The organism is Nostoc piscinale CENA21 (genome assembly GCF_001298445.1).
GTDB lineage: Bacteria > Cyanobacteriota > Cyanobacteriia > Cyanobacteriales > Nostocaceae > Nostoc_B > Nostoc_B piscinale_A.
In genome coordinates this window covers 115,343-230,685 of sequence record NZ_CP012036.1, presented here as the reverse complement: position 1 = coordinate 230,685, position 115,343 = coordinate 115,343, and the positions used below count along the sequence as shown (strand labels likewise).

Sequence of the window (115,343 nt, the reverse complement as noted above, 5' to 3'; positions counted from 1 at the left end):
CTACATCACGTCCTGCTGTTGATGTTACTACTTTTGTGGCTTCTACCAAACGCTGTATTTGCAAACGTTCTTCTAGGTTGTTAAGAGAAGTAACTTTGCTGTTGACAGCTTGAGATATTGTCATTGAACCTCCGTAGAGTTGCAGTAGTAGATTGCTAGGCAACCTGAGCTTTTCTCCAGCTAGTGAAACACACAGCCATAGCTGATAACCTCACGCTTAAGCTAGATAAATCAACGTTTAACACTAAATTTGCGTATTTACCACTAAAAAAGCCATAAGTTTTCGTTAATTAACACTGGTAGCACAACGAAAACCGGTAAAAACTTGGCGTACATACGGGTAGTACCAGTTACGAAAACTACAACGTGCTACCCAGGGACGAGTTGCCCAACTACCGCCTTTTAATACACGGTGTTTGTTATCAAAATAAACTTGAGAGTAACCCACATAAGGGTAACTTTGAAAACCTTGGTATGGCGTAAACCAAGAAGCTGTCCATTCCCAAACGTTGCCGAGGGTATCTAATAAGCCGTAGGGACTTTGGCCTTCAGGGTAATTACTTACTGGGGTTGTCTGACCGATCAGGCGATCGCAATTACAATATTTGAGTGAGGGCATTTCTTCACCCCAAGGATAGGTGCGCCGACGTTGCGCTTGAGCATCCCAACTAGCGGCTTTTTCCCATTCTGCTTCTGTGGGTAAACGCTTGCCAACAAACCGCGAATATGCTTCCGCTTCGTACCAACTCACACCGCAGACTGGATGATCATCATAACTGTGATCGCTTTGCCAATAAAGTGGTTGTGTTACCTGTTCTTTTTGTAGCCATTGCCACCCAGCATCTGACCACCATTCAGAATTTTCATAGCCACCCGCCGCCATAAATTCCCGATACTGCCTGCAAGTCACCGGGTAACTGTCAATCCAATAAGTATCTAGATATACGCGATGACAAAGACTTTCATTATCCAACGCATCCAGAGAATTGTTTCCCATCTCAAACTCCCCAGCCGGAATCATCACCATCGGAGTGCTGAGTGCTGAGTAGGAAGAGGAAACGGGGCAGGGGGCAGGGAGCAGAGGAGAGAAGAATTTTCCCTCTGCTCCCTTTCTGATTTTCGACAATGCCAACACATAGCTGAGAATCTCACAGTGTTGACTTTCGTGCTGAATTAAAAACCGCCACAGACGTTCTTGGGGTTCAATATCAACTACTTCCAAATATTCCAGCACTTTCTCGCGGACTGTCTGCAAGTAATCACGGGTTTCGGCTAAGTTTGGTAATTTGACACGTTCTGACTTGGGTAAACCATCAGCCGCAAACAACTTCCGATATTGCGGAAATAAACATTTTAAACCCGCACTATGTTCTAGCAACCATAAAGACTCAGTGTAAGCAATATGTCCCAAGTGCCAGCCAACAGGACTAAAATCAGGATGATACTGATGGCAAAATGTCATCTCGTCTAGCTCATCAAACAGCTTTAAAGTTTTTCTCCGACAATCATTTAAAGCATCATAAATAAATTCTTTGGTGCTAGTAGATTTGCTCAATTTTGATATCACAGTCTTCCCCCACACTGATGATGCTATTTTCTGGACAAGGATTCCAATTACCAGGAAATAAAGGTTCTGAAGCAATAATGACTGAGTTCGGGAAATTCAGATCATCTCGTATCCAATACAAAGATGGATTTGCTGCACCCACAGCAAAACGCGAAGCTATCAAACGTTTGCCATCACTTAAAATAATGTTGGCTAAAACTTTGATTTGATGACGTTTCGCTAGTTCAGCGATCGCTAACAAAGTAGTGCGTAACGCATATTCTGGCGGACGATGTTTGTTAATTTGACGCTGAGAAAGTAACAACGCAAATAAATGTTCAGAATCGGTACTGCCATAAATTTTGTCGTAAAATTCTGGTGTTAAAGTGCTACGAATTCTGCGGTGTAATGTTTGCCGAAAATTTTCAATGAATCCGTTATGCAGAAATAGCCAATTTTCGTGATTAAATGGCTGACAATTGGCAAAATCTAAAGCTTGTCCTATTGTAGCACTGCGTACATAACCTAATATACAACTTGATTCTACGTAACGGCTCAGATGGGGTAAGTTAATATCATTCCAAATCGGCAATGTATTTTTGTAGATGTAGGGAGCAGTATCTTTGTGAGTATGATACCAACCCATACCAAAACCATCTGCATTTACTACCCCAGAATTCATTTCGCGGGGTTGGTAACTTTGGACAATCAAAGAATGTTCTGGTTTATACAGAATATGCTCCAAAGATACAGGTGAACCAAGATAGGCAAGTAAACGACACATGATAAAAGTATTTACTCCCAATTACAGTACAGAATAAGCTTGTTGGCTGAGAATCTCCTGAATTGTAAATGAGTTTGCCCTATGCTTGCCTGCTTCACCCTGCAAACCTCCTGATGCACTACAATTTTTTCAAGTTATATTATTCTCTAGTAATTAGTAACCTTGACTACAAGATTATTTACCAATTACTTAACCAATAATTGCTCATGACTAACTCAATGATGGTGATTTTCCCATATAGGCATAATCAAACATGGGTATTTGATGATGAGCGTCTGGGTTTGGTGCAAGAACCGTTTGTGAGTGGTGTACCTGAAATGATTGATATTTTGGTTCAGGGTATAGCTAACGTGGATGAAGGATTTAAACTGCTGTTTTCTGCTAGTCCTTTCCCTGGTTATCAAGCAGAATTAACTTGGTTACGTGAGGAGTATAACGGTAATTGGTATTTGTGGCGGGAAAAAAGTCTGGAAGGTTGGTTATGTCCAGCGTTATTTAAATATTTTGAGCAAGCGCCAGTAAAAATATATTGTCAAGCTGAAGGTTTGTATTCTTAAAATTATGCGTGAAATACAAAATCCCCGACTTCTTCAAGAAGTCGGGGTTCTGAGTGTCTCGATATTTATTTATATAGCAATCCTATCTGAATTGTGAAAAAGTATTCTTTTTAACGAACCGCAAAGGGCGCATAGACGCGATAGCGGCTTCCCGCAGGGTAGGACACAAAGAAAGAGAAGGAAGAAAAGAAAGAGAATTTCACAAATGATTTAGGATTGCTATGTTTACGAAACGCTAGGTATCAGAGAACGCAGAGTATTGATAAAGTTTTGCGCGTAGTTCTGGGTAGAGAAATCGAGGGCGCGTTGACGTGCAGCGACGGCGACATTTTGGGCAAAGTCTTGTTCATCTAGGTAGCGTAAAATTGCGATCGCCAATGCCTCAGAATCACCGTAAGGTGTTAATAAGCCATTCATCCCGTCGGTAATAATTTCGGTGGGGCCGCCAGCATTACCAGCAATTACAGGTTTACCCAACGCCATCGCTTCAATAATCACAATTCCAAACGGTTCTTTATCAGAAGCATGAACAAAGACATCCATTGCTTGCACCCATTCGGGAATATTGCGCTGGAGTCCGGGCATAATTACTTTCTCTTGCAACCCTAAATTTGCTATCTCTGATTTGAGAAAGTCTTCGTAGGCTGGTTCTAAGTCATGCTTACCACCAACTACCACACAATGAGCATCAGGATACTTCTCTAACACTTTCGGCATTGCTTGAACAAGGACGTGCATTCCTTTCCAGCGTTGCAGTCTGCCCACAATGCCAATTAACGGCCCCTGTGATGGTAAGCCGAGTTTTTGCCGTGCAGCTTGGGGTGAAAGTAAAGCAGCAGGTTCAAATCTATCTAAGGCTACGCCGGGATAAACCAGAGGTGTGGGACGATGGGGCCAAATTTCTGCTTGGGCTTGCTTGCCATCTTGGGAGAGGGTGATAACAGCACGGGCTGGTAATGCTGTGGCGAGGCGGACTAACCAAAACTTGTCATGGGGAACTTCTAGTTGATACCAAACAGATGGTAAACCCGCCAGCATAGCTGCCATACCGCCGTAAAAATGGGTAATCCACATCCAATTGACGATTATATCTGCACGTTCCTGCCGAGCGATCGCAGCTATTCGCAATACTGTAGAAATTAACTTATGAACTTGCCGCAACCTGCCACTCTCAATCACTCGCGTATCAATACCCAACTTTCTTACTTGTTCCACCATTGGGCCTGATTCTAAAAAGATGGCTATCCACTCGACACCAGCATTACGTCCTTGCTGCATCAAGTCTAAAAACATCATTTCACCGCCGCCTCTTTGTTCGGCTAGGGGCATGATAACTATAGCTTTCATATTTTTAATAAGGGTGTGAGGGTATAAGGGTATGGGGTGTAGGGGTGTAGGGAATATTACTTTCTCTTACACCCTCACACCCCTACACCCGATTTTTGGTAATTTTTTCATGTTGATAGTACTTATGTGCTGACATTGCCATTGCTAAAAATCCCCACAGAATCATCCCGGAGACGCTTAACATCCCGCTACCGATGATTAATTGGGCGCAAGAACTAATGCCAATGGCACGGGCAGCACTGACGAAGCTATCAAACCGCGCTTCGCTATACTGGATGACGCTAACAAGAATCAGAATTAATCCACCTAAATAAAATATGGCTCCAAACCAGCCGAGGGTGAAAAACATATCTAAAATACCGCTATCGATGACAAATACTTCGATTTGTCCGGTTTTTTCATTGACTTTCCAAATATTGCCTAAACCATTACCCAGAACATTAGAAAGGGCAATACCAAGGTTGCGATCATAACTGCCGGATCTATCCCTAAAACTAGTATCGTTTTCGAGATTAGAAAAACTTTCTAACCTGGCTGATACTACGTCAGAAATTGGTTCAATGGTTGTCAGGGGAATGACACACAATGCCATCACAACCACGATCGCAATTAGGCGCATTTGAATTTTGGCTTTGACTGAACCCATAATCAAGATTACGCCGAGTAACCAGCCTCCCCAGTTGGTACGGGCTTGGGCTAGTAAAAACGACAAATAGCCAACAGCCGAAGCGGGAAATATTAACGGCCCGGAAGCGGTAAACAATAACAATAATCCCGTCTGCATTACCGCACCAAATGGCCCGACTGAGTGCAATGTACTCCAAACACGCATTCCGAATGGTACAGGGTCGCCAGAACTGGTAAATAATTTCGACTGAATTAGCCAGTATCTATCCCACTCCGGGGCGACGACAAATTGATAGATCCCGTAAGCACCAGTGAGTAAGACGCAAAACAGAAATGTCCGTTGTAAATTTTGGCGATAAGTGGGATAGTCTCGCCAGTTCATGAATAAATGAAAAGCAAAAATAATGGGACTCAGCCAGTCTAATAAACCGCGAGCCACGGGAACTGGAGCGTTATAAATTAAACCTACGAGAAAACTATAAAATACGCCGATAAAAGCCAAAATAAACGGTAAACCTCCCTGACGAGAAGCTTTCGGAAAGTGCCGTAAGAATGTGGCAATTGTGACAAATACAACCAAGTAAGGGGCGATAAGAATCTGCCGGGTAGGGTCCCAACCAACTCGATAGTCGATTAAACGGGCAACTAAGGGTGTGAGAAACCACATCCACCAAGTAAAACCGATGTATAAAATTGGATGCCGTAAGTATAAAAATATCGCTACGATTAAGGCTGTGACTGGATAAATCAGGCGTAAAGTCCCAGCCGCCCCAGCAAAGTAACAAGTGACACTCAGCAATATAAAGCCAAGAATGGCACTCCAACCTTGTAGCGATCGCTGTCGGGGTGAAAATGGTGTTTCTAAAAAGCTATTAAAAAGTAATGATTGAGAAATCATACCAATTCTTCATTTGTCATTGGTCATTGGTCAATAGTCATTAGTTCTTTGACTTTCCCTACACCCATGCACCCTTGCCCCCTGATTTCGGTTTGCCATGTCTGCCATCCTTGCCAGCGACCACGCCAAGAGGCTAAAAGTTTGCGGGTGGCGAGTCGGCCTTGGCTGGGGAAGAATCTTAGCCATTGGAGACAGCCAAAACAATCTCTGGTACCAATAAAAATTGCCCACAGCAAGAAGATGAGGCGGCGTAAGGGTGATAAATGTTCGAGTAAAACTAAAGTTTCGTTATGAACTAAGTTAATTTGGGCGATCGCATTAAAGTTATTGCGTTGGTCTTCGTCAAATCGCTGGGCGGGATAGTGGTCTACTGCAACTTGTGGGTCATAAATCATCTGCCAACCGGCACGTTTTAAGGCGAGGGCGAATGCCATTTCAAAGTGTACCTGTGCGCCTGAGCCTCGCATTCTTTCGTCAAAATGTAAGTTGGCGATCGCTTGGGTGCGGAAACTCATGTTCACACCTTTGAGGACATCGACTGGACGGGCTGTGCCAACTCCGAGATGATGGTTGCCAATTACACGCCCAAACCATTGTAATTCACCTACCACAGCGCGAGATTCATCCTCAATTTTGTCACCGTGATGTATCCAATCACGCCCACCAACGCCACCTATTTTGGCATCAGCGAGAAAGTGGGCGTTAATTTTCGCTAACCAATCAGGACGAGGTGCAGCGTCATCATCAGTAATAGATAAAACATCTCCCTCAACGGCTGCAAGTCCAGCGTTGAGGGCGGCGACTACTCCGGGAATGGCGACGGTGACTATTTGTAAAGGCAAATAATTGGCGGGAAAGGCTTGGAGAAATTGCCAAGTTTGGGTATCTGTATCCCGCACAACGACGATGACTTGATCAACGGGTTTAGTTTGCGCTTGCAGTGCCGAAAGGCAACGCGATAGATCCAGAGGACGGCGATAAGTCGGGATGAGAACTGTGTTCTTCATGCTTTTGTAACTCCTCAAATAGATCCATATAGGTTTGGGCCATTGTTGACCAACTGTGTTGTTGGGCGACGGCGCGGGCGGCTTGACCCATTTGTTGCATCAAGGTGCGATCGCTGACTAAAGATGACAAGGCAGCAGCTAAGGCCTCCACATCATCTGAATCTGGTAAAACAATTCCACATTCAGGTGTAACTAACTCTGCCCCACCGGTAGCTGTGGCAGTAATCACAGGCAAACCAGAGGCGAGGGCTTCTAGCAAGACCAATGTGCAAGCTTCATAACGGGAGGGGAAGACAAATAAATCTACCGCCCGCATGATTTCGGCAATATCACGGCGATAACCGAGAAAATGTACCCGTTCACTAATGCCTAAATCGGCGGCTAACTGCGGAAAGGGACTAGCATCAGTACTCCCGACTACAGCTAAGTGTAAATCAGGTACTTTCACTAAGGCCTGTAAGACGCTATCTAAATTCTTCCGTGGTGTACGGATGTCTCCGGCAAATAATCCTAAATTTACATTCTCTGGTAAGTTTAATTTTTGGCGAGAGACGACACCGGGGGTAAACTCTTGCAAATCTACACCGTTGACGATGACTCGGATGCGTGCATGTGGTACGCCAAGATTAATTAACTCTTGGGCTACTTTCTCGGAGACAGCGACAACAACTTTAGCCCGTTGAAAAGCTTGTTTTTCCCAACGGGCATTTAAGGCAGTGTACAACCACTGGTAAAAACCGTAAGCATCGCGGCGAATGCGGGAAATATGCACAGGCGATCGCAACCAAGAACTATGCACAAAATGTACAGCATTCACATCAGCTGTCATATTTGTAATTGCGCCATTGATTTTTAATAAATCGATTTGTGAACGATTTTTTTGTAACCAAGCTGCACTTTTATACGAAAATATAAAATTACGAATGAACTCGCTCGGATAACTATCAACCGAAATTTTAATCCAGTTAACTTTACTGTTCTGCTCTATTTCTGGTGCAACTTCACTGGCTAATAATGTTAATTGATGACCACGGCGGATGGCTTCTTGAGCAACTTCATAGTTGACTCTTCCTTGACCATCACCTTTTTTGACTTTGTGCGTAACAATGCAAAGTTTCATTAGTTTTAATAAGTATGAATAGTATAAAAAATCTGGTTAAGTGAAGAAAAATTAATGAGAACAAAGCTTTCTTCACTCCTGCCTTCTGGAGACACTTGCGTGGGCGGGTTTCCCGACTTGAGCAAAGTGTCGTCCTCCTGCCTTTGCCTAACGATAAATATTTATGCAGTTCTACTGACTTTGAAAAATTGATTAGCTAATGGTTGCGGAGTAAAACTGACTATTAGTGCTGTTAAAGTTCTAATGTTCAATTTTTGTCTTTTAAATGATTGTAATAAGTAAGGACGGGCTGCTTTTGTTTGATGATTCCGCAGTAAACCAATACCTAAAGTGGTATGTGCTTCTAACCATTTCGCTTGAAAATACTCATGAAATTCTTGCAGGTGGCTATCTTCCATGAATGTTTTGTAGCAAAATATTTCGCTTTGGGCTTTGCGGATTTTGGCGTTAGCATTTTTACTACCACTTAACATTGTGTCAGTTAATTCATGGGCGCGATAATAAGTTAATCTTTCGGGATAATAGTAAGCACCATAGCCAGAAATGCAGCAAAGATAAGTTAGATATAAATCCCACATACCACCGACTTCTTGAGGAATGCTATCCCAATCAATGACACCATTACGAATTACACAAGCAGCGGCAGTGGCAATACTTTTATCAATTAAACCAATTTTAATGAAAGATGTATGAATACCTGGTGCTAAAATATCTCGATTGAAACCGCGTGTATTTGCTTCTGTACCAATTGTATTAATGTTACCGTCACCATCAATAATATATTGGTCGGAAAAAGCCAAAATTAAATTAGAATTAGCTTCTAGTGTTGGCACAAGTTTGGCTAAAAAATCTGCGTGCCACATATCATCATCATGGAGACTGGCAAGATATTTACCCCTTGCCATTTTAAAAGCATTCATTTGATTAGACAACATCCCCACATTTTCAGGATGTTGCCAAAATCTAATGCGTGAATCATCAAAAGATTCGATAATTGCTTGGGGGCTTTCGTCACTACAATTATCAGAAACAATGATTTCGATATTTTGATAAGTTTGTTTAACTGCGCTGGCGATCGCCTGCTTTAAATAATCTGGTCGATTGTAAGTTGGGATAACAACACTAACCAGAGGTTGCTTTACGTTCTGCTGTAACATATCCCTTCACACCGATGAATGTATTGCTCAATAAGCTGTAGATAAAACTTAATAGTAATGCGGCGATCGCTCTCACACTCAGCTTTTTATTTTGCCAGACATACAAAAAATGAGGGCGTGCTAATTCTGGTTGTCCAGCTTTTAATAAACTCATACCTAAATATTGATTAGCTTCGATTAATCTCTGCTGAAAATGTGGATGTAACTCTTGTAATCGGGTATCTTGCATAAATTGTTCATAACAGAAAATGTGATTTTTCGCCTTACGGATATTAATTTGAGCATTATCTGTTAATGTATCTGTTAGCTCATGTTCACGGTAACGAGTGAGTTTTTCTGGAGTATAGTAAGCCCCTAAACCAGAGCGAGAACAGAGATAATTGATATACAAATCGTAAAAGCCACCCACCTCTAAAGGAAATGCTTTCCAATCTACAACATCTTTCCGAATAACAGCAGCATTGGCAGTAGCTACAGACATATTTTCGATGGCGATTTTATAAAAAGGTTGATGAATTCCTGCTGCTAAATTAGCTCGTTTCCATGTCTCGGAACACTCCTGGGTCAGTTTATCATCTATCTGTCCATCAGCTTTAATCACGTAATGATCACAAAAAGCTAAAGCCAAATCAGAATTAGCTTCCAGAGGTGGAACAAGCTTGGCTAAAAAATCAGGTTCCCACATATCATCATCATGAAGGCTGGCAACATATTTACCTCTAGCGATGATAATACCGTTAATAATATTGGCAACCATACCAATATTGTGTGAATTGCGGCAAAACCGAATTCGCTCATCTTGAAAAGCTTCAACTATTGGTTGAGGATTGACATCACTACAATTGTCACAAACAATAATTTCAATATTTTTAAATCTCTGGTTGACAGCACTAGCGATCGCCTGCTTTAAATATTCTGGGCGATTGTAAGTTGGGATAACAACACTAACTAATGGTTCTGGTAATTCAATATTGTTCAACATATAATTAAACCGTTATATTTTTTAATACATTTATCTTTAGATTAAGCATTCCTGATTAATCTCTAAAAATTACATTGATGATTACTTAATTTCATACTTCAGACTTTTATTCGAGTATGAAATTCAGCGATAGTTTGGGCATAAATTTGATTTAAACGCTGAACATGAACATCAATCGTAAATTCTTCTTGATACCAAGCTTGACCTTTTTCACCAATTGTTCTCGCTTTGGCATAATTTGTCGCCAATTCATTAATTGCCGAGGCTAATTGTGCAACATTGTTAGGCGAAACTAAAAGCCCGGTTTTGCCATCTTTTATATGTTCAGGAATTCCCCCAACAGCACTGGCAATTACTGGTCGATAACGCGCATAAGCTTCTAAGGTGACTAAACCTGCAGGTTCTGGCCAAAGACTAGGAAAAATCACCGTTAAGCACTGTTGATATAAAGTTTCTAATTGTTCAGAATTACACCAACCATGCCAAGTAATGCGATCGCTTAATCCCAAATCATCAGCTAATTTTTTCATGTTTGCTTTATCCCAACCATCACCAGCAATATCTAAATGGATATGTTTTTCTGTTTTGGTTAAGGCTTTAAGTAACCACTCTAAACCTTTATCGGGAACTATCCGACCAACAAAAAGAATGCGCTGATTTTGATAAATTGTCCGACTCAGAGGTTCTGTCTCAATCAGGGGTAACTGCACACCACAGCGTAACGTGATCACTCGTTCTGGTGATATTCCAGCACTAATGATTTGCTGTCGTACATATTCACTATTAGCTATTACAGGGATTTTTAATTTTTTCAGGTTATTTAAGGGATTGTAAGCATTCAACCAATTACCCAAAATTTTGTGTGGTCTCCGACTACCACAACCATCAACTACATGACCCCAAACACAACCAAGCGGATTGATGACGCGATCGCAAATTTTGCCTCTGTCTGCTAAATATTTCGTCCCACTCGGACAGTAACTACAATGATTGTGCAATGTAAAAATAGCTGGACATTCTTCGCGTAAATCCGCTAAAAATTCTGGGTCATGAAGGTGTAGTAACTTAAATTGTTTTTGATTTTCCGTGTTAATACATTTTAATACATATTCTCTGACAGCTTCTTTTATCGGAACATTGTTAAACTCTGAGATTTGTGAAGTTACTAAAGAAGCCACATAAGTTTCAATTCCCCCTCCTCCGGTAACATTGGTGTTAGTGCAGTGGTAAATCATCTCTGTATTGATTACATTTTTGCTCATTTTACTGGAAATTGGAAATAGGGAATAGAAACGAAAAATATCTAGATTTATGTAATAGCTTTTTTGGGAATAAGTCAGGATAAAATCTGAATTTTACCTGTTGCCTTTTTCCTCTCCCTTTCACAAACCGACATTTAGCCAAAACTTATGTCTAACATCATTAACATAATGCCTCATCGCAATTTCTGGACTAGCAAATTTATCTGGATAAATGAATTGGTCTTCTACATTCAAAATATATTTTTGCGAACAAAAAGGTTTACCCTGATTGTGATGTATTGTTAAATGAGCAATTGTTTGTTCTGTAAAATACATAGGTTTACCTGTCAATTTTTCTAACCGTTCAATTGCCAAACTCCAATCTAATTCATGGTTAAATAAAAGAAATCCAGCATTAACTGGCTGCATTTTTTCATTTTCATCATAAATCAGTCGTTCATCTAAGGAAGCAGAACAATCGGGAAGATAATAGCAAGCTTTCTCCTGCAAATTGGTGAAGTTATCTAAATCAATACCACCAGGAAAGAATAAAATATCAGAATCTGTATAAATAGTTGTACCGTTTACCGGGATTGACATCAATGCCGCTAATTTTTTACCTAATGGATGAATTTGGGCATAATTAGCAACACATTGAGGTAAATCATTCCGTAGTAGTTTGGTCACAGGTATAACATCTACACAAGGATGAATCCGACAAAGTAATTTACAGCTAGAGTCGCTATAACTACCATCAGAAATGACAATAAATCTTTCTGGTATACCAATATTACGAATAAATGAACGAATACTCGCTACTTGCTCTGGCAAATCACGTTCGCAAGAAAACGAATAAACTGTGATATCAATCTGGCGAGTTTGTTTAATTGGTAAAGTGCCAATGATATTAATAAACTTGGTGTAGAGATTACGGATAAATTTACCTTGCGTTCTAGCAGCATGATAGCCAATATTAACCATTTATTTAACCTCAAAAATATCAGAATAATAATTAACCGTAGATAAATTTATCGTCAAAAAATTAGAGCTAGGATAGTGAAGTACAAAATTTTAAACTTCATACTTCACACTTTTTTATCCCGCTTGTCCCATTTCGTACTGAGTTTTGTGATATTCCCAAAGCTTACCTTTTAGCTCTAGGAGTTCTTGATATTTGCCTTGTTCAACGATGCGTCCTTGTTCTAAAACAACAACTTTATCGGCGTTGGCGATAGTAGAAAGACGATGAGCGATCGCAATTACTGTTCGGCCTACCGATAGCTTTTCTAATGATTCTTGAATCAAGCGTTCGGTTACAGAATCAAGTGCGCTGGTAGCTTCATCTAATATCAAAATTTCTGGGTCGCGTAACAAAGCCCGCGCGATCGCAATTCGCTGGCGTTGTCCACCAGATAATCTTACGCCTCTATCTCCTAGTTTGGTGTCAAAGCCTTCTGGCATTTCTTCGATAAATTCAATAGCATTAGCTAACCGCGCTGCTTCTCGAATATCTGCGGCTGTAGCGCCTGTTGTTCCATAAGCAATATTCTGCCAAACAGAAGTATTGAAAATAAATGTATCTTGGCTGACGACGGCAATTTTTTGCCGCAATGAATTGATATCAAATTTTTGAATATCAATTCCATCAATCATCACATGACCTTCTGTAGGGTCGTAAAATCTCGGAATTAAATCAATTAATGTACTTTTACCTGCACCAGTGGCTCCTACTAAAGCTGTGGTTTTACCTTTTTCAATACTGAGGGTAACGTTATTTAGTACTAAATAATTGGGGTCATAACCAAAATCTACAGACACAACATCAATTGAATGTTTTAATCCAGTAAATTGAAATTTGCCATTCTGTAAATAGGTTTTATCATCAGTCCTCACTAAATCTTTAATATTATCTGCTGCACCTGCTAAAGTACTCAAATGCGCTCTCGTGCCATTAATATCTTGAACAATTGGTACTACTCGAAATAACACAAAGAAAAATGTTAATAAAGATGCAACTTGCAGTGTGCCATTGACCACAAACATTGTAAAAGCAAAAATAATCATCCCGATAAGAATTGTACTAGCAATGCTTTCGGCTAAAGGTCTCACCAGCGCCCAAATTAAGATAACTTTTTTAGAACTCTTGAGTACATTATCACTAGCATGATAAAAACGCTGACGTTCAAAATTTTGTGTACCAAAAGCCTGAACTGTGCGAATCCCGTTAATAAATTCTATGGCGGTGGAGGTAAAATGACCGTTAGCAATCGAAGTACTAAAACTACTTTCTCTAGCACGAGCATTGAGAGTTGATAAACCAACACCTGCCAAAGTAAAGAGCAACAAAGATGCAATAGATAACTGCCAAGACAACAAAAACATCGAGATAAAGTAGACAGTGGCAGTGATAGTTCTCGTCATTAAAAATGCCGCACCACTAAACCATTGCTTAATGCGTTCAATTTCTGTAGTAATTGTATTAATCAATTCCCCTGAGCGAGTTTTGGCGAAGTAGCTCAATGGCAAACTTTGTAACTGTTCAAAAATCTGCTTCCGCAGGCGATCAGCTAAATATAGTTGAGTGCTTTCTGTATAGACTTGCGCTAAATAATTGAAACCAGCCCGGAACCAAGTGCTGAGTAAAATCAGCAAAGATATGCGATATAACCGATTAATTGCCGAACTATTAGCAGCTAAAATCCAAATATCAAACCACTCAACACCAGTTTGAATCGGTTTAGCATTGGGGTCAGTTAAATTTTGCAAAAAAGAAAGCAAAAAGCCAATACTAAAACCTTCAAATGTTGCAGCTAAAAAAGAAAATACTAAAGCAAATATAGCAACCTTACGGAAATGTTTAAATTCTCGCAATATTAAATAATTTTTTTGCCAGAATGTAGTAGCTTTAAATAAATTGTTTAATTGTTTGGTTAGTTTAACAAGCATGAGTTTGCGAATAAGTGTTTTCTAATTCCTACAGGTGGCTACAGATGCTCTATGATATTTAGCTCTAGCCCAAGTGCGGCAAATGATGTTATCAATTACCGCACTATTTGTAGAGGTTTCTAGCTAGATGGAGAAGACGGCAGATAATAATTACTAATTATGAATTGTTAATGATTAAGTTTACTTCTGCCTGGGCTGGCCAAGATTTTGTCATTACAGGTAACTGATTCAGGGAAATTTGTGCTTCTGAACTTAATCTGATTGCTGTTGTTAAAGTCCAATAACGAGACCCAATAAAACCCATATCACCCCTCAGTACATTGAATAACTGTGGTAAATTTTCAAGACCAGATTTACGCATCCAACGAATTAAGGGTGTAAGCTTAGGTTTGCTTGTAGTTGAGAACTTAATAGCTTGAAAAAGTCTACCCCGTTCTCCTACATACCATTCGCTAGAAAATAGAGAGTCAGGTGAGGTAATTTGCAACAACATTAATAGTCCCAGGATGGCTGGACTTAGTAATAGCAGCAGAAATAAAGCTGCTATCAAATCAAATAGTCGCAGGAACCATCCCCAAGGGTTACTATTTTGTTTAAACAGTAAATTTTCTGAATATCCGTAAAGAAACATTGGCTTATGAGCTTCTTTACAAGCATCCGCCCAAAACTTTACCCAAGTCTCACCAATTTTAGGATCTACGCTCACCAAATTTACAGGAGAATGTTTTAAGCAATCGATTAATAATTGCTGGTTTTCTAAAGCAGGTAAATATGGCTGTTGGAATTTACCGGGAGATTTTACTAATAATTGACCCCGCCGCCATTGTAGTGTGCAGTATGGGGTAGATTCGCTTGTAGATTGTAGAGGTACATTATAAACAGTCTGTGGAGTACGAACTAATGAGCTAGTCATGTGTCTTTGGATTAGTACGATAGTAAGTTGCTGATCTCGAAGGCGATTCATGCCAAAGACTTTGATCTGAATCTTGTCTTACTCTAAAAATTAGTAGATGACTGATGACAAAAATATTGCTTCAAAGCTTCATATTGCAAAATTTTGCCGCTCTGAAGATGGAAAAACTAAAAAGATAATAATTAGGTAGATAGCAATCAATATTTAGGGAAAGCTTGCAGGTAAACTTGATATTTTTTGAGTAAAAGAAATGTTGGATAGATGTAGAGGCAAACCATCCAATATTCTTTTACGCTATGGGTGAAAAATGTGTTGAACTTTGTCTACCTTAGTTGTTGATTTTCTCAGTTGAGAGAAACTAGTCCACTATTGTCTTTCAGCTGCTTGGAAGGGGCTTTAATCTCTAGGATATAAGAGTCTGTAGAATTGACTATATGTGGAAGTAAATTCTTTATTTAGTCTTTAAAATCATGAGACTTAATCATCATAATTATAAAGTTAAGATAAATATACTGATTTTTAACTAAATAAATAGGATTTAATTTTGACAATAAAAATGTTTAATTAAAACATTAAAAATAAAAAACTCAGATCCCCGACTTCTTGAAAAAGTTAGGGATCTATTTTTTCCAGGACATAAAAAATATGTGCGATCGCATCCTCCAAAAGAGCGATCGCACATATCAATAGATTTCTCAGTTGTACTATTTTTCTACCGCTTGTTTCAAAGCCAAACGGTATTCCTTGGGATACTGGACAAAACTGCTATCTGAGCTAGAAACGCCATTAGCCACCACCCCAATCAGATTTAACCTGCTCAACATTCCTGTAGCTTGAGCAAGCTGGTTACGAGTCACCACACCCATACTAGCCACTAACACCACACTCCGACAGGACGACGCTGTTAACATTGCATCTACTAAACCCAATACAGGCGGCGCATCTATCAATACCAAATCATAATTCTCTTCAAAGGTTCTCATCAGTTGCATCATTCGCGGAGAACTCAACAAATGCGCCGGATCAGTTGGTTTTGGCCCAGCCGTCAAAATATCAATATAGGCTGAACCTAAAGATTGAATACCAATCTGATTCGGTAAACTAATCTCACTACCAAGTAAAGTGGAAAGTCCTTGTTCATTAGGCAGATTTAGCTGTTCGTGCAGACTGGGACTGCGTAAGTTAGCATCAATCAGCAAGACTCGTTTGTGTAAGCGAGCCGCACTCATCGCTAAACCCAAAGCCATACCTGATTTAGCTTCATCAGGTAAAGCGGAAGTAATCATCAAAGACTTCAAACTAGATACAGTATTGAGCAGTTCAATGTTTTTGTAAATTAAGTCCAGAGATTCCCAACGTGGTGGCGACTGTAGCACCTGAATTGTCCAAGGTGCAGGGGTTTCTGGCTTCCCAAAGGGCAACTTGATAATTGAATCTCTGGCTCTGGCGGGGGGTAATTTTGGTGTTGTTCCCAACAAAGGTAAAGCAACTTGCTTTTCTAACTCAGCCGTTGTGTGTACCGCATCATCCGATGCTTCTCGTAAGAAAGCTGCAATTCCGCCCAACATTAACCCCACCACAGCACCTAACAAGAGGTTTTGTTGCAAGTTGGGGCCTAACTGCACACCAACATGAGGTTCTTCTACAACTTCCCAATTAAATCCACCTTTGGCTAATTCTTGGCGCAATTGTTGTTCGGCTCTTAACAACTGCTCGAATCTTTCGCGGCTAAATTGCAACTGTGGTTGGATGCGATTGTAATAAGCCAACAAAGGCGGAAAGCGTTTGATTTCAAAACGTAATTGAGTTTCTTTTTGTGCCAAAGTTTGGTCACGGGCGCTCAATGCAACTATTGTTGTCTGAGTTTCTACTAACTCACTCGCCAAGTTCAAATCAATTTGGCCAAACTGTCCTTGTTCTAACAGCGAGTCTCTAGAACCAACTACACCAGATGACCTTCCGCCTAAAGTTCTGCCTACTTCTTGTTCTAATAATGCTTTTTGGCTACTTAATTGTTCTTGTAGCTTCTGCACATTGGGAGTTTCATCAGTGAAGCGCAAACGTTCTTGAGCTAAAGCTAATTCTGTTTTTTGGATTTCGTTGAGTAAGCCTTGGTAGCGTGTAGATTGGCTCAACCGCGAAGCAACGAGGGCATTTTGGGGAGAACGGTTGAGTTGTTCTTCTAAAGATTTCTGTCGTGCTATAGCCTCTTGATATTGAGCGCGAGTTGTACGACGTTCTTGCTCAACATTATTCAGCGCATCTTCCAATGCTTTGGCTTGAGCCACTGGGTCGATTAAATTTTGATTACGGCGGAATCTTTGGAGGTTAGACTCAGCTGCGTTAACTTCTTCGCTAGCCTTACTCAACTGTTCTCGGATAACTTGTAGACCTTTTTGCAGGCGAGAATCTTGTTGTTGCTTGTTGTATTCAACATAAACTTCTCGAACAGCCGTTAGAACTTTTTGGGTTTTGATGGGGTCTCTATCGGTGTAGTCTACTTGGAAAATTTTGGTGGCGATATTATCTTCTTTAGTTTTGAGTTGATTTAAAGCTAAAGCGCCTTTAATATCACCTACAGTAATATCTGGGTATTCTTTACGCAGTTTATCAACTGCCTTTTGAATCAGCCCTGAACTTTGCATGAGATTTAGTTGGGTGGCTGTATCTATCTCTACATTTGGTTCAGTAAACTGATTTTCGATTCCCCCTGCTTCTTGTTTACCTTGATAGTTAGGTTCTACTAACAGTTGCATTGAGCTTTTGTAAGTAGGTTTAGTCTTAGCAGTAATAATTGCTGCCATCGCAATTGAAGCCACAAATACTGCGACAAACCAAGGAAACCTGCGAATAAAAACTGCTAATATTTGTCCATAACCCGGCTCTGTATCAGTAATTGTATTTACACTGGGATTAAGACTAGTTTGAACCACTTTTATTATCCTTCTCTGCGAGACGCTACACGAACAACTAACAAGCCAGATGAATAATTAATGAGTTATACAAGTTTGATCAATAAGTTGCTCAACCTTCCTAAAAAATACTGGTTCTGAAAAATTGTTCACTGCATGATTACGAATATTTTCATAATTCCAAGTGATGCGTCCGGACTCTAGTAATGCAGCTTGTAGAGAGTCTGGTGATTGTCGTTTAAAAAAAGACTCCAGTTTCGCCGTGAATTTGGGTATCTAAAACGCCACCAGCGCCATAGGCAATTACTGGTGTACCACTAGCATTAGCTTCTACAGGAACTAAGCCATAATCTTCTAAAGCTGCAACAATCACTGATTTGGCTTTCGCAAACAAATCTTTACGTTGGCGATCGCTAACATGACCTAAAAATTCAATATTATTTAATGCCTTGGCTTTGAGGCGTGCTTGTTCTGGCCCGTCACCTGAGATTAATAATCGCCACCCCAACCAATTAAAAGCTTCGACGATTATATCTAGACGCTTATAACTGATCATCCGTGCAGATGCTAAATAATAATCTTCTTTGGTATCAGAATAAACAAAGTTACTGGTATCAATTGGATAGTTAACTACAATTGCTGGCTTGCCATAAATCTGTTGAATTCTTTTGGCAACAACGCTGGAATTAGCAATATACAAGTCAGGTTCCTGAGCATATTTCAGGTCTACTTTCCGCATCAATTGGAAAATTCGCTCAATTAATGGTGCAAAATATCGATAATCTCCATACTCTCGCAAATATGTTTCTGTATCCCACAAAAAACGGGTGACATTATGACAAAAACAAACATGATGAGCATCGGGTCTTTTGCGTACAGCCTTGGCAAAACTAGTGCTACTGCTAATAATTAAATCGTAGTCTTGTAAATCCAAAGCCCGAAAAGCAGGAAAGTAAAACGGTGCCATCATTCTAAAATATTTAGCTGCACCCGGAATTTTTTGTAAAAAAGTTGTGTTGACTATCCGCTCACCTAAATCAATAGTTTTTTGGGGATTATACAAAGAAGTAAAAACATCGGCTGTGGGGTAGCGCCTACATAATAATTCAAATACGCGCTCTGCCCCTCCACGTTGCGTTAAATAATCATGGACAAGAGCAATTTTCATAAATTTTATTCAACCTGCTACCAAATTTGACGAGACAAGTATTTTAGTCAATTACTGCTAAAACTTTAGTGTTTAGCACTATAAGATTTCATAACTACTTTATTGGTTTACTAGAATACTTTTTGGCAATATTTCTCTGATTTTTTTAGTTGCTTAAATTATTTATAATAGTTACTTCTTCCCAAAAGTCATTATTCAGCAAAAATATTTCTTTAGAAATAGAATAAAAACATAATTGTAAAAATTACCAGACTCAGATCCCCGACTTCTTGAAGAAGTCGGGGATCTTGTTGTTCACGAATGATTAAATTGAATATCGCAAGGCTGAGATACCCGAATTATCAAATAATTCGGATATCTTTTAGATGGTTATATCAAAGCCAAATCTTACCCAACTGCTGCGAGAACTTTTTCAGAAGCAAAATAAGCATTTTGTTCTGCACGTAATTGGTCACAAAGTCTACCTTCGGGTAACTCTACATCGTCATAAGTCAGCACTCGATCGCGTGGAATATCTCGTTTTAAGCGACAGCCTTCAGCTAGACCCATTGGTAAGAGTTTTTGTGCTTGAACGATGGGTGAATTTTCACATTGACCGTAGGTCATATAATAACCAATGCCATCAAGAGTTTCGCCAGCTTTCAAATCGATTTTGGCAGTTGTGACTACATCTACCATTGGTTTACCAATTGGAGCCATGACTGCATCGCGGAATAAGACAGCACGCGCCACCGATAAGGGAACTTCAAAATGACAGAGGTGATAAGGAGTATAGAAGCTATAGAGAGGCCCTTCACCTAATTTGTAGAGGTTGAGGTAGTGGCGTTGTTTGGGGTCGTCGTGGGTAGCGAAGACAAATACACCAGGGCCGGGTTTAGCGCCAACTACATAATCGACGATACCGCCTAGTTCTTTGAGTTGGTCAATATCATACATATTGGTCATTTCATCAACATGACCAGTAAAGTCATAACCCAACATTCCCCGTTTAGCGACTTGCATTCCAGTAGCATTAGCAACGATCGCCTGTTCAAAGGAAATTTTGCTCCCATCAGCAAAGCTGGTTACCATGTGGGCTTTTTGTCCCCAACGTTTAGCAAAGCCTTCTTGGGTTGTGGGGTTGCGATAAGGGTCTTGCAAGCCTTTGATGTTACCGCACAGTAATGGTGTTAAACCAATGCTCTGCACAAATCTGTACAGATTCATTTCTACCCCTGGCTGGTCGCCATCGCAAGCACTGAGGATAACCCCTGCTTTGTCTGCGTAAACTTTCAGGATGGGGCCGACAGTACCATCGAGTTCGGCATTCATCATAATGACATGCTTGCGATGGGCGATCGCTTCCATGACGATATGAGCGCCAAATTCGACTGCGCCAGTCACTTCGATAATTGCTTCAATGCTTTCGGCTTGACAGATGATTTTAGCATCGTCGGTGATTGCATATTTGCCACTGGCGATCGCATCTTCTAAATCGCTGACAGTGTTCACAACTTGCACATCTGCAATACCTGCTTCTGTATAAGCTCTTTTAGCTCCATCAATACTGCGGTTGAAGATAGCAACTAACTCCATTCCCGGAACAGAATTAATAATTTGATTAGCAATTCCTCGCCCCATAAAGCCAGCGCCAATCATTCCCACTTTGATGGGATTACCAGCAGCCGCACGAGCTTTTAAAGCATTATCAATAATAATCATGAAATTCCTCTTTGAATATCGCTAAATTATTTGTGGTTACTTATACATTTGCCGAAACAGCTTCAGCTTCTCCGACACGCATCATACTCAACAGCGGCCAATTCAAATCTTTTTCAGAAATTTCTGTAACTTCTACAGGCCATTCAATGTTGAAAAATGGGTCATTGTAGCGCAAGCCCCGCTCATATCCTGGTGTATAAAATTCACCAACTTGATAGATAACTTCTGCATCATCTGTGAGTGCTTGATAACCGTGAGCAAACATTTCGGGAACATATAAAGCCCGACGATTTTCGGCGGTTAATTCTACACCAATATGCTGTAAAAATGTTGGTGAATTAGGACGCATATCAATAATTACGTCATAAATTGCCCCTTTAGTACAGCGCACTAATTTTGTTTCGGCTGCGGGTGGGAGTTGATAGTGCATTCCCCGCAGAGTACCTTTTTTATAGTTATAAGATAAATTACATTGAGCTACTACTGGTTTTAATCCGTGGGCTTCAAATTCTTGAGCGCAAAAATATCTGGCAAAAAAACCACGATGATCATTTCTTTCTTCTAGGTCAATAATGTAAGCATCTTGAAGATTTGTAGCTGTAAAAATCATGAATTACCTCAATATTAATGTGTAATTTTGTCAGAAATCAGGAGCTATAAAGAAGTACTCAAAATACTTTAAAAATCAGGAAAAATTAATAAATCAAATTATCAATTATCCTAGATTGATTTTAAATTATGACCCTTCGACAAGCTCAGAAAATCACTTCTGAGTTCTGAATTCTTACTTCATTTGTGAAACTAGAGTTTTTTCTGCTTCAGATACAGTTACTTCTGCTCTGGGATGAGTATCATCCCAAAATTGCGTACACAAGTCTGGTCTTTCGGGAGGGTTAGCTGTGTAACATAAGAACAGAGTTGACCGTGTTTCGCTGCGTACAGTGCCGTGATGTAAAGTATTTTTGGTATCTACAAAAATGACTGTACCTGCTGGACCTGGACAAGATTTCCAAGCTGATTGGGGTATGACTTTTTTGACAATTTCATCATCAATCCCCATATAGCTTGACTTTAAAAGCTGGTAGTAAAGCCACCAAGATTTCAGACTAAATAAAGGTGTTAAAGAACGGGGAATGTATTGAAAAGGCCCAGTTTTTTCTTCTACATCATGTAGGCAAACAAAGATTTTGATCAAGCGGCGGTCTTCAGCATCACTATGCCATAATAATGTGCCGAATTGATGATCGCTAGGAAAGTCTTGGCGTAAATGTACACCATGAAAAGTGATAGGTACACCAATATAATTTTCAATTATATTTAGCAGTCTTTTTTGCGTTGCCCATTGATAAAATTCTGGTAAAGCCGTCACTGTGGTTATGTGCGGCCACTTTTCTGCTAAATGTTCGTTGTTGGGATTTCGTATCCGAGCCAATTGATAATTAGCAGCTTGGAGTAGTTCAGTACTAAAATCTAAACCCAAATCTGCCAAAGTTGTCGCATAAACACCGTCTCGTTTGAGAGTCTCGACAATTATGCGATCGCGTGGTTCTAATGCTGGTAAATTTTTGGTATGTCGCCACCGTTTGAGGTTAAAAACCAAGTCAGAGAATAGGGAAAATATTTTATATTTAAGTGCTTTTAGCATGGGCTTATGATGTCGAACATTGTAAATCAGAAATGGGGAATTTATTTCTTGAATTACTAGAGTGATATTATGTACTATTAAGCAATTTCTTGCAGCATTTCTGGCTTGGGAAAAGTGTCATCCCAATATTGAGTGCAAAGTTCTGGCCGTTTGGGTGGGTTAGTTGTATAAACAAAAAAGAGTGCTGACCTTGCTTCGGTGCGAATAGTACCGTGATGTAAAGCAGTTCTGGGATCTGCAAGCAAAACTGTACCGGCTGAACCTGTGCAAGATTTCCAAGCTGATTTGGGAATAATTTTTTCTACTTGTTCATCGTTAATTCCTAAATAACCAGACTGACGCAACTTGTGGTCAATTCGATAGGAATTTAAGTGTGGATATGATGTTAAAGATAAAGGAATATACTCAAACGGGCCGTGCTTTTTCTCTACATCATGGAGATAAATAATTACCTTAACCATTTTGCGGTCTTCGGAATCTTTATGCCACAATAAAGTGCCGAATTGGTGTTCATTGGGAAAGTCTTTGCGTAAATGTACACCGTGAAAAGCAACGGGTAAACCTAAATAATTTTCAATTATCTTTAAGAGTCTGTTATTACTTCCCCATTGATAAAATTCTGCTAAATCTGTGACTGTATAAATTTGTGGTAGTCTCTCATTCAAATGAGAGTTAGGGACATCTGATATTCTGCTTAATTGTTGATAAGCAGCTTGTAGCATTTCTTGAGTGGATGGTAAGCCTAAATCGGCGAGTGTGGTTACATAAGCACCTTCTCGTTTTAGGGTTTCGACAATCAAGCGATCGCCTGATTCTAGTGTTGGCAGTTTGGTTCTATGCTGCCAGATTCTCATTCTATAAGCTAACTCTGAGTTGAGTGTTGCCATTTTGCCTTTTAGTGTATTCAGCATGGCACAAATACCTCATTAATTTACTGTGATTACGTAAATAAGCTTCAAAAGCCAGAATTTAGGAGTCAAGATTCAGAATTATTAAAAATCCATAATTCTGCTAGATAGAAATTTTGTGAGTTTCTATGTATTGGTTGTTAAAATTGATTCAATTCTGACTTCTGAATTATGTATTCTGAATACTTGCACTAACTTTCTGGAGTGTTTCTGGTTTAGGATAAGTATCATCCCAGTATTGAGTACAAAGCCCTGGTCGTTTAGGTGGGTTAGCAGTGTAGACAAAAAATAGTGTGGAACGCTCGTGAGTGCGTACAGTTCCATGATGTAGAAGTCGCTGGGTATCAACAAGAATGACGGTACCGGCTGGCCCTAGACATGACTTCCAAGCTGATTTAGGCACAATTTTGTCTAAGGTTGCATCGTCAATGCCTGTGTTATAGATTTTGGCATACAGGCGATAGAAATTAAGATTAGAGATAGAAGTAAGTGATGCTGGTACATATTCAAAAGGGCCGTTTTTTTCTTCTACATCATTTAAGTAAATGATGATTTTAATAATCCGGCGATCTTCTGAATCTCTGTGCCATAGCATGGTGCTGAATTGACTAGTATTTACAAAGTCTTTACGTATTTGTACACCATGATAGGCAACAGGAAGACCAATGTAATTTTCCAGAATATTTAACAGCCTTGTTTCCTTTCCCCAGTTATAAAAGTGAGGTAAATGGGTGACTGTGTAAATTTCTGGAGGATTTTGAGCAGAATCTGCATAGTTATCAGTGCCAATATTTGGTAATAAGCTATTAGCAGCTTCGAGTAATTGTGGTGTAGTATCTAATCCCAAATCAGCGAGTGTTGTAATGTAAATACCTTCGCGTTTGAGGGTATCAACGATTAAGCGATCGCCTGGTTTTAGAGTTGGTAAATTCTGAGTATATTGCCAGAGGTTGATTCTATAAACTAACTCGGAGTTTAATGCTTCTATTTTGTCTTGAAGTATATTCAGCATAAGCAGTTTATTTTGTTTTAATAATAGATTTAGGTTGCGATCGCCTGTTACTTACACATCGTACTTCTTGCGGAGTTGTTTCATTAGCTTCGGCAAGTTTAAATTCTTTCAACGCCATCACATCAAACATAGAAAGACTCACTAAAGCAACAAACGGAACCGCTACTTTAATGGCAGATACTGGCCATCTTCTTAAAGCACCTAAAAAAAACTTTTAAATTAACTTCTTTGCCATTTTGTAACAGCATTCGTCTGCAAAACTGCTTAGAATAACCACATTCTTCTAGTTTCAAAATGACTTCAGGAATGTGTTTGTATTGCATTAATAAGGCTGATTTTGGCTCTTTTTGCCAGTAACTCACACCCACAATACATTCTAAATAAGTTTCTTGCGTGACAATTATTTTGCCGTGACCAGCGCAATAACCCGCCAAATATGCTAAGGAAATCCAATTACTTGCAGCATCCGGCCAAACTTGTAAGGCACGTTTTACTAAGTCACTGCGGTAAATACTAGCTGTGAGAAAAATAACTGCACCCACACTTTTAGCAAAGCAATGTTCAAATATAGCTTTGCCATCATCACAGCCATCTTCTACATCAGCATCAAACCAGCGATTTCCCACAATTGTGGGTGGATGAACTGGTTCATTAGTAATTTTATTTCTTCCAGAAAAATTGAGAAATAATAATCCTAAATCTTCATGTTTTTTGAGCTTGTGAATCACGTAAGGAATAGCTCTATCTTGAATTGGATCATCATCTCCAATTGTCCAAACATATTTGGTTGTTGCAGAACTTAGGCAATACATAATATTCCGCATTACGCCTAAATTTTCAGGATTTCTATTTGACCTAAAGGTGATATTACTCAGTTTTGCTTGCCATTTCTGAATCACAGCCTGAGTATGATCTGTAGAACAGTTATCAGAAACTAAAATTTCACATTCCAATTCAAACCCTTGAATTGCTTTTCCTAGCCATGATAACTGTTTATCTAGTAATTCAGCACGATTATATGTAGGGATGGCAATGGTGAGTAATTTATTCATAAATGTCTAATAATTTTCAAGTTTATTAACTAACTTTTAGTGCTTTTCTTGGTAAAAGTGACTTACGTATAGATGTAATTATTAAAACCAGATATGAAATAATAATGTTCATGGCTAAACCCGGCCATCTTCTTAAAGCTCCTAAGAAAATTATCCAGTCACTTTTAGTAACGATATTTTGCAAAATCATTTGCAGACAAAATGTTTTAGAATAGCCAATTTCTAAAAGTTTGGCATAAACTTCTGGAATGTAAACATACCTCATCATGAATGACCATTTTGGATCTTGCTCTAAATAACTCGCGTGCATTGTACATTCTAAATAATTATTTTTAGTGACAATCACGCTACCATGAACTGCACAAAAGCCTGTCCAATATGCTTGGGATGCTAAATTTTTACAAGCAGATTGCCACTGGTGCAAAGCGCGTTTTACTAATACTGTTTGATAAACTGTTGCAGTCATAAAAATTACGCCGCCAAAGCTTTCTTTAAGGTAACGTTGTAATGCCGCTTTGCCATTAGTCATTGGCGCATCACTATCACTGTTAAACCACCGTTGTACAGTGATTTCATTAGTTAACTTATCCCTGCCATAGCAATTCAAAAAAATCAGTGCTGTCTCAGGATTTTGCTTGATAGTTCTTAACAAAAAAGTCAGAGCATTATCTTGAATTGGGTCATCATCGCCAACTGTCCAAACATATTTACCACTAGCAGCTTGAATACAGGCAGCGATGTTAGGCATTAAACCTATATTCTCTTGATTTCTATAATATTTAAATGTAGTTTTACTAAAGATTGATTGCCATTTATTAATGATTTCTTGAGTGTTATCAGTGGAACAATTATCAGAAATAATAATTTCACACTCAGATTCAAATCCTGGAAGAGATTTGGCTAACCAAGATAGTTGTTGCTCTAAAAGTGTGGCACGATTATAAGTAGGAATAGCAATGGTGAGTAATTTATTCATTTTTTCGCTAAGATATATTTCAGAATGAAGTTTAGTATTGTTAATATTGACTGAATTTTCATATCCCCGACTTCTTTAAGAAGTCGGGGATATCACTTGGTTAAGACTTGAATCTATTTTTTCGCCCAGAAGAAATCTTTGTCAATTTGTTCGGTGCGGATGAGATACTCTAGTTGCTTTAAGCGAGTAAAACCTCTAAATAAAAAGGTGTCTTCAGTCATATCAATTTGACTGAATAAATTAAATAATTGTTGTGCGCCTAATTGAGCATTCCAATCACATTTAAAACCGGGGAGAATGCTGTTAATTTTCTCGAAGGATACACGATAACTGCGGTTATCAGCGCCATTTTGACCAAAGCTTAATTTACAGCCAGGAAAAGCATCAGCAATAATTTCGGCAATTTCTTTGACTCGATAGTTATTACTGGTATCACCAACGTTAAAGATTTGATTATGTACAAGGTCGCGTGGTGCTTCTAAGGCGCAGATAATGGCTTTACAAATATCTAATGCGTGGACTAATGGCCGCCAAGGTGTACCATCGCTGGTCATTTTAATTTCTTTACTTGTCCAAGCTAAACCTGCAAGGTTGTTTAATACGATGTCAAACCGCATTCTGGGGGAAGCACCAAAAGCTGTGGCGTTTCGCATGAATGTTGGGGAAAAATCATCATCTGCCAAAGGTCTAACATCGCGTTCAACGAGGGTTTTACATTCTGCATAAGCAGTTTGGGGATTGATTGGAGATTCTTCTGTTACATCGCCTTCGGTAGCTACGCCATAAACACTACACGAAGACATATAGACGAAGCGTCGTACACCCATTGTTTTAGCTAAATTAGCGAGGCGTACAGAACCTAAATGATTGATTTCGTATGTGATATTAGGTGCTAGTTGTCCGGTGGGATCGTTGGAAAGTTCCGCCATGTGAACAACTGCTTCTACACCTTCTAAATCTTCTGGAGTGATGTGGCGGATATCTTTGTTGAGGGTTTTAGCGGTAATTTCTGTACCGTTGTATAGCCAACCAACTTTATAAAAGCCTGTATCAACACCGATGACTTCATGGCCACGTTCAATTAACAGAGGAGGCAATAAAGAACCTAGGTAGCCTTCTGTTCCGGTTACTAATATTTTCATTTGTGGAAATTCCTTTAAAAGTTTTAAGTAGTGTGGAATGTTGTTGTGGGATAGATGTTCGGTTTCTTTGGGCAGGCAAGACTTGTACTGAGCTTGTCGAAGTATGCCCACCCTACAAGAGATTCAGGGCTGTGATATGTTTACGCCACTCCCTACTCCCCACTCCCAATACTTATGCAACAATTACAGTTTCAAGATGGGATTGTTGGGGAACTTGAGAAGCGATCGCTTTACCAATTTCTAAAGAAGATGTGGCTGCGGGTGAAGGTGCATTGCAGACATGAATAGAATTTTGACCAGGAATGATCAAAAAGTCGTCTACTAGTTTGCCGTCATCCATTAAAGCTTGGGCGCGGACTCCCGCATGGGTGGGAACTAAATCTTCGGCTTGGACTTCGGGAATCAGTTTTTGCAAACTTCTGACAAATGCTGCTTTGCTAAAGGAACGAATGATTTCTTGGATACCTTCGTCAGCGTGTTTGGCTGCAAGTTTCCAGAAACCAGGGTAAGTCATGACTTCTGCAAAATCCTTCAAGTCAAAGTCGGTTTTTTTGTAACCTTCGCGCTTGAGGCTGAGAACGGCGTTGGGGCCAGCATGAACTGTACCATCAATCATTTTGGTAAAGTGAACACCCAAGAAGGGAAAATCAGGGTTAGGCACTGGATAAATCAGGGTTTTCACCAGATACCGTTTTTCTGGGGTAAGTTCGTAATATTCGCCCCGGAAAGGTACGATTTTCGCTTTGGGTTCGACTCCACCTAACTTAGCAATGCGATCGCTATGCAATCCGGCACAATTGATCACAAATTTAGTTTCAAAGTTGCCGTGATTAGTTTCTAGTACCTGATTTTTCCCGCTAGTAGAGATTTTCAATACTTTGGTATTGAGGCGTAAATCTCCACCTTGCTTTTGAATTAATTCCGCGTATTTTAAACAAACTTGCTTGTAATTAACAATACCAGTTGAAAATACCCGAATGCCCGCCACACAACTAACATGAGGTTCAATTTCTTTTACTTCTTCTGGGCTGATTTTCTGGACTTTTAAATTATTTTCTAAGCCACGTTGATAGAGATTTTCTAAGCGTGGTAGTTCTTGTTCGTCGGTGGCAACAATAACTTTACCGCAGATTTCATGGTCAATTCCATGTTCTTGGCAAAATTCCACCATTGAGCGACTACCATCACGGCAAAATTTAGCTTTAAAACTCCCTGGTTTATAGTAAATGCCAGAGTGAATTACCCCACTATTATTGCCGGTTTGGTGAAATGCCCAGTTGCTTTCTTTTTCTAATACTAGAATGCGTGCCTGTGGATAGCGTTTACCCAAGGCCATCGCTGTTGATAAACCTACTATGCCACCGCCGACAATCGCAAAATCGTACATTTTATTTGTCATTTGTCATTTGTCATTTGTCAAAAAGCTGAAAGTAGAAGCTTGAGGATGAAATTTCATACTTTACACTTCATACTTCATACTTCTTACCATACTTGCCAAGGAGCTTTACCACTTTGCCATAGCTCTTCGAGATGATTTTTATCGCGTAATGTATCCATTGGTTGCCAAAAACCATTGTGTTTAAAAGCAGATAATTGTTCCATATCAGCTAACTTTTCTAATGGTTCTTTCTCCCAAACAGTGCTGTCATCCGCAATTAAATCGATAACATCTGGTTCTAGGATAAAATAACCACCATTTACCCAAGCACCTTCACCGTCGCGTTTCTCACGGAAGCTGGTGATTTTTGTTTGCTCTTGTTCTAAAGAAATAGCGCCAAAACGTCCAGCTGGTTGTACTGCTGTGAGTGTCGCTAATGTTTTTTGTTGTTTGTGAAATTTAATTAGCTCAGTGATATTTATATCACTTACACCATCACCATAAGTAAAGCAGAAAGTGTCATTTCCGACATGTTCAGCAACTCTTTTTAAGCGTCCACCAGTCATGGTACTGTCACCAGTATTGACTAAGGTGACTCGCCAAGGTTCTGCATAACCAGAATGTACATTCATTTGGTTAAAACGCATATCAAAAGTTACATCTGACATGTGCAAGAAGTAGTTAGCAAAATACTCCTTAATCACGTAACCTTTGTAACCACAACAAATAATAAAATCATTAATGCCGTGGGCTGAATAAGTTTTCATGATATGCCAAAGAATTGGTTTACCACCAATTTCAACCATTGGCTTTGGTCTGATACTGGTTTCTTCACTGAGGCGTGTACCAAGTCCACCAGCCAAAATCACCGCTTTCATGCAATTACCTCGGAGATTTGTAGGGAATTATTTTGTAAATAGAATTCAGGAGTCAGGAGGAGCCAGTGCAATAGTGGGTTTTCCAAAGAAGCACCATTGGCATTCAGAATTCAGGATGAGTGTTGTACGAAGCCGTGGATGAATCAATGCTGAAACATCTGACTACATGCTGGATTTAGGAGCTTTTAATGAGTAGAGGATATATATACCTTTTCATTAATTCTGAATTCTGGATGCTGACTTCTAAATTCTTCAATTTGAGTTTCTGGAGATGAAGAGGATGCACTTGGTTGGGGAGAATTTGTCTTTGCTCTGTTTTTCTCCGTACATAATCTAACTAGAATTTTTGCTACTTGTATGAAGAAAAAGTAAATTAAAATCTCTGATGTGTAAAAGGTTGATGAATACTTTTTATGTAAGGATTCAGATCAGAGGGGATTGACCAGTGTGATATGAATTACCTCAGAGAACTAGAACAGGAATGCGAAAAACTCAAAGTAGGTAGAGATTTAGACACCAAAACATCATCAAAACTACCATCGGGAGACATTCTAAAAAAAAAAGCGATAACGGTAGGTAAAGTTTTTACTGTTTTGTTTAGTACAGATAGTCGAACTATAGCAATTTTTATTTATATAAAATACAGATTCATCCGCGTTTATCTACGTACCCTAACCTTCGGAGATCCGAAGGAGTACGGGAAGACGCTACCGCGTCTACATCTCTGGTTAATATTTATGGGATGTTAAAGGAAAAATAATGACTACTTTATCTGGACAATCAGACTATTTTAAATCTTTTGTATTTAGCATTCAGTACGGATAATATAAGTATCTCAATGTTAAAAATTACCGTTATGACAAGGCAGGAAGCAGGAAGAAAGAAGATATTAGCTGTGTTTACCTGTCTTAACTTAGTTTTATTTTTTCCCACCGACTTACTTAGCGTTTCTTAGTCTAGTGAACTACAGTAACAACAATGAGTGAACCAGTTATAAATATCATCTAAAGAGATTTGGCTAAAAGCAGTTTTAATGGCTGTGGCTAAATTAGGATAACTCCTAGCATCGAGAGAACAGAGTATATTTTTAATCTGTGACCAACAATTTTCAATGGGGAAAAGCAGGAGAATATGGTGGTAAATAAATCAATTTAGCTTCGGCAGATTCGATGAGTTTTTCAACATCTCCACCTTTGTGAATTGAGTTATTGACCATGATGACATATAGCGGTTTTCATCCAATGAGGTACATTTCCCTAGCCTCTAGCCTCTAGCTTCTAGCCCAAGCGCCTCTGTTCCTGATCTACTTGTACTGCACTCAACCGAGAAACGCTGTAAATCCCTCATGAATTGCATCTGAGTGCTGAATTCTGACTTCTAAATTTTTCAAGGTTTTTCGCTCCATGCTCCAGCATCGTAACTAATGACGGCGCTTTGGGAGTCACGGGCTAAAAGACCATCTTCCATTTCGACAATCCGATCAGCTATATCTAAAATCCGGTTGTCGTGTGTCACTAACAAAATGGAAGTTCCTTGTTCTTTGGCGAGACGCTGCATAATTTCTACAACATCACGTCCTGATTGTTTATCCAAGGCGGCGGTTGGTTCGTCTGCTAAGACTAGTGGCGGATTATTCACTAGGGCGCGAGCGATCGCAACTCTTTGTTTTTGTCCCCCAGATAAGTTATCAGGATAGTAATTAACTCGGTTTTTTAAGCCAACAGCAGTTAGCATGGTTTCTGCTTTGGCGATCGCATCATTTTGACTGACTTTATCATTCAGTTCTACTGCCATCTGGACATTTTGCCTAGCACTTAAAAATCCTAGTAAGTTATGCGCCTGAAAAATATAGCCAATATTGCGCCGAATTTGTACTAGTTGAGTTTGGCTAGAGCCGAATAATTCTACACCCAAAAATTTTAAACTACCTTCTTGGACAGACCTTAAACCGCCAATCAAACTTAGTAATGTTGTTTTACCTGAGCCAGAAGGGCCTGTCATAATCACAATTTCTCCCGGATAAATTTCCAGGTTAATGTCAAATAAAATCTGTCTTTTTAGTGAGCCTTTGCCATAGTAATGATTCAGACTTTTAATGGCAATTACAGGTTCTTGTCTCATGTTCAGTGGTGGTTTAGAAGTTGACAATCGCTTCTCGGAACTCTAGAGCCTGTCTGCTTATGGTGACAGTTTAAGCATTAAATATATATCATTTTGATAATAAAAACTGATTACTTGCTACCATATTTATCACAATTATTTAAAAGATATCAGCCGGGTCAGCAGAACGTAACTTACGTACAGCGATCGCACCAGATATAAAACACATAATCATGGTTAATATTAATACCGAAACTGCTCTATCAAAAGTCATAAAAATTGGTAGAAGTGTAGCTTCCTTCGCTTTTTGATACATTAAAATTGTAAAAAATAATCCAGGCATATATCCCAGGCAAGCTAATAATAACGCTTCTTGCAAAATCACTATCAACAAATATTTTTGTGTATAGCCGATAGCTTTTAAAGTCGCATATTCAGATAAATGGTCGGACACTTCTGTATAAAGAATTTGGTACACAATTACAGTTCCGACAATAAAACCCATAATTGTTCCCAAACTGAAAATAAAGCCAATGGCTGTACTACTCGCCCAATAATGACGTTCAAATTCGATAAAATCTTCCTTAGTCAATACATTCACATCTTGGGGTAAATATTGACGTAAATCTTTCGCTACAGCTTGAACATCTGCTCCTGGTTTGACTTTAATTACTCCAATATCAATTAAGCCTTGCTGCCGGGTATTAAAGATACGTAAAAAGTTAACATCACTGGTGATTAAGTTACCATCTGCACCAAAAGATGTGCCTAAAGTAAACAATCCGACTACTTTAATTTTGCGTCTTCTGAGTTCAGCTGTGACAGTTTTACCTTGATCAAAATCAGAGGCAATCGGCCCATACTCCTGCCTAGAGGAACGGTCAAATAAAACGACATCAGGTAGCTTCAATTTATCTAAATTTTCGGGAACTCCTGGTAAATTAAATAAATTGACTTCCGGGTTAATGCCAAAGACAAGTAAGGTACGTGACCGCCCTGTGACTGGATTTTTCCAAGCAGTGTAATCTAAATATATGGGATGTACTGATTGTACTGCTGGTAAATCCAAAGCTTTATATAAACGCCGTTGCGAAAAGCTTTTCATAGACAAAATCGCATTAGATTGGCGGTTAATTAAAACAATGTCACCATTTAAACTGCTATGTAACTGCACGTTACTGTAATAAAGTGCATCTCGGAAACCGAGTTGGGTAAACATCAAAATATCAGCAAAAGCAATTCCAGCTAAAGCTACGGCTAATCGCGTTTTATCTCGCGTCATTTGTAGCCACGCGAGAGGTATTTTTTGAATCATGTTATTTATCAATGGTCGTCTGGAATGAATCAGATTAGTAGCTGTTCATCTGAGTAATGTGTATTTTCACAAGCCATAGCAATAGTCAGATATGTTGAAAGCTGGAATGCCAGTAATAATAAAACCTTTACTTCCTGCCTCCTGCCTCCTGCTAGTTAATTAGAAGCTGATGGGTTGTTAATCTCAACCAAAACTTTGGCATTAGTTAAGCCAGAAACTTTATTGCTATCTTCTGGAGAGAGGGCAATTTTAACTTCTACAACTCTGGCATCAACATCAGCAGCAGGATCATTATTCAGCACATCTTTTTTGCCGACTTTTCTGCCAATTTCAGCGACAATTCCTTTTAATTCACCTTCAAAAGCGCCATTATCACTGCTGACAGAAACACTTTGACCAATCCGGACTTTACTAATACTATCTTCTGGAACTTCTGCGATCACCATCATTTGCTCAGTTTGGCCAATCTCCGCAATACCATTGGGGCTGATGGCTTCGCCTGACTTGGTGTAAATTTTTAAAATTTCTCCAGAAGTAGGTGCTTGGACGTAGCTTAATCGTAGTTCTGCGTCGGCTTGTTTGACAGTAGCGATCGCATTACTAACTTGTGCTTGCGCCATTTGGACATTTGTTGGATCAACTTCTATCAGTCTCTTGAGTCTGGCTCGTTCTTCGTCGAGTTGTCTTTGTAAAGTGGCTACAGTTTTGTCACGGGTAACTTTAGCTTCAATTAGTTGCTGTTGTAAGCCACTTAAGGTTTTGATTTGGTTCGCCCTAGCTTCTGCAACTTGTTGACGCAAAGTAGCGATCGCTTGTCGCAAAGTAGCTTGACTTTCCACTACCTGCTGTTGAGCGGTAATCGCACTCAATCGTCGTCTATCCCGTTCTTGTTGAGAAATAGCACCTTGGCGATAAAGAAATTCATAACGTCCTGCATCAACTTGAGCATTACGCTGTTCGGCTTGGATGCGTGTCAAGGTGGCTCTTAAGCTATCACTTTGTCCGCGCAATTCTGCTTCCAAGCGATCAACTGTCGCCTGTTGAGCTAGTTTTTCTGCACTCAACTGCGATGCAATTCTAGTAATTGTCGCTTGTTGAGCATCCCTCTCGCCGCGTAACTGAGCTTCTAGTCTAGCAATTACCGCTTGTTGCGCTTGCACATCTCTGGGTGAACCCACTTGAACTTGGGCTAAATTAGCACGCGCTTCTAGTAATTTAGCTTTTGCTTGTTCGACATTGGCTAACTGAGTGTCATGATTGTCTAAAATCGCAATCACTTGCCCTTTTCTCACCTGTTCTCCTTCGCGGACAAACAGTTGCTTCACTCGTGATGCAGATTGTAATCCGGCTGCTGGTGCAGAAAGTTTAATCACTTCACCGCGCGGTTCTAAACGTCCTACTGCACTAATACTGTTAGCAACTGGTCTGACAGGTACAGATGAGTTAATCTTTTTCAATTGCTCAACTTTAGCTGTAGTTAGTAACCCCGCAGCGATTACTATTGGTAAGGCTACAGCAATGCCCCACCAAATCTTAGGTTGTTCTGGATCAAGTATTGGTGGCCTTGATCTTGGCTTCTCAGTCACCCTTGACATGGTTGTTGCCTGTTTATTTAAAAATGTGCTGATGGATCTAAAAAAGTATGAGACGTAGTAGAGATTTGATAAATTACCTCTACTAAATACCCTCTGAAATTTGATGCCAATTAATACTTAGAGCCACAACTTTGACATCATGACGCTAATAGTAGGTAGTGTTTATCTCATTAATTTTCAGTAGTGCTAGAGCAAAATTAATGGGACAAACCACCAGTTATTCAATAGATGCAACAATCAAGACAGTTGCTAGTGCGTAATTAGAAGACCAATGAGAATCCACCGCTTTGAAAAGCAACCCCGGTTCGGTTAGAAACTCAATCTTTATCAGAAACTTAATTATGAACTAGCAATTACAAATTTTCAATCAATTTTCTCAAATAGAGCATCCCTAACATTACAGTTTCCTTAAACTTGTAGTCAACTAATTATTAGGTTTGTTAACTTTGAACTCATTGGGAAATTCTCTCCACAGATGCTACAGCTATGGTTAGACTCCATTAAACTATCGTCATAGCAAGAGGCAGGAGGACGACAGTCGCTATAACGGGGGGAATCCTCGCAACGCGCTGTCTCCAGGAGGCAGAAGGCAGGAGTAAAAGTATTAGTGTGCTTCCTGCATTCATGTGTGCAAAATTTCCTAATCTATATGCTTCTTGCTATAACTGAATTCTACATTTATCAGTTGCAGGAAAACGTAACAGAATCTACAGATGCAGCAGGGGAAGAAAGTCTGAAGTGTGTAGATGTGTTTTGCGCTGCTTCATTAAGGGTAGTATCAAATTTTGTTCTTTGGTTTCCTAATTTCTGCCTGCTGCTTTTTTATACATGACAAATGACTCATTCTGGCAAGTCAAATAAGACTGTCGTCATGTAATTATCTGCCCATGCTTGCCCAAAGGCTTTTTCTAGGACGCGGCGGGTTTTATCGTTTTGTTGTTGTTTAGTACAGTAGTTGCGTTGTCCAGCGATAATTTCCTGAGTTTGTTCGGGGGAAACTGGACTGGCTGCAATCGCTTGGGTACAATGCACCTCTAAAAAAGTCCTGCACACGCCCTAAGAACATCGCTTCTTCTTCTGGGGAACCAGGACGGATAAACAGACAAAATTCCGAGAAGATATGACCCCATTCTGGTAATTCTCGCGGTTGGGAAAATTCTATGGTTTTCAGTGCAGTGAGTTGATTTGTATAGGAAGCTGGCAAAGTCAAGTCTAAGTGTACAGGAGATAGATCGGCGATCGCTGCACTAATTTGTCCTCTACCACCAACTAAATCGCAACCAAACATCGGTAAGTCATATTCTGGACGCGGAAACATCACGCAATGCAAAATATCCAGCATATTTCCCACCTTCGCCAGTTCTAAGTGCATTTTGCGAAACTGTGGTGTTTGATAGCAGCGATTTTCAATTGTCAGTTTTTCACCCTCTAATCGACCTTCCACATATCCCAACTCTGCTGGCAAATTGTAAGGCGATAGTTCTAAATGCTTGTGCCAAGCCGCCTCAATGCTATCAGCTAACTGCCGAATTAGGGGATGTTGTTGTTCACGGAGTGAGGGAGTTGAAGTAAATGACATATTCTCATCAGAAATGCTATCTAAGGCCAGTCTACAGCCAGCCGTGCCACTTCTATTCTGCCGCGCAACATTAAGCAAACTGTTACGACTGGTTACGTAAAGTTATAAGACATTGACTTTTCAAAGTAATTAATTATTTTGTAGTCTTAGTTACAGAATTAATTTTGCTTTAACCCATCAGGGAGGCTTACAGCTATGAAAATCAATACTCAAAGACCAAATTGTGCTGTACCAGCAGTCAGACAAAATCTAGATTGGTTAAGCAAAGCCTACAGTAAAAATTCAGCGCAGCAATGCCAACCTGACCTATGGGTGAAGCTTTTAGAACTTCCTAGCCCTTACAGTTCTGATGAAGCACTGTTACTATGCCAAGTTTCTGCTGATGAGTGGTTAGCCTGGGTTCCAAATCATGGTGAAGTGACATTGAATACCAGACAATATTCTTAATAATCATTAATTAACTTGCAAAAGCAAAAATGCACTCTTTAAAACAACTAGCCAAGCAACTGAAAAAGGATATTTACGCTATATATTTGGCTACTCAAAATCCTAAAGTGCCTTGGTATGCAAGATTGTTGGCAGTTGTTGTTGTTGCTTATGCTTTTAGTCCTATTGACTTAATTCCCGATGCTATTCCTATCTTTGGCTATCTCGACGATTTGATTCTAGTACCGTTGGGCATTTGGCTAATCTTGAAGTTGATTCCTTCATCAGTCTTAGCCGAATGCCGCGAGAAAGCTGAGTCAACACAGTTTCAAAATAAGCCTGTCAATTGGATAGCCGCAGGTATCATTGTTTTGATCTGGTTAGTGGTGGGAGTTTTATTCGTACTTTGTCTAAGATACTGGTGGAAAATTAAACGGTAAGCTTTTGCGCTGACAACAGAAACAAACTACTCACTTATTCCAATAATCAGTTACCTCGTATCCCAATTCTGCCAGCATCTGCCGCAGCAAAGGTAAACTCAGCCCGATAACATTGCTGTGACAACCTTCGATTTTTTCCACAAATAAACTACCAAAACCTTCCAAGGCAAAAGCACCAGCACATTTAAGAGGTTCGCCTGTAGCGACGTAAGCTTGGATAGCCCGATCGCTCATTTTCGCAAAGTAAACCCTTGTCACCTGACACTTAACTAAAGTCCGGTTTTGGGAAGTGTCAATTAACACATGGCCTGTATATAAGTCGCCTATATTACCTTGCATTAATTGCCAACGAGCGATCGCTTCTGCTGCATCTGCTGGTTTACCATGAATCTTCCCATCAATAGCCAAAACCGAATCACAGCCCATGATTAACGCTGATGCAAACTGCGGTGCGATCGTTTCTGCCTTACGTTGAGCTAGAACCTGCACTAACTCACCAGGATCACTCAGTTGAATTTGTGACTCATCAAAATCACTGGGTTTAACTATCGGTTCAATTCCAACCGTTTGCAGCAGACGGCGACGTGCAGGAGAAGCAGAAGCCAGTATAAATTGAGGAATGTTTATAGTCATTTGTTCTTTGTCATTTGTCATTTCGCCTCATCCCTAACGCCTCCCCTGTCTCCCTTGTGACGCCACTTGCTTCAAGTCGGCAAAGCCGCCCAACGCAGTGGCTCCCCCTTGTCTCTCTATCTACTCCCTATTACTAATTAATACACTGTGAAAGAATCGACAACATTTTCCATAGTCCGTTTCACCTTTGCCCAACGTTTTTCGGGAATTGAGGCGTTAAAGGTAAACAGTTTGCCACGACTCACAGCAACACTAGCGATGTTATGTCGTTGCTGATTATTCGGTAGTTTTACTAAATACTCTAATATATAGTAGGTTTTACCTTCATTATCCTTCTCTCGCGCATCAACTAATTCAGCTGTCCGCCCAGAATCAGAAGGTGCAAGTGCCGCTTTGCCAAGTTTATAGCCAACTTCTGTGGGAGCGCCCAATTCTTTTAAGGTTTTACCTTCAGGAACCGGACTAATCACCACAGAAACATTTTCAGAGATTTCTATCAAATCATGAAATACGACATCAGGGCCATTGGCAACTTTCACGGGTAACCAGCCGTTAGGGTATAAAAACTGATAGCCATCAGCAGTATCTACATAGCTTTTAAATCCAGCCGCAGCAGCTACACCAGGATTACTCAAGCTGAAGCTCAACATTAATAGGCAAATAATTGCAATTTTTTTTCCACATTGTTAGAGATTCCTTTGGCTGGAAGTAACAAAAATTAAACATTATGTATCGTTTTCATTGTCCCACCAACTGGGTCGTAGCGGATAAGGTATCAGATGAGGAGATTAGTTACCTATGCTTACAACTATCGAAGTGCGCTGGTTTTATCCTGGTACAATCCCCACAGAAATTGAAGAATGGTTTCCGCAAAACTGTTCACCCGAAAAACGAGAAGACTGGTATCTTTACGCGCCAAAATGTGATTATTGGGGAATTAAGCTGCGGCAAGAACGCTTAGAAGTCAAATGGCGCAAAGCCGAATTGGGTGTACTGAATGTTGGGGAATTGATAGAAGGTAGAGTAGAAAAATGGGGTAAATAGATGTGTAGTGATTCCACAGGAGAAAGTTTTCAGCCTACAACAGTCTTGGGTAATTCTACGTGGGTGAATGTTCAGAAAGTCCGCCGTCTCCAATACTATCAAATTTTATCTGACTCTTCAGTACAGACCGTTGCTAGTAATGACAGTATTGATAACGGTTGTGGTGTAGAAATTACGCAACTGTTAATTCAAGAACAATCTTGGTGGAGTTTAGCACTAGAAGCTTTTGGCGAAGATAGCTATTTACTAGAAAATCTCCACGTTACAGCAAGTTGGGTATTCAATAACTATAAAGGAACACAACTCATAGCCGCAAATTCTTACGCTTATCCTCGTTGGCTTGAACTGATTTTAGGGAAAGCTATTGATCATTAGTTATTTGTATTTTGTCTAACACTAATCACAAATGACAAAAATTAAACAATCTGCAAAACTACAAGTGTCATATCATCAGTGTTTTGCCTATCAGTACCGATAAACTGCTGAACTTGGTTAAATAAATAATCCACAATTTCTTCTGGCCCGTTGCAATAACGACAAGCGACGCTGAAGGCTGCTACAAAGTTTTCTTCATCGAAGCGATCGCCACTGGCAGCCGCGGCATCTGTCAAGCCATCTGTATAATAAATTATCGTATCTCCAGGTTCTAACTGTGCCTGAGCATCTTCATATTGGCTGTTAGCATCTAAACCAATCAGCATCCCCAAAGTATCTAGGCGGCTAACTGTTTTTGTGGCTGCGTGCCACCACAAGGGAGGATTGTGTGCGGCATTGCTGTAAGATAAGATCCGATTTCTGGGATTGTATTCCGAATAAAACAACGTCACAAAGCGGTGGGAATTTTCCAAGTCCGCGTACATAACTCGATTCAAATTTTGCAAAATCCCAGCCGGAGAATTGCCATGTAATACTTCGCCCCTCAGCATTCCCCGCATCATCGTCATAATTAATCCGGCGGGAACACCTTTCCCCATCACATCCCCAATCACAAAACCCCAACGGCTACTTTCTGGAGATACTCTATTGATCAACTGCAACTGATTATGATTGGTGGGAATAAAGTCGTAATAATCGCCACCCACGCGATTAGCAGGTTTACAACGTGCCGCTAGTGCCACACCAGGAATATTCGGACATTGACGGGGCAAGAGTCGGCGTTGAATTTCCGCCCCAATTTCTAATTCTTGGTCTAAGCGTTCTTTTTTCCTCAGTTCTACAGCTAGTTCATCGTTTTCAATTGCTACTGCTGTTTGGTCTGCAACCAAGCGCACTAGCTTTTGTCTGGTTTCTGTCCAGCTATAGTCAGGGTCACGACTTAAAACGTAGAGCCAACCGCGTTCTGTATGCTTAACTAAAATTGCCGTGCCGAATATTTGCACATCTGGCCCCAAGTAGCGGTGCATCTGATCATCTAATATGCCGGTGGAACTCGCCAAAGGGGTGCTATTGGGTAACAATGTAACTTGACTACTAGCTGTTTCTAAGGCTTTGCGAATATTTTTGCGCTGGCGACTATCTTGCCAGTGGAGTTGCTCTAACCTAACTTGACCGTTAGGTTTGTAGAGAAATAAAGCACTACCATCAGCATCTGTCACCCTTGTTGCCATCAATGGAATCAGTTCCAAAAACTGATTTAAATTGTTGAAACTTCTGAGGGCAAATCCTAAAGAACTCAGCAAATCTTGAATTTTGTTCTGTTCTCGATGCAACCTCGCCACAAGTTCTTTTAGTGCTACGACTGGTGTGACATCCGTCGCGGCACTATTATTACCATCAGCAGGTTGAAAGGGTACTTGAGACACAGGCACAGGTAATATCCAGTTAAGATTAGTAGATTTTCAATTGATTAATAACTCTTTTTAGCAAAATATTGCTAAATAATATTGAGACAAGATACGTCAATTTAGCAAGAGTAGAAAGACGTAAGCGAGAGCGATAAAAAACTATAACATTCGCTGATTTTATTTCTACCTAAATCTAGATACATAAATTTCATGTGTTTTTACGCAAAAGCTGATGAGTATAAATCAGTAAATACCTCCAGTTCTGAGAGAACTTCTCACGCTCACAGCAGTCAATTAGCAAATCATACATCATGAAACATAAAATTCCTTAATTAATTGATTAATTATTTTTGCCAATTTCTGATTTTTTGTCTCAGAGAAATATTCAGATACTGAAATAAACGATAACTTAAAATTTTAAGGGAAAATATCACTTTAACTTGATCAGCTAGAGCATTTTTCTAACTTTTAATTTACCTTTAGAGAATATTTGTCAGTTTTTCAGGAAATTCACTTCAATATATATACTCCTAAATTTGGGCAAGCTGATTTGGTTATGATAGTAGGCTTTTGCTAACTTACCAACGAACGCACTTGAGCTTTTTTGTTTTTTTTCAGTATTTATAGCAGTTCTTAATTAGGTTTACAAGGTCAGTTCTGACCTACAAAAATTACCGGTTGAGACTGGGTGTAGGGGTGTAAGAGTTTTGAACACCTACATCATTCGGTCGACGCGGAAGTTGAGCAGTTCGGCAACCTTACTGTATCACTTGCTGAAACTCACGGCGAAGCCTGACACCCTCAAATCCCTACACCCTTCTTACATACCTGACTTTTTCGCTTGTCTCATACAAACTTAGCCACTCAAAAGAGCTTCAACAAACTCGTAGCTAGAAAATGGGCGTAAGTCTTCAATTCCTTCACCAGCGCCAATAAAGCGAATTGGTAAACCTAATTGCTGGACTACAGCCAATGCGACACCACCTTTGGCTGTACCATCCAATTTGGTTAATACTACTCCACTAAGTTGGGCGGCTTGAGAAAATACTTCGGCTTGGCGCAAACCATTTTGACCAAGGGTAGCATCTAAAACTAACAGAGATTCGATTTTGGCGTTTGGGGCTTTTCTGTCGATGATGCGGCGAACTTTTGTGAGTTCATCCATTAAGTTCTTTTTATTTTGCAATCTTCCCGCAGTATCAACTAATAATAATTCTGTGTGGCGTGCTTGGGCGGCTGCGATCGCATCAAATACCACGGCGGCGGGGTCTGTATTTTTACCAGGGTTGGCAATTACTTCTACACCACTTCTATTTCCCCAAACCTTGACTTGTTCGACAGCCGCAGCCCTAAAAGTATCTGCTGCGCCAATCAAACATCTGTAGCCAGATTTTTGAGCTAAATGGGCAATTTTACCGATGGTTGTGGTTTTGCCAGCACCATTTACACCAGTAATTAACCAAATATTTAAATTGTCTTTATCTGGGGCAAAGCTGGTTTTCTCAGATTTGCGAATTGGCTCCTCTAACATATCCCGTAAGATTTGTTTTAAGTAAGCGATCGCTTCTTCTGGAGGTGTAACTTCTTCCCGCAGTTTTTGTTGTAAAGCACTGATAATATAATCTGTGGCTTCTACACCCACATCGGCTTGTAACAATACAGATTCTATTTCGGCTACCGCCGCTTGGTTGAGTGGCCCTTGTCCAACAATGGCTTTCAGTTGGTTGACGATGTTTCGCCGGGTTTTATCTAATCCTTGGCGTAACTTTTTCAGCCAAGTGATTTCTTCAATGGAAATGTCTTCTGCACGTCTACCTTGAGCCGCCAATAATTCTGCTGACCAGACAAACCCTTCATCAAATGCCAAATCTGGTATTTCTGTGGTAGTTGGTTCACTAACACTTGCTGGCTGTGCCTCTGGTTGTGGAACTTCAATGGCACTAGCAATTAAGCGTTCTTGCTTGGCTTGTCGTTCTGCTGCTGCCCGTTCTAAAAAAGATAATGCAGCCGTCTCGGTGGGTTGGGTTTCTTGTGATGCTTCTTCAGTATTGGTTGTAATTTCTGTTTCTGTGACAGCTACTTCTTCAACAGTTGTCTCGACTTCTGGTTGTGGTGTTTCGATAGTTGCCGCAGGTTCTTGACTGGGAGTTGTGACCTCTTCTGAATCTGCGGCTACCGTTTCTGGGGTTGCTGATGATGTTGGGGCTGGTTCTCCAGTTTCTAATTGTTGTTTTTGCTGGATATTTTTATAGGCAGCTTTAGCGAACGCCAACAAATCTGCTGCCGAATCTGGTGCAGTTGTTGGGTTAGTATTTGATGTTTCGGTTGCCTCTGGTTCGGTTACAGGTGTGGGAGTATTTTCTGCCTCTTGGTTTTCAGAGGGAGTATCAGAAGAATCGTTATATTGACGACGAAACCAATTAAAAGCCATTGCTGCTAACAGTGTTAGTTGTTATTTAAGTTAGGAGTTATGAGTTAGTAAGTTAAGAGTTTAATAGAATTTGTTACTCTTCGCTGTGGTGAAATCCTCCGGGATATCCTCACCTCTCAATGTCGGGTTACTGGGAGGGGGTAATTCATCCCTCTCAAGCACCAGACTTCTCCTCACCTTCAACTCACAACTTAGCATTCAGAATGGTGACAAAGTTAGGATAAAACAGTAGGAAGTTTTTTTTTGTTCTGTGAATCGTCGCAGCACTCCATTAATAAATCGATGACCTTCATCGCCACTGTAGCGTTTGGCTAACAAAACAGCTTCGTTGATGGCTACGCTGTCAGGCAAGTTTAAAAATGTCATTTCCGCTACAGCGATGCGGAGAATATCGCGGTCAATTTGAGCTAGACGGTTAACTTGCCAATCTACCAAAGCCGCCGCTATTTGTTCATCGATCAAGATACGATGCTCATTCACGGTTTTGACAATTTGAATGGCATATCTGCCAACTTCTCTGTCTTGGTTGGCGAGTTGAATTAATTCGGGAAACTCAACGGCTGCACCAAGTTGATTGATGGCGGTTTGAGTATAAGCGATCGCTTCTTGTAGCATGGTTCTCGCGGTATTCATGTCAGCAGCGCGAGTTTGGCTGGTTAATAGGCGATCATTACTGCGTTGCAATTCCGCCGCAGCGTTATCTAAAGTATCTTGCACTTCTGCTCTTAAGGTACGCACGGTTGCTAATACCAATTTAGGCAGATGTTCTTCGGTGAGTTTTTTGGGGTTGACTGGCAGCTGGCTGAGGCTCAACAGCGCCAGTTCACGAGCAATTTGTTGGGGTTTGCGGTCTTGCATGGAAGTGAGTGCCTAAGCACTGAATTAGGGTAAAAATTTAATTGACTGCGACAAAGCCAGACATTCATAATATCTATTTACTTGTGTCTTTGCCGGATAAATTTTATATTTCCTCGACGGAAATTACTGAATGTTTTAATTCTCTGCTTAAGCCTGCTAAATTTTGTTCTTTGCCTAAAACTAGAGGCGGTAAGGGCGTATTCGGTGCCACAATTCCACCAGAGACAATCACTTTAAAAGCATCTTCGATTGACATTGAAAGATTGATCACATCTTCTTCTGGTACTACGGCATACCATCCTGTAGTCGGGTTGGGTGTCGTTGGGATGAAAACGCTTAACATTGGGCGAGGCATTTGGGATTGAATTTCAGTTGCGATCGCACCTGTGACAAAGGCGATCGCCCAAATGCCTTGTCTGGGATACTCAACTAAAACCACACGGCGAAACTTACCATGAGAATCTTTGAGTAAAGTCTCTAAAAGTTGTTTTAATGTTTTATATACCTGTCCCGCCAAGGGAATTGCCTGTAATACTCGCTCACCAAAATCTAATAACCATCGCCCAGCAATATTCCGAGCCATTAACCCAATTAACAAAATACTTAACAGTGGTACTGCTAGACCTACTGCTAAATTTAGTATATTTACTAAAATTGGGTGTAGCCCATCAAAGGGATTGAGTTGTTTGGGAACTTGGGTAAGGAAGTCGATTACCCAATTAGCGATCGTGATTGTGAGCCAGATGGTAGTTGCTAGAGGGATAACCACTAACAATCCTGCTATCAGGTCATTTTTCAAGTCCTGCTTTAAGCGATCGATTACCAAACTTCGTTTCTCCTTTTTTTGGCTAGTGAAACTCTGATAAGCGGAAACTAATACCAGCAGACGCTCAACGTTAGAAGGCTTTACTAGTAATATTTTTTACCATACGCCACTTTAAGATTTGTCACTAAATAGCTTTTATTTTGATAAAAGGCTGTTCAGTCCAGAAAAGTATTGATTTTTCGCTAGTTAGATGTTGAATACACAAAAATATAGCTAACTAACGATAGTTCTTCCATCCGCAAGGATGTTACTTTTCTTTGTACAGCTTGTAAATGAATGTTGCAAATATTTTAATTATTACTAATCCTACCGCGATCGCTCAAAATCTGACTACGTTTCTAAAACCTATATATGACAACTAAAAATCTACTTGTAACTAGTTTAGAACTAACCAGCAGGTAAAGGATGTTTTTCTGAAAAACTTTTGTTATAAATTTTAATAAAACAGAGAAATCCGGTTTGATTTCCGAATCTAGTTGTGTAGGAAAGCAAATAGAGGCGGGTTTACTCAAAATCTGTGGGTAAACGAAATTATTCATCAACCCGCTCGTACAAGAGTAGGAAAGAGACCTTAATTTAAAGGGGTGTAGGTATTTAAAACCCTTACACCCCTAAACCCAATCTCCACAGAAAATCTTGGTGTGTAAGTCCTGTATTGTTTCACCCTTCTCCAGCAATTTGTGTAGCCACAACCTTGCTTTTATCACTTTGAGATAGTGTTTCTTCTAAGGTAGGTGTAGGTAGATACTGCATTTCCCAGACTTTAAGCAAAATTAGGTATTCATAAAAAGCCTGCAAAGTACACCAAGCCATACCAGCGCGACCATCCAAGCAGCCACCCAACAGAAAATACATATAAAGAAAGCGCAAAAAAGGTCTAGCTGGTAAACGTAAAGACAAATCTTTTAAAGCACGCCGTCTTTCTACCTCGGTTTTGCCAAAAAATAAATCCCGCCAGACAACTGTGCCATTTTCTAGTTGATGTACTGTTTCTTTGGCTTCATCTGTAGAATAACGATTGTGTTTTTCAATCCAACGGCTCAAACCCTTGCTGCAAGTGTAATGAGGGTAAGTTTCCTTTAAAAAGCTAGTAGCACCATCACAAACTTCTCGTTCTGTGTGACCATAGTCTGTGAACCAGACCTTACCGTGGCGGAAAAGACGCATCTGATAACGGGGATATTGGGTGCTATAGCGAATCCAACGATTCATAAACATTACCCGTTCAGCAACATAGTAACCAATGTAATCTGGATTACCTATGGATTGTGTGCATTCCGCAAATAATTCGGGTGTCATCCGTTCGTCAGCTTCCAGAATGTAAACCCACCCATATTTCGGGAGTATAGATTCTAACATCCAAGTGCGCTGACGACCGTGGCTTTCAAAAGCGTGTTGCACCACTCGAACGGGATAGCGACTGGCAATTTCCACGGTGCGATCGCTACTGCACGAATCCACAACTATAATGTCATCTGAAAGCATTGCCGACTCAATACAAGGTGCAATATCTAGTTCTTCGTTATATGTCAGTATGTAAATTGAGAACATGTGCAGATTTTATAGCGATTTCCCTAACAGTTAATTTTTAGAAGGCAGGAGGCAGGAGACAGGAGGCTATCACAATAAGTCCTACTCCCTACTCCCTACTTTTTTACCGTGCAGCAGCTTTACGTCCACCTGTTTGTAAAGCACCGCCACCTCTTAATCCTGTCCAGCCAATAATAATGTACCCAACAGATAATAAAAGACTACTAATGCCAATTCTTAAGCCAGATTTCCAAGCGTTGTCTCTTGCTTGTTTTTCCGCATCTTCCTTGCGCTGACGAATTTGGGTCAAGCGTTGATTTGCCAATCCTTGAGGATCAGTTTGTTGGGCAATAAATTTGTCCAGTTCTTGAGGGTTAGCTTTAAATTTCTTGAGTAAGTCTTTTTGAGATTGCGGCAATTGCGGATTTTCCAGGGCTTGTTTATACTTTTGATCGTCTTTCAACAAATCCGAAAACTGCGCTTTTGCTTGGGCGCGGAGTTGTTCTAACTGCGCTTTCCCCTGATCTGTATTCAGTTGCGCTTGGAATTGATTTAGCTGATTTTTGAGTTGGCCTTCTGCTTGATCTGCTTCTTGCGTAATTTGACTAACTGTTTGTGCTTTGGCTTGGTTGACATTATTCAGGTGCAAGGGAAAAATTAATAAGAAAATTAGACCCAAGACACTAGAAAGTATAAATGCTGGGAATCTTAAGTCGATACCTTTAGGGCCGCCATCACTAGCACCATCAATCCAATAACCAATCAACAGAGAACCTAAGCCCACCATAGGTACAATCCCCCGGTCAACTAGGGCTGTTGATAAATTAATTTGCCATGCGCGATCAGTTGGTTGAAACGGTAGCAATAAAATTAGAAAGTCCAGCAGAAAGGACAAAATTAAAACTGTCCCAATCACCTTGAGTGCGAGGGCTGCGTTCCCGGAAGTAAAACGATTAGTCATATTTTCCAAACTTATAGTGAGTCAGAGTGATTGTCCTATTTAAAGTTACTGGAATATTGTTCCAGTAACTCTGCCTGTTCAATAAAACTATCTCTTATATAGAAAAGGCAAAGGTAATCCTAATGGATACCTGTAGGTTTGAAACTACACCACGGTAGCACTAGTTAACTTGAGTGTCTTCAGAAAATACATGGTGTTTGAAGATACGACATTAGCTGATATTCATCAAAAAAACAACTTTTATTTTCAGCTTCTACTCTATGGTTTTTTGCAAATAAACTGACTGCTGAACTACTTCCTGCCAAATAAGCAGATCCTCTGGTCGGTCAACATCAGCCAAAGTTGGTAAGTATATAGATAAGACACCCAGTTTAGCCGCAATATCTATAGTTTGTTGTAATACCTGAGAAGTTCCCCAATCAATGTTATCGAATAATTCTGGAATGAAGCGACGCACACCAATTAAGTAGTAACCACCATCAATCGCTGGCCCTATTACCAAATCAACAGTTTGTAATTGTTGGAAAGCTGTTGCCAAAATTTGAGATGTCACACCAGGACAATCGCTACCAATGATAATTACATATTCAGCATTTTTGCGGAAAGCATCAACCAGCGATCGCGCCATCCTTGTACCTAAATCGCCTTCACCTTGAGATGCGTAAAGTAGTTCCCAACCTAACCAATCTTGCATTAACTCCAAACTGCCACCAGCAAACCGCAATTCTACAGAAACCCCAATAGCCTTTTGTAATTCTGCTACTTGCAAAAGAGTATATTCTGTCATTTGCTGTTGCAGATTAGCAGCACCAACACTACCCAAAGCTGGTATCAGACGAGTTTTAGTCTTTCCTGGCTCTGGATAGCGCGTAAAAATAATCAAGTGCTGCTTTTGAACTTCTGATAACTTCAGCACGTAATAACCTTAACTGTTAGCGACTCAAATATTTTAATAGCAATACTTATCGTTTTCATTGGCCTTAGAATGCTCTGTCCCCCTTCTTATGGCACCTATAACCGTCGAAATATAGACACATCGCCTAGCGTTGCCAGTTTTATAACTGTATAAGGTAATTTGTCCCAACGTTCGCAGTGACGTATTAGTACACTCGTCTCCAGGCTGATAAACTGGACAACCTTGGTGGTTAAAAACAACGCGCCAAATTGCTTGAGAAGTATGTTTTGCTAGAGTAGTCTCAGATGTATTGCGATTGTTTAAACTTTTTTCAATCAGAATATTAGTTTCTAAACTCTGCCATAAATTGGCATTATTATTCACCGCATCAGAAATAAAAAAAATTTATATCTGCTCGATGAACTGACCACTTCACAACATTATTTTCCTCACGAAAACTTACTTGCCAACTCACTTTTTCTTTCACAGCTTGGCTTTGAGCCTGACGCATAGCTAAATAAATTTTATCTTGAGCAGCATTCAGACGAATTCTATCTACAAAAGCTAACCAGTTTGGTAATACCAGCCCAGCTAAAACACCAAATATTAAAACAATTACTAAAATCTCTGGTAATGTAAAACCACTACTGGAGTCCGCACCTAAGATATTTTTTAACTTATCCCTGTAAAATAAATGCACCTGAAGATATTTCTACAATTAATTTAATTATCAAACACCAGTATTTTTTCAAAGAACTATGTAGTTTTAATTGTTACTTTGTTAAGTAATATTGTTGCAATTTTTGTTGGTAAAATAACCATTATGGCTATTTTAATAAGTAACTTAAACGTGAAATTAACTCGTTTAAATCTTGCGGTATCATAGACAAAAAATAAGTATAAAAATCTAGCCGCTAAGATCCCTTTTGTGCGACTAAAGGGTTGTTGCAGAGCCTTACATACTAGATATTTATAAAGGTTAGTTCGGCTTAGATTCCAAATATTTTTATTGAGTATTTGTCTAGTATCATACGCACCTTCTAATACTTGTAAACAAGCTTTTTCTTGTCTAACTAAATTAGAAGATAGTGAATTGGCACTGACTCTATACAAAATTTGCACTTTAGGGACACAAATAAAAGAATATTTAGCAGCTAATCGCAACCACATATCCCAATCTTGAGCAGCACTTAGTGATTCATCAAAACCACCTAATTCAATTAAAGCTTCTCTATAAATTAATGGATTAGAACCATTTTCTAAAAAGTTACTTACTAATAATCTCTCATACACATCACCATTAACAGTAATATGACTACCTGAAACTAAAAATTTTCCATTTTCATCTATATAATCAGTCCAGCTATAAGCAACCTTCGCATCAATATTATCTTGCAAAGCCTCTAACTGACTTACCAACTTACCAGATGTCCAAACATCATCCGCATCTAAGAAACTGACAAATTCTCCAACTGCTTGCTGTAGTCCTCGGTTGCGGCTGACATTACCACCAGCATTTTCAAAAGAAAATACCTTAAGACGTGAGTCTTGAATTTGTGAAACAATATCTAAAGTTGAATCTGTTGAGCCATCATTAATGACAATCAATTCAAAATCTGTAAAACTTTGGCTAAATACAGAATCTACGGTTGTTTTGATAGTTTTTTCACTATTATAAGTTGGAATAATTACAGAAATTTTTGGAATATTTTGAATGACATTAGTCATAATTTATCTAAGTTATATACAAATTTATTAGACAAATAGCATTGTAAAGTATATAAAGGGCTTATCATACTAGCCCAATAAAACTCTAGTTCAAAGAGTGCAATTAAGTTACTGTTTAAATCTCTTCTGTACTTAATAAGATGATTTAAAATTCGGCGGAGATTTCCCAAAATAGTTTTGCATAAAATAATTGGTTTTTGCCAATTTTTAGCATTGATTAACCGTAGTTGGAAAATACACAAACCGCAACCACGAGCCAAATTTAACAAATAACTTTTCTCAAATCGCCAGCTAGGAATTTGATGATAAACCTGCATCGCCGGATTGTACCAAATTTGCCAACCGGCTTTGTGTATATGTAGAAGTACTTCTGTATCATCACCACTAAGCATTAATTTTCCTAATCGACCTTTGAAAATCAATTGCTGGGGAACACTTTCAAGCCAAGCCTGTTTACGAACCACCAGTGCAGCACCTGGTGGTAATCTTAAATTATCTGCATCAAATCTGTATACTTCCTGCCCATCTTCTCTAACAGCTAAAAAAGCCTGTATTCTGCAAAAGTTTTCTGGTGGTTCTACCTCAAATTTTCCATGAATTTGACCGCTCCACGCGCCTGCTTGAGGATATTCTTGCCCAAATTGGTAAGACCTAAAAACCCAATCAGTTTCCGGCAAATTATCATCATCTAAAAATGCAATAAATTTTCCTTGAGCTTCTTTAACCCCACGCGCACGCGCAAATGCGATTCCTTGTTGGGTTTCTAAAAAATATTTTAAACAACAATTATTAGGATATAAACCCTGATAATTAATAAATACGTTAGCAGTTGAATCTAAACTATTATTATCAATGATAATAATTTCCCAATTTATGTCTTCAACACCTGTTTGTTTTAATAGAGCATCCAAAACATTGGGCAGGCGCTCTGATCCATTATATGTAGGAATGACTATAGAAATATGTAAAATACTGTTCATTAATTTAAAAATAAAAAGCAGTGTTTGAAGTATTATATTTTGTTATTTAAATAGCCATTTTTACATAAATAAAAAGGACTAATTAAACTACTTAAAAATAGTTGCATTTCACAAGCTGCTACTAAATTATCTTGAAAACTCCCTTTGTATTTCAGGAAATGAAAAATAATTTTTCGTAAATCATTTACTAAATAAACTAGAATTATAAATGGTTTATTATAATACTTTGTATTTACCATTCTAGTCACATAACGGCTCAATCCAATACCTCTAAAAAATGGTATTAAGTATTCTCTTTGTAATCGAGATTTTGGTATTTGATGATAAATCTCCATGCTGGGATTATACCAAATTTCCCATCCTGATTTTTGGATGTAACATAGTACTTCTAAATCTTCACTGGTCAGCATATTACCAGGAGTTCTACCAGTTAATATAGTTTTTTGTGGTACACTTTCCAGCCAAGCTTGTCGCCTTACTACTAAACCAGCAGAGGGAGGTAGTAATTTCTTTTTTGCTTCATAAAGTAGTGGTAGATTTCCGCGTTCTGTAATTGCTAAAAATGGTGCTATTCGTCGTTGAAAATCTTCTGATGGTTCTGTTTCCCAATCTGCGTGAATTTGACTACCATAAGCCCCTGCTTGATGGTATTTTTGAGCAAAAGCATAAGCCTCTGCTACCCAATTTGATAGCGGGTAGTTGTCGTCATCAAGAAAACCTATCAATTTGCCTGAAGCCTCTACTACTCCACGTTTTCGGGCGTAAGCTGCTCCTTGTTTGGCTTCAAACATGTACTTTAACGGGGAAGCATATTGCCAATTTGTTTGATAATTTTTAACAACTTGAGCCGTATTATCTGTACTGTTATTATCTACAACAATAATTTCCCAAGAGATATTTTCAGTATTTTGTTGCTGTTGCAGTCGTTCTAATAACTTAGGTAGACGAATTGCACCGTTATAAGTCGGGACAACTACTGTAAAATCAAGGCTTGCAGTCATATTTTGAAGTTTATACTTTATAGACATTTTTGATTACAAGTTTAAAAAATACAAATATGAAACCTCATACTTAACTAATGTTATGATTTTGTGTTGAATATACAGTATTATGTAATGTATTTTTATGATTTTTTTGCTGAATTTTAATTACACTCATTATTTTTGCCTCTAAGAGTCGAGCCTAAAATAGTTTTTACAATCACACATCGCTTTGTAGAATTGTTAGATGCAGCTACAACAATTTTTAATCCTGGTGCTTCTCCTGTTGCTGGTGTAACAAAGTTTGGCAAAGTACCCATGTAGTCAAAAGTGATTGTTTGTGGACTATTTAAGTATGTCGCACTTGTATTCACTGCGGGGTTAGTAGAGTTGACAGTGTTTTTACCAGTCAAATTTGTAAAAAAGCTGATTTGTCCAGATTTGATTCCTACAGATTCCTCCATAGACTTCCATTGGTTACTAGCAAGACTAGATGCTGCTATAGAGTCAGGATGAATAGCCAGCTTGGGAACTTGATTGTCCATTTTAAAACTGACACTGTAGCTGATTTTTTTTTGTTTAGCTTCTTTTTGTGCTTCTTGTATAGCGGCAAAAACCACATCATTAGTTTTATTCACTCGTTGCCGATTAAGGAAATTAAACCAGCTAGGAATAGCAATTGTGCCTAATATGCCTATCATCAGCACTACAGCAATAACTTCCACCATACTGAAACCAACATCATTTTGGATATGTTCAGATAGGTATCTATTTTTAGTTCTCTGAAAAAAACTTAAACTTGACAAGTACATATTATATGCTTGATAAATTAACTAAGGTATTTATAAAGATCATTTAGTCAACAAAAACCCGCGTCCTTGTACTCGTACACTTGCACTAGGAAAGTAAGCTCTTTGAGAATTTTGATAATTCAGGTTATTGTTTTGTATGCGAGCAAGTGCATTGCCTCTGATGAAAACCTGTGCTAATACTTCAGCCGCATCAACACAAGTATAAAAACCACTGGTGAGGCTACCCACAAGTTTAGGACTGGCATTTGTACCTGGGCAAACTCCACTGGTGTTAGTGCTAATTGAAGGGCTAGTAGTACTAATGAAATCAATTAAAGTTGTAACTGGTTGAGTGTAGCTTGCTGATCCTGTTAACGCAGTTTTCCATTGATTCATTCTTTCTTTAAGTGTAGAACCAGTGATGTTAGGATCAAGTGGTGGAGGACTAAAGCCAGTATCATTGGTAGTGTTAGTATTATCTGAATTAACTTGACCTCGGATTTGAAATCTACCAATCCGTGCTTGTTTAGACCAAGTAGTATTACTACCATTAGTATTAGTAATTAAATAGTATGCGACTAATGAATAAGCATAGCCGTCATCTCTTGTTGTATCAGTAGCAGAAGTGACACCAACACTACTAGCTAAAAATTCACGTTTCCAAAATACAAGTATTGGTTTACAAACATTCGCATCATTGCAATTAGGGGCTGTTTTGACAGGTGGTATTTGGTCTTGAATGCCTGACAGAGTAATATCTGTAGTATTTCTATTTCTTGCTACTCCGTCAGCATCATATACATATATAGCTTGCTGTAAGTCGCGTGCTATGTAATCTAGGGCGGCTTGCATTTCTTGTTCTGTAGTTGCTTTGGCTTGTTCTTTACGATCGCCTTCTAAAAGATTCATCATAAATAACATTAAGGGAGTTATGACTAGAAATGCCATAAGCATAGCTACCAATAATTCAATCAATGTAAAACCCTTAATTTCATCATTTTTTTGGCGATGTTTAATTTGAGTAATCAGAAGAAATTTTAGTGAACTCATAATTGTATAGCTTCTCGTTTGTTCACAGGTAATTAACAATCACTATTTAATTGCAGCCACCGCTAAAGCGAGCGCAAAGATCACTATATTTAGGTACGATATCGCTAATATCTGCTGTCATCTCTACTAATGGTGCTGTCTTCTGACCAATACCTGGGGTAAAAGTACGTTGTGTAGTTTTACTTGTAGCTGTATTCTTAAGTAGAGTAGCACTGCTCCTAAAAGCATCTGATCTATAAACTCGTAGTCCCAACGTATATCCTGTAATTGCAGGGTTGCTGTTGCTGTTATTTGGGTTGTAGCGAAAAGCTTGCACAACCATATCTGTCAGACTGTTAGTTTCACAGCTATTAGTACTATCAAAATCTACACAATATAGAGATGTCCCTGTTGGCGCTGTGCAGTAAGAGTTAGCAGTGCAGGTAAGAGTTCCTGTAGCTGTGGGTGCAGGGTTATTAGAAGGAGTATTCGTTCCACTTTCTGTTGGGGCTGTGATTTTTTGAGTACGGACTGCATCAATGTAAGCTTTAGCTGCTTGCGTGGCTAATTCTACCCGTCGAGATTGTACACGGGTTGCCACAGATAGGGAAAGTACTGGAGCGATCGCAGCCAGCAAAATTGTTACTACCAGTATTGCTACTAAAGACTCAACAATAGTAAAACCAGCTGCTTCATGTGTTTCTGATATTGTTTTCTTGTCTGCTTTATTTGTTGCTAACTGGAGGATCATTTGTTTCCCTATCATGGCAATTTACCCAATATGTACAAAAAACGAATTGTTAGTTGTTTGGTATGGCTGTCAAAGATGGACAATCACTTGGACGATAACTATCAGGAGCTGCGTAAGCAGTTGGCGTGCCTGATGCTGGTTCAACAGCACAGAGTAATGTTTTTACCCAGGCATCATCTCGGCCTACTTCTCTAAAGAACTCGTTTGGACGGCCTGTTGACGGTAAGGTAAATCTTTGAGCAAACAAGTCTGGTTGTTCAGATAACAGCCCAACATCAAACCCCCATTTTCTGTCAGGTGGCGAGTAGCTAGGTAACACACCATCACCGTTCTGTGTGGGGTAATTGTCTAAGGTGTAGTCAAAAAGACTCAAATTATTAGTTGCAGAAGATGTAATTGAGGTTCGAGCATCCAAAATTGGTGCGATAGGCCCTGTGGAATAAGTACTGCGCTTTAATTGAATAAAGCTGCCGCTAATTTTGGCTGTTTTACTTGATGAGTTGAATGCGTTAGGGTCGGTGGCGTTACGCACTTTGACACTCCAAGCTTCCAAGAACCGCACCAAGTTTTGCAAACCGGCTGAAACTTCCTCTGGCCTACTAGGGCTATTACCTAATACAAAAGTCGCGTTAAATGTGGTGTCAGCACTAGGAAATTGTAGCCAATGATATCTATAATCATCGTCATTTGCCACTCCTGAACTATCAGTTCTCACTTTGTCGCTGTTATTTGAAGCTGTATCTTCCGCATTGTGAATTTGCAAGACAGGCACCAAGCGTGGCTGACCATCTACATCTGGGCTACCATTACCATCAGCATCAATAGGTGGATAATAGAACAGCGATTGCACGTTGTGGTAGCGCGTATTAGCAATGTCAGTGGGATTATTAGCGGTGTTGATTATAGTTCTAAACCACAAGGCACTGTTTCCTTTTTTTCCGTAATGAGTCTTTTCTGTTAAAGTCCCAGTAGCATAACTGCATCCGTTGCCGGTGTATGTATTTCCAGTGGTATCCAGGGGACAACCGATTCCCATTGGTTTGTAAACAGTGTTTGATCCTACAGTCGCTGTAACTAGTTGATTGGTGTCATTGCGTGCAAAAGCGACTCGACGGGGATAACCGCGATCTGCAATTATTAATGCTTGTTTATCACCTGTATCACCAGCCCCTAGTCTTTGTCTAATACTCTTGCCACTAGAGGTAGGGAAAGCAGCATCCCAATCTGATAAGGCTGTTGTAGCAGCTGTAGCAGAAACGGCAGCATTGGTTATTGCTTTACCTAGTTGATAAGCTTTAATGTCTTTTTCAACTAAGCTTTCACCTGAGTCAGAAGTGTTGCCATTAGAATTTAAATCCAATAGAACAGTGTCATCTAAGTCACCATCCCCATTTACATCGAACCCAACCACCCAATCACTTGGTGTACATTGTTCAATTAAGTCTTTACGACATAATTCCATTACATACATAGGGTAATCATCAATTCGGCGCTGAATTGGTGTGACACCGTTACGTGCATAAGAACCTGCACTTGTTTTGGGGAAATTCTTATTACTTCCACTACTTTCCCACCAGCTTGCATTGGTAGCAAAATAGTTTTCCCAAAAGCCATTTTTGAGCCGATCTGTTCTGGCAGAATCAGTAGCATCAACGGCAATACCGCTATTATTGTTGAGGTTATAATCGCCATCACTACGAAAACCCTCTACAAAACCACCAGATAGCAGAGTCATAGAATCGGCAATCAAAGTTGCAGGTCTCCAATAATCACTTTTTGTACTGCCGCAAGCAGGTAATCTGTTACGACGACAAGCAAATCGAGTTTCTGCGGTACTGCGGTCATAGAAGTCAGTAGTTGGCTCTTCTTCTATGAATTCTTCTAGTTCCGTTGTACTACCCAAGCTTGGTTGGTGGACATTAAATTTACCTTTGATATATGCAGGTAAATTAGTAACCAAAATTAAACCTTTTTCTTTGGGATTGTAATCATTGTTATCAGTGCTAGTTTTTCTGGCCAAAGTCTCGCCATTGATGAGACGGATACCATTTGGACGACGTGTAGGGTCAAGTTTAAAGTCTGTGGGACTGAGTAATTCCGATTCAGTAGAGGTGTTACTCGCATCACGCAGGGCATCTTCCCTGGAGGCATAAATAATACCACTATAAGGTAGTAAATACTCGCTAACTGCGATGGTAGTGCCACGTAACTGACTTAAATCAATATCAGTTACACGAACTTCTAATGGTTGACGCTGTTCTAAGTCAAGGTCATAGGTAGTGGAATTAGCAGCTGCACTAATCTGTTTTGCTTCTCTCGCATCTAGGAAGGTTGCTTCTTTGATTGCACCATGAGGAGGCTTGTTAGTTAATGAGGTAGCAAAACCAGCCTCATTATTCAGAATTGAAATAGCGCAAAGAGCAGTATCAATTGCGGAATAGTCAGCTAACTGCAAACCTGTGCTGGGGACTGTAGTACCAGCACCAATTTTCCCTAGAGCATCTTTTAGTGGTTCATTCACCCAACGCCCGTTAGGAAATTTTAAATTAGCTTGTAGTTGCAGACGGGTTTTATTAGTTGTAAAGCTTCCTCTGCCAGGATAGTTGTAAACAACACCATTATTTGATCTACCGTTGGTGGTATCAACACCATATCCACCATTTTGATTGACTTTGTTTTTAGCTGTGGTGCTATCGGTTGGGTCATAATAGCTACTTACGCAAGCAATTGGCTCCTGGTCGGTTCCATAGTCTACTTTGTAGTGATAGACAGCCGTAGCACGCATGAGCAAATCACCTTTTTTTGTGGCATCTGCTGGTGTAGACATAGGCATAGTATCTGGCCAGACAACAGTAGCAGCACTAGTGGCTGGTAAAAAAGAATAAAGACCACGAGGATAAAAGGGGCCAGTTGTTATGTTAACTGTGTTACCAGTACCATCAACATAGATACCAGCACCAGTGATTATTCTGATACCACCGACACTATCTAGGTCATTAATGGGGTTCTCGGCAGCTTTTTCTTCCCAAAAACCATTGCGCTCGGAGATACCTAAGTCTGCGATCGCTTGAATTTGGCTATTACGCCATCTATTTTGATTTTGTGCCGGATCTGGAGAAGGTGGTTCAGTCCACTCAACATTATTACCAGAACTATTTTTCACAAAATCTTTACCATCTGAACCAACATATTGACCGTTGAGTAACCATCTTGCAGGTAAATTATTACCAACCAGGACGCGATCGCCTAAATAAAGTTGAGTGCCTTTTTGCTTTTGAAAGGTTGGATAAGTTGCAGATAACTTGGTTTCGTTCAGAGTAATAGTTGTACCAGTTAATTGATTACTGCTATTGATTGGTTCTCTCCAGGTCGATTGCGGAGTTAAGCTGGCATTAATAGCTGTATAGCCAGTTGTAGCTGGACCCCCACTAGCAACTTCAGCAAAAGGTACTCGTCTTGTCCTATTTCTTAGATAAATCTCTACTTCATCTGCCAGTACATTTTTAGCTGTAGCCGCATTATCAGTACTAGTATCGACTTTAGCTGCCACATTTCTTTTTACGTCGTCTGGGTATCCACTGCCATTCACAGCTGAGATTAAAGCACTAGCAGTAGTAGCACTCTGACAAGTTGTACAAGCTGCCAATCCATCTATCTTCATACGAGCAATACGCTCGTTATATGCTGTGTCGTTAAATCCAATTTCCGAACCACCTGCACTGTCTGTAGATTTCTCTGTGCTATCAATCTGTTTTGTCGTGATACCTTTTCCAAACCCTCGATAAAGGTCAACGGTAACAGCACTCTGATTTGTAGTTTGGTTCACATTGCCAGTACCTACATTACCGCCTACACTAATCAATCCATTTTCTTGGTTATAGAAACATGATGTTTTACTACTCACTTGCCGCAAGGTAAGATCACCACTACCTCTTCCTACTAGTAAGTTACCGTTTGTATGTATTCTGCCGTTCAGCAATAAGTCTGTAGAACCAACGATAATCTCTAAATCATTTTCAAACCAAACAGCATTATTTGGTAGAGGAACACGACTCCGATCTTGCTGAAATTCTAGTGCGGCAATACTTTTATTTCCTTTGTATGCTTCATATTGATTTTGATTAGTAGTTATTGCATTATATGCCGCTTGAGTTATTGGGACATTCACAGTGTAGACAAAAAAGCTCTTACCAAGATTACCGCTTTGAAGTTGATACCAACTGGAGTTACCGACTAAGCTAGAAAAACCAGTAGCACTACTACACTGAGTATTTGTAGAGGCATTATCCATCGGTGGAGTTCTAGCTTCTAACGGGTTTCTTTTACGATTAAATTGCCCTGTGTTAGCATTTCGCGTTGGAGTGCGAAAGTAAATTCCATAAATAGTAAAAGTATCTTTTTTCCCGTTATTATCTGTATCAACTGCATACTTCCAAGCAGTTTTTAAAGTTTCGTCATTTTCTAACGGTAGAGGATTAGAAGTGGTGCTAGTTTGAATGCCGGATGTGCCGTTAAAGTCAGAAGTTAGTTTCAGGCGAGTTTCATCACCTAGGCTATACTTGTTCTTGTTTAAAGCATCATATAAAGCACTATCAGTAGGAGTTCCTCGTGGTAATGTAGGGTCTTCAAGTAGAGCATCTATTTTAGCTCTAGCACGATCAATAGCAGGAGTCGCAGCATTCAGAACAACTTCATTAACTCGCACGTTACTAGCGTTTTTAGAACGTTCAAACGAACGAAATAAAATGGCGGTAGTCAACAAAACAACCACCAGTGCAACCATTGCTACTGTTGGCAACACAAAACCAGCATTTACAGAGTCTCGTCGTCTCCTGCTGAGAAATAAAGTCCGCAGCAGCCAATTAATCTGCTTTTTTATCGTGAATAAAGAGTACTTACTAAGTTTTTTGGAGATGATTTTGATAGTCTTGACTAGCTGGCGTTGTAAAGACATAACTGCTTTCCTGTCAAGTGGTTTGATGCTAATTGATTTTTGGGCAATTGTGAAATTTACCTGTTGAGTGATTCTTCAGGTTAAATAATTTTATTGATGCTAATTTTTGCTTAACCTGTTGAATTAATATCTCAACACAGTAAAACACCAGACGATGATTTTTAAGTTATACCATTGCTAAACTTTTTATATTTTCTGGAAAATACTGATTTTTCCACTTCAATGAATTTGTTGCTGATCTGGGATAAAATACGTAGGCTTCATCTTAACTTTAAAGATGTGTATTGTATGGGCATACAACTTTATGAAGGCATGTTTGACAAGATAAACTTAGGCTACCCAACTGGAGAGGCAAAAATATCAATTGAAGATAAAAAACATGAATTAATTAAAAACCTCCCGATTGCAGGGAGGTTGATAGCATCAATATTCAAAATTTATTAGCTATTGATACATTCGTTGCAAGTAATTTCAACGTATATCTCTCTTATCCTTGCAATTACCAAAGATGAGGATGAATAGTTTAAAACTAGGTATTTATGTACCTTTTGTACACAAATACCATCTCGTTGAATTCGCCTTGTTTGATGGTTTAGTAATGGTTCAGGTTAATACCTGCTTCTTTAGCCATTGCTTCTAAACCTTTGACTTCTAAGGTTTTGATGGCTTTGGTGGATAGTTTCAGTTTGACCCAACGATTTCCGCCTTGCCACCAAATGCGCTTGGTTTGGAGGTTGACCTGTTGAAGACGCTTTGTACGGCGATGAGAGTGAGAAATTGCAAAGGCGTTATTTGCTTTCTTACCAGTTAGTTGACAGCGACGAGACATAGGAATTTGGATTTCAATACAACCTTTCTATTTTAGGGCTTCGGAAACAGAATCGGGAGAGCGAGAAGTAAGACTAGTACCGCTACGCGGAAGTCAAAAGTCAAAAATCAAAAGTCAAAAAGCTCATATCACAAGCTTTTCACTAACTTGAAATGGTATCTTTATTTCCGCCGCGTTGTACTAGGTAATTAAATTATTTGTTTTGGGGTGTAGGTGTTCAAAACCCTTACACCCATCTCAACAGGCAACTTTTCTATGTCAGCCTGGTTCTAACAGCACTACTTATTGACTTGTTCTGTTAGCTTGGTGAGTACATCGTTAGAACGCTCAACAAAAGATTTCATTCCTTCTGCGTCGAATCCTTTTTGAGACATCAGTGCTAAATCATAAACATGTTGACAAATCATGTTGACTAGCTGACCTGTTGGTGACTCTGCGCCATCTTGAATGATGCTACCTTGGTTGAGATTTGCCAGATTTTGAATTAGGGGATGGGCTGTATTTACTAGTAAGATATGGTCTTCAGGAAATTCTGCGTTTTGTTGCTGCATCATGGCGTTCATTTCTCGCAGGCGGCGGAGAATTTCAGGTAAGAGTACCATTGCTGGAGGTGTCCCTTGAGGATCACCAGATTTTAAAGCTTCGGTGCGGATGTTAACTTTGGGTTTGTTGAGAGCTTTTTCAAAGAGTTCTTTGATGACTTCACTCTTGGTTTTATTGGTTTTGGGGTCAACGATTTCGCCAGATTTGTCTTGATCCAGCAGTGTATTATCTAAGTCGGAGTCTACGCGGGTAAATTTGACATCATTATATTCTCGTTCCAAGAAGTTAATGAAGTGAGTATCAATGAAGGAGTCCATAAATAGAACTTCCAAGCCTTGATTTTTGTGTAGTTCTATGTATGTGGCTTGGCTGGCTTCATCGGTACTGTAGAAAACGCGGTTTTCGTGGCGTTCTTTGTTGCGTTCTAAGTATTCTTTGATGGTGGTGTAGGGAGAGGTGCTGGATTTGGCTGGGCTGACATCTTGCCAAACATCACCTTCTTGAGATTGTACTTCAACTGCGGGAGTTTCAGTAGCTGTTTGGTCAAATTTGGCAGTGCTGCGGAAGATGATAATATCTTCGACTTGTTTTTTGAATTTTTCGTCGTTGAGAGTGCCAAATTTGACGAAAGTGCCGAGATCCTTCCAAGCATTAATGTACTGCTCACGGTCATCGCGGTAAAGTTCTTTGAGGCGATCGCCTACTTTTTTGGCTATATAATCGCCGATTTTGCGGACGGTGCGATCGCCTTGTAAAGCACTGCGCGATACGTTCAACGGAATGTCGGTGCTATCAATTACACCCCGCATGGGCATCAGGAATTGCGGAATAATTTCGTCGCAGTTGTCGCTGACAAAAACTTGATTGCAGAATAACTTGATTTGCCCTTTTGTCACATCCACATCTGGACGCATTTTAGGGAAATACAAAATACCGTTGATAATAAAGGGATAATCTGTATTCAGATGTACCCACAGCAACGGTTCTTCTTGGAAAGGATAAAGATAGCGATAAAACTCTAAATAATCTTCTTTGGTTAAACTGCTAGGAGACTCTCGCCAAGGTGCTTTTTGTCTATTTAATACTTCATCATCCAGTTTGATGGGTACTGGCATGAAGTCGCAGTATGTCTTGACAAGATTTTTAATACGTGCAGGTTCTAGATACTCTTCCTCATCTGGCATTAAGGTGAGGGTGATGGTAGTACCGCGAGTAGTGCGGGGAGAGTCATCTAAGGTAAATTCTGGCGAACCATCGCAAATCCAGTGAACTGCTTGTGAACCTTCTTTATAAGATAGGGTATCGATTTCTACCTTTTGCGCCACCATAAAAGAAGAGTAGAAACCCAACCCAAAATGACCGATAATTGGTTGGTCTGCTTTCCCTTCATATTTGTGGATAAATTCTTCCGCACTGGAAAAAGCAACTTGGTTAATATATTTTTTGACTTCCTCTGCGGTCATCCCAATACCATTATCGGTAATGGAAAGAGTCTTTTTATCTTTGTCAATAGCAATTTGAATTTCTGGTTCGTCTACATCACCATTGTATTCTCCGGCGCGAGATACCATTTTCAGCTTTTGAATCGCGTCTACAGCATTGGAGACTAATTCCCGCAGGAAGATTTGATGATCTGAGTAGAGAGATTTTTTGATAATCGGGAAAATATTCTCAGTATGAATACTGATAGTGCCTTGTTCTAACATGATTGGTAGTTTTGGATGATAGTATCTGAAATTTTCAGGTTATGGCGCATACACCTTGGTCTACTGCAATTAGAGGTAAATCCAGATAGTACAGCCAGCCATGATACCAATTAGGATTTTAAAAGCATAGCTTAAGCGATCGCTCTTTGTTCGAGCCTTGTTTGCCCCCAAGCTATGATGCGGATTTCCCTACCTTTGAGAAAGTATGATGCTGAGTGAACAACCTTAATTGTTTTCGGTGGTTTTTTCCAAGACTAGAAAATAGTGATAAGGATTTACGGGATCTGTAAATTCTTGTTTTACCTTTAACCCTGCATTAGCAATTGATTTTAGAATCCGTTTTTGGGAATAGCCTTTTAATCCTACTTCCCAGTAGTGCTGATCAGATATGGGTTTTGTACTCCAAAATTTGGGAATTTTAAGTGATAGATATCTTGGCCTTGGTATGTCTGAAACTTTTAATTGTAATGCCAAATATAGGCTATTATAAGGAAGCGAAATCACCAAATATTTCTTTGTGGCTGCTGCCAGTTTTTTTTAAAGCTTGCTCTGATTTTTCATAAGGCAAGTGTTCTAAGACTTGAAATAGCACAATAACATCAAATTTATCGTTTGGTAATGCAAAATCTTGTGCTAAGTCTAAAGTTATATCTGGGTTGAGATGAGGGTCAATATCTGCTGTAGTTACTTCATAACCATTGCGCTTGAGTATTTCTGTTAATAAGGAATTGTAAATTCCAATTTCTAAAATCTTGTTAACTTTTGTACCCAGGGAAAATATCAATCGCAACTGATGGTGATAACTGATGAATCTGTCTTTCGATAAATATTTTGAATTTTTTAGGTCTAATGATGTAATTAGCTGCATAAAAAATTACCTGTTTCATCTAGGTTTAGGGAGTATATGATTCAAGTTTTCCCACAAAATCACTTTAAGTAACAGTTTATGAGTAAAATTTCTCTTAGCTTTTGATTTAATAGAATTTTACAAAAGGCAACAATAACAAGTCCAGAATTTGAGCTTTCTGAATCGAGATTGAGATTAATTATCAAAATTTTCGCTCATCTGTTGTTCCAACAAATCCAACAATTCATCGACTAATGCCGATAGTACCTTGTCATTAATGCTAAGACAAGGATAAATTTGGCTTAGTATCTTTTACAGACTTGACAGCCAGCTAATTTATAGGATAGGTTTCATTTGATTACCTTTCGTCCCACATATTGAAGTGGGTAGGAGGCAATGTATGATTGGCAGTATTTCTTTAATAGCGATCGCAGCAATCTAAATCAATGTTCTTACCGCATCTTTGAACCGGAGTGGAAAGCAGAGATTCTCCACTGGTTCAGCCGAGAGGATGTAGATAAGCAGCAAAAAGAAGATTTTATCCAGGCTTTAATAGATTTTGATGATGGTTGCAGCGGCTTTTATCGCTATCGCGCCTATTTTCTGGCGGCTGAGGCGATCGCTAAATTTCCCGAAAGCAGTTTGGCTGATGGGATTGTTGAACAATTGCTCAAATGGAGTTATGGCTATTTTCGTCAGGATAAACGAGATTGGCAGATATTACCCCAACCTTTGGTTGATAAGGCGAGAAAAACCCTGGAATTAACCGACAAAAAAAGAGTAGTTGCAGCTTTTGTGCATTTGGTTCACACGACTGAAAGCCGCACAATTATGAGACTCGCGGCTGAGAAGTTAGGAAAACTCGATCCAGGTAATAAAAGTGAGATCGCAGCTTTGGCGTTAATGCCAATTGCTGAGGATATGTACGGATTTTGTCAGCGAAGTTACAGCCTTGCTGAAATAGGTGTAGGCGATGAAAAGGCAATTACTACTTTTATCTACGAAATCCAAAGTAACCCAGATGCCGAATCTTGTTCGCAAGTTATAGCAGGTTTAGGCAAAATTGCTGATGGAAATGAAACTGCGATCGCTGCTTTAATCCACCTGATGGAAACCACCCAAAATAAACATAACTGTGAAGCAGCGATCGCATCTTTGAGGAGAATTGCTTCTGGGAATCAAAATGCGATCGCGGCTCTCGGCAAATTTTTACAACAAAACCAGGGTGATATAATCTGCTATGATGCAGCGCGTACTTTATGGACAATTGATCCAGGAAACCAAACTGCAATACAGGCTTTAGTTAATATCATTGCAACTTCAGCTAGAGACTATTTTGTAGATTCAGCCGCCGCATATTTGTTAGAAATTTCTCCTAAAAACCAAGAGGCGATCGCATCTCTGTTAGAAATAATCGAGAATACTAAAAACGAATCTCTCCTGCGTACAGCCGCTTTTTATTTATGGCAATTCGAGCCAGTTAATCCAGAGGCAATTAGTACATTATCCCAGCTAATTCAAACCGCTCAAGATGAATATGTTCGTTATTATGCAGCAGATAGTCTGCTAAAAATTGATCCAGGTAATCCTCTGGCGATCGGTGCTTTGTACGAAATACTAGAAAGCGAGCAGACTGAATGGAGACGTTTACGAGTAGCTAAGACATTACTCAAAACTGATGAGTATCGTCACCAAGCAATTCAAACTGTATGTGAGCTAGTGAAATCACCAGATAAGTGGATATTTTCTGATGCGATCGCTGCTTTCTTGCAAGCACTTGATCCAAATCATCCTCTAACAATTGACACCTACATTCATCTCATCAATACCACTAAAAACACATCAATTCTGATGGATGTAATTTGGAGTTTACAACGGCTCAATCCAGACAACAAATTATTCCCAGAAAAATCGACTGAACTTATTTCTTCTTTAGTTCAACTGATTCAGACATTTGTAGATTCTGATGAGCAAAATAGTTGTAGTATTCAGCCTACAATTGCTCTATCTTATGAATCATATCTGTTAGATATGGCGGACGCTTTAAATAAAATCCTGCCAGTTGAACATTTGTCACAAGTCCTCACATCTTTGAAAGACTATTTGAATCAAAAATTCTACAAAAATAGTTCTTATCGCTATGAGGCTGTGTTGAAAATAATCTGGCACTGTGCCGAGAATATAAACTATCCAGAATTTTACCAGCTTTGGCACAGCTAATAAATTAAAAAGTTACGCAGAGAAAATGAAATAATTTCTCTGCGTCAAACAACAATCTCACCACTCATTCGCTGTTCCAACAAATCCAACAATTCCTCGACATCTTTACCAAGTTGGGCAAAACATTCAGGCGGTGTTGGTTCTGGTGCAAACTGAATTAACTTAACTTCTCCCTTGCCAATACCTATCATCAAAACTTCCACTTCTGGCTGATGATGGGCAATAATTCCGATAATTTCTTGCAGCCGATTTTCCACATTCTCGTTTAATTTTTCTACCGCTTCTTGCGGACAATAAACAAAATGGGGAGTTGGCTGTAAATCGATGCCGATAGTACCCTGGCTATCCCCATTTTCTAACCATAATGCCCAAGATAACGCCGCCAATTCTTGTTGATTTGCTTTCACAAATCTATCTAACTGACTACGCCATTTATTATCGCCTGTTTCCGGTTGGGTACTACCAAACATCATTGCTTTGAACCTTTGCGCCTTTGCGCTACGCCAGTTGCTACTCTGCGAGAAGCCGCGCAAAGTGCGTCTACAAGTCGGCAAAGCCGCCCAACACACTGGCTCCTCTGCGCGAAACTTATTTTAACCCACTTTGCACACGCCACAAACTCGCGTAAACTCCATTTTTCTCCAACAACTCTTCATGGGTTCCCGACTCGACTAATTGTCCATATTCCATGACATATATAAAGTCGGCATTGCGAATTGTCGAAAGACGATGAGCGATCGCAATTGTGGTTCTATCTACTGTAATCTTTTCTAGCGATCGCTGAATAGCAGCTTCGGTTTCATTATCTACGGCGGAGGTAGCCTCATCTAAAATCAAGATTGGCGGATTTTTTAACACTGCACGAGCGATCGCAATTCTTTGGCGTTGTCCACCAGATAGCTTTTGTCCGCGTTCCCCAACAATTGTCTCATAACCTTGGGGCAGATTTTGAATAAATTCATGGGCTTCTGCCACCTTCGCCGCTTGTATTATCTCCTCTTGCGTAGCATCAAAAGTGCCGTAAGCAATATTCTCTGCTACCGTACCGTGAAATAAAAACACATCTTGGCTAACTAAGCCAATACAACGGCGTAAATCACGTAAACTTAAGTCTTGGATATCAATTCCATCTACCGTAATACTGCCGTTTTCCACCTCATAAAACCGCAGTAACAGCTTGACAAGGGTACTTTTCCCAGAACCAGTAGAACCAACAATGGCGATGGTTTTACCAGCCGGAATTGGCAAAGATAAATTGCTAATTACCGATAATCTATCTTTGTAGGCAAAAGTAACATTTTTAAACTCCACTTCACCGCGCACATTCTCCACAGGTAAAGCGATATTTCCTGGATGAATTGCAATTGGTGTATCTAATAAATTCATCACGCGGTTAGTCGAAGCCATCGCCCGTTGATATTGGTCGAAAGTATCACCTAACCTAGTTAAAGGCCACAGTAACCGTTGAATTAAAAACACCAACACGCTGTAAGTGCCAACAGTCATTTGTCCCGCAACCGCAGCCATCCCGCCATATAATAGTAATGCAGTAAAACCAACTAAAATCAGCATCCGAATGAGGGGAACAAATGCAGCCGAGAGTTTAATTGCTTTAGAGTTACTTTTTTTGTAAGCTTCACTGTCTTGGGCTAAACGGTAGCTTTCATAATCTTCAGCAGTGAAACTTTTAATAGTAGTAATTCCGCTTAAATTATTTACTAGTCGCCCATTTAAATAACCTACCTTTTCGCGCACATCAGCGTAACGAGGTGCAAGCAGGCGTTGAAAAGCAAAGGAACCCCAAAGAATAAAGGGCATCGGCGACATCGCCATCCACGCTACACTAGGAGCCAAGATAAAGAAAGCTCCACCGATAATGACTACTGTTGTGGCTACTTGGATAATGTCATTGGCTCCTACATCCAAAAAACGCTCTAGTTGGTTGATATCATCACTGAGGATGGACATCAAACCACCAGTACTGCGTTCTTCAAAATAAGCTAATTCCAAATCTTGTAGATGGTTATAAGCATCCAGTCTCAGGTTATGCTGAATACTTTGTGCCAAATTGCGCCAAAGCTTTGCGTAAGCGTACTCAAAAACTGACTCTAGTATCCAGATGACAACAGTGAGTAGGGAAAGAATTAAAAATTGTCCAAAGACATCTTTGACACCCAACTGGGCAATGATAGAATCTTGCTGTTTGACTACCACATCCACTGCTACGCCAATTAACCCCGGTGGTGCTAAATCAAACAGTTTGTTCAGAATAGAGCAACCAATTGCCAACCAGATTTGTTTACGATACTGGTGTCCGTAGTCAAGCAGGCGGTGGAGGGGATGCACTGAATGTCTACGCTGGTTTAATATCTGACGAGAATTAAATGCTATAGCCACAGTCGTTTAAAATTGTGTGCATTTGATGATAACACGGAGAGGAAGTATCTGACTTTTGTAGAATTTAGCCAGCCTCAACAGGCACAAAAAGTCTCACAATCACATAGGAGTTGCGGGAAAATCCAAAAGGAGATACAACCTTGAGAAATCAACAATTTGGCAATTGGCAAACTACAATTTTAGGAATTTTGTTAGGAATACTGGTGATTATTGGGCTGAATGCCTTTATCATTATCAATCCAGGGCAGGCAGGCGTAATTAGTATTTTGGGTAAAGCTAGAGATGGTGCTTTATTGGAGGGTATTCATTTGAAACCGCCCTTAATTTCCGTGATAGATGTGTATGATTTAACAGTGCAGAAATTTGAAGTGCCAGCCGAAAGTTCGACAAAAGATTTACAAAATTTATCGGCACGATTTGCGATTAACTTTCGTCTTGATCCCTCACAGGTAGTAGAGGTGAGAAGAAAACAAGGAACTTTAGAAAATATAGTATCAAAAATCATTGCTCCTCAAACCCAAGAAGCATTTAAAATAGCAGCTGCTAAAAGAACAGTAGAAGAAGCTATTACTAAACGCAGTGAACTCAAAGAAGACTTTGATAATGCGTTAGGCGATCGCTTAGACAAATACGGAATAATTGTGCTAGATACTAGTGTAGTTGACTTAACTTTCTCACCCGAATTTGCCAGAGCCGTAGAAGAAAAACAAATTGCCGAACAACGCGCCCAAAGAGCCGTTTATATAGCAAAAGAAGCAGAACAAGAAGCCCAGGCAGAAATTAATCGCGCTAAAGGTAAAGCCGAAGCACAAAGACTTTTAGCCGAAACTCTCAAAGCTCAAGGCGGGCAATTAGTTTTGCAAAAAGAAGCAATTGAAGCATGGAAAACAGGTGGCGCGCAAATGCCTAAAGTTCTGGTTATGGGTGATAAATCCCAAAGTAGTGTACCCTTTATTTTCAATCTGGGGAATGTTCCTAATCAACAATAATTTAGGTAAATTAACCAAATATATTTGACAGTGCCAATTTTAGGTTACAGATTTTAGATTTTTTGCTTCATACCAGGAAACCTACCTAGCCAAATTGTTTCCTCTTGTAGCCAGAATCATGCCAAAATCCAAAATCTAAAAATGATTCTGTTCACCTCGCACAAAAAGGCAAATTCTCGAAAACCATGATTAAATCTATGCCAAACTCCAACCAACTTCCTCTGACTGTTGCTGACGCTAGAAAATTCCTCAACAAATTCAACTGTTTAGATATTGCCCCAGTCCTTGATAATGCGGAAAAAGCCTTAGTGCGCCAGTCTTTAATCTTAATCACCAAACTTTCTGACTATCAAATATTGGGCATTTGTGCTGACACTGCCGAAGAAGCCCTACTCGCTATGAAAACTTACTCGTGGGCTTTAGGTTACGAAGTCCCCACTGATTTACCCACAACTGAAGGCCCAGTTTATATAAAATTAAACGGCAAAAATGGTCTATGCTACCTTGATTCCTACGCTGGACATCATCGCGGTGTATTAGTATCTTGCCAATCTTATGATGAAAGAGGAATCAACGAAATGTATGGACATCTACCCCTCGATTTATTTGCCTAAAATTTGGGAGAATGTAGGTAAGGTAAGAACCTTGCCTACTGGCTGGCGATCGCAAATAACAAATCCATATTATGAGTATTATTACACTCCAATCTATTAAAAAAGATTTTGGCATCAAAGAAATATTAAAAGACGCTAACTTTAGCATTGATGCTAATGATAAAGTTGGTTTAATTGGTACTAATGGTTCTGGTAAATCAACACTATTAAAAATGATTGCCGGATTAGAACCAGTTGATAGTGGGCAAATTGTAACTAGCTCTGGTGCTAAAATAATCTATTTACCTCAACAACCAAATTTAGATGAAAATCGCACAGTTTTAGAACAAGTTTTTGCTGACAGTGGCGAACAAATGACGCTGGTACGTCAGTATGAAGAATTATCAGATAAACTTGCCCATTATCCCGAAGATAGTCAGTTAATGTCGCGCCTATCTAGCGTTATGCAAAGGATGGACGCAACAGGCGCATGGGAATTGGAAACTAACGCGAAAATAATCCTCACAAAATTAGGAATTGCCGATTTTGATGCACTCATAGCCACCTTATCGGGAGGATATCGTAAGCGTATTGCCTTAGCAACAGCCCTACTTGCAGAACCCGATGTTTTGCTGATGGATGAGCCGACAAACCATTTAGATGCACTCTCTGTAGAATGGTTACAAAGTTATTTAAATCGCTTTCGCGGTGCATTACTATTAATTACACACGATCGCTACTTCTTAGATAAAGTCACCAATCGTATTATCGAAATCGATAGAGGCGACATATATACTTACACAGGCAACTATTCATATTACCTCGAAAAGAAAGCTCTAGCTGAAGAATCAGCCGCCAGCACTCAACGCAAACATCAAGGAGTATTGCGGCGAGAATTAGAATGGTTAAAACGTGGCCCTAAAGCTAGAAGTACCAAACAAAAAGCGAGAATTCAGCGCATCCAAGCTATGCGTGAAACCGAATTTAAACAAGGTTTAGGTAAAGTAGATATTTCGACAGTCAGTCGCCGCATCGGTAAAAAAGTTATTGACATCCAGAATATTTCTAAAGCTTATAACTATAGAACTCTCATTAAAGATTTTACTTACGAATTCAGCCCCGAAGACCGCATTGGCATTATTGGCGGTAACGGTGCGGGTAAATCTACTTTAATGAATATGATTACCGGACGGGTACAGCCAGATTCAGGTAGTGTAGAGATTGGTTCTACAATTCACATCGGTTATTTTGACCAACATTCTGAAGAATTACTCACAGCTTTGAATGAAAATCAGCGCGTGATTGACTATATCAAAGAAGAAGGCGAATTTGTGCAAATTGCCGATGGCACAAAAATTACTGCATCTCAAATGTTAGAAAGGTTTCTATTTCCTGGAAACCAACAGTATGCGCCAATTCATAAACTTTCGGGTGGAGAAAAACGCCGTTTATTCTTGCTACGTATATTAATAAGTGCGCCCAATGTTTTAATTTTAGACGAACCTACCAATGATTTAGATGTGCAGACATTGGCAGTTTTAGAAGACTACCTCGAAGATTTTTCTGGGTGTGTAATTGCAGTTTCTCACGATCGCTACTTTTTAGACCGCACTGTAGACACAATCTTTGCCTTAGAAGAAGGCGGTAATATTCGACAATATCCTGGTAATTATTCTGTCTATCTCGACTATAAAAAAGCCGAAGAAGCAGCACAACAAGAAGCCGCTAAAACTCAAGAAAAACCCAAGAATACTGAAGTTCAAACAGCAACTCAAACTAAAGATAGCGACACCAAAAAACGTCGTCGGTTATCGAATTGGCAAAGGAAAGAATTTGAACAATTAGAAGCTAAAATTTCTCAATTAGAAGCCGAAAAAGCCGAAGCCGAAGCAGCAATGAATAAAGTTGCACCAGGGAATTATAGCCAAGTACAGAAACTCTACGAACAAGTAGAAAACCTTAAACAAGCAATTGATACAGCCACAGAACGCTGGTTAGAATTAGCCGAAATCGAATCTTAAAATTGATGAAGCTTTTTTGAAGTTTTGCTGATTTGTCCTAGTAGAGTTTGTCATCCCTTGCCCTTTGGTAAGCGCATTTCTATGATTAGATTATGATTCTGCTATTTAATAGCGTGTCTGCCATTCCAGTCAAGTCAAGTTCGTTTAATTATTTATAATTCCTGGAATCATTGCACCCCACCCCCAACTTCTCCCCCTCAACAGGGATGGGAGACAAAGCGTAGCTTTGGCGGGGTGGGGTTTAGAGGTTTTAATAATTAATCAAGCGGACATGATATTGCTTGAATTGCTTTGATACAGTCGAATCAAAATGAATATTTCCCTATATTTTTGGCGATGGTTTAGGTTCTGTTGCCGTTAATTTTGGCTGAATACTATGTTAAGTTCATCAATGATTCTGTCTTTGATTGTCACCTTGATTAGTCTTGGTGCTGGAATAATGGGACTATCTATTCTCAAAACGCGGAAAATTCTCAGATTTTTCAAGACAGAATCAGATAAACTCAGTTGGCGAATCATGTTTTCACTCATGGTTTTTTTTTCTGGGTGGTTATTTATTATGTATTTACTTAACAATTAACAAGCTGTTTGATTGGATACCATTGCTAACTGGGATGGTTTTCTTTTTTTGGCTCATTATTTGTGCTGTTTAGTGTAAATACTTACTACCAAACACTACAAAGATTGTTTTTAGTACAAGAACAATACCGTATAGCGAAAGATAATGCAGAATCAGCCTTATCTCAATTAACAGAAACTCAGCAATCTCAAATGCAATTAATTCAACGCGAAACTATGTTGGCGTTAGGAAAAATGGTGGCTGGAGTTGCCCATGAAATTAATAATCCCATCAGTTTTATTCATGGTAATTTACAATATCTTCGTCAATACACTAATGACTTACTAAATCTTTTAGAGACTTATGGCACTGTGTATCCAAATCCAAATACTAAAATTGTTAAAGCACTTACTAACATCGACCTTAAGTTTATCCATCTTGATTTGCCAAAACTTTTAGACTCAATGGAGTCTGGCACAACTAGAATTAGTGATATTGTCGAATCACTCTCTAGCTTTTCGCGTTTGAATGAATCCGATTATAAAAAAGCTGATATTCATCAAGGTATTGATAGTACACTTGTAATTTTACAGCATAGACTTAACCGTTGTGCAAGTAACAGTAGACCTATCTCAGTAATTAAAGATTACGGCACAATACCCCAGATTTATTGTAATCCTCGTCTTTTAAATCAAGTCTTTCTGAATTTAATTAATAATGCTATTGATGCTTTAATTGAGAAAGAGATAATTTCTGATAGCAATCTAGATGAGACACCAACTATTTGGATTCGCACATTTCAATCCCAGGAAAATCAAGTAACTATCTCAATTACTGATAATGGTTGTGGAATGAATGAAAAAAATTTGCCAAAGCATTTTTAAACCTTTTTTTACTACTAAACCTGTTGGTCGAGGCACAGGTTTAGGGTTATCTATTTGCCATCAAATTATTGTCGAACAGCATGGTGGCTCGATTAATTGTGCTTCTCTGATTAACCAAGGCACTACAATTGATATAATACTGCCTATAAAAAGATAGTTGTCAAATATTGATATCAGATATAATGACTAACTTACAAACTCAGGAATTACGTAAAAGCGCAATTCAATTTTTAGAACAAAATTATAAACAACGTCTACAAACTCTCAAATTATTAGGAATAGGTCGTTATGAGTTTTTGGCTAAAATTAAAAATACTGAAGCAAATATAGTTTGTATGATGCGATTTTTACAAAATCCGCAGCAGTTAAAGTTTCCGAATTTAATTGAGGCTGATTTATCCGATTTGATATTAGATGAGGTAAATTTTATCAGAGGCAATTTAACTAATGCTAATTTACAACGTAGTAGTTTAGTTAATGCTGACCTCCTATTTGCTAATTTTACTAAAGCTGACTTACGCAATGCTGACTTAACAGGTGCAACGCTTAATGAAACCATTTGGACAGAGGCTGTAGTCGCAGGGTGTCAATTTGGTCAAGGTATTGGCTTAACTCAGCTACAGTATCAAGATTTAAAGTTACGGGGAGCTAAGTTTACTCATCAAAGTTATGATAATTAAAATCAGAAAAATTATAAGATGATGATACTGAAATTTTTCTGGATAAATTGATGAGTGATTCTATTAAGTTGCCGAAAAAATTGATGCTGTTGGGTTCAGGCGAACTCGGCAAGGAATTTGTGATTGCGGCACAACGTCTGGGTAATTATGTAATTGCTGTTGACCGCTATGCAAATGCCCCAGCGATGCAGGTTGCTGATTGTGCGGAAGTAATTTCTATGCTGAGTGCTGATGATTTAGAAGCAGTGGTAACAAAACATCAGCCTGATTTGATAATACCAGAAATTGAAGCAATTAGAACCGAAAAGCTACTAGAATTTGAACAACGAGGGATTACAGTTATTCCGACGGCGGCGGCGACTAACTACACAATGAACCGCGACAGAATTCGGGAATTAGCACACAAAGAATTAGGCATTAGAACAGCTAAATATGGTTATGCTGTAACTTTAGAAGAATTAATTGCAATTTCATCTGAAATTGGCTTTCCTAATGTGGTGAAACCTGTAATGTCATCTTCAGGGAAAGGTCAATCTGTAGTAGCGAATAAAGATGAAGTTGAACAGGCTTGGAATTATGCGATCGCAAATTCCAGAGGTGATAGTCAAAAAGTCATTGTTGAGGAATTTATTAACTTTGAAATTGAGATTACATTGCTGACCATTAAACAATGGAATGCGCCAACAATTTTTTGTTCACCTATCGGTCATCGTCAAGAAAGAGGCGATTATCAAGAATCTTGGCAACCAGCAGGAATCTCGGAAGATAAAATATTACAATCTCAAGCGATCGCTAAAAAAGTCACCGACGCTTTAGGTGGAGCCGGAATTTTTGGTGTGGAATTTTTCATCACTAAAGATGAAGTAATCTTTTCAGAACTTTCACCACGACCTCATGATACAGGGATGGTGACATTAATTTCCCAAAATCTGAACGAATTTGAATTACATTTAAGGGCTGTTTTGGGCTTACCCATTCCTCATATTGAACAGTTTAGCCCTTCAGCTAGTGCAGTAATTTTAGCCTCAGAAAAGTCAGAATCAATACACTTTATTGGAGTTGCTGAAGCTTTAGCCGAAACAGATGTCGATATAAGATTATTTGGCAAACCATCGGCTCATCCTTATCGACGTATGGGTGTAGCGTTAGCCAGAGCTGAGAATGTGCAGAAAGCACGAGAAAAAGCGACAACAGCAGCAAGTAAAGTCAAAATCATTTCGAGTTGAATGGCATATTAAACCCCTCAGACTAGTACCGCCACGCGGAAGTCAAAAGTCAAAAAGCTCATATCATAAGCTTTTTACTAACTTGAAATGGTATCTTTATTTCCACCGCATTGTACTAGAAGTCTGGGGCTATACAAACAAAGCCTGCCTTTGCAGGCTAATTATATGCTTCTTAATATCGATTTTGTATGATGCAATTATATAAATAGTTAACAAAAGATGTAATTTTATTGAGTTGTTCTACAAAATTAATCTCAATTTTGTTGTTTGTTAGTTTTGAGGATTTTTAGGGAACTCTGGGTATGAAGTAGATTGTTTAACGCTAATCACTTCAAAAAACAACATTGCTGACTCAGAAGATAAACCCGCAAATTTCCGGGCGAATTCTACCTGTGCAGACTTTCAGGAGAATGAGTAATCAAAAAGCATGAGTCAGATACCAGAGCCGAAAATGTTCCCAGATATTCAATCTTTAGCGACAACGGATATTAATGACAATCCCCTAGCGATCGCTCTCTATCAAGCAATTGAATATGCTCCGATGGGAATAGCCATATTCAATCAAGATATGCAGTATCTAGCTGTAAGTCACAAATGGTTAGAAATTTATAAATTAACTAAAGATATTATTGGAAAATCTCATTACGAGATTTTTCCTGATGTCCCTGAAAAGTGGAAGCAAATTCACCAAAAATGTTTAGCGGGAGCCAACGCGCACAACAATGCAGACTATTTTCCCCGCGCTGATGGTTCTGGAGAATGGGTAAACTGGTCAATCCGTCCGTGGCATTTGGCTACAGGTGAAGTTGGCGGAATTATGATCTTTTCTGAAAATATTACTCAACGTAAACAAACTGAAGAAGACTTGCGCGAAAGCAACACCCTACTACGCTCAATTTTAAACAGTACACCCGATTATATTGTCGTTAAAGATGTTCAAGGGCAGTATGTTACCCTGAATTCTAATGCGGCAAACTTTATGGGTCGTGCCGTTGAAGAGATCATTGGTAAAAACGATTTTGAATTAATGCCATTAGAAGTGGCACGTAAGTATACAATTCAAGACCAACAGATTATCACCACAGGTATTAACACTACCGATGAAGAATACCTCTGTAGTGCCGATGGTCAAATTAACGGTACCTTCAGAACGACAAAAACTCCTTGGCAAGATACTGATGGTAATATTTTGGGCGTAATTGCCTTAGCTAGTGATATTAGCGATCGCAAACAAGCCGAGGAAGACTTACGCCACAGCAACACACTAATACGCTCAGTTTTAGACAGCACACCAGATTTCATCTTTGTTAAAGATTGCCAAGGCCGTTATGTAACGGTAAACACTGAAATGGCTAATTTCTTGGGCAAATCAATAGATGAGATTGTTGGTAAAGACGATACAGAAATATTTTCTTCAGATGTTGTCTCAGAGATCCGAGCCAAAGACCACGAGATCATGACAACAGGTAAGACCGAAATTTTTGAAGAAGATGTTTCTTTTGGTACAGTCAAGACAACTTTTCTTACCACAAAAGCGCCTTGGCGAGATGCTCAAGGTAATATTCTGGGGCTAATTGGGATCACCCGCAACATTAGCGATCGCAAACAAACTGAAGAAGACTTACGCGAAAGCAACACTCTACTACGATCAATTTTAGAAAGCACACCAGACTTTATCGTTGTTAAAGATTGTCAAGGCCGTCATGTCGCCCTGAACTCTAATTTAGCCAATCTCATCGGCAAACCCATTGAAGATATTATCGGTAAAGTCGATACGGAAATCTTGCCACTTGATTTTGGTCAAAAAATCATGGCGCAAGACCGCCATATTATGACAACAGGTAACACAAAAACTTTTGAAGAAGATATTTCTAGCGGTGGCATTAATGGTACTTTTTTGACCACTAAAGCTCCTTGGCGAGATCATCAAGGTAATATCATTGGTCTGATTGGCATCACACGTAATATTAGCGATCGCAAACAAGCAGAACTAGCACTCCAAAAAAAGTGAAGAACGCTATCGGTGCTTACTTGCTGCCACATCTCAGATAGTTTGGACAGCTCCAGCCGATGGCGTTGTTACTAGTGAAGATGACAATATTGCTTTGCGAGAATACACAGGGCAAACTTGGGAAGAGTATCAAAGCTGGGGATGGTTAGATGTAATTCATCCAGATGACCGTCAATTAATGGGTCAATCATGGCAAGCTGCTGTGCAAGCTCGCTGCATCTATGAACAAGAATTTCGTATCCGCCGATATGATGGGGAATATCGCTACATAGTGACGCGGGGTGTTCCCATTCTAGAAGCTGATGGTAGTATTCGTGAATGGGTGGGAACCTACACAGATATCCATGATCGCAAACAAGCAGAACTAGCATTACAAAAAAGGTGAAGAACGCTATCGGTCTCTAATCACTGCTACTTCTCAAATGGTTTGGTCTGTTCCGCCTAACGGTATACCCATTTACGAAAATAATACTTGGAATGAATTTACTGGGCAAACCACGGAGGAATATCAGAATGGTGGATGGATAGAGCCGATTCATCCAGATGATCGCCAATTACTCGCCCAAACGTGGGAAATAGCCGTAAATACTTGTAGCTTGTATCAGCATGAATTTCGCCTGCGACGGTATGATGGCGAGTATCGTTATACACTGACGCGCGGCGTGCCAGTATTAGAATCAGATGGTACTGTCAAAGAATGGGTTGGGATCTGCACCGATATTCATGAGCGCAAACAAGCAGAAGTGAAACTCCGTCAAACCCTAGAAATATTGGATTCAGCCAGTGACAGCATCATCATTCGAGATATGGATGACCGGATTGCTTACTGGAATCGCGGTGCGGAAGTTCTCTATGGCTGGAAACGCGAAGAAGTAATTGGGCAGTATATTCACACATTTCTGAAAACAGTCTTTCCCAAACCCTTAGAAACCATTTTGAGCGAGTTTTTACAGCAGGGACACTGGGAAGGCGAACTTCATCATCAAACCCGCGATGGTCGGTCAATTATTGTTGCCAGTCGCTGGACATTACAGCGTGATGAAAATGGACAGTCCTATAATCAACTCGAAATTAACAACGACATTACAGAACGCAAACAAATTGAAACGGCTCTGACCAAAGCCAAAGAAGCAGCAGAAGCCGCCAGTCATGCCAAAAGCGAATTTTTGGCTAATATGAGCCATGAATTACGGACACCGTTAAATGGCATTCTCGGCTATGCCCAAATTTTACAGCGTTCCAAACATCTTAACGAAGACGAGCGATCGCGCATTGATGTCATTTATCAGTGCGGTTCCCATTTGCTCACCTTAATCAACGACATCCTCGATTTATCAAAAATCGAAGCGCAAAAAGTGGAACTGATGACCAGCGATTTCCACTTTCCGGCTTTTTTGCAAGGTGTCGCCGAAATGTGTCGCATTCGTGCGGAACTCAAAAGCATTCAATTCCACTATCAATTTGCCAGCGAATTACCAATTGGTATCCGCGCCGATGAAAAAACGCCTGCGACAAGTCTTAATTAACCTCCTTAGCAACGCCATCAAATTTACCGATGCAGGTCAAGTCACCTTTACCATCAGCTATGCTTCTGGAGATAAAATCCGCTTTGAAGTCCGCGATACAGGTGTAGGTATTCCCGCAGAAAAACTCCAAGCTATATTTCAACCTTTTGAGCAAGTAGGCGACAGGCGGCGACAAACTGAAGGTACAGGCTTAGGATTAGCCATTAGTCAAAGAATTGTGGAATTAATGGACAGCACCATTCACGTTCAAAGTGAAATTGGCGTTGGCAGTATTTTTTGGTTTGATGTTTACTTACCAGAAGCTCAAGAATGGGTTAAAACTTCCCAATCTGATGATTTTGGACAAATTATCGGGATTAAAGACCGCAAACCCAAGATTTTAGTTGTAGATGATAAATGGGAAAATCGCTCTGTGATTTATAACTTACTGACTCCCATTGGTTTTGCAGTCACAGAAGCCAATGATGGTGCAGAGGGTTGGCAAAAAATTGCGGAGTTTCAGCCCGATTTAGTGATTACTGACTTGTTAATGCCAGAACTTGATGGTTTTGAGTTAATTCACCACATTCGCCAGTCAGAAGCTTTTAAACATATCATCATTATTGTTTCTTCAGCCAGCGTCTTTGAAAGCGACCAACATCGCAGCATCGAAGCTGGTGGTAATGATTTTCTCCCCAAACCTGTGCAGGCGATCGCGCTATTTCAAAAATTGCGGCAATTTCTCAACTTAGAGTGGCTGTATGAAGAGCAAAGTCCTGAAAATCAGTCATTAGCACATCAATTCGAATTCATTCTACCTCCCCAGACAGAGATAGAAACTCTCTATGAGTTAGTAATGAAGGGTAACTTTAAGGGAATCATAAAACAAGCAGCATTAATTTCACAAATAGATTCAAAATATCTTCCCTTTGCTAAACGGCTGCAACAACTAGCACAAGAATTTCAAGACCAAGAAATTCTGGCACTCATTCACCCTCAACAGTAAGCGTTATGAGCCTTGCAACCGAACAAACTCCCACAGTTTTAATTGTTGATGATAATTCTGCTAATTTAGGTGTCTTGTCTGATGCTTTAGATCAGGCTGGTTTGGAAGTGATGGTAGCAAAATCTGGAAAAGTTGCTTTAGAGCGAGTTAAATATGCTCTACCCGACTTAATTTTATTGGATGTCATGATGCCAGAAATAGATGGATTTGAAACCTGTCGTCTATTAAAGGCAAACCCAAAAACTCAAGATATTCCCGTTATTTTTATGACGGCACTATCAGATACAACCAATAAAATTGCAGGTTTTCAAGTTGGTGCAGTAGACTATATCACTAAACCTTTTCAACAGGAAGAAGTTTTATCACGAGTTAAATTACACCTCAAACTGCATGATTTAACTGTCAAATTAGAACATAAAAATGCCCTATTAGAGCAGAAAGTTTCTGAAATTAGCCAAACTTATGATGACCTAAAGAACGTGCAGATTCAGTTAATTCAAAGCGAAAAACTTTCCAGCTTAGGACAAATGGTTGCCGGAATTGCCCATGAAATTAATAACCCTGTCAACTTCATTTATGGCAATCTCGTTCATGCCAACGAATATACTCAAGAAGTTCTCAAGCTACTACATTTATATCAAGAAGAATACCCTGCTCCTACACCTCGCATTCAAGCAGAATTAGAATTAACCGATCTAGGATTTCTAGAAAGCGATTTATTAAAATTGCTCAACTCCATGAATTTTGGTGCAAGACGCATTCGAGAAATTGTCAAATCCATACGAATTTTCTCGCGTACCGATGATGCAAACCTCACAGAAACCGATATTCATGAATGCCTTGACGGTACGCTGACAATTTTAAATTATCGTCTGAAACAAAAATCCGACCATCCTGCGATCGAAGTCATCAAAGATTATGGTTTATTACCACCAGTAGAATGCTATGCCGTACAAATTAACCAAGTATTTATGAATATTCTCTCTAATGCTATTGATGCTTTAGATGAATATGATAAACAGCGTTCTTTGGCAGAAATTCACCAAAAACCCAGCCGTATTGAAATTCATACCAAGATGATTGGTGATGATTGGGTTGCCATTCATATTGCAGATAACGGCCCAGGAATTCCGCCCGAAGTCCAAGCAAAGTTATTTGAACCTTTCTTTACAACTAAACCTGCGGGTAAAGGTACTGGATTAGGTTTATCTATCAGCCATCAAATTGTTGTAGACAAACATGGTGGTCATATCACCTGTAAATCTTCACCAGGAACCGGGACAGAATTCATCGTCAAAATTCCCATCCAACAAACAGTGTCTCAAGTTGCTTGAGTGGAAAGTGCTGAGTATAGCAGGTTAGAGGGAACAGGTGACAAGTTACAGGTGAATTGACAAATGACAAATGACCAATAACCATTAACCAATTCCCAAATCAACAGCGATGCGATGGGCGCAAGCAAAGCCTGAAAAAGCTACAGCATTTAAACCCTGACCAGGAAAGGTACTATCACCCACACAATAAAGTCCTGAAATAGCTGTGCGGTTGAAAGGCATCCCTAACAAGCCCCACAATTTCCGTCGGGGAATTGGCCCATAAGTCCCATCTTCTCGCCCCAAAAAGCGGCGATGGCTGCGGGGTGTCCCGACTGATAGATAATCTAACCCTGCATCTAACCCCGGAAAAATCTGTTCTAGTCGGTCAATGATTCGCCAAGCGGCTGCTTCTTTTTTGGCTTCATATCTGTTTGCCGATAAACCCAACCAACCATCAATCCAGTGAGGTGTAAAGGCATGAATGATATGATGTCCCGGTGGTGCTAAATCTGGATCAAGTAATGTGGGGATGGAAACAAAAATCGTGCCTTCTGCTGCCGTCATTTTTGCCCAATCTTCTAACAAAATATGATGGCATTCTGTGTGCTGAGGTAAAACTGAGCTTTTCACACCGATATGCAAACTCAAAAAGCTAGGGGATTTTTCATAGCTTTGTTGCCATAGTTTCTCATTATTGGGTATTTTCTCTACAGGAATTAATTTTCCAAATGTATCCCAGCGTGTAGCATTAGAAACTATGCGTTTACCTCGATAAATTTGACCGTTAGCGAGTTCTACACCGACAGCACATCCTTGTTCTAAGATAATTTTTTTTACTCTCGCTTGATACTTAATTTGACCGCCAAGTTTTTCTAGACCTTCTACTAGTTTTTGGGCAATTATGCCTACTCCGCCTTTAGGGTAATTAACACCGCCATAATGTCTATCGGAAAAAACCATCCCGGCATTAATCATTGGTGTCATGTTCGCTGGGACTACTGACCAGCAATAACATTCCATATCAATGAATTTTAATAATAAGGGGTCTTTAATATAGCGCCGCGCGACATCTCCAACATTTTTTGGTAAATATTTCAGTAACCCAAAACACGCTAAAGGATGCTGGAAGAGCATCCGCATCAGATACCGAGGTTCTTCTAACGACAACAAATCCATACGGTTCAGGCAATTAAAAACTTCCCAGCATTCGTTATAAAAGCGACGAATACCTCTTGCTTCTTGAGGAAAGTAAGCAGTAAGATTTTGCAAAAATTTGTCATAAACCCGGTCAACTTTAATGTCTAAGCCATCGGGTAAATGATAATGAATTTGTACTGGGTCTGGTATTGTTTCGATTTGCATATTGACCGCATCTAAGGCGCGAGTCAGTAAGTTAGTTGTGCCGTTTTTTCCCAGGCCAAAAATCATGGATGCGCCAACATCAAAGCGATAACCATGCTGTTCAAAATAGCCGGCACTACCACCGGGAATCAAATAACGCTCTAGCACCAAAACTTTTGCACCCTTGGCTGCTAGTTGAGTTGCTGTTACCAAGCCACCCATTCCCGAACCAATGATAATTGCGTCAAACACAACATTTTTATTTGTCATTGGTCATTTGTCCTTTGTCATTGGTTATTAGTATTGCTAAATACAAACTACAAAATAGCCTAATTTCCGTTCCGGAAGTTTAGTCTTTTTACTTAATATCTGCACTAGGCTAAGTTTCTACACCTGAAACCCCAACAAGTGAGCAATGACCAAAAAACAAAAAAGAGGGACAAGCCTGCTACCGCTGGCTAATCCCGTCTGCCGATCCTTAAAGAGAGGAGAACACTGATTCATAATATAACTGTGATTGAGAATATCTGTCAACTACTAATGAAAAAGATTTTCAATAATTTTTGGAGGTTGATTTTGGCTGCCAGCTACACGCAGGAAAGAGTATGATGAGGTTTCAGTTCCTATAAAATCAAAAGTGCCAATTTCCAGCCTATGACGGTACAGCTGCGTGTTTACGTTCCACCCCATCCTTTAATTAAGCACTGGTTGGCAGTCGCCCGTGATGCTGCTACACCTTCAGTATTATTTCGCAGTGCCATAACTGAGTTAGGCAGATGGCTAACTTACGAAGCGGCGCGGGAGTGGCTACCGACGCTAGAGACAACGGTGCAGACTCCATTGGAGACTTGTCCAGCAACTTTTATTAATCCAGAAGTACCTGTGGCAGTGGTGCCGATTCTGCGGGCAGGTTTAGGATTATTAGAAGGGGCGCAAACTTTGTTACCTTTGGCTTCGATTTATCATTTGGGCTTAGTGCGTGATGAAGAAACGCTGGAAGCTCGGTGTTATCTGAATAAATTACCGGAAAAATTTGACCCGCAAACTAGGGTGTTAATTACAGACCCAATGTTAGCTACTGGGGGGTCGATTATGCGGGCTATGGCAGAATTAACTCAACGGGGAATTGATCCGGAGTTGACGCGAATTGTCAGCGTAGTTGCAGCTCCGCCAGCATTGCAAAAATTAAGTGCCGCATATCCAGGTTTAATCGTTTACACTGCAACTATTGATGAAATAGTGAACGATCGCGGTTTTATTGTACCGGGATTAGGCGATGCAGGCGATCGCATTTTTGGTACTTAAGTTACTATGCAGCTAGGAAAGGAAAATCGCTTAACACAATATCAAGATTGTAAGGTTGCTTCAAGGCGGGTAAAGTTATGAGTCAGCGAGATGGTTTTGCTAGTGGTTTTTTCGCAGGGGCGCTGTTTGGTGGCTTAGTTGGTGGTGTTTTGGGAGCTATTATTACTTCTCGGTTGGATTTAGAATCAACAGAAGAAGAAGCCGAACTGAGCAATGGTACGGTAGAGCCGAAAAAAAACTCAGCAAAACGACGGATGAGAGCCTCAGACAGTGGAAATCTGGAAATGGAATCAGCTAGGCGATCGCTAGAAGATAAAATTGCTCAGTTAAATGCCACAATTGACGAAGTCAGACAACAATTGGGCAATGTTAATGGTAGTGCTAGTCAAACAGCAGGCGATCGTTCCTCAATACAAGATTAGTCATTTGTAGACGGCTTTCTGCAACTGAGTTTCCACCTTCAGACTAATCAACAACGGCGGTAAATGTTAGTCGTGGTCAAAATAGATACTGATTCGCAGACAGCATGACAACGACTAAACTAAAATCTACTATAAGACCGCTTGTGAAACTTAGCAGGAAACCTGAAAATCCATGTTTTTACTGATTAGCACTCTCAATACCTTCATACAGCTTTATACGGCTCTACTATTTATTAGAGTTTTATTGACTTGGTTCCCCACCATCAATTGGTATAATCAGCCTTTTTCTGCTTTAAGCCAAATTACTGACCCATATCTCAATGTCTTCCGTTCCATTATCCCACCCTTGGGCGGCATTGATCTTTCTCCAATGTTGGCGATTTTATTGCTGCAAATAGTAGGCCAAGTAGTAGGTAGTCTGGTAGGTGGTTTGCAGGTTTTTGCCTAACTATCCACTGGATGTTATTGAAGTCTGGGTTGATTAACCCAGACTGTTTATTCAAATTTGTAATCACTCAGCACTCAGCACTCATCTTCGGACTTGACTACTAAATCCCGATGCTTTAAATTGCTTTAACTTTAAAGGTAATGGCTGATTTGCTGGTACAGAAATTCTCAGTTCAAAATCGCTAATTCCTGGTGGAACTTCGGCAATAGAACCCAGGCGGGTACGATTTTGTAAAACTGAGTCGTTGTTAGCATCATATATCCGACCATAGATATCTGCATCGTAGACGGTTTTATAAGTGCCATTTTCTGCTTTACCTATGACAATAAAGCAATTAGCCGCCGTTGCGCTACCGCCACTTGTCACAGCCCCCTGAGCTAGTTCTGGGGGACAATCTTTATAAGAAATGTCAAATAGTTTAATCGGGGTTAAAGCCTCGGCTGTTGGTGTGATTACCCATGAGAGAAGGGCAAACAGACAAACAGTAAATATTAGCTGCATCAGTTTTGAGTAGTACTGCATAACCAAAGTTGGGAAATTCCATAAAAATGCTTTACTGTGTTGTTTTTTCATATTTCACACAGGTAATTAATTACTTTAAGTGAACTTAGTGCCGAAAAACTCGACATTCAGCACTATTTTTAACCTCAGCTTACCTGAATTTCGTAACCAAGAGATTGCAGACTTTAAATTCTGCGGAGTATCCATCAATTTTTTTTTGATGAATTTTTGTATTCTCTAGTTGACATCCACCTAATACATCAAGAAAATTTGATATGAGAAATAGATGAACTTAGCCACAACAGACGGAAAGCAGCCAAGTCTAAGCGGTTTGATTTTAGGTGATTTTGATGAGTCATAATTCGCAAGCTAGTACAACTCAGATACAAGCAGGAAGCAATCTCAGCTTTTTTGAAAAATACCTCACTGTTTGGGTATTTTTGTGTATTTTTGGCGGAATTGTTTTAGGTCGATTATTTCCAGGAGTGGCAGTAGCTCTTGATGCCATGAGTGTATATCAAGTGTCTATTCCCATTGCAATATGTTTGTTTTTCATGATGTATCCCATCATGGTGAAGATTGACTTCACTAAAGCGACAAATGCTATCCGCGCTCCCAAACCAGTGATTCTCACCTTGGTAGTGAATTGGTTAATTAAACCTTTCACGATGGTAGTATTTGCTCAGTTTTTCTTAGGATGGCTATTTCGTCCTTTGATTACCGGAACTGAAATGATTCGCGGTGGTGAAGTTGCATTGGCTAATTCTTATATTGCCGGCACGATTTTATTAGGAATTGCGCCTTGTACAGCAATGGTACTGATGTGGGGATATCTTTCTTACGGCAACCAGGGACATACCTTAATCATGGTGGCTGTAAATTCTTTGGCAATGTTGTTTTTATATGCGCCTTTGGGTAGGTGGTTACTAGCGGCGAATAATTTAACTGTACCTTGGGAAACTATTGTTTTGTCGGTACTAATTTACGTGGGTTTACCGCTAATAGCAGGAATGTACAGCCGTTACTGGATTTTTAAATATAAAGGTAAAGATTGGTTTGAAAGACGATTTCTTAATTATTTGACTCCCGTAGCAATTACGGCTTTGCTATTAACTTTGGTACTGCTGTTTGCCTTCAAGGGTGAATTAATTGTGAATAATCCCTTGCATATTTTGTTAATTGCTGTACCACTGTTTATTCAAACTAATTTCATCTTTTTAATTAGTTATGTAGCAGCATTAAAGCTGAATTTAGCTTACGAAGATGCCGCACCAGCAGCATTAATTGGAGCGAGTAATCATTTTGAAGTAGCGATCGCCACGGCTGTGATTTTATTTGGCTTAAGTTCTGGTGCCGCACTGGCTACGGTGGTGGGGGTTTTAATTGAAGTGCCAGTCATGTTAATGCTGGTTGAGTTTTGTAAACGCACAGCAAGTTGGTTTCCGAGAGAACCAGAGAAAGCAACCTTGCTAGATCCGCGTTGTTTTGGTAACTGCAAATAATTACAACTATCGTCACAAACAAAGGAATTGATTTATGAAACGTGTCATGTTTGTCTGTAAAAAGAATTCTGCTCGTTCGCAAATGGCGGAAGGCTTTGCAAAAATTCTGGGACAAGGAAAAATTGTCGTAACTAGTTCGGGGTTAGAGGCGAGTCAGGTGAGGCCAGAAGCGATCGCAGCGATGCAAGAAATTGGGATTGATATTACTGATCAGCATTCCAAACCCCTAAGTGATTTTCAAGCCGCAGATTTTGATGTAGTGATTTCTCTGTGCGGTTGTGGTGTGAATTTACCACCGGAGTGGGTGGTGCGCGAAGTATTTGAAGATTGGCAATTGGATGATCCAGCAGAACAGCCAGAAATTTTCCCCAGAGTGCGCGATGAAATTAAAGAACGAGTAGTTCAATTAATTGCATCTGTGAATCAAGCATAAACTTATTGATTTCAGATATGAATAAATACTTACACATATTCTTTTCCTGTTCCCCGTTCCCTGTTCCCTCTTCCCTACCTCCACGAATGAATTTAATTTTGTGCAACTACGTTATATGACAACATTCGACCATCCCCCCAGAATTTTGTTTTTGTATGGTTCTTTGCGTGATCGCTCCTACAGTCGCCTGTTAGCAGAAGAAGCAGCACGCATCATTACAGAATTTGGTGCAGAGGTGAAGTTTTTCGACCCCAGAGAACTCCCAATTTACGGTAGTGTACCTGACACCCATCCCAAGGTTCAGGAATTGCGGGAATTAAGTTTGTGGTCAGAAGGGCAAGTTTGGTCTAGTCCAGAGTTACACGGTCAAATTTCTGGGATTATTAAAAATCAAATAGATTGGATTCCCTTAAGTATGGGTGCAGTTCGTCCAACCCAAGGCAGAACTTTGGCGGTGATGCAGGTAAGCGGTGGTTCTCAGTCTTTCAACGCTGTGAATACATTGAGAATTTTGGGGCGATGGATGCGGATGTTTACGATTCCCAATCAATCATCAGTAGCGAAAGCCTATCAAGAGTTTAACGAAGACGGCACCATGAAAGATTCACCCTACCGCGATCGCGTTGTGGATGTGATGGAAGAACTTTATAAGTTTACTTTGTTGTTGCGAGATAAGGTAGATTATCTCACTGATCGCTACAGCGAACGGAAAGAGAAAGCTGCCAAAGAAGTCATTGAGATAGCTAACAAAGCTTTGCAAACCAATTAGTGAAAATTAATTTTTGGCGATCGCATCTCGGCGACAAGAGAACGCAAAATTAAATAAGTTCAATAGGCAATAGGAAATAATACTATTGCCGTTTACTGTCTAACTAGGGATTTTGTAATAATTAGAGACATAACCCCTAAGTTGTTCTTGACGACCTATGACCCCAGATGAGATTAAAACAGCATTGCAAACAGCCTTTAAGCGTTGTGATGTAGCCAGCTGTCCTCTCTCTGAAACGCAGAAACAGATATTACTGCAAGTAGTCAAGCAAATTTCTCAAGATTCCACATACGATATTGCTAACCCTTTAGACGAATTAGATTCCCAAGAACTGTTAGCATTTTTAAAGTTTGTCAAAACAGAAGAACAACAAAACCGCACATGGAAAGTGCAACTACTCAATGATTGGCTGCATAACCAAGACTCAGGCGCAGTCCAATTCATCCGCGATCGCTATGGTTTGCAATGGTTGAATCGAGTCGAATCATATCATTTTGATAAATATGCTGATTTTGAAGATGCACTCAAGTTAAGAGTAGGCGATCGCATCGAAGTTTCCAACGCTCTCTGGGAATGGGTACAAGACAATGGCCCTTGTAAACGAGAATGGTTTCTCTGCACTGTAGTTTATATCGATGAAATCAGCGATACTAACAACTCTTCTCTAAATTGCATTATTCGCTTTTATAACGGTTCCGAATTTGAAATTCAAGGCATTTATGATTGGAACCGCTATAACTGGCGCTGGCCTCAAAACCAAAAATAAACTCAATTTGTGTAGGCTAGGAGTAGGAAGAATACTTCTCTTCAGATACAAAGCTAGGTATATATAGCAGTCCTATTTAAGAAATGAACACAAGAGACAAGGAAGACAAGGGAGACAAAGTAGAGATATGTTTGGATTGCTATAGCAATCCTAAATCATTGATAAAACTCTCTTTCTTCTCTTTTTTCTTCTTCTTTGTGTCCTACCCTGCGGGAAGCCCTTCGGGTTCAGCAGTTGCTTCAAGTCGGGGAACCCGCCCAACGCACTGCTTCACCGCTATCGCGTCTATGCGTCCTTTGAGGTACCCTACCCTTCGGGAACGCCTTACGGCGAACGGGAAGCCGCTTCGCGTCTACGTTAAAAAGAATACTTTTTCACAACTCAGATAGGATTGCTATATATATTTTTTTCATTCCTCAACTTTCCTCCTGAAGCCTACGTCGTAATTCATCCAGTGATGAGTCTACTTCAGTGACTTCTAAATCTTTACTGTTATTTATTTCTACATCCTCTTCAATATAAAACTCAACGCTGAGTTTAAATTTTATTTTTCCATGTTTCCAGTTTTGAGAACCTAATGTTAGGATTTTGCAGTCTATCCCTTCATTAGAGAAAAAATTACATGATGGAAATTCAATTCTTCGACTACTTAGTTATTGTTGCAACTAATATGATAAACCCTGATTAGATGATTGACCTACTCCAGACTTAATTCTGCTAATTTTATAAATGTTATCTCCAATTTCTACAACGTCATCATCATTACATTCTATGGGTTTGAATATATCTTCCATATCAACCTCTAGTTAAAAATTAATCATCACTTCGATAGTCGCAGATACCTAACTTATCAAATAAGTCAGGTACCTTCTGATTTACCGATAGAATAGGAAACAATCAATCTTGAATTTGTACCATACCATCCAACAAACCATCAGAAATCACCACACCATTACTTGCAGCAATCTTTTCCACAGCATCTAACTCATTTAGATTAATTACTGGCAATAAATAGTCATATAATTGCATTGCCTGTAAACAACTATTCATTCCAGATACTGCTGTGTTATAACTCTCCATTTTTTGTTCCACAGTACTTAGCAAGCGGCGATTCTGCAAGATTTTCTCTTCCGCTTCTTGTTGCAAAGTCTGTTCTAAATAAACACGCGCTTGGGGATATTGCTGTAAAATATCATCGGCTTGTTGTTCCGCCATTGGTAACAACTGTGTTTTTAGAATTTGGTTGATAGTTTGGCGGAAAGATGTGCGAATGGTATAGGAAACTTTTGGTTCAAAATCTAACTTTAACAATTGCCTAATTGCTGGTTCAGCTTCAATCATACTTTCACAGTCATAACTTTGGGAGGTTTGCTGCAAAGTTTGACGAAATTGATAGATGGAAAAAGTGCCTTCATCATAAAATCTCGGACTTTCTCGCACGAAGCGATCGCATTCTACACTGGCTGCACTTACTAAAGCTAATGTTACCTGTTTTTCGATGGCTTTGATATTTTGTTCAATCCCACCATCATTCCCCAATAAACGATATAACTGACGGTAGTACTCAGTTTTGCGAATTGTCTCAATTAAGCGTTGAAAGAAATTTGCTACTACTTGTTCGGATGAATTGACTAAAATATCTTCCAACTGATTGGATAAATAATAAAATGCTTCGACTAAAATTGCTAGTAATGGTGCAGTTGCATTCCGCAAATGACTCAGTGTTGCACGACGATAAGCATCAGCCACAGAAAACGTATCTAGCAATTCATCTAAACGCCGAATCATCCGTGATTGTAATTGACGGAAATCAGCTTCAAAGGTATCACAACTATTATTAATGACTTGGTTGATTTCTGCGATGATATGTTGATTGAAATCTTTCCCAATTTCCTGGAGTTGTTGATTGAGTCGCTGCAATTCCTGCGACTTCATCGCTTCAATTTCTCTTGGCTGACTGTCTAAATCTCGGTAAACTGACTGATAAATTTTTTTCAGCTTAATACAAATATCTTCTAAATCATCAGCCAGATTTTGAAATAACATCGGACGCTTTTCTTCTGTGAGATAGCGGGTAATTGCTGCGCGGAATTCTTCAATACCACTATCTAGTATTAGCTGATTAATTAAAGGCGTACCTTGTTCAGACAAAATCCGTAAATAGTTTTGATTGGGAGTTTCAAACCCATTCAGAGAAATCCGAAAATTAGTATGAGAAAGCTTACCAGAAGTCACACAATAGTTATTAAATGCGTAGACAAACTGTGGTGTTTCTTCCTCTCCATTCAATCCTTGAACACTTTCCGCAAAGATAGAATCTAAACCAAACCTATTCTGTATACCTGTCTGCTTAATTTGACTACCATAAAAACCAAGTAAGCCACTGGTTTTGTAAACTCTGCTGGTATCTCGAAACTGACTGCTAATTAAATCATCCAATCGCTGCCTTAATTGGGTATTGTACCAAGTTTCGTCGATGCGGTTGAAGACGTAAAAGACGCGATCGCGGATTCCGCCATTTTCCCGCATTTTTTTCTAAAAGTGCAGTTTCTTCTTTTGTCATATCACCAGCCGATGCTGGTTTCAGCACACACACCACTGCTGAAGTATCGGGATGTTGAATTTTAGCATAAGTTAACTGTGCATCCTTCTCTACAGGTGCATCAATTCCTGGTGTATCAATAATAACGTTACCATCTTCCAACAGAGGATGATTGCAATAATATTCAATTCGCTTTAAAACAGCACTATTACTTCCGCGTCTTGCATATCCTGCGGCTTCTTTTAAATTGGAAAAATTAAATGTCTCCATTGAATATGTAGCATTATTAACTGTATTAATATGCTCACGGTTTGCTTCATAACCTGCTAATAATAAAGTTAATGCTTTGGCTTGTTTCGCACGTTCCGAACGACTTTCCCCGCCTTCCTGTTGTAGAATTAATTCACAGCCTTGATTAAGCAAATTAATCACTTCAGCTTGATTGATATTTACTGCTGTTGTAAATCCTAGTTGCTGACATAAATAACTGGCTTGTTCTCTAATTTCTGCTTCACTTAAAAAAGTTAATATGACTCTTTCTTTATCTAGTTCCGCATATTCAATTTTACATTCTGTGCCTGTGGCGTGACCTTCTGCACTATACAGTAATTCTCTCTCCAGTAGTGCATTAATCAGCATAGATTTACCTGCACTAAACGCACCCGCAAACACAATTTCAAACTTCGGAGAAATAGCCTTGCCTAAAGAAGTTTGTACAGGTGTGATATCCTGAGAACGTAAAGCAGGTTCTTGCTGGAAAAGCTGTAAAATTAATTCAACTTGCTCTTTTAAATTTGCACATTGAATCGGCAGGCTAGTCATTTTTAATACCCTGAATATTACATATATATTAATAATGATTAAATTCGTAAAACCTCGGTAAATCCACTTATATATAAATTAATTGGCAATAACCATTGGAATTGTAGATTAAATTATAATTGAAAGTCCTGAGTTGCATTAATTACAAAACAATACAGATTACTCATCTGTTTTTTAATTAAATAGTCACAGGTGATTCCACATAAATTGTCGGTTCTTGCAACTTAAATTCAATGCCATGATTAACTAGCTTTTTCGAGATTTTTTCGTTTGCCAATTCCAACAAACGTTTTCGTAATTGTAGAGAATTTTCACTAGAACCTAAAATAAAAAAATGTTACTCTTGTGCGAGTTAACTGCTGCTCATTCTGATGATTTAAAAAAGTAATACTAGTACTACCTGGATCAATACCAAACAGAGAGTTAGTACTTTCAACAATTATCTGCTGTACTAAAGCTTGTTCTCGCTCTTGTAGGATATGTAAAAAATCCAGGTACAGTAGCACCATCACTTTTTTTACCACGAGTAATATTTTCAATTTCTAAGTTTGCCAAAATGGAATTAGGAATAATAAATAAGGTACTTTTAGCCGCAGTCCGAATTTTAGTTGATCTAATACCAATTGACTCTACTCTACCAAACAAACCTTCGGGAATTTGATTAGATTTTTGTAAACGAATATATTCTCCAGGCACAAAGGGTCTATCTAAGTATAATACAATCGTTCCTAGCAACTGTTCTAATGTTTTTTGGGCTGCAAAAGCTACTGCTAAACCTCCAATTCCTAAGCCAGTAAGTAAGCCTACTAAATTAAATTGTTGACTTTGGGCAAAAGCTAAAACCGCAATAAATCCAATAATGACATTGGCTAAAGTTTCAAATACCAAAAGTAATTCATCTACTTCTCGACCAAATTTTCTAACTATTTCAATACCATAAAAACGAATAAATTGTCGAAATAGGCGAGAAGATAACCAAGCAAGACTAATAATTACAGCTAAATCTACAATTGGAGATAAAAAATTATAAATAGATTGATAATCTTCAATCCATGCTAAAGATAATGAAATTAAAATTAAAGTTCCAGTAATTTTAAATAAGCTTCTTAAAGGCTCGACGAGATTATTATAAATACTAGTTACTTGTTGGGGTGCAAATCTCTGCGTAATAATTCTGACAAATGTTGGCGTATATCTCCCTGCTAATAAAGACAGAAAAATGAAACAAAGAAACACACCAAATCGAGATAAAGCTAAGATGGTAGTTTCACGCTGAAAAAAGTTCAGAACGAATTGTGAAATATTTGTCATTATTTCTAAATTGTAATCGGTGAGTCCACATAGATTGTTGGTTCTTCTATATCAAACGCAATACCATATTCTTTTAAGCACTGAGTCATAGTTTGAGTTGCTAAATCTAAAAGCTGACGGCGCAATTCCATTGAAACATCACCAGAACCCAAAATAAAGAAGGCAACTTGAGCTTGTGTTTTTTCTATATCTCCATTAATAGTTTTAAAAGTTACTTCGGTATTTCTTGAATCAATACCAAAAATGTCATTAGTACTATCAAGAATTACCTGACGAATTAAGGCACGTTCTTCACTACTAATTGCGCGGTAGAATGTCAAATAAAGTATAGACATAACTTTCTTAGCACCAGTAAAGTTCTCAATATTTAATTGAGTTAAAGCACTATTAGGAACTATCATCACAGTTCCTTTCCCAGAAGTTCTAATACGTGTGGATCTCAATCCTATAGATTCCACTCTGCCAAAAGTCCCATCGGGTAATCCGATGTAATCATCAATTACAAATGGACGGTCAAGATAAAGAACAATACCACCAAGAATTTGTTCTAAAGTTTTTTGAGCTGCAAAAGCTACTGCTAAACCACCAATACCTAAACTTGCTAATAACCCTAATATATTAATTTGATGGGTTTGAGCGTAAACTAAAATTGCGACTACAATAATAATGAGATTAGCTACCCATCTTAAAAGAATCAATAACTCACTACTAACTTTTTGTCCACTCTTAAATGCTGCATTTAGTAAATAAAAATCAAAAAAAATTCTTGAAGATTTGTGCGGCTAACCAACTACTGGCGATCGCCAAACTTAAACTCACAATAATTTCTAGTGAATTTGTCCAGTAATTATTGGGTAATACTAAAACAGTCAGATCAACAATAACAATTGAAAATACAGTAATTAACAAATTTTTATGTGGTTTTAATAATTTTTGATATACATCATCAATCTGTATAAAATTCCAATTTTGTAATATTTTTTTTATAAATAAAATTATTGCCCAGCCAATAAAAAATATTCCTACTCCCAACACCAAACCTAATAATCCAATTTTTACTTCTTTATCTGTAAAGATTTCTGCCAAAAAAACCAGCATTTTTCCATCAATTAATTTACCGCTCACTCAACTCACATTCAGAGTTGACGCTGACTAGACATAAAACATACACCTACAGCCATTAACTAGTTTACTATTTTAGTGGCACAAGGCCTAAAATTAATTAGACCTTGTTAATTAATAAAATTTCCGTTGCTTTCATCTTATTATTCATTTGTGTGTTGATAAAATGCTAACCACAAGTAAATACTCGATAGATAGGCTACCGCTAAGATGCAGATAGTTAGGATAAACTGAAAGTCATTCATAATATTGAATTTCGGGTAAATGTGCGCGAACAGTCTACAAATTTTCATTTGTAAACTTTAAAGTCAACTTCAAAATAGTTGAATGCCGTGAAAATGAATTAAAATTCACAAGCTTGAATCAAGCATAATGAATCACGACTATAAAGATGCAACAATTTTTCCTCAACTCCGTTGAGGTATACGGCTAAACAGTGATGAATTTCACTTGCCTACTTGTTGACTAGCTTTTGACCTAAGCTTTAGTAATGCTGTTAACCCTAAACTACTATCAAAACAGTAGAAATGATGGGGCTGCAAGCATTGATCACTTTCTAAAATGCCAGCGATGATCGCTACAGTTTTTGTTTGCCCTTATTCTATAATAAACCAGAGAATAATTACTGATTTTTTTTTTGAAAAAATAAAATATTTTTGTGAAAAGATACTAATTCAAAGCTAGAGTTAAGCAGACTTAGCAATTACATTTAAAATTAAGTATTTATCATGAAAATCATATTTATTGAAAAAATTTCCTTGAATTTTCTCGATTTTGATACTAATTAATATTAGTAATTCATGACATTGATACTATTAATAGTATTTACTAAGTTTGATTTATATATAATTTATTTTTGTAAAGATATACTTTTAAAACTTACGCAGTGAGATGAAAAATCAAGGGTATAGGGGTGTACTTCGACTGCGCTCAGTAACCAGGGTATATAGGTGTTCAAAACCCTGATACCGTTGTACTGATGCTAACAGCAAAGCCCTTAAGCCTTCACACCCATGCTTAACAAACAATCTTGTTGCATAAGTCCTGATTTAACTTAGAATTGGTATTTTAATTTCAACGAGCGCGGCAGGGCTCGAACCTGCGGCCGATTGCTTAGAAGGCAATTGCTCTATCCACTGAGCTACGCGCCCAAGCTAAAGTCATGGCTGTGACTAGAGCCATCAATAATAATTATATCGTTATCGCCCCTAAGAAGCAATCAAAAATTGCAGATTTGCCATAGCAAGGCTAAGATGCTAGTCGAACAAAGCAAATCAGTTATTGATTAGCTATATTGGGTGGTCAAGACGAGTTATTTGCATTTTAGTGGAGATATCCTTTGGGTAGCTTACACTAGGGTGGCTAAAAAGCGATCGCGCCACTGACCATAATTACGTACTAAGTAATCGCACTCTTGGCGATGTTACTAAATCAGATTATAGATCGCATATCCACAAAGCCCCTGTGAGGAGTGATTTTAGCGTGCCATGTTTATTCTCAAACGGCAGGATGTTGAAATATCAAGCATTCAGCACCCAAAAAGGGATCAGCAAGTGCCGATCCTCCATTATCAGGGGCAAACCTTTCGGTTGATTAGTTTATTTAAAGCTAATCAAGAAGAAGAAGCTCGCGCCTTGTGGAGAGATTTGACAGATAATCGCGGTAAAGCTTGTGTCTTGCTAGAAGAGCCAGATCGTTTTAGCATCTGGGGTAAAATCCGCTTAGAACAGCTAGATGGTGATACTGGTGGTCATGGCAAGACAGACATACTCATTCAAGCCAGTATCTTGCTACTGCAAGCGGTACATCTGGATATTGAAGAGTTCTTAGGCGCTCGTCAATTAACATTATTTGAAAAAGATATGGGGGAAGTTTTTCGACAGCAGAAATTTCCCGAAGCTTCTTCCCCCGAATCTGTTAAGCATTTAGTGACCATAGATCCCTTAGAAGACACCAAACTTCCAGCTTGGCAAGAAAACCATGTAACTACGTTTTTACAGGAACTGCACAAGCTAGGGAAAACTTATTTTGGTAATGCCAACTTTGCCAACAAAGTAGCCGATAGGTTACAGGATATGGCAGAAGGCGAGCGATCGCTATTTATCTCCTGGCTCAACCAATCTTCACTCAATAAACTCTGGCAATAGCCAGCAAAAGCATGAATTATGAAGTATGAAGTCTAAAAAACTTACTTATATCCTGGATTTTTGCAAAAATCAGCTTTTTCGCTCCAATGGCGACCAAGGCACATACCAATAAATTCTCACTTTATCCTTCAGACTTCAGACTTCAAACTTCACATTTCCAGCGTGCATATACATAGTCAATCCCTATGAGTAGCTCTTACAACAATTCTCTGCGTTCCAAATCTATATTCAGTAATCGTAATATTCTCTTGGCCGGAATTGCCTGGGGGGTAGCGGCACTATTATATTTTTTGCTATTTAGTGCTAAAATTCCAGGAGCCAACGGCGTAGAAAGTCGTACCGAATGGTATGTAATTGGCACAAATATTTTTGAAGCGTTAGCTTACTTGGGTGCTGGTATTTTATGCTTAAGGAATTGGCGTAGCCCCCAAATCGTCAGTAGTCGAAATGTGTGGTTGGCAATTGCCATTGGTATGCTTTCTTATTTCCTGGGAGGGATATTTTTTGGCTATACAGAAATAATTTTAAAAGAAGAACCGGATGTATCCATTGGCGATGTATTTTTTGTATTGACTTATATTTCCCTGGGCGTAGGCATGATCTTAGCTGTGGCATCAAGACGCATTAATCTCGAAAAATGGCAATGGCTGATTGTCGCAGCCATAGGAATCTTTGGCAGTTTGGTGGCATGGTGGATTTCAATGCAACAAACAACACCAACAGAACTACTAGCCGCAATTTTGAACTGGTTTTACATCGTGAGTGATGTATTGTTGCTGATTATTGCGACAACCTTACTCTTAGCTTTTTGGGGTGGACGAGTAGCTCAATCTTGGCGAATGATTGCAGCGGCCGCGTTTTCGCTTTACATTGCAGATATGTGGTTTAAATTCGCTCAAGGGCCTAATTATCAAAGTGGAGACATATTAGAAGTGTTTTGGGTATTTAGTGGAGTGTTATTTGGTATGGGCGCAGTCCTAGAACATGACGCATCATTGAGCCGGACTCGCCGGGAGCGTGGACGTAAACGAGCTTAGATTTGGTGTCTACCGTGAGAAAACTAACAGAATCAGATAAACAAGAAATTCTTAAGTTATATCGAGAAACTGCTGAAACGACCTCGACTTTAGCAGAACGTTATGACGTGAGCAACTCAACCATCAGCCGTCTGCTCAAAAGCACCTTACCAGAGGATGAGTACGAATACTTAGTTTCTTTGAAACGCGCGGCTCGGACTCCTGAAGGTAGGGCGCAGGTAAATTATGAGCAGTTGCCTTTGCTGGTACCAAAAGAGCCAGAAATCGAACCTCCTCAGAGTGAAAGCAAGCCTATAGAGTTGCCTAAGCTCAAATCACAGGAGCCAGTCATCGAAGCAGCATCAGAACCAGAGGATGATGAGGAAGCAAATTCTGGTAGTAGAAGAGTGCGGCGGCGTTCCTCAGCAACTACAGAAAAGCCAAAGCCAAAATTGGTGAAAAAAGCCGAAATTCCGCCAGAACAACCACCGGAAATTGCCAGCATTCCTAGCCCAATAATGGATGAGGAACGCCCCAAAGTTGCTGCTTTTGCCGATATCCTGGGCGAAGAACTACTCGATGAGTCTGAAGATTTAGATGATTTAGACGATGATTTAGATGATGACGATTTAGATGATGATGATTATGAGGAGGATGACGATGACTTTGACGAGCCAAGACCGTTAGTTACAAGACGCAGGTTAGGTGAAGCACCAGTCCAAGTTTTGCCATTGTCGGCGGCTAATTTACCGAGAACTTGTTATTTGGTAATTGACCGTTCCGCCGAGTTAATTACTAGACCACTCAAGGACTTTGGTGATTTGGGGCAAATTCCGACTCTGGAAACCCAGCAGCGCACTCTGCCTATATTTGATAACCATCGCGTAGCCAAACGTTTCTCAACAAAACGCGATCGCGTGATTAAAGTTCCTGATAGTAGAATGCTACACAAGGCACGGACTCACCTCCAAGCTAAAGGCATCACTCGCCTGTTAATTGATGGTCAAGTCTACTCTTTGTCTGCACTTTAACTAAAAGGCAGGAGGCAGGAGGCAGGAGGAGACTATTTACTTACCTGTTCGCTGTTCCCTGTCCCCTGTCCCCTAGTTATGCGTGTAAACCGCTAAAGTAAAACGCCTAGCCAAATTCATAATGTCTTGTTTCCGAGCAACTTGATTTACCCAGAGTTGAGGTATACCCTCAATACCGTAGTAAATTCCCGCTAACCCACCGGTGACAGCCGCAGTTGTATCTGTGTGTCCGCCCAAATTCACAGCTTTTAACACAGCTTCTGCATAGGATGTGCTGTTTAACAAACACCATAACGATGCTTCTAGGGTTTCAATGACATAGCCGCCAGATTTAATCTCTTCAATTGGTAAGCTGGCGATTTCACCACTGAATACTCTCGCAAAATGGTGCATTTCTGCCAGAAATTGCGGTGCAGAATAAATAGTTTGAACTTTCTCTAAGCCTTGAGTGTAAGCTGTGGGCAAATTAGCACCTTGCAGGAGTTCAATGGCGATACTAGTATAAATGCCGCAGGCCATTTGCGATCGCACATGAGCATGGGTAATACACGACACCTGATGCACCCGCGAAATCAATTCCGAGAAATTTAAGGTTTTATGACAATAAGCCATCGGTAAAGTTCTCATCAAAGAACCATTACCATTACTCATTTCGCTGGTTCCCCCAGCCTCTAAAGGTGGAACGCCTTGGTTAATTCGCATAATAGCTGCATGAGTACTCTGGCCAATGCCAAATATTTCCCCTCTAGGAGTCCAGTAAGCTTGTTTGTACCACCGCCAAAAAGACAAAGCTATGGCATCCAAAGAATACCCTCGGCAAAGGCTTTCTGCCAAGCAAAACGTTAGGGAACTATCATCAGACCAAGTTCCCGGCGGTTGATGCCATGTGCCGTAACCCAGCATTTTCGTGACAGGGAATTTTATGCGTTCAGCGCGGCTTGTAAACTCCACAGGCACACCCAAGGCATCACCGACACATAAACCCATCAAACCAGACAATGTTTGTGTAGCGGTTTGCATTATGCCATCTCCATGAGAATTGCCAAAATTTCACAGCCAGAACACAAGCAGCCCAATATCTGTAAATCACATCCAACCCTGATAATTGCCTCTGAGTACTGAATTCTGATGAATTTACTTTATATATTTCTGCCATAGCTTATTGCTATTACTGCTACAGGCAATTATTAGGCATTAGTTGAAATTGCAAAATTATCAATTTTAATTGCATCAGTCATCTAAGAAAAAATTAACTTTTCTCTCGTTTCTGTGCCAGTTTTTTAAGCGCCTACTCGAAAAATTTCCGGCTGAGATAAATTTTGCTGCGAATATCGGCAAATTTTACGCAATCTAAAATAGTAAATCTACGACTAGCTGTTGGGCATCAATCGTCACGACAATTTCTAGAGATTGAAAATTATTTGGAACTTTTGTACACAATTTACGACCTAATAAATAACAGTAATAATTAACAAAATTGAACAAAATTATGAAAGGTTTACTTCGGTCTTTCCTGACAATTTCAGCATTGTCTTCTTTAGTTATTGCACCTCTTGTAATGAATGCAGGACAAGCTGCTGCTCAAGATAAAAAAGGGACTGATGCTAGTTATATTGGTGCTGGTGTTGCAGCAGGCGTGACCAATGGCGGACTCAACAACGATGCAGCTAACCTTGGCGGTAATCTCACAGGTAGAGTGAAATTAGGAAACCTCCCAGTTTCTGCACGGGGTAATGTTCTCTGGAATGATAAGACGACTAGTATTATTCCAGAAGTTTCCGTAGACGTGCCAATTGCTAATAGAACTAATGCCTATGTCACTGGTGGTTATTCTTTTGTTGAAAAAGATGGTTCACCCAGTCCTTTGGGTAATAGAGATTCTGTAGTTGTGGGTGCTGGTGTGGAATCAGAAGTTGCGAATAACTTCCTGATTTACACAAATGCCAAAGTTGGGCTACGTGCTTATCAAAATAGTCCCGCTTCTGCTGTTAGCATCAACGGTGGTATTGGCTATCGTTTTAAATAACTGGCTCTCTCGGAAGTAAGAAGTTAATTTTTGAGTAGGCGTAATTTTTGAGAGTAATTCTAACATTTACAAATGTTAGAAAATAAAGATTTATTTGCTATAAACTCATACTTAAGTATGTTGGGATAATTCCAGTTCAACATGGTGAATGGTGTTGTTGAACTTTGAAGATTGATGGAATATCAGACTTTATCCGTAAAAGTCAGCGAAAACCAACAAACTTAAAGTTGATTTATACCACCTACTTATATATGCTGGTTTTGTTAAGTGTAAAACTATCGACAAAGCCGGCTTTTTGCCGTGTTACAATTGTCGTATTCCTCATATTTCCGACCGAATTACCGGGAATCACTGAGCCAAAAACTTAGCCTTGGGTTTCATCCCTGCTTTATTGAGAATACTATACAACTCTCATGGTTAAATCTGCTCCTCCTCCACTCGCCAACCGTAAGCCCTCAAAAGTAGAAGGCATCAAAGAAAATAGTAATTTTTTGCGTGAACCTGTAGCAACGCAGATCCTTGAGGATACTACTCACTTTAGTGAAGATGCGGTGCAAATTCTCAAGTTTCATGGCTCCTACCAGCAGGATAACCGCGATAATCGCGTCAAGGGGCAGGAGAAAGATTACCAATTTATGCTGCGGACAAAGAACCCTGGGGGGTTTGTACCGCCGCAATTATATTTGGCTTTAGATAAGCTCGCTGATGAATATGGCAACCACACATTACGGGCTACTACTCGTCAAGGTTTCCAAGTGCATGGCATTTTAAAGAAAAATCTCAAAGCTGCCATTGCGACTATTATTCAAAATCTAGGTTCGACTTTGGGTGCTTGTGGCGATATTAACCGCAACGTTATGGCCCCACCAGTTCCCTTCAAAAATCGCGCTGATTATCAGTATGCTTGGGAATATGCTCAAAAAAATTGCTGACTTGCTGTCTCCCCAAACTGGCGCTTATTACGAAATTTGGCTAGATGGCGAAAAAGCTATCAGTGCGGAAGAAGATCCAGAGGTGAAAGCGGCGCGGCAAAGTAATGGTAACGGCACAACTTTTACTGACAGTGAAGAACCACTGTATGGTACTTACTACATGCCACGCAAATTCAAAGTTAGCGTGACAGTACCGGGGGATAATTCCATTGATTTATATTCCCAAGATTTGACTTTGGTAGTAATAACCAACTCTCAAGGGGAACTAGAAGGATTTAATATCTTTGCTGGTGGTGGTTTAGGCAGAACCCACAATAAAGAAGAAACATTTGCTAGATTAGCAGACCCGATTTGCTATGTAGATAAAGCAGATGTTTACGAAATTGTCAAGGCTATTGTAGCTACTCAAAGAGATTATGGCGATCGCACTGACCGCCGTCATGCTCGTTTAAAATACTTAATCAATGATTGGGGTGTAGATAAATTCCGCGCCAAAGTCGAGGAATATTTTGGTAAGCCAGTCGCCCCCTTTAAACCCTTACCTGAATTTAAATATGAAGACTTCCTTGGTTGGCAAGAACAAGGCGATAGCAAGTTATTTTTAGGTATCTCCATCGACAATGGGCGGGTAAAAGATGAAGGTTCGTTGCAACTCAAAACCGCCTTGCGGGAAATTGTCGAAAAATTTCACCTACCTATCCGCCTAACACCCCACCAAAATTTAATTTTCTGCGACATTGCCCCAGAAAACCAAGCAGCCATTCAAGAAATTCTCGACCGTTGCGGTGTTGTCTCTGACCCCGGTAAAATTGAACCACTGTTCCGCTATGCAATGGCTTGTCCAGCTTTACCTACCTGCGGTTTAGCTATCACAGAATCAGAACGGGCAATACCAGGAATTTTAGAACGTGTCCGGGCGTTATTAGATAAAGTTGGTTTAGAGGATGAGCATTTTGTCATCAGGATGACAGGCTGTCCTAATGGTTGCGCTCGTCCTTACATGGCAGAATTAGGTTTTGTTGGTAGTGCGCCAGAATCTTATCAAGTTTGGTTGGGCGGTTCACCACATCAAACAAGATTGGCACAACCAATTGTCGAAAAGTTGCACCACAACGACATTGAAAGCTTTTTAGAGCCAATTTTTGTTTTCTTCAAGAAATCACGCCAAGCTGAAGAAAGCTTTGGTGACTTTTGCTCACGGGTTGGTTTTGATGCTATTCGTGAATTTGCAGCCCAGTATCAACCGGAAATTGTCGCTGTCACCACAGCAGAAACTCCAGCCCCAGCAGCACCAGCTAAAAAGAAAGCTGCACCCAGCAGATCCCGTCCCCGCATTAGCCTTTATGACGAGGTTTTCAGCAAGTTGAAGGAAACTGCTACCAGCCAAGGTAAATCAATGACAGAAATAGTTAATGAAGCCTTGAAGATTTACTTGCAGATAGACAAGTAACAGTAGATTTCAACAGTAGAGATGCACTATTGTGTGTCTCTACTTTTACAATTTATTTGTGGAGCTGTTCCCAATCATAGTTTTTGTCAACGCAAAGGTACACAGAGATTTTTCTTCTGAAATAATTAACTTGAGTTCAGGATTACTCGATTTCTTCACAGCGAATTAATAACTTTTCCATCGCTTCTGCTAAAGAAATTAAATCTGTCCAAGAAGAACCAGTGACTAAATTTTGCGCGTGCGCTAGTCGGTTGCGTAACTGTTCGGCAGATTTAAGGAAACGTTCGCCAAAACGTTTTGACTTTAATTCTAATTGTTCAAGCAGTTCTGGTTGATTTAAAACTAATTCTCGTTTGTCACAAAACTGGAGATAATCTAATAAATCTGTGGCTTCGTTTCTTTCTTGACTTTCTCGCCACAGACGTTTGGCAATTTCTACCCGTTCTGATTTAAGGAATTTTTGCCAGGAATCTTGGGAATAATAAAGCCTTACCAGTCGCAGCAAGTTCATTTCTAGCAGCGTGACCAAGCCAAATAGTAGCATTCGCACTGGTGCTTTTTGTAAGTCGCCACAAGTCACAATTCCACTAACTTGATTGCAATCTAAGACAAATAAGCGGGGAGTTTGCCGCAGAATGGGTAATAACTTCATCAGTGGCGTGGAGATGGCTATGAGTTCTTGGGAATGAAACATCCTTTGATAGTCGCCGCATTTACCCGATTTTGCTTGGATTAAACAAGAGCGTTCAACATAACCAGTGATATTGTCTGCCGTTTCAATACCGACAACATCAAAATCCTTTGCTTCCATCCACTGCAATACCTCTGTTACCTCTGCTTTGGAGGACACAGCTTTCAGAGGTTCGGCTACATACTCGATTGTAATGTTGTTCTCAAACAAACTCCGCAGGTCTTGCGATCGCGATTTTAGGTGTTTCATCTACCTTGAGCCATAAGACATCCGCAGGATTAGTATTTCACTCTCTGCGACTTTCTGTCAGTGCAAGCTGAGAACCAATCCTCAAACATTCATCATTCATTATCAGAAGTTACGTAGTGAGATGTAAAATCAAGAGTTTCGCATAGGGTGCAGGAGTATAGAAGTTTAGGTAAGCCAAAACTCTCATACCCATTCTCAACAGACAACCGAGCGTAAATTATTTTCGTATATCTGTCTAAAGATATTAATAATAATTAATTGTTATATCATTTGATAGATACATCAAAATCGAAAATCCTGATATTTTTTCCTTAGTTTACAAATAGTCAAGGTAAAAAACATGAGTATCGAAAACCGCATCGAAGCAACTGCTAAAAATATTGAAGGTAAAGTGCAGGAAGTAGTTGGTGAAGTTACAGGTAATCCCGCAGATAAGGCTGAAGGTAAAGCTAAACAAGCGGAAGCAAACGTAATTCATACCACAGAAAACATCAAAGATGAACTTAAAAAAGCTATAGACTAAATATAGAGTAAAGTTCTGAGTGCTGAGGAGAAAGCTAGTAGATTTAATGCTTTGAGTGATCAATACTATACTCAGCTATGAGACTAAGGCTATAATTTTGGTTTTCAGCTTTTATTTTTATACAAAAAACTCCACTTTAGATAAAAGTGGAGTTTTTGATATTGATGATTGATTGTAACAACAAAATCAGCCTAACCATAATTTTTTATTCAATTAATAACTGGGGCGGTTAGTGAGTAAACTCCAGATAAAAATAGCAATAATTGCGCCAATAATGGCAACAATTACCCCCGGAATACTCAGTGTTGCCGCAGTAAATTGCAACCTGCCAGTTTCTAACAATGTAACCAGAGTTCCCCCAATTAAAGCACCGATGATTCCTAAAACCATAGTTGCCAAAATGCCACCACCTTGACGGCCAGGATAAATAGCTTTAGCGATGGCTCCAGCAATCAAGCCTAAGATAATCCAAGCAATAATATTCATAATTAATTCAGCAAAGATTCTCCCAGTATGTTAATGAGAGCTAGTTGCTTTTCCTTCTACCTCAAGAAGTAAGTATTATGGCAAGATAACTGTAATTTCTTCCCCAATCAACTTTTGTGGAAGAACTATGTCGTATAATTCATGAGGATAATTGATGAATAAAACCCCCCGGATTCGGATACCACCTGAAGTTAGGCAATATGTATTTCAACGTGATAAATATCAATGTCAAAGCTGCGGTAAGATGGACTTAGAAACTAATTTGACAATTGACCATATCATTCCCTTGGCGCGTGGTGGTCAAAATGATATCAGCAATTTACACACTCTTTGCTTGACTTGTAATCTTAAAAAATCTGACAAAACAGATCAGCGTTTTCGGCGACATTTTCAAAGTTAAGCTAATCTAGAATAGGCTGTGAGTTTTGAATAAGTATGTCTCGTAAAGTCAACAGCAATTCTCGTAGATTTGGCAAACTTAGAACCCCGGTATTTTATTTATTAGCTGCGATCGCCATTTTAGCGGCTGCCTTTCCCAAACTATATGAGATTAAAACAAAAGCGGGGATTAACATCTCAGGCAGGTATCACGCTGGCTCATTTTTAGAAAAACACACTTTTGGTATATTTAGGTGTGAATGGCTTTATCCATATCGGTGCGATCGCCGCAACGGCAAAGTTTAACAGCTAAACTATAGTAGCCGTAAATCATTCCTCACAAACAAGATACCCGACTAATTAAAGAAGTCGGGTATCTGAGTAAGCATATTTAACTGACGAATTTAAAATTATATTTTTGCTAAACAGCGCCACTTTTTTTTGTTAAACAAAATAGCAACAGTTTTCAAAATTAACTTTAAATCGTACAGCAAACTCCAGTTTTTTTGATATTGTAAATCCAGGCGAATCACATCTTCAAAACTGCGGACTGTAGACCGACCATTGACTTGCCATTCTCCAGTCATTCCTGGTTTCACATCTAGACGTTGCCACTCTGGTACTTCGTAACGTTCAACTTCATCAGGTGTCGGTGGTCTAGTACCTACTAAACTCATATCACCTTTTAAAACATTCCAAAATTGTGGCAATTCATCTAAACTTGTGCGCCGTAAAAATCGCCCGACTTTGGTAATTCTGGGGTCGTTGTCATTCTTAAAAAATGCACCCTGTACTTGATTTTTGACTAAAGCTTTTTTGGCTTCCGCATCTACACACATAGAGCGAAATTTCCAAATTTTAAATCGCTTACCCATCCAGCCACAGCGGGTTTGACTAAAGAAAATTGGGCCAGGATCATCAATTGTAATTGCAATGACAATCGGGATAAGCAAAATTCCTGTAATTACTAAACCCACTAATGAACCCACTATATCAATCAAGCGTTTCATCCAAGAGGCTATAGAAGGGTGAGTGGTAGGAAGTTGCTCTAGTTTACGAAAATTATTTTTAGAGGCTTCTATATCATTTTCATCTGCGACAAATGCTGCTTCGCCGCTAGACTCCATCGGAAAAACTTGTTCTAATCCTGTCAGAGTTAGTACCGCCATAACTTGCGGGGTAACATCTCGCAGAATGATAGTAATTCCTGTTTCTTGACCAATTTTGTAATTACTGACCAGAGCGCCTAAACCACTACTGTCCATGAAAATCGTCTGGTGAAAATCAACAATGATTTTCTTGAGGTGTGGGTTAGTTGCGATGAGGTCTTGGCAGGTTTGTTTAAAGCCGACTGCTTCTAGCACGCTTAACCGCGCCGATACCTGCACTATCGCCGTTTCATTGAGGGAAGTAACTGGGAAATTTACCTCTGTGGGTTGGCTAGTCATGAAGCTCTGCACTTTCGTTGCCATGTAAATTTAATCTGCCAAACATTATTGTGTCCTAGAAAATCACTGAACCTCAAATTTCAGGGGTAGGAACAAAGACTGATTTTTCGCTGTAGTTGGAGTGGTAAGGACGTTTTGCAAGCATAAGGCTAAGAAAAGTAATATTTTTACCTTCTGCTCCTTTTTGCTTTTGACTGTAGTTATCTGGGGTTAGAGCCGAGATTGCCAAGGACGATTCACAATAGAACAAGAACAAAAAAATGTACTTGTTTTGATATCGCCACAGTGCGATCGCTTTGCTACTATCCCATGACTGCTAACACTACAGAACCTACCGCACGACTGATTGAGGTCTTTTCTGCTATTCAAGGGGAAGGATTGAATGTCGGGACACGTCAAATTTTTATTCGCTTTGCTTTGTGTGACTTACGCTGTAATTTTTGCGATAGCTCCCACACATGGAATGCACCCACTACCTGTAAGGTAGAACGATCACCTGGATCACGAGAGTTTGAAATTCACTCTAATCCCGTCCCCTTAACCATATTACTCGACTGGATTAAACGTCAAAATCTACCGTTGCTACACGATAGCATTAGCCTGACTGGCGGTGAGCCGCTTTTACATGCCCCTTTTTTGGATGAATTTCTGCCCCAAGTGCGATCGCTTACTGGTTTACCAATATACCTAGAGACTGGGGGACATCGCCCAGAACAACTGGCGATGATTTTGCCTTACCTCGACTCTGTGGGTATGGATTGGAAACTGCCTAGCGTCAGCGGCGAGACTTATTGGCAAGAACATACAAAATTTCTCCAATTATGCCACAACAACCCATCTTTGGATGTTTTTGTCAAGATAATTATTTCGCAAAATACAAATCCCGATGAGTTGCAAAAAACAGCTTTACTGATAGCAGATATCAATCCAAAAGTTCCTGTTTTTTTACAACCAGTTACCCCCTTACCTGCTTCTGAACAGTTCACGGCTAAACCCCTACTTGCTCCAAATCCTGACCAAGTGCTGATGTGGCAAGCTTTAATGAAAAAATTTGTGCCTCATGTCCGGGTTGTGCCGCAAACTCATAAAATGCTCAATCAATTGTGAAGAAAAAGTGATGAATGCTGAGTTTTCAGTAGTGTGAAACTTTGATGAAGATTTTTCCGTGTCAAAACCGTATTCTATTAAGTAACCATGTGATATTGACTACCTTAATTTTCTGATAACCTTTCTTTAATCTAGAAGTCCAAAGCTGAAACCACTGTGTCTTTTTGCAAGGTATACATGATTTCTGTCAAGCATTGGATTTCTGGATTCGGTCTTTCCCTGGTCACTGCCGTCGTGAGTATTACAGGAGCAGCGACTACTGCTAGTGCTGTGTCTCTGGTTAATGGCATCACAATTTCAGCCAATAGTACAGATTTATCTGCTTCTAGTATTAATAGCGCCAATACTAATCGCCTAGGGTTTTTCTCTGACCTGTACTACGATCGCTACAATAATGTGTACTATAGTCTCGCTGATCGCGGCCCCGGTGGTGGTGTCATCAGCTACAATCCACGAGTGCAGAAATTTTCTTTAGATGTTGACCAAAATACAGGTGCTATCAGTAATTTCCAGTTATTAGACACGATTCTCTTCACCCAAAATGGTCAAAACTTTAATGGCTTGAATCCGGGAATCCTTAATGGGAATGCCAGCATTCTTGGTCGCAGTTTTGACCCAGAAGGATTTGCGATCGCTCCGAATGGCAATTTCTACGTTTCCGATGAATATGGCCCCTCTGTCTACGAATTTAGCCCCACTGGTTCTTTTATTCGGGCATTTAATACCCCCAGCAATCTGATCCCCAGACAAAGTGACGGCACAATTAACTACGTTGATGGTCGTCCAACTATTTCTACTGGTCGTCAAGACAATCGTGGCTTTGAAGGCGTAACCCTTAGCCCAGACGGTAGCCGCCTATTTGCCATGCTGCAAGACCCGTTAGTTAACGAAGGTTCCCCAGATGGACGACGCAGCCGCAATTTACGGATAGTTGAATTTGACACCAACACCGGGAATAGTACTGCTCAATACATCTATCAGCTAGAAAGTTTGGCAGATATTAATGCTCGTGTCCCTGATGATACTTTTGGAGCCAATTCTCAAGGGCGCAATATTGGTATTAGTTCCATTACAGCCTTGAACAATAACGAATTTTTAGTCCTGGAACGGGATAATCGTGGTGTGGGTGTGGAAGATCCCACAGGTGCGATCCCTGTTGCTAGTAAACGCATCTACAAAATTGATTTGACTGGTGCAACCAATGTGACTGATATTAGCTTGACAGGTATCAATGATTTACCAACTGGAGTCACACCCGTTAGTAAGACTTTGTTTGCGGATATTGCCGAATTTCTGAGAAATGCTGGACAACCCATTCCCGAAAAATTTGAAGGATTGGCAATTGGGCCGCAGCTTGCTGATGGTTCTTACGCCTTGATTGTGGGGACAGATAACGACTTCAGCGTGACTCAAAATGGCGATAATGAACAATTTGACGTGTGTACAGATGGGATAAACTCCTCTACAGTCCCCATTGATAGTGGTTGTCCTACAGGACAGTCTTTAATTCCGACCTTTGTTTATGCCTTAAACGCCAGCCAAGCAGAATTGGACGGATTTGTACCACCAGCAAGAGTCCCCGAACCAACCACAACGGCGGGACTAATTTTACTAGCTGCTAGTAGTTTATTTGTGAAGCGGCAGTTTAAATCTATGCAAAAGTAAATAAATGCTGGTTTGGGTGGGTACTGCCCACCCAAGATAATTCTTTGTAGTTACAGTCCGCTATCTTCGGGAGTGCGAGATTTAGCTTTTGCCTTGTTGGCGCTGCGTTTGAGGGCAGAAAGTCGTGCTTCATAACGAGACCGTTGGCGTTTGCTGGGAGTAGTATCAATTAAGGTTTTCAAGGCACTACCGAGACTCTTGTAAGCATTGGGGAGACTGTAACCAAAACGAGTTGCTAGTGCGATCGCTTTTTCATCAGCATCCAGCAATTCTCGCATTTGCTTTTCGCCATTATTCTTTTGATAAAGTCGCCAACCAGAAACGCCACATAGCGCCAAGGCTAACACCAGCAACAATCCATCTTGTACCCACAATTCACCCACAGCACCGCCTAAACCAATAGCCAATGCTGCCATTTCCCAACCATCTTTGGGAATTGTGTCCATTTGAATGCGGGCAACTTCATGCCAGAACAGCAGATTACGCTGATCCATAGCCAAAGCATCCCATTTCACCAAGTCAATTTGAATTTCTACTTGGTCTTTACCAATTTCTTCGCTGCGGATCAGGGGTGGATTGACCTCAGTTGTGCCTTCAACTGTGACCCAGCTTTGCAATTCTGGTGGTAATAAGCCTTTTAATCGCCGGAGTTCACTCATTTCTGCTTTGGCAGAGGAGGTTGCATAGGATGTCATAAAATCCAGCCCTAGAAAATTTCAGTATATAGAGAGGGTATCACTTTGGAGTATAGCTATTTAAGTGGTGATCCGCCTCAGTCACTTGGAAAAGTCCCCCGCTTTTTTCTGGCCTCCATCGCCTTTTCTAACATTTCCAGTAACCCTGGTGCTTCTTCCTGAATCGTGAGTAACATTCTTTCGCCAATTTCCACGTTTCCAGGATCTTCCCCTGTAGCCATAACTTCTTTCAACCGCGGGATAGCTATACTATCGACAATTTGAATTAACCCACTCAAACAACGTTGAAATTGCTTTTCTGTCAAAATCGAGTCTTCCAAGGGAAATTCAATAATCGCCCGGATTTCGCCGTCTGATGGGTCATATTCCCATTGCAGCATTTTGGTTTCCCAAGAAATGGCTAACATCGTCTGGAGAATCGCCGCTTTGTAAGGATGGTCTTGCACTCCAGCCAAAACTTGAGGCGCAAAAATGCGGAAAAACTTTCCCTCCTCATCTAGTTGAACAACTATCAGAAAATCTTCTAGGTTATCAGCTTCCACCCCTGTGATAATACGGTCTTCTTCATCATCAAAGCGGTAGTCCCAACCTAGTTTGTCTAAGTAATTGGCAATCTGTTCGAGATTTGCTCCCATAAAAGCCTCGTAAGAAATGGTGGAGCGGCTGTCACCAAAACTAGTGTAACCTGCTAGGGGTCTATGTTTAGGTTGATGTGGCGACTTCTGCTTGTTGAGAAGTATGCAATAAATTACTGCATAATTTCGGATTTTTTCGCCTGATATGTCTAAATTCTATGAAATAAGAAAATTATGTTCGAGAAAGTACTCATAAGGACAAAACATTTCGCAATTTTTGTATCTCAAGAATCAGTATTTCAAGTAATAGTTAAAAATTCACATACCATGAGTAATAAAAAGCTAGATAAATTTCCAATTTTAAGTAAAAAATAGATGCTTAATTTCTTGAAGAAGTCGGGAATCTAAAGCCTGATGATCATCAAAATCAAATAAAACTGCTTGACAACACAGATGTTAAAAAATCTCCAAAAAGCCTTATATTACAAACATCGACTGATTTTTTACCAAAATATTGTAGTCGTCAACACATTTTTCAGGGTTTAATATTCACGAAAGTTTATGTGGAAATCAGCTTGGATTCTGGCGATCGCACCTTTAATCTTGACACTTGCTGCTTGTAGTGGAGAATCAAGCCAAACCACAAATACAGCCAGCGATCGCACTGATACAGTTAAAAGTCGTCGTCAGTTAATTTGCGGTGTGAGTGGCGAAATTCCCGGTTTTAGCTTTGTGGGTACTGACGGTAAATACAGTGGTATAGATGTAGATGTTTGCCGTGCTGTGGCAGCAGCAATGTTTGATGATCCCAATGCGATCGAATTTCGCAATCTCAACGCCAAAGAAAGATTCACCGCCGTCCAAACTGGGGAAGTAGATATTCTCAGTCGCAACACAACTTGGACACTCAGCCGTGATACCTCCGTAGGTTTGGAATTTGCGCCTGTCGTCTTTTATGATGGGCAAGCCATCATGGTTCGCAAAACTAGCAATATTAAATCCTTGGCAGACTTGAAAGACAAAGCAATTTGTGTGCAAACTGGTACAACTAGCGAACAAAATTTAGCCGACCAAATGCGGAAACGCAGTATAACTTACAAACCTGTTGTTTTTGAAGATGTAAATATTACTTTTGCCACCTACGCTGAAGGACGTTGTGACGGAGTGACAGCCGACCGTTCTGCCTTGGTTTCGCGCCGGACGAATCTACCCAAACCAGAAGATAACGTAATTTTAGATGAGGTGATTTCTTCTGAACCGCTTGCACCAGCAGTTGCCAAAGGAAACACCAACTGGAACAACATTGTGAAATGGGTAGTTTATGCCCTCGTCAAAGCCGAAGAGTTGGGTATTACTTCTCAAAATGTGGCGCAAATGGCTAACACTAATGATCCAGATATTAAACGCTTTTTAGGCACAGAAGGCAACTTAGGTGAAGGACTTGGCTTAACTAACGATTTTGCTGCTAGAGTCATCAAACACGTTGGTAATTACGCGGAAGTATATGATCGCAACCTCGGCCCTAAAACAAAATTCAATCTCGCCCGTGGTCAAAATCAACTCTGGTCAAAAGGTGGATTACTTTATTCCCCACCATTTAGATGAAGTGTGAAGTATGAAATTTCATACTTTAATAGTCTACTTTTGGCAAAGGACAAATGACTAATGACAAATGACAAACCGCCCATTTGGCGTGATCATCGTTTTTGGCAAATCACAGCACAATTTATTGCTGTATTTTTAGCAGCTATTTTAGTAACAATACTTTGGAGTAACCTGAACCGTAACTTACAACAATTAGGTATTCAATTCGGATTTGATTTTCTCAAGCAGCAAGCATCTTTTGACATTGGTGAAACGCCAATTACTTATAAAGCCACTGATACCTATACTCGTGCTTTATGGGTGGGATTGATTAACTCTTTGCGTGTGGCGATCGCAGGCATTTTTTTTTTCACGACAATTGTCGGTATAACTTCTGGGATAGCGAGGTTATCAGATAACTGGTTAGTCCGAAATATCAGCTTAATTTATGTAGAGATTTTTCGGAACACCCCTTTACTATTGCAATTACTATTTTGGTACTTTGCTGTTTTTTTGAGTTTTCCCAAAGTTGAAAACAAAGTTTCTTTGTGGGGTTTTATTAGCTTTAGTCAAAATGGAATTGATTTACCTTGGGTTCATTTTTCCCCAGAGTTTTCGGCTTTATTGTTGGGATTGATTTTTTACACAGGTGCGTTTATTGCAGAAATTGTCAGGGGTGGTATTCAATCAGTACCTAAAGGACAATGGGAAGCGGCGCGATCGCTAGGTTTAAAACCAGGATTAGTAATGCGCTTAGTAGTTTTTCCCCAAGCATTGCGGGTAATTATTCCGCCATTAACCAGTCAATATCTGAATTTGACGAAAAATTCTAGTTTAGCGATCGCTATTGGTTATCCCGATATTTATTTTGTCGCTTCCACCACCTTTAATCAAACCGGGAGAGCCGTAGAAGTAATGTTACTACTTATGCTCACTTACCTTACCTTCAGCTTAACCATCTCTATTATTATGAATTTGCTCAATCGTACCGTACAAATTACAGAGAGATAAAACAGATATATAGGAATTGGGTTTGATTTTTGAAATTATCTGAAAAGACTGGGAGTAGGGAAGAGAATTTTTGGAGTACACTGTATTTTTTCTACAAATCAAATATGAGTTCTATAAAAAGTAACAAATGATAAATTATCAATTAACTTGGCTACGGAAAAACTTATTTAACACTTGGTACAACAGCTTGTTAACTGTTGTCGGTTTAGTATTTATATTTTGGGGATTATATAACGTAATAAATTGGGCAACTACTCAAGCACAATGGGCAGTTATTCAAGTTAACTTGCGTTTATTTTTAGTCGGGAGGTTTCCGCAAACACTGTATTGGCGTGCTTGGATTGTTTTGGCTATAGCATCTGTTTTATTTTCTCTAACTAGCGGTATTGTATTTAACAAACAAAGTTTAAATAAGCTAGGATTAGCCATTTTTGCTTTTATTTATAGTCTATTATTAATTATTCTGCCCTTGGATTTGACCTCGCGTATATGGTTACTATTTATTGCAACATTAACATTAACAAGCTTTTGGCTTGGCAAAACATTTTATAAAACCATAACTCCTTGGCTATCTCCATTTTGGTTATTATCATTTCCTGTAATTATCTGGCTAATTGGTGGAGGATTGGGCTTACAAAACGTCCCGACAAATTTATGGAATGGTTTACTACTCACTGTTTTAATGGCAGTTGTGAGTATTATAATTTCGTTTCCTTTAGGGGTTTTATTAGCTTTAGGACGTACTAGTAATTTACCTATTTTACGTTGGTTTTCTATTCTATATATAGAGATTGTGCGAGGATTACCACTAATTGGCATTTTATTTCTCGCTCAAGTCATGTTACCTTTGTTTTTACCAACAGATTGGCGTTTAGATAGAGTAATTAGAGGAATTGCCGGATTAGTTTTATTTAGTGCGGCCTATATGGCAGAGAATGTCCGTGGCGGACTACAAGCCATTCCTCACGGGCAAATTGAAGCCGCTAAAGCATTAGGATTAAAAACACCATTGGTAATTTTATTAATTGTCCTTCCTCAAGCTTTACGGGCAGTTATTCCAGCAATTGTCGGACAATTTATTGGCTTATTTAAAGATACTTCACTATTATCTTTAGTAGCTTTAGTAGAATTAACAGGTATTTCTCGTTCCATTTTGGCACAACCACAATTTATCGGGCGCTATGCAGAAGTTTATTTATTTGTTGGGTTAATTTACTGGCTATTTTGTTATTCAATGTCGTTAGTCTCCCAACGGTTAGAGAGGCAGTTTAATTAATTATTGTGCGGTATCGCTTTCATCAGATAAGACAGCCAGAAATTCTGCCAAAGAACTAACAGTAATAGCCGCATCCATAAGATTTTCTAACTGTTCTACACTCGCACTTTCCAAAGTTGCGACTACTGAAGGTGGAACTTCACCAAAGCGTCGTTGCAACACCCGGATTAATTGCCGTCGCGCACCTTGCTCTAAGCCTTGTTCTAAGCCTCGCTCTAAACCTCGCTCTAAGCCTCGCTCTAAGCCTTGTTGAAGACCCAATTCTTTACCTTCAGTTAAAATTTCTTGATACCAAGGTGATTCTCTTAATACTGTCATATCCCACCTCATAATTTGCTGTACTAAAGGTGTCTCTAACACAAAACTAGCAAAAAATGCCAGCAATGATTCTAACTGGTTGAACTGGTCATCTGCTCGTAGTATTTGTAGTGCGCGTTGTACAACAGATGCTTCTCCGCCGCCTCGCAATATCGGCACGAATGGCAATAAAGATGGTATTGGTTGCTGAAACACAATCTCAGCGTCTACTTCCCACAAGTTAATCACACGATAATCTTGGATAGCGCGTAATCCAAAAAATTCTCGCTTCGCTCGTAACTACTGACAACTGTTACTGTCGTTGGCGGTGGCAAAATGTTGATTAATACTGGATAAGTAGGCAGTTGATAACGTTCCTCTGCCAAAGCCGCATAAGCCCTCATCCTTAAAGGCATTTTGGTTGTGTAGCGCAATTGCAATTCCGTGAGTACCAAAAAATCGCCACACACCTCACTGTATGCTTTTACAAGCACATCTGTTTCTCGGCTAATCCACTGAAACTCAGAACCTAAAATTTCTTTTGCTATAACTTCTGGGCGCTGAGTCACCCATTTTACCCAGGCATCGGGAGCGAGACTAATTAATCGCTTAC

The 115,343-nt window shown here is 39.6% G+C and carries 98 protein-coding genes, 1 tRNA gene and 9 pseudogenes (2 of these 108 running past the window's edge); 40 read left to right on the top strand and 68 right to left on the bottom strand.

Annotation, left to right across the window (positions count from 1 at the left end):
- From egtD to egtC, 3 genes are all read right to left on the bottom strand, one after another.
- Positions 1-124, bottom strand: partial view of an L-histidine N(alpha)-methyltransferase gene (gene egtD, locus ACX27_RS01030; protein WP_062287251.1) — the 5' end (the start) only. It extends 914 nt beyond the left edge of the window; only the first 124 of its 1,038 coding nucleotides appear in the window; the start codon lies at positions 122-124; the stop codon falls past the left edge of the window.
- A gap of 162 nt (positions 125-286) precedes the next feature.
- A complete protein-coding gene (gene egtB / locus ACX27_RS01025) occupies positions 287-1,567 on the bottom strand; it encodes an ergothioneine biosynthesis protein EgtB (RefSeq protein ID WP_062287248.1) in 1,281 nt (426 codons plus the stop codon).
- Positions 1,539-2,330: an ergothioneine biosynthesis protein EgtC gene (gene egtC, locus ACX27_RS01020; protein WP_062287245.1), complete on the bottom strand. Its 792-nt coding sequence runs from the start codon at positions 2,328-2,330 to the stop codon at positions 1,539-1,541. The genes egtB and egtC overlap by 29 nt, the downstream gene beginning before the upstream one ends.
- Positions 2,331-2,536: 206 nt before the next feature.
- On the opposite strand from egtC, the gene ACX27_RS01015 reads away from it, so the two are divergent.
- Positions 2,537-2,887, top strand: a complete 351-nt coding sequence (locus ACX27_RS01015) for a DUF6717 family protein (protein WP_062287242.1) — start codon at positions 2,537-2,539, stop codon at positions 2,885-2,887.
- Positions 2,888-3,112: 225 nt separating this feature from the next.
- Here ACX27_RS01015 and ACX27_RS01010 read toward each other — a convergent pair whose 3' ends face one another.
- The 22 genes and pseudogenes from ACX27_RS01010 to rfbF all read right to left on the bottom strand — a co-directional run bounded on the left by ACX27_RS01010 (position 3,113) and on the right by rfbF (position 29,897).
- Positions 3,113-4,234: a glycosyltransferase family 4 protein gene (locus ACX27_RS01010; RefSeq protein ID WP_062287239.1), complete on the bottom strand. Its 1,122-nt coding sequence runs from the start codon at positions 4,232-4,234 to the stop codon at positions 3,113-3,115.
- Between the two features lie 82 nt (positions 4,235-4,316).
- Positions 4,317-5,759 (bottom strand): glucose-6-phosphate isomerase, encoded by a 1,443-nt coding sequence (locus ACX27_RS01005; protein ID WP_062287236.1) that lies wholly within the window; start codon positions 5,757-5,759, stop codon positions 4,317-4,319.
- A 23-nt stretch (positions 5,760-5,782) separates the two neighbouring features.
- The gene (locus ACX27_RS01000; RefSeq protein ID WP_062287233.1) at positions 5,783-6,766 is read right to left on the bottom strand and encodes a glycosyltransferase family 2 protein; all 984 of its coding nucleotides are present in this window, start codon (positions 6,764-6,766) and stop codon (positions 5,783-5,785) included.
- Positions 6,684-7,886, bottom strand: coding sequence for a glycosyltransferase family 4 protein (locus ACX27_RS00995; RefSeq protein WP_062287230.1), 1,203 nt, complete (start codon positions 7,884-7,886; stop codon positions 6,684-6,686). Before ACX27_RS00995 ends, ACX27_RS01000 begins: the two co-directional genes overlap by 83 nt.
- A gap of 161 nt (positions 7,887-8,047) precedes the next feature.
- On the bottom strand, positions 8,048-9,043 hold the full coding sequence (locus ACX27_RS00990; RefSeq protein ID WP_062287227.1) for a glycosyltransferase family 2 protein: 996 nt from the start codon (positions 9,041-9,043) through the stop codon (positions 8,048-8,050).
- Complete coding sequence (locus tag ACX27_RS00985; protein ID WP_062287224.1) at positions 9,009-10,025, bottom strand: glycosyltransferase family 2 protein; 1,017 nt, start codon at positions 10,023-10,025, stop codon at positions 9,009-9,011. The genes ACX27_RS00990 and ACX27_RS00985 overlap by 35 nt, the downstream gene beginning before the upstream one ends.
- A 98-nt stretch (positions 10,026-10,123) precedes the next feature.
- On the bottom strand, positions 10,124-11,287 hold the full coding sequence (locus ACX27_RS00980; RefSeq protein ID WP_062287221.1) for a glycosyltransferase family 4 protein: 1,164 nt from the start codon (positions 11,285-11,287) through the stop codon (positions 10,124-10,126).
- A 120-nt stretch (positions 11,288-11,407) separates the two neighbouring features.
- On the bottom strand, positions 11,408-12,247 hold the full coding sequence (locus tag ACX27_RS00975; RefSeq protein ID WP_062287218.1) for a hypothetical protein: 840 nt from the start codon (positions 12,245-12,247) through the stop codon (positions 11,408-11,410).
- 114 nt (positions 12,248-12,361) lie between these two features.
- Positions 12,362-14,212, bottom strand: a complete 1,851-nt coding sequence (hepA, locus tag ACX27_RS00970) for a heterocyst formation ABC transporter subunit HepA (protein ID WP_062287215.1) — start codon at positions 14,210-14,212, stop codon at positions 12,362-12,364.
- Between the two features lie 157 nt (positions 14,213-14,369).
- On the bottom strand, positions 14,370-15,125 hold the full coding sequence (gene hepC / locus ACX27_RS00965; RefSeq protein ID WP_062287212.1) for a heterocyst development glycosyltransferase HepC: 756 nt from the start codon (positions 15,123-15,125) through the stop codon (positions 14,370-14,372).
- A gap of 704 nt (positions 15,126-15,829) precedes the next feature.
- Positions 15,830-18,058: a GumC family protein gene (locus tag ACX27_RS00960; RefSeq protein WP_062287209.1), complete on the bottom strand. Its 2,229-nt coding sequence runs from the start codon at positions 18,056-18,058 to the stop codon at positions 15,830-15,832.
- 57 nt (positions 18,059-18,115) lie between these two features.
- A pseudogene (locus tag ACX27_RS00955) lies at positions 18,116-19,205 on the bottom strand (glycosyltransferase).
- 387 nt (positions 19,206-19,592) lie between these two features.
- Positions 19,593-20,906 carry an NAD(P)H-dependent oxidoreductase gene (locus tag ACX27_RS00950; protein ID WP_062287206.1) on the bottom strand — a complete coding sequence of 438 codons (1,314 nt, stop codon included), beginning with the start codon at positions 20,904-20,906 and terminating at the stop codon, positions 19,593-19,595.
- A gap of 40 nt (positions 20,907-20,946) precedes the next feature.
- Positions 20,947-21,516 carry a dTDP-4-dehydrorhamnose 3,5-epimerase gene (rfbC, locus tag ACX27_RS00945; protein ID WP_062287204.1) on the bottom strand — a complete coding sequence of 190 codons (570 nt, stop codon included), beginning with the start codon at positions 21,514-21,516 and terminating at the stop codon, positions 20,947-20,949.
- A 174-nt stretch (positions 21,517-21,690) separates the two neighbouring features.
- Positions 21,691-22,551 carry a phytanoyl-CoA dioxygenase family protein gene (locus ACX27_RS00940; protein ID WP_062287201.1) on the bottom strand — a complete coding sequence of 287 codons (861 nt, stop codon included), beginning with the start codon at positions 22,549-22,551 and terminating at the stop codon, positions 21,691-21,693.
- A 77-nt stretch (positions 22,552-22,628) separates the two neighbouring features.
- Complete coding sequence (locus ACX27_RS00935) at positions 22,629-23,462, bottom strand: phytanoyl-CoA dioxygenase family protein (RefSeq protein ID WP_062287198.1); 834 nt, start codon at positions 23,460-23,462, stop codon at positions 22,629-22,631.
- Between the two features lie 166 nt (positions 23,463-23,628).
- Entirely contained in the window at positions 23,629-24,471 is an 843-nt protein-coding gene (locus ACX27_RS00930; protein WP_062287197.1) for a phytanoyl-CoA dioxygenase family protein, read from the bottom strand.
- Between the two features lie 7 nt (positions 24,472-24,478).
- Positions 24,479-25,523: pseudogene (locus ACX27_RS00925) on the bottom strand (glycosyltransferase family 2 protein).
- A 25-nt stretch (positions 25,524-25,548) separates the two neighbouring features.
- Positions 25,549-26,499 (bottom strand): glycosyltransferase family 2 protein, encoded by a 951-nt coding sequence (locus ACX27_RS00920; protein ID WP_062287194.1) that lies wholly within the window; start codon positions 26,497-26,499, stop codon positions 25,549-25,551.
- Positions 26,500-26,612: 113 nt separating this feature from the next.
- The gene (locus tag ACX27_RS00915) at positions 26,613-27,641 is read right to left on the bottom strand and encodes an SDR family oxidoreductase (protein ID WP_062287191.1); all 1,029 of its coding nucleotides are present in this window, start codon (positions 27,639-27,641) and stop codon (positions 26,613-26,615) included.
- Between the two features lie 172 nt (positions 27,642-27,813).
- Positions 27,814-29,028, bottom strand: a complete 1,215-nt coding sequence (lhgO, locus tag ACX27_RS00910) for an L-2-hydroxyglutarate oxidase (RefSeq protein ID WP_062298061.1) — start codon at positions 29,026-29,028, stop codon at positions 27,814-27,816.
- Positions 29,029-29,123: 95 nt separating this feature from the next.
- On the bottom strand, positions 29,124-29,897 hold the full coding sequence (rfbF, locus tag ACX27_RS00905) for a glucose-1-phosphate cytidylyltransferase (RefSeq protein ID WP_062287188.1): 774 nt from the start codon (positions 29,895-29,897) through the stop codon (positions 29,124-29,126).
- A 452-nt stretch (positions 29,898-30,349) separates the two neighbouring features.
- Here rfbF and ACX27_RS00900 point away from each other — a divergent pair, with 452 nt between their 5' ends.
- A complete protein-coding gene (locus ACX27_RS00900) occupies positions 30,350-30,646 on the top strand; it encodes a hypothetical protein (RefSeq protein WP_062287185.1) in 297 nt (98 codons plus the stop codon).
- A 359-nt stretch (positions 30,647-31,005) separates the two neighbouring features.
- On the opposite strand, the gene ACX27_RS35120 is transcribed toward ACX27_RS00900, so the two are convergent.
- The 5 genes and pseudogenes from ACX27_RS35120 to ACX27_RS00875 all read right to left on the bottom strand — a co-directional run bounded on the left by ACX27_RS35120 (position 31,006) and on the right by ACX27_RS00875 (position 36,486).
- A complete protein-coding gene (locus tag ACX27_RS35120; RefSeq protein ID WP_335337751.1) occupies positions 31,006-31,113 on the bottom strand; it encodes a hypothetical protein in 108 nt (35 codons plus the stop codon).
- Between the two features lie 170 nt (positions 31,114-31,283).
- Positions 31,284-32,018 carry a DevA family ABC transporter ATP-binding protein gene (locus tag ACX27_RS00895; protein ID WP_062287182.1) on the bottom strand — a complete coding sequence of 245 codons (735 nt, stop codon included), beginning with the start codon at positions 32,016-32,018 and terminating at the stop codon, positions 31,284-31,286.
- A gap of 139 nt (positions 32,019-32,157) precedes the next feature.
- Positions 32,158-33,312, bottom strand: a complete 1,155-nt coding sequence (gene devC / locus ACX27_RS00890; protein WP_062287180.1) for an ABC transporter permease DevC — start codon at positions 33,310-33,312, stop codon at positions 32,158-32,160.
- Between the two features lie 155 nt (positions 33,313-33,467).
- Positions 33,468-34,907 (bottom strand): HlyD family efflux transporter periplasmic adaptor subunit, encoded by a 1,440-nt coding sequence (locus ACX27_RS00885; RefSeq protein ID WP_062287178.1) that lies wholly within the window; start codon positions 34,905-34,907, stop codon positions 33,468-33,470.
- A gap of 840 nt (positions 34,908-35,747) precedes the next feature.
- Positions 35,748-36,486, bottom strand: a pseudogene (locus ACX27_RS00875) (phycocyanobilin:ferredoxin oxidoreductase).
- 195 nt (positions 36,487-36,681) lie between these two features.
- Between ACX27_RS00875 and ACX27_RS00870 the strand changes: the two are divergent.
- Together ACX27_RS00870 and ACX27_RS00865 are read left to right on the top strand one after the other, a co-directional pair.
- Positions 36,682-36,933 carry a hypothetical protein gene (locus ACX27_RS00870; RefSeq protein WP_062287175.1) on the top strand — a complete coding sequence of 84 codons (252 nt, stop codon included), beginning with the start codon at positions 36,682-36,684 and terminating at the stop codon, positions 36,931-36,933.
- Between the two features lie 29 nt (positions 36,934-36,962).
- A complete protein-coding gene (locus tag ACX27_RS00865; RefSeq protein ID WP_062287172.1) occupies positions 36,963-37,352 on the top strand; it encodes a YkvA family protein in 390 nt (129 codons plus the stop codon).
- A gap of 30 nt (positions 37,353-37,382) precedes the next feature.
- Here ACX27_RS00865 and ACX27_RS00860 read toward each other — a convergent pair whose 3' ends face one another.
- Together ACX27_RS00860 and psbP are read right to left on the bottom strand one after the other, a co-directional pair.
- Positions 37,383-37,979: a Maf family protein gene (locus ACX27_RS00860; protein WP_062298060.1), complete on the bottom strand. Its 597-nt coding sequence runs from the start codon at positions 37,977-37,979 to the stop codon at positions 37,383-37,385.
- Positions 37,980-38,122: 143 nt separating this feature from the next.
- Positions 38,123-38,656, bottom strand: a complete 534-nt coding sequence (gene psbP, locus ACX27_RS00855; RefSeq protein ID WP_256364398.1) for a photosystem II reaction center PsbP — start codon at positions 38,654-38,656, stop codon at positions 38,123-38,125.
- A gap of 127 nt (positions 38,657-38,783) precedes the next feature.
- Between psbP and ACX27_RS33145 the strand changes: the two genes are divergently transcribed.
- Both ACX27_RS33145 and ACX27_RS33140 read left to right on the top strand, forming a co-directional pair.
- Complete coding sequence (locus tag ACX27_RS33145) at positions 38,784-39,029, top strand: hypothetical protein (protein ID WP_235526439.1); 246 nt, start codon at positions 38,784-38,786, stop codon at positions 39,027-39,029.
- Positions 39,030-39,404, top strand: coding sequence for a hypothetical protein (locus ACX27_RS33140; protein ID WP_235526438.1), 375 nt, complete (start codon positions 39,030-39,032; stop codon positions 39,402-39,404).
- A 41-nt stretch (positions 39,405-39,445) separates the two neighbouring features.
- On the opposite strand, the gene ACX27_RS00845 is transcribed toward ACX27_RS33140, so the two are convergent.
- From ACX27_RS00845 to ACX27_RS33135, 18 genes are all read right to left on the bottom strand, one after another.
- Positions 39,446-40,837 carry a PP2C family protein-serine/threonine phosphatase gene (locus tag ACX27_RS00845; RefSeq protein WP_062287169.1) on the bottom strand — a complete coding sequence of 464 codons (1,392 nt, stop codon included), beginning with the start codon at positions 40,835-40,837 and terminating at the stop codon, positions 39,446-39,448.
- 832 nt (positions 40,838-41,669) lie between these two features.
- Positions 41,670-43,244, bottom strand: a complete 1,575-nt coding sequence (gene ftsY / locus ACX27_RS00840) for a signal recognition particle-docking protein FtsY (RefSeq protein ID WP_062287166.1) — start codon at positions 43,242-43,244, stop codon at positions 41,670-41,672.
- A 198-nt stretch (positions 43,245-43,442) separates the two neighbouring features.
- The gene (gene nusB, locus ACX27_RS00835; protein ID WP_062287164.1) at positions 43,443-44,102 is read right to left on the bottom strand and encodes a transcription antitermination factor NusB; all 660 of its coding nucleotides are present in this window, start codon (positions 44,100-44,102) and stop codon (positions 43,443-43,445) included.
- A gap of 103 nt (positions 44,103-44,205) precedes the next feature.
- Entirely contained in the window at positions 44,206-44,928 is a 723-nt protein-coding gene (locus ACX27_RS00830; RefSeq protein WP_062287163.1) for a DUF502 domain-containing protein, read from the bottom strand.
- 660 nt (positions 44,929-45,588) lie between these two features.
- Positions 45,589-46,479, bottom strand: a complete 891-nt coding sequence (locus tag ACX27_RS00825; RefSeq protein ID WP_062287162.1) for a glycosyltransferase family 2 protein — start codon at positions 46,477-46,479, stop codon at positions 45,589-45,591.
- 103 nt (positions 46,480-46,582) lie between these two features.
- Entirely contained in the window at positions 46,583-47,419 is an 837-nt protein-coding gene (gene hpsJ-B / locus ACX27_RS00820; RefSeq protein WP_062287161.1) for a hormogonium polysaccharide biosynthesis protein HpsJ, read from the bottom strand.
- A 253-nt stretch (positions 47,420-47,672) separates the two neighbouring features.
- Positions 47,673-48,335, bottom strand: coding sequence for a TIGR04282 family arsenosugar biosynthesis glycosyltransferase (locus ACX27_RS00815; RefSeq protein WP_062287160.1), 663 nt, complete (start codon positions 48,333-48,335; stop codon positions 47,673-47,675).
- Positions 48,336-48,702: 367 nt separating this feature from the next.
- Positions 48,703-49,014, bottom strand: coding sequence for a pilus assembly FimT family protein (locus ACX27_RS35115; protein WP_335337750.1), 312 nt, complete (start codon positions 49,012-49,014; stop codon positions 48,703-48,705).
- 56 nt (positions 49,015-49,070) lie between these two features.
- Complete coding sequence (locus tag ACX27_RS00805; protein ID WP_200929893.1) at positions 49,071-50,042, bottom strand: glycosyltransferase; 972 nt, start codon at positions 50,040-50,042, stop codon at positions 49,071-49,073.
- On the bottom strand, positions 50,039-51,022 hold the full coding sequence (gene hpsE / locus ACX27_RS00800) for a hormogonium polysaccharide biosynthesis glycosyltransferase HpsE (protein WP_062287159.1): 984 nt from the start codon (positions 51,020-51,022) through the stop codon (positions 50,039-50,041). Before hpsE (ACX27_RS00800) ends, ACX27_RS00805 begins: the two co-directional genes overlap by 4 nt.
- 32 nt (positions 51,023-51,054) lie before the next feature.
- Positions 51,055-52,023, bottom strand: a complete 969-nt coding sequence (gene hpsE, locus ACX27_RS00795; RefSeq protein ID WP_062287158.1) for a hormogonium polysaccharide biosynthesis glycosyltransferase HpsE — start codon at positions 52,021-52,023, stop codon at positions 51,055-51,057.
- 143 nt (positions 52,024-52,166) lie between these two features.
- Positions 52,167-52,730, bottom strand: a complete 564-nt coding sequence (locus tag ACX27_RS00790) for a pilus assembly FimT family protein (protein WP_235526437.1) — start codon at positions 52,728-52,730, stop codon at positions 52,167-52,169.
- A 123-nt stretch (positions 52,731-52,853) separates the two neighbouring features.
- The gene (gene hpsC, locus ACX27_RS00785) at positions 52,854-53,843 is read right to left on the bottom strand and encodes a hormogonium polysaccharide secretion pseudopilin HpsC (protein WP_083468638.1); all 990 of its coding nucleotides are present in this window, start codon (positions 53,841-53,843) and stop codon (positions 52,854-52,856) included.
- 46 nt (positions 53,844-53,889) lie between these two features.
- Positions 53,890-54,588, bottom strand: a complete 699-nt coding sequence (gene hpsB, locus ACX27_RS00780; RefSeq protein WP_235526436.1) for a hormogonium polysaccharide secretion pseudopilin HpsB — start codon at positions 54,586-54,588, stop codon at positions 53,890-53,892.
- Positions 54,589-54,622: 34 nt separating this feature from the next.
- Entirely contained in the window at positions 54,623-59,527 is a 4,905-nt protein-coding gene (gene hpsA, locus ACX27_RS00775; RefSeq protein ID WP_062287153.1) for a hormogonium polysaccharide biosynthesis protein HpsA, read from the bottom strand.
- A gap of 592 nt (positions 59,528-60,119) precedes the next feature.
- Positions 60,120-60,356: a 50S ribosomal protein L28 gene (gene rpmB, locus ACX27_RS00765; RefSeq protein ID WP_062287149.1), complete on the bottom strand. Its 237-nt coding sequence runs from the start codon at positions 60,354-60,356 to the stop codon at positions 60,120-60,122.
- Between the two features lie 278 nt (positions 60,357-60,634).
- Positions 60,635-62,605 (bottom strand): molecular chaperone HtpG, encoded by a 1,971-nt coding sequence (gene htpG, locus ACX27_RS00760; protein WP_062287146.1) that lies wholly within the window; start codon positions 62,603-62,605, stop codon positions 60,635-60,637.
- 484 nt (positions 62,606-63,089) lie between these two features.
- Complete coding sequence (locus tag ACX27_RS33135; RefSeq protein ID WP_235526435.1) at positions 63,090-63,473, bottom strand: class I SAM-dependent methyltransferase; 384 nt, start codon at positions 63,471-63,473, stop codon at positions 63,090-63,092.
- Between the two features lie 375 nt (positions 63,474-63,848).
- Between ACX27_RS33135 and ACX27_RS00750 the strand changes: the two genes are divergently transcribed.
- A complete protein-coding gene (locus ACX27_RS00750) occupies positions 63,849-65,672 on the top strand; it encodes a HEAT repeat domain-containing protein (protein WP_062287144.1) in 1,824 nt (607 codons plus the stop codon).
- Positions 65,673-65,716: 44 nt separating this feature from the next.
- Here the strand turns inward: ACX27_RS00750 and ccmS are convergent, their stop codons facing one another.
- Both ccmS and ACX27_RS00740 read right to left on the bottom strand, forming a co-directional pair.
- Positions 65,717-66,145 carry a beta-carboxysome assembly chaperone CcmS gene (ccmS, locus tag ACX27_RS00745; protein ID WP_062298055.1) on the bottom strand — a complete coding sequence of 143 codons (429 nt, stop codon included), beginning with the start codon at positions 66,143-66,145 and terminating at the stop codon, positions 65,717-65,719.
- Positions 66,146-66,260: 115 nt separating this feature from the next.
- Entirely contained in the window at positions 66,261-68,069 is a 1,809-nt protein-coding gene (locus tag ACX27_RS00740; protein WP_200929892.1) for an ABC transporter ATP-binding protein, read from the bottom strand.
- A gap of 140 nt (positions 68,070-68,209) precedes the next feature.
- Between ACX27_RS00740 and ACX27_RS00735 the strand changes: the two genes are divergently transcribed.
- The 3 genes from ACX27_RS00735 to ACX27_RS00725 all read left to right on the top strand — a co-directional run bounded on the left by ACX27_RS00735 (position 68,210) and on the right by ACX27_RS00725 (position 71,672).
- Positions 68,210-69,058, top strand: coding sequence for a prohibitin family protein (locus ACX27_RS00735; protein ID WP_200929891.1), 849 nt, complete (start codon positions 68,210-68,212; stop codon positions 69,056-69,058).
- A gap of 185 nt (positions 69,059-69,243) precedes the next feature.
- Positions 69,244-69,672, top strand: coding sequence for a DUF1824 family protein (locus ACX27_RS00730; protein WP_200929890.1), 429 nt, complete (start codon positions 69,244-69,246; stop codon positions 69,670-69,672).
- A gap of 71 nt (positions 69,673-69,743) precedes the next feature.
- Positions 69,744-71,672: an ABC-F family ATP-binding cassette domain-containing protein gene (locus ACX27_RS00725; RefSeq protein ID WP_062287140.1), complete on the top strand. Its 1,929-nt coding sequence runs from the start codon at positions 69,744-69,746 to the stop codon at positions 71,670-71,672.
- Positions 71,673-72,029: 357 nt separating this feature from the next.
- Here the strand turns inward: ACX27_RS00725 and ACX27_RS33130 are convergent, their stop codons facing one another.
- Entirely contained in the window at positions 72,030-72,203 is a 174-nt protein-coding gene (locus tag ACX27_RS33130; RefSeq protein ID WP_235526434.1) for a hypothetical protein, read from the bottom strand.
- A gap of 111 nt (positions 72,204-72,314) precedes the next feature.
- Between ACX27_RS33130 and ACX27_RS00720 the strand changes: the two genes are divergently transcribed.
- From ACX27_RS00720 to ACX27_RS00685, 10 genes and pseudogenes are all read left to right on the top strand, one after another.
- Complete coding sequence (locus ACX27_RS00720) at positions 72,315-73,115, top strand: sensor histidine kinase (RefSeq protein ID WP_235526433.1); 801 nt, start codon at positions 72,315-72,317, stop codon at positions 73,113-73,115.
- The gene (locus ACX27_RS33125; RefSeq protein ID WP_235526432.1) at positions 73,087-73,272 is read left to right on the top strand and encodes an ATP-binding protein; all 186 of its coding nucleotides are present in this window, start codon (positions 73,087-73,089) and stop codon (positions 73,270-73,272) included. Before ACX27_RS00720 ends, ACX27_RS33125 begins: the two co-directional genes overlap by 29 nt.
- A 25-nt stretch (positions 73,273-73,297) precedes the next feature.
- Positions 73,298-73,795 carry a pentapeptide repeat-containing protein gene (locus tag ACX27_RS00715; protein WP_062287139.1) on the top strand — a complete coding sequence of 166 codons (498 nt, stop codon included), beginning with the start codon at positions 73,298-73,300 and terminating at the stop codon, positions 73,793-73,795.
- Positions 73,796-73,845: 50 nt separating this feature from the next.
- Positions 73,846-75,021: a formate-dependent phosphoribosylglycinamide formyltransferase gene (purT, locus tag ACX27_RS00710; RefSeq protein ID WP_062287137.1), complete on the top strand. Its 1,176-nt coding sequence runs from the start codon at positions 73,846-73,848 to the stop codon at positions 75,019-75,021.
- Positions 75,022-75,448: 427 nt separating this feature from the next.
- Complete coding sequence (locus tag ACX27_RS00705; RefSeq protein WP_062287135.1) at positions 75,449-77,032, top strand: PAS domain-containing protein; 1,584 nt, start codon at positions 75,449-75,451, stop codon at positions 77,030-77,032.
- 37 nt (positions 77,033-77,069) lie between these two features.
- Positions 77,070-77,417, top strand: coding sequence for a PAS domain-containing protein (locus ACX27_RS00700; protein WP_235526646.1), 348 nt, complete (start codon positions 77,070-77,072; stop codon positions 77,415-77,417).
- A 13-nt stretch (positions 77,418-77,430) separates the two neighbouring features.
- Positions 77,431-78,087: pseudogene (locus ACX27_RS35550) on the top strand (PAS domain-containing protein); the annotation flags it as partial.
- Between the two features lie 120 nt (positions 78,088-78,207).
- Positions 78,208-78,558 carry a sensor histidine kinase gene (locus ACX27_RS35545; protein WP_418006829.1) on the top strand — a complete coding sequence of 117 codons (351 nt, stop codon included), beginning with the start codon at positions 78,208-78,210 and terminating at the stop codon, positions 78,556-78,558.
- Positions 78,527-79,543 carry an ATP-binding protein gene (locus ACX27_RS33115; RefSeq protein WP_062287130.1) on the top strand — a complete coding sequence of 339 codons (1,017 nt, stop codon included), beginning with the start codon at positions 78,527-78,529 and terminating at the stop codon, positions 79,541-79,543. The genes ACX27_RS35545 and ACX27_RS33115 overlap by 32 nt, the downstream gene beginning before the upstream one ends.
- 5 nt (positions 79,544-79,548) lie before the next feature.
- Complete coding sequence (locus ACX27_RS00685) at positions 79,549-80,877, top strand: hybrid sensor histidine kinase/response regulator (protein WP_062287128.1); 1,329 nt, start codon at positions 79,549-79,551, stop codon at positions 80,875-80,877.
- A gap of 84 nt (positions 80,878-80,961) precedes the next feature.
- Here ACX27_RS00685 and crtH read toward each other — a convergent pair whose 3' ends face one another.
- Entirely contained in the window at positions 80,962-82,470 is a 1,509-nt protein-coding gene (gene crtH, locus ACX27_RS00680; protein WP_062287119.1) for a carotenoid isomerase, read from the bottom strand.
- Between the two features lie 384 nt (positions 82,471-82,854).
- On the opposite strand from crtH, the gene upp reads away from it, so the two are divergent.
- From upp to ACX27_RS00665, 3 genes are all read left to right on the top strand, one after another.
- Positions 82,855-83,505: a uracil phosphoribosyltransferase gene (gene upp, locus ACX27_RS00675; protein ID WP_062287117.1), complete on the top strand. Its 651-nt coding sequence runs from the start codon at positions 82,855-82,857 to the stop codon at positions 83,503-83,505.
- A gap of 77 nt (positions 83,506-83,582) precedes the next feature.
- On the top strand, positions 83,583-83,927 hold the full coding sequence (locus tag ACX27_RS00670; protein WP_062287116.1) for a ssl2009 family thylakoid membrane protein: 345 nt from the start codon (positions 83,583-83,585) through the stop codon (positions 83,925-83,927).
- 172 nt (positions 83,928-84,099) lie between these two features.
- A complete protein-coding gene (locus ACX27_RS00665) occupies positions 84,100-84,375 on the top strand; it encodes a YggT family protein (protein WP_062287113.1) in 276 nt (91 codons plus the stop codon).
- Between the two features lie 81 nt (positions 84,376-84,456).
- Here ACX27_RS00665 and ACX27_RS00660 read toward each other — a convergent pair whose 3' ends face one another.
- On the bottom strand, positions 84,457-84,897 hold the full coding sequence (locus ACX27_RS00660; RefSeq protein ID WP_062298052.1) for a hypothetical protein: 441 nt from the start codon (positions 84,895-84,897) through the stop codon (positions 84,457-84,459).
- A 329-nt stretch (positions 84,898-85,226) separates the two neighbouring features.
- On the opposite strand from ACX27_RS00660, the gene arsB reads away from it, so the two are divergent.
- The 4 genes from arsB (at position 85,227) to ACX27_RS00640 (ending at position 88,346) form a co-directional block, all read left to right on the top strand.
- Positions 85,227-86,378, top strand: a complete 1,152-nt coding sequence (arsB, locus tag ACX27_RS00655; RefSeq protein WP_062287111.1) for an ACR3 family arsenite efflux transporter — start codon at positions 85,227-85,229, stop codon at positions 86,376-86,378.
- A gap of 34 nt (positions 86,379-86,412) precedes the next feature.
- Positions 86,413-86,811, top strand: coding sequence for an arsenate reductase, glutathione/glutaredoxin type (gene arsC, locus ACX27_RS00650; protein ID WP_062287109.1), 399 nt, complete (start codon positions 86,413-86,415; stop codon positions 86,809-86,811).
- Positions 86,812-86,911: 100 nt separating this feature from the next.
- Positions 86,912-87,580: an arsenical resistance protein ArsH gene (gene arsH / locus ACX27_RS00645; RefSeq protein WP_256364372.1), complete on the top strand. Its 669-nt coding sequence runs from the start codon at positions 86,912-86,914 to the stop codon at positions 87,578-87,580.
- A 157-nt stretch (positions 87,581-87,737) separates the two neighbouring features.
- Positions 87,738-88,346 carry a hypothetical protein gene (locus ACX27_RS00640; RefSeq protein ID WP_062287105.1) on the top strand — a complete coding sequence of 203 codons (609 nt, stop codon included), beginning with the start codon at positions 87,738-87,740 and terminating at the stop codon, positions 88,344-88,346.
- 416 nt (positions 88,347-88,762) lie between these two features.
- Here ACX27_RS00640 and ACX27_RS30515 read toward each other — a convergent pair.
- The 6 genes and pseudogenes from ACX27_RS30515 to ACX27_RS00620 form a co-directional block, all read right to left on the bottom strand.
- A pseudogene (locus tag ACX27_RS30515) lies at positions 88,763-89,140 on the bottom strand (KGK domain-containing protein).
- Between the two features lie 103 nt (positions 89,141-89,243).
- Positions 89,244-91,710: pseudogene (locus ACX27_RS00635) on the bottom strand (dynamin family protein).
- A gap of 178 nt (positions 91,711-91,888) precedes the next feature.
- A pseudogene (locus tag ACX27_RS00630) lies at positions 91,889-93,021 on the bottom strand (mechanosensitive ion channel family protein).
- A gap of 5 nt (positions 93,022-93,026) precedes the next feature.
- The gene (locus ACX27_RS35110; protein ID WP_335337749.1) at positions 93,027-93,719 is read right to left on the bottom strand and encodes a mechanosensitive ion channel family protein; all 693 of its coding nucleotides are present in this window, start codon (positions 93,717-93,719) and stop codon (positions 93,027-93,029) included.
- A 55-nt stretch (positions 93,720-93,774) separates the two neighbouring features.
- The gene (locus ACX27_RS35105; RefSeq protein WP_335337748.1) at positions 93,775-94,119 is read right to left on the bottom strand and encodes a hypothetical protein; all 345 of its coding nucleotides are present in this window, start codon (positions 94,117-94,119) and stop codon (positions 93,775-93,777) included.
- Positions 94,120-95,221: 1,102 nt separating this feature from the next.
- Positions 95,222-95,294 (bottom strand) — tRNA-Arg (locus ACX27_RS00620).
- Between the two features lie 336 nt (positions 95,295-95,630).
- Between ACX27_RS00620 and ACX27_RS00615 the strand changes: the two genes are divergently transcribed.
- The 3 genes from ACX27_RS00615 (at position 95,631) to ACX27_RS32160 (ending at position 98,337) form a co-directional block, all read left to right on the top strand.
- Complete coding sequence (locus ACX27_RS00615) at positions 95,631-96,290, top strand: Npun_F0813 family protein (RefSeq protein ID WP_062287103.1); 660 nt, start codon at positions 95,631-95,633, stop codon at positions 96,288-96,290.
- Between the two features lie 185 nt (positions 96,291-96,475).
- Positions 96,476-97,327, top strand: coding sequence for a hypothetical protein (locus ACX27_RS00610; protein WP_062287102.1), 852 nt, complete (start codon positions 96,476-96,478; stop codon positions 97,325-97,327).
- A gap of 14 nt (positions 97,328-97,341) precedes the next feature.
- Positions 97,342-98,337 carry a transposase gene (locus tag ACX27_RS32160; RefSeq protein WP_062287100.1) on the top strand — a complete coding sequence of 332 codons (996 nt, stop codon included), beginning with the start codon at positions 97,342-97,344 and terminating at the stop codon, positions 98,335-98,337.
- A 72-nt stretch (positions 98,338-98,409) separates the two neighbouring features.
- Here the strand turns inward: ACX27_RS32160 and ACX27_RS00600 are convergent, their stop codons facing one another.
- The gene (locus ACX27_RS00600; protein WP_062287097.1) at positions 98,410-99,357 is read right to left on the bottom strand and encodes an ADP-ribosylglycohydrolase family protein; all 948 of its coding nucleotides are present in this window, start codon (positions 99,355-99,357) and stop codon (positions 98,410-98,412) included.
- 469 nt (positions 99,358-99,826) lie between these two features.
- On the opposite strand from ACX27_RS00600, the gene ACX27_RS00595 reads away from it, so the two are divergent.
- Complete coding sequence (locus ACX27_RS00595; RefSeq protein WP_062287095.1) at positions 99,827-100,363, top strand: porin family protein; 537 nt, start codon at positions 99,827-99,829, stop codon at positions 100,361-100,363.
- A gap of 413 nt (positions 100,364-100,776) precedes the next feature.
- Positions 100,777-102,745 (top strand): annotated as a pseudogene (gene sir, locus ACX27_RS00590) (sulfite reductase, ferredoxin dependent).
- A gap of 142 nt (positions 102,746-102,887) precedes the next feature.
- Here sir and ACX27_RS00585 read toward each other — a convergent pair.
- The gene (locus ACX27_RS00585) at positions 102,888-103,685 is read right to left on the bottom strand and encodes a hypothetical protein (protein ID WP_062287093.1); all 798 of its coding nucleotides are present in this window, start codon (positions 103,683-103,685) and stop codon (positions 102,888-102,890) included.
- A gap of 340 nt (positions 103,686-104,025) precedes the next feature.
- Here ACX27_RS00585 and ACX27_RS00580 point away from each other — a divergent pair, with 340 nt between their 5' ends.
- On the top strand, positions 104,026-104,208 hold the full coding sequence (locus ACX27_RS00580) for a CsbD family protein (protein ID WP_062287092.1): 183 nt from the start codon (positions 104,026-104,028) through the stop codon (positions 104,206-104,208).
- 213 nt (positions 104,209-104,421) lie between these two features.
- Here the strand turns inward: ACX27_RS00580 and ACX27_RS00575 are convergent, their stop codons facing one another.
- Positions 104,422-104,694: a GlsB/YeaQ/YmgE family stress response membrane protein gene (locus ACX27_RS00575; protein WP_062287089.1), complete on the bottom strand. Its 273-nt coding sequence runs from the start codon at positions 104,692-104,694 to the stop codon at positions 104,422-104,424.
- Positions 104,695-104,848: 154 nt separating this feature from the next.
- Between ACX27_RS00575 and ACX27_RS00570 the strand changes: the two genes are divergently transcribed.
- Positions 104,849-105,094, top strand: a complete 246-nt coding sequence (locus ACX27_RS00570) for an HNH endonuclease (RefSeq protein WP_062287087.1) — start codon at positions 104,849-104,851, stop codon at positions 105,092-105,094.
- Between the two features lie 35 nt (positions 105,095-105,129).
- Positions 105,130-105,378, top strand: coding sequence for a hypothetical protein (locus ACX27_RS00565; RefSeq protein WP_062287085.1), 249 nt, complete (start codon positions 105,130-105,132; stop codon positions 105,376-105,378).
- A gap of 104 nt (positions 105,379-105,482) precedes the next feature.
- On the opposite strand, the gene ACX27_RS00560 is transcribed toward ACX27_RS00565, so the two are convergent.
- Entirely contained in the window at positions 105,483-106,544 is a 1,062-nt protein-coding gene (locus tag ACX27_RS00560) for an anti-sigma factor antagonist (RefSeq protein ID WP_062287083.1), read from the bottom strand.
- A 285-nt stretch (positions 106,545-106,829) separates the two neighbouring features.
- Between ACX27_RS00560 and ACX27_RS00555 the strand changes: the two genes are divergently transcribed.
- A complete protein-coding gene (locus ACX27_RS00555) occupies positions 106,830-107,627 on the top strand; it encodes a 7-carboxy-7-deazaguanine synthase QueE (RefSeq protein ID WP_062287081.1) in 798 nt (265 codons plus the stop codon).
- A 177-nt stretch (positions 107,628-107,804) separates the two neighbouring features.
- A complete protein-coding gene (locus tag ACX27_RS00550) occupies positions 107,805-109,292 on the top strand; it encodes an esterase-like activity of phytase family protein (RefSeq protein ID WP_062287079.1) in 1,488 nt (495 codons plus the stop codon).
- Positions 109,293-109,342: 50 nt separating this feature from the next.
- On the opposite strand, the gene ACX27_RS00545 is transcribed toward ACX27_RS00550, so the two are convergent.
- The gene (locus ACX27_RS00545) at positions 109,343-109,987 is read right to left on the bottom strand and encodes a DUF3318 domain-containing protein (RefSeq protein WP_062287077.1); all 645 of its coding nucleotides are present in this window, start codon (positions 109,985-109,987) and stop codon (positions 109,343-109,345) included.
- Between the two features lie 77 nt (positions 109,988-110,064).
- Complete coding sequence (locus ACX27_RS00540; RefSeq protein WP_062287075.1) at positions 110,065-110,622, bottom strand: hypothetical protein; 558 nt, start codon at positions 110,620-110,622, stop codon at positions 110,065-110,067.
- Between the two features lie 501 nt (positions 110,623-111,123).
- Between ACX27_RS00540 and ACX27_RS00535 the strand changes: the two genes are divergently transcribed.
- From ACX27_RS00535 to ACX27_RS00525, 3 genes are all read left to right on the top strand, one after another.
- Positions 111,124-112,167, top strand: a complete 1,044-nt coding sequence (locus tag ACX27_RS00535) for an amino acid ABC transporter substrate-binding protein (protein ID WP_062287073.1) — start codon at positions 111,124-111,126, stop codon at positions 112,165-112,167.
- Between the two features lie 60 nt (positions 112,168-112,227).
- Positions 112,228-113,157, top strand: a complete 930-nt coding sequence (locus tag ACX27_RS00530) for an amino acid ABC transporter permease (RefSeq protein ID WP_062287071.1) — start codon at positions 112,228-112,230, stop codon at positions 113,155-113,157.
- Positions 113,158-113,284: 127 nt separating this feature from the next.
- Positions 113,285-114,433 (top strand): amino acid ABC transporter permease, encoded by a 1,149-nt coding sequence (locus ACX27_RS00525; protein WP_062287069.1) that lies wholly within the window; start codon positions 113,285-113,287, stop codon positions 114,431-114,433.
- On the opposite strand, the pseudogene ACX27_RS00520 reads toward ACX27_RS00525, so the two are convergent.
- Positions 114,434-115,343 (bottom strand): annotated as a pseudogene (locus ACX27_RS00520) (Rpn family recombination-promoting nuclease/putative transposase) (it continues 25 nt past the right edge of the window).

What these genes read in the sequence shown, in the direction of transcription:
- egtC (WP_062287245.1), bottom strand. Translation starts at nt 2,330, where the DNA reads ATGTGTCGTTTACTTGCCTATCTTGGTTCACCTGTATCTTTGGAGCAT.
- ACX27_RS01015 (WP_062287242.1), top strand. Translation starts at nt 2,537, where the DNA reads ATGACTAACTCAATGATGGTGATTTTCCCATATAGGCATAATCAAACA.
- ACX27_RS01010 (WP_062287239.1), bottom strand. Translation starts at nt 4,234, where the DNA reads ATGAAAGCTATAGTTATCATGCCCCTAGCCGAACAAAGAGGCGGCGGT.
- ACX27_RS01005 (WP_062287236.1), bottom strand. Translation starts at nt 5,759, where the DNA reads ATGATTTCTCAATCATTACTTTTTAATAGCTTTTTAGAAACACCATTT.
- ACX27_RS01000 (WP_062287233.1), bottom strand. Translation starts at nt 6,766, where the DNA reads ATGAAGAACACAGTTCTCATCCCGACTTATCGCCGTCCTCTGGATCTA.
- ACX27_RS00995 (WP_062287230.1), bottom strand. Translation starts at nt 7,886, where the DNA reads ATGAAACTTTGCATTGTTACGCACAAAGTCAAAAAAGGTGATGGTCAA.
- ACX27_RS00990 (WP_062287227.1), bottom strand. Translation starts at nt 9,043, where the DNA reads ATGTTACAGCAGAACGTAAAGCAACCTCTGGTTAGTGTTGTTATCCCA.
- ACX27_RS00985 (WP_062287224.1), bottom strand. Translation starts at nt 10,025, where the DNA reads ATGTTGAACAATATTGAATTACCAGAACCATTAGTTAGTGTTGTTATC.
- ACX27_RS00980 (WP_062287221.1), bottom strand. Translation starts at nt 11,287, where the DNA reads ATGAGCAAAAATGTAATCAATACAGAGATGATTTACCACTGCACTAAC.
- ACX27_RS00975 (WP_062287218.1), bottom strand. Translation starts at nt 12,247, where the DNA reads ATGGTTAATATTGGCTATCATGCTGCTAGAACGCAAGGTAAATTTATC.
- hepA (WP_062287215.1), bottom strand. Translation starts at nt 14,212, where the DNA reads ATGCTTGTTAAACTAACCAAACAATTAAACAATTTATTTAAAGCTACT.
- hepC (WP_062287212.1), bottom strand. Translation starts at nt 15,125, where the DNA reads ATGACTAGCTCATTAGTTCGTACTCCACAGACTGTTTATAATGTACCT.
- ACX27_RS00950 (WP_062287206.1), bottom strand. Translation starts at nt 20,906, where the DNA reads ATGATTATTATTGATAATGCTTTAAAAGCTCGTGCGGCTGCTGGTAAT.
- rfbC (WP_062287204.1), bottom strand. Translation starts at nt 21,516, where the DNA reads ATGATTTTTACAGCTACAAATCTTCAAGATGCTTACATTATTGACCTA.
- ACX27_RS00940 (WP_062287201.1), bottom strand. Translation starts at nt 22,551, where the DNA reads ATGCTAAAAGCACTTAAATATAAAATATTTTCCCTATTCTCTGACTTG.
- ACX27_RS00935 (WP_062287198.1), bottom strand. Translation starts at nt 23,462, where the DNA reads ATGCTGAATACACTAAAAGGCAAAATGGCAACACTCAACTCAGAGTTA.
- ACX27_RS00930 (WP_062287197.1), bottom strand. Translation starts at nt 24,471, where the DNA reads ATGCTGAATATACTTCAAGACAAAATAGAAGCATTAAACTCCGAGTTA.
- ACX27_RS00920 (WP_062287194.1), bottom strand. Translation starts at nt 26,499, where the DNA reads ATGAATAAATTACTCACCATTGCTATTCCTACTTATAATCGTGCCACA.
- ACX27_RS00915 (WP_062287191.1), bottom strand. Translation starts at nt 27,641, where the DNA reads ATGAAAATATTAGTAACCGGAACAGAAGGCTACCTAGGTTCTTTATTG.
- lhgO (WP_062298061.1), bottom strand. Translation starts at nt 29,028, where the DNA reads ATGTACGATTTTGCGATTGTCGGCGGTGGCATAGTAGGTTTATCAACA.
- rfbF (WP_062287188.1), bottom strand. Translation starts at nt 29,897, where the DNA reads ATGAAAGCGGTGATTTTGGCTGGTGGACTTGGTACACGCCTCAGTGAA.
- ACX27_RS00900 (WP_062287185.1), top strand. Translation starts at nt 30,350, where the DNA reads ATGAATTACCTCAGAGAACTAGAACAGGAATGCGAAAAACTCAAAGTA.
- ACX27_RS35120 (WP_335337751.1), bottom strand. Translation starts at nt 31,113, where the DNA reads ATGGTCAATAACTCAATTCACAAAGGTGGAGATGTTGAAAAACTCATC.
- ACX27_RS00895 (WP_062287182.1), bottom strand. Translation starts at nt 32,018, where the DNA reads ATGAGACAAGAACCTGTAATTGCCATTAAAAGTCTGAATCATTACTAT.
- devC (WP_062287180.1), bottom strand. Translation starts at nt 33,312, where the DNA reads ATGATTCAAAAAATACCTCTCGCGTGGCTACAAATGACGCGAGATAAA.
- ACX27_RS00885 (WP_062287178.1), bottom strand. Translation starts at nt 34,907, where the DNA reads ATGTCAAGGGTGACTGAGAAGCCAAGATCAAGGCCACCAATACTTGAT.
- ACX27_RS00870 (WP_062287175.1), top strand. Translation starts at nt 36,682, where the DNA reads ATGAAAATCAATACTCAAAGACCAAATTGTGCTGTACCAGCAGTCAGA.
- ACX27_RS00865 (WP_062287172.1), top strand. Translation starts at nt 36,963, where the DNA reads ATGCACTCTTTAAAACAACTAGCCAAGCAACTGAAAAAGGATATTTAC.
- ACX27_RS33145 (WP_235526439.1), top strand. Translation starts at nt 38,784, where the DNA reads ATGCTTACAACTATCGAAGTGCGCTGGTTTTATCCTGGTACAATCCCC.
- ACX27_RS33140 (WP_235526438.1), top strand. Translation starts at nt 39,030, where the DNA reads ATGTGTAGTGATTCCACAGGAGAAAGTTTTCAGCCTACAACAGTCTTG.
- ftsY (WP_062287166.1), bottom strand. Translation starts at nt 43,244, where the DNA reads ATGGCTTTTAATTGGTTTCGTCGTCAATATAACGATTCTTCTGATACT.
- nusB (WP_062287164.1), bottom strand. Translation starts at nt 44,102, where the DNA reads ATGCAAGACCGCAAACCCCAACAAATTGCTCGTGAACTGGCGCTGTTG.
- ACX27_RS00825 (WP_062287162.1), bottom strand. Translation starts at nt 46,479, where the DNA reads ATGTTCTCAATTTACATACTGACATATAACGAAGAACTAGATATTGCA.
- hpsJ-B (WP_062287161.1), bottom strand. Translation starts at nt 47,419, where the DNA reads ATGACTAATCGTTTTACTTCCGGGAACGCAGCCCTCGCACTCAAGGTG.
- ACX27_RS00805 (WP_200929893.1), bottom strand. Translation starts at nt 50,042, where the DNA reads ATGACTAATGTCATTCAAAATATTCCAAAAATTTCTGTAATTATTCCA.
- hpsE (WP_062287159.1), bottom strand. Translation starts at nt 51,022, where the DNA reads ATGAACAGTATTTTACATATTTCTATAGTCATTCCTACATATAATGGA.
- hpsE (WP_062287158.1), bottom strand. Translation starts at nt 52,023, where the DNA reads ATGACTGCAAGCCTTGATTTTACAGTAGTTGTCCCGACTTATAACGGT.
- ACX27_RS00790 (WP_235526437.1), bottom strand. Translation starts at nt 52,730, where the DNA reads ATGGTGGAAGTTATTGCTGTAGTGCTGATGATAGGCATATTAGGCACA.
- hpsC (WP_083468638.1), bottom strand. Translation starts at nt 53,843, where the DNA reads ATGAGTTCACTAAAATTTCTTCTGATTACTCAAATTAAACATCGCCAA.
- hpsB (WP_235526436.1), bottom strand. Translation starts at nt 54,588, where the DNA reads ATGATAGGGAAACAAATGATCCTCCAGTTAGCAACAAATAAAGCAGAC.
- hpsA (WP_062287153.1), bottom strand. Translation starts at nt 59,527, where the DNA reads ATGTCTTTACAACGCCAGCTAGTCAAGACTATCAAAATCATCTCCAAA.
- rpmB (WP_062287149.1), bottom strand. Translation starts at nt 60,356, where the DNA reads ATGTCTCGTCGCTGTCAACTAACTGGTAAGAAAGCAAATAACGCCTTT.
- htpG (WP_062287146.1), bottom strand. Translation starts at nt 62,605, where the DNA reads ATGTTAGAACAAGGCACTATCAGTATTCATACTGAGAATATTTTCCCG.
- ACX27_RS33135 (WP_235526435.1), bottom strand. Translation starts at nt 63,473, where the DNA reads ATGCAGCTAATTACATCATTAGACCTAAAAAATTCAAAATATTTATCG.
- ACX27_RS00750 (WP_062287144.1), top strand. Translation starts at nt 63,849, where the DNA reads ATGTATGATTGGCAGTATTTCTTTAATAGCGATCGCAGCAATCTAAAT.
- ccmS (WP_062298055.1), bottom strand. Translation starts at nt 66,145, where the DNA reads ATGATGTTTGGTAGTACCCAACCGGAAACAGGCGATAATAAATGGCGT.
- ACX27_RS00730 (WP_200929890.1), top strand. Translation starts at nt 69,244, where the DNA reads ATGATTAAATCTATGCCAAACTCCAACCAACTTCCTCTGACTGTTGCT.
- ACX27_RS00725 (WP_062287140.1), top strand. Translation starts at nt 69,744, where the DNA reads ATGAGTATTATTACACTCCAATCTATTAAAAAAGATTTTGGCATCAAA.
- ACX27_RS33130 (WP_235526434.1), bottom strand. Translation starts at nt 72,203, where the DNA reads ATGAGTGAAAACATGATTCGCCAACTGAGTTTATCTGATTCTGTCTTG.
- ACX27_RS33125 (WP_235526432.1), top strand. Translation starts at nt 73,087, where the DNA reads ATGAAAAAAATTTGCCAAAGCATTTTTAAACCTTTTTTTACTACTAAA.
- ACX27_RS00715 (WP_062287139.1), top strand. Translation starts at nt 73,298, where the DNA reads ATGACTAACTTACAAACTCAGGAATTACGTAAAAGCGCAATTCAATTT.
- purT (WP_062287137.1), top strand. Translation starts at nt 73,846, where the DNA reads ATGAGTGATTCTATTAAGTTGCCGAAAAAATTGATGCTGTTGGGTTCA.
- ACX27_RS00705 (WP_062287135.1), top strand. Translation starts at nt 75,449, where the DNA reads ATGAGTCAGATACCAGAGCCGAAAATGTTCCCAGATATTCAATCTTTA.
- ACX27_RS35545 (WP_418006829.1), top strand. Translation starts at nt 78,208, where the DNA reads ATGAGCCATGAATTACGGACACCGTTAAATGGCATTCTCGGCTATGCC.
- ACX27_RS33115 (WP_062287130.1), top strand. Translation starts at nt 78,527, where the DNA reads ATGAAAAAACGCCTGCGACAAGTCTTAATTAACCTCCTTAGCAACGCC.
- ACX27_RS00685 (WP_062287128.1), top strand. Translation starts at nt 79,549, where the DNA reads ATGAGCCTTGCAACCGAACAAACTCCCACAGTTTTAATTGTTGATGAT.
- crtH (WP_062287119.1), bottom strand. Translation starts at nt 82,470, where the DNA reads ATGACAAATAAAAATGTTGTGTTTGACGCAATTATCATTGGTTCGGGA.
- upp (WP_062287117.1), top strand. Translation starts at nt 82,855, where the DNA reads ATGACGGTACAGCTGCGTGTTTACGTTCCACCCCATCCTTTAATTAAG.
- ACX27_RS00670 (WP_062287116.1), top strand. Translation starts at nt 83,583, where the DNA reads ATGAGTCAGCGAGATGGTTTTGCTAGTGGTTTTTTCGCAGGGGCGCTG.
- ACX27_RS00665 (WP_062287113.1), top strand. Translation starts at nt 84,100, where the DNA reads ATGTTTTTACTGATTAGCACTCTCAATACCTTCATACAGCTTTATACG.
- ACX27_RS00660 (WP_062298052.1), bottom strand. Translation starts at nt 84,897, where the DNA reads ATGCAGTACTACTCAAAACTGATGCAGCTAATATTTACTGTTTGTCTG.
- arsB (WP_062287111.1), top strand. Translation starts at nt 85,227, where the DNA reads ATGAGTCATAATTCGCAAGCTAGTACAACTCAGATACAAGCAGGAAGC.
- arsC (WP_062287109.1), top strand. Translation starts at nt 86,413, where the DNA reads ATGAAACGTGTCATGTTTGTCTGTAAAAAGAATTCTGCTCGTTCGCAA.
- ACX27_RS00640 (WP_062287105.1), top strand. Translation starts at nt 87,738, where the DNA reads ATGACCCCAGATGAGATTAAAACAGCATTGCAAACAGCCTTTAAGCGT.
- ACX27_RS35105 (WP_335337748.1), bottom strand. Translation starts at nt 94,119, where the DNA reads ATGCTGGTTTTTTTGGCAGAAATCTTTACAGATAAAGAAGTAAAAATT.
- ACX27_RS00615 (WP_062287103.1), top strand. Translation starts at nt 95,631, where the DNA reads ATGTTTATTCTCAAACGGCAGGATGTTGAAATATCAAGCATTCAGCAC.
- ACX27_RS00610 (WP_062287102.1), top strand. Translation starts at nt 96,476, where the DNA reads ATGAGTAGCTCTTACAACAATTCTCTGCGTTCCAAATCTATATTCAGT.
- ACX27_RS00600 (WP_062287097.1), bottom strand. Translation starts at nt 99,357, where the DNA reads ATGCAAACCGCTACACAAACATTGTCTGGTTTGATGGGTTTATGTGTC.
- ACX27_RS00595 (WP_062287095.1), top strand. Translation starts at nt 99,827, where the DNA reads ATGAAAGGTTTACTTCGGTCTTTCCTGACAATTTCAGCATTGTCTTCT.
- ACX27_RS00585 (WP_062287093.1), bottom strand. Translation starts at nt 103,685, where the DNA reads ATGAAACACCTAAAATCGCGATCGCAAGACCTGCGGAGTTTGTTTGAG.
- ACX27_RS00580 (WP_062287092.1), top strand. Translation starts at nt 104,026, where the DNA reads ATGAGTATCGAAAACCGCATCGAAGCAACTGCTAAAAATATTGAAGGT.
- ACX27_RS00575 (WP_062287089.1), bottom strand. Translation starts at nt 104,694, where the DNA reads ATGAATATTATTGCTTGGATTATCTTAGGCTTGATTGCTGGAGCCATC.
- ACX27_RS00570 (WP_062287087.1), top strand. Translation starts at nt 104,849, where the DNA reads ATGAATAAAACCCCCCGGATTCGGATACCACCTGAAGTTAGGCAATAT.
- ACX27_RS00565 (WP_062287085.1), top strand. Translation starts at nt 105,130, where the DNA reads ATGTCTCGTAAAGTCAACAGCAATTCTCGTAGATTTGGCAAACTTAGA.
- ACX27_RS00560 (WP_062287083.1), bottom strand. Translation starts at nt 106,544, where the DNA reads ATGGCAACGAAAGTGCAGAGCTTCATGACTAGCCAACCCACAGAGGTA.
- ACX27_RS00555 (WP_062287081.1), top strand. Translation starts at nt 106,830, where the DNA reads ATGACTGCTAACACTACAGAACCTACCGCACGACTGATTGAGGTCTTT.
- ACX27_RS00550 (WP_062287079.1), top strand. Translation starts at nt 107,805, where the DNA reads ATGATTTCTGTCAAGCATTGGATTTCTGGATTCGGTCTTTCCCTGGTC.
- ACX27_RS00545 (WP_062287077.1), bottom strand. Translation starts at nt 109,987, where the DNA reads ATGACATCCTATGCAACCTCCTCTGCCAAAGCAGAAATGAGTGAACTC.
- ACX27_RS00540 (WP_062287075.1), bottom strand. Translation starts at nt 110,622, where the DNA reads ATGGGAGCAAATCTCGAACAGATTGCCAATTACTTAGACAAACTAGGT.
- ACX27_RS00535 (WP_062287073.1), top strand. Translation starts at nt 111,124, where the DNA reads ATGTGGAAATCAGCTTGGATTCTGGCGATCGCACCTTTAATCTTGACA.
- ACX27_RS00530 (WP_062287071.1), top strand. Translation starts at nt 112,228, where the DNA reads ATGACAAATGACAAACCGCCCATTTGGCGTGATCATCGTTTTTGGCAA.
- ACX27_RS00525 (WP_062287069.1), top strand. Translation starts at nt 113,285, where the DNA reads ATGATAAATTATCAATTAACTTGGCTACGGAAAAACTTATTTAACACT.